A 114337-nucleotide genomic window follows, 5' to 3' on the forward strand; every position below is an offset into this window, starting at 1 on the left:
TTCAGGCACCAGCAATGGTTCAATAGAAACTACAAAATCAAATCGGGTTGAAGAACTGGCAGGTATATCTTTAAATACACCAGAAATCAGTGTATGATTTTCATTCACCATATCCGAGTTTTCCCATATCATTTCTTTTCCCAGCACATCTGTGGTATGAAATATTTTCATCGCCATTTGCGCCGAAATCACAATTGAATTCTTAGCCTTAAGCACCTGGTCAACATTACCAGCAATTAGTGGGTAAGAAAATATCTTAAAGAAATTCTTTCCGGCAAAAAGACCGGCTCCATTAACACCTGCATTTTTCTTTACCGAAAGCTTACTTAAAGCAATCCAATAAGCAGGAGAAGCCGTCACCGCATCTTCTACCTCTGGCATTTCCTTTAAAAGAGTTTCACCTAGAAGTCCTGCAGTCTGCTCATTAGTTTTGACCCCGGCTTCGGTCGTCTCATTCTCCATCACCTGATAAAGCCGATTTCCTTTCGCCTGAAACTTATCCATTCTGAGTTCATCGTTTACCCATAGATAAATCAATAAGGCACAGGTAAGCCCGGCAGTGAGTCCAATAAGGTTGATAAAGAATGAGCTCTCTTATACTTTTTAAAATTTCTGTAAATCAGTAATAAATGATGCTGAAACATAAAGTTTTTTTTTTTTTTTAATTTCCTGATCCGGTTATAGCTATCCTGATGCCATTCTTCAAAAGCAGTGTAAAGGACAAAAGAAGGCCATTTTCAATAATTAGCTGTTCGAAAATGAACATTACATGTCCGTTAATGTCCTACTTTTATTAGCTTAGCCTCATCCAGATCAAGCTGACTCTCCAGTTTACGTATCTCCTGGTCACTATAAAAATTCTCAGTGCGTAAAACATGCAGCTCTTGACGCTGTACATTATAAATATGCAATAGGATACGATTGTAATGCTCAACTTCTTCTCTTTTCAGATCATCACACTCTAAAGATTCTAAGCGCTGCGCCATAACAGCAGCATCATTACCCAGCTGATCTCTCAAACAACCTACCAAAGCATTATCCCTCATATCATCCGCATATTTTTCATCTAATTCTTTAATTGCAATATTCATTAACCTGAGATTGATATACCAGCTTCCTGTTCTTCTTCAGGTAGAAAATCGCCAGTATCTTTGATTTTCACCCATTTAATAATCAGTGGCAAGGTTAATCCCTGGAATACCAGAGTAACCAGGATAACCACAAAAGTGATGAACAGAATCAGGCTTCTGTGAGGAAAAGCTTGTCCATTATCCATTAACACCGGAATAGAAAGTGCCGAAGCCAATGACACCACTCCTCTCATTCCAGCCCAGCCTACAATTAACGGGGCTTTCCATGTTGGATTATAACGATCCATTCTTTTCGTACTTCCCACCCATTTGGGTACATATGCAAGAGACATCACATATATAATTCTAATAACAATAGAGATCAGACTGATGATCAGGCCGTATTTAATTGCTTCTGCAATAGAATAGCCACCCATATCAGCCATGATTACCGGAAGCTCCAAACCAATCAGGATAAAGACCAGTCCATTTAGAATAAAGATAACTGTAGCCCATACACTGACTGATAGCTTGTAAACGTGAATTTCCTGAGGTGAACAGCTCATGCGAGCGATAAGAAAGAAACAGGCCTCCGCTAACTACTGCCATTACTCCGGAAAAATGGAATTGCTCTGCGGCCATGTACATAATATAGGGAGTAACTAATGTCAATGCCGCATCTATGCTTGGTGTAGTAGGTAAAAAACGGTGTACCACATACATCACATGTGCAATTGCAAGTCCAACCAGGACTCCCATTCCGGCAACTAAAAAGAATTGGCCTGTCGCCTGTCCCATGGAAAAATAACCAGACACTACAGCAGCCAGTGCAAAACGAAAAACAATTAAACTGGATGCATCATTAATCAGACTTTCGCCTTCTAAAGTTGCTGTCAGACGTTTAGGAATCTTTACATTTTTTAATACTGAATTTGCAGCTACAGCATCCGGAGGGGAAATAATTCCCCCCAATAAAAAGCCCAATGCTAAAGTAAAACCCGGAATCATCGCAGTAGAGACGAAAGCAACGATAGTAGAAGTTAAAAATACCAGTCCGAATGCGAGCATACCAATAGCCCTTCTCCATTTCCAGAAATCATTCCACGAAGTATACCATGCAGCTTCGTATAAAAGCGGCGGCAAGAATAAAAGAAAAATCAGATCTGGTTCTATTTCAATATGTGGTATCCCGGGAATAAAACTTATTCCCAAACCCGCAAGCACTAAAAATATAGGATAAGAAATATTCAGTTTTTGACCTAGCATAGTCAGGATAAAAACCGCAAAAAGTAGTGTGAGTACAATTAAGAGTTGTTCGTGAAACATAAACAGGGAGTATAATAAAGCAGATGAAAAATAGGTGTTCACAAATTACTGATAAATCAAGATAACCACAAGGTCTGCTTTAAGCGATTTTAATCTCTATTTAATCCCGCTAGTTCAAATAAGTTTTATCTTTAGTTTTCCTACAGTATTAACTCTTATCATTGTTTATATTAACAAATAAATTCCTAATAATATCTGCATGAATACGATATATCATCCATGTTAAAAGATCATGGAACCCTTATACAGATTGTTTTATACCTGGTTGTGATTATCTCGATATGGCTTGCAGAATTTAGTGTTGCAATCCATTCGCTGAAGAAAAAATGGCAACATACCTGGGTTAACCTGATGTTTATCGGGACTGCACTTCCAATACAATTAGCGATGACACTTATCGTCATCTTTGTCTCCGGATGGGTTAGTATTCACCACTGGGGAATTTTATATCTGCTGCCTCATAGCCATAGTCCGTGGGTAAAATATGTTGCCGGGTTCTTTTTAATGGACTTTTTTGAATATATCTATCATGTCATCATGCATAAAGCCGGGCCTTTATGGAACTTCCACCTTGTTCACCATACAGATATAGAAATGGATGTTTCTACTACAGTAAGAGAACATCCCGGTGAAACTTTTATCAGGGTATGTTTCCAGATTATCTGGGTATTCTTAGCGGGGGCTTCTATAGGGTTACTTTTACTCAGACAAACCGTACGTACAGACATTTGCCAATTTAATTGCACATACCTATTTTCAGTTACCAAAGAAAACAGAAAAAATATGTGGGTTACTATTTATTACACCTAACCTGCACCATGTACATCATCATTTTGAATTGCCTTATACAGACTGTAATTATGGTGATGTATTTAGCATATGGGATAGAATATTTGGCACTTATAAGGAAATGGATACTTCACAGATCAAATTTGGGCTGGATGTTTACGAGGGTCACTCCCCTTCAAACTTTTTTCAATTGATTAAATTCCCATTTTTCAAGAAAAACAAACCGGGATAAACAGACAGGGCGCTAAGAAATTAAAAGATTATATGTGGTGGATTTATGCTTTATTATCAGCCTTTTTTGCAGCATTAACTGCAATACTGGCGAAAATTGGAATTAAAGGGATCGACACTAACCTCGCAACTGCAATCAGAACTGTTGTGATTTTATTACTGGCATGGGCGATTGTATTTTTCAGAAATGACCATCACACGGTATTGCCACTTTAACCAAACAGAACTGGACATTTCTGCTCTTATCGGGTCTTGCAACTGGATTATCCTGGATATTTTATTTTAAAGCCCTTCAAATGGGAAAGGTCTCACAGGTTGCCCCTGTTGATAAAGCAAGTGTAGCTATCGCAATTCTATTATCCGTTGTCTTTCTTGGTGAGCCACTTACCATTAAAACGGCTCTGGCAGTACTCTTAATTATAGGAGGAACTATCATTCTTATTTTCTAGATAAATTTCAAGTTTACCTGATCGTGTTTTTAACTATATTGGATAGTACTTAATCCAAATAATTAAAAATGACAACAAATACTTTACCATGCAGCTTTTTAGAGAAACTAGTATTCAGATTTGTTTTCATTTTTTTTCTTCTCTTTATCATTTTTTATAATAATGGCGTCTTCCCTATATTAAATCCTGTCATTAAATATCCACTATCGTTACTGGGTCAATTTCTTCCATGGATAGCCAGACACTACCTTTCTTTCTATTACCTATGAAATTGATGTTTCAGATAATGGAAGCGGCGATACAACCTACTATTATCTGATTTTACTCTGGATTACTGGAGTCACGACTGTCGGGACATTACTATGGACATTAACAGACAAAAAAAGAATCAATTATAATTCACTTTATTACTGGCTAACGGTTGCTGTACGCTTTTACCTGGGATTCATGCTGATCAAATACGGTATGGCAAAAATCATTAAACTACAGTTTCCTTTCCCCAGCAATTACCGGATGATTCAAGCTTATGGCGATTCATCTCCAATGGGTCTGGCCTGGACATTTTTGGGATTTTCAAAAGGATATAACTTGTTTATGGGCATAGCAGAAGTCATGGGTATATTACTGCTTTTCAGAAGAACACTAACAATCGGTGCTATTATCGCCTTAATGACTACTGCAAATGTAATGGCTATTAACTACTTCTATGATGTACCGGTAAAAATCCTGTCTACTGCGCTGGTTCTGATGTGTATATTTATTTACTAGCTCCAAATTTCCGCACCTTGTTTAACTTTTTTATTAAAGGTGAAGCTACCGCCTTAAAAACATTAACGATACCACCAATACAAAACCAATGGATCTCCCGATCAGTATATAGTCTTAAGTATGTGCTTATTGTATATTTCACTTTATCCATGATAGGCCCCAGCTTAAATGTCAACAAGCAGCGTGGAGACGCTGCCCCAAAATCTCCATTGTATGGCGTTTATACTGTTGATTCCTTCGTCAAAAATAACGATACCATTCCCCAGGAAAGCAAAGAAAAATGGCGATGGAAACTGTTAATGATGGAAGGCCCCGATTCTGCATCAATTAAATACATGAATGAAGAAACTGACTGGGTCCAAGCAAAAACCAATACCGTAACCAAAAAAATAGCTATTATTTTTAAGGACGATCCTAAAAACACCAATTATTTATCTTACCAAATTCCTGATCAGGATCATCTGATTCTAACTGGCAAACTATACGGTGATGATTCAGTAAATATTAAATTGACAAAAAAACAGTTTGAACTAACAAAAAGAGGGTTTAACTGGATAAGTAATATCCCGTACAACCGTTAAATGTAAATGTTTTTCTTTCTCCAGAATTACTACAGACTCTATGTGTTTGTTTGTAGAAAAACTCATATGAAACCATCATGATTTTTCAAATCACACAACGAAATGAATATAAAATCATGATAGCTTCATCACCGTTAAAAAAAAAACATATACAGATGAAAAAGACGGCCAGCTTAGCCATACTTCTACTTAACCTTTGTGCAGGAACAGCTTTACTAGCACAAACAAAAACAGGAATTCATTTATTGAGCAGCCACAAAGTAAGTGGTGACGAAGGATGGGATTATCTGCTGGCAGATCATACACAAAACAAATTGTATGTTTCACATGGTACGCAAGTGAATATTATAAATGAGACCACTGGAGATTCTATAGGCATCATTAAAAATACCCCTGGCGTACATGGAATAGCTCTTGTTTCTGCATTAAAGAAAGGGTATACCAGTAATGGAAAATCAGGTGAGTGCACCGTTTTTGACATCAATACAAATGCTGTATTAAAAAAGATAAAAGTTGGGGACAATCCCGATGCAATTTTCTATGATGACTTTTCAAAAAAACTATTCGTCTTTAATGGCCATAGCTTGAATGCCAGTATTATCGATCCGGTAAAAGATCAGGTAATTGCGACCATTCCATTAGGTGGTAAACCAGAAACGGGTGTATCAGATGGAAAAGGCAATGTTTATGTGAATTTAGAAGATAAAAATGAGTTGGTCTGCATTAATGCACATACATTTAAAGTCACTAAACGTTATAAATTAGCCGGAGGCGAAGAACCATCAGGATTGGCTATAGATAGATTAACATCCCGTCTGTTTGTTGGCTGTGCAAATAAAAAGCTATTTGTTCTGGATGCAGCAACAGGAAAAACAATTAGTTCTCTACCTATTGGCGAAGGCAGCGATGGCGTTGTTTTCGATCCTCAGCTAAAACTTGTTTACAGTGCTAACGGAGAAGGGACACTGACAGTGATCAAAGAAATCAACGCGAACAAATTCGTTGTACTTGAAAATATTAAAACTGAAAAAGGTGCACGTACCCTAGCATTAGATTATACTAATCATCATATATTTTTGCCAACGGCAGATTTGAAACCTGGTGAAGGTAAAAAAACTGGTCGTATCCCGGGAACATTCAGGGTATTGACTTTCGGCAAATAACACAACACACCAAATAATAAACACACCAAAGTAAGAGCGGTAAGGTAAATTTTACCTGCCGCTTTTTTTGTTATTTAAACCCTATAAAATCTTCTAACCATACTTGGCAATACAATCAGTAACAAAGGCAATGCAATGATAAAACCACCAATCACTGCTATCGCTAAAGGCTGGTGCATTTGCGCTCCTGCCCCAATTCCTAAAGCCAATGGCATCAATGCGATAATTGCGCCCAGCGCAGTCATCAGTTTTGGCCTTAACCTCGTTGATATTGAATAAACGATTGCCTCATCCACAGTTTTATTCTCCAGCGATTCTTTAAACTGTAAAAAAGTAAAGATTGCATTCTCTCCAATAATGCCCACAATCATAATCAAGCCAGTATAACTACCCACATTCAATGGGGTATGGGTTAAATATAACGCGAGATAACTTCCTGAGATTCCCAGCAAGGAAATAATCAGGATAATAAATGCGATTTTAAAGTCCTTAAAAAGAAACAGGATCACACTAAACACCAATAAGCTTGAAGCCACCAGTATTGTTAAAAGCTCCTTAAATGACTGCTGCTGCTCAGCATAAGCACCACCGTATTCAATATGATAACCCGCAGGCAAATTGACATTAGAACCTATAATTTTTTGGATATCCGCCATTACACTTCCTAAATCTCTTGATTCCAATCGGGCAGTTACCACACCTATTGACTGTAAATTTTCTCTCTTAATCTCTGCATCCCCAGCTTTATACTCACTTTCGCAAGATTTTGAATCGGAACAACCCCACCACCAGGTAGAAACAATTGTAATTTACTGACATCAGCCACACCAAACTGCTTACTTCCAGGATAAATCATCCTGATTGGTGTAAGTTGCTGCTGATCATACACATTCCCAATTATATTTCCCTGTAAAGCATTTTGAACCTGAAACTGAAAATCTCCCGGTGTAATTCCATATTGCGCAAGTAAAGCAAAATCAGGCTGTATATTTAAAGAAGGACCCGCGATAACAATCCCATCAAATACATCCGCGGTACCCGTCACTTTCCCTATCAGTCCCGCAACCTGTTTTGATAACGCTTTCAACTGAGTCTGCTCATTACCAAATATTTTAACTTCAACAGGCTGGGTAGAGCTCATTAAATCACCCAGCATATCCCCTATCACCTGTCCAAAATCAACTTTCAAGGCTGGTTGAGAAGCTTGTATCTTCAGTCTGATAGCATTGATCACTTCATCGGTATTTCTCTTTCTGTCAGGTTTCAACTGAATCAGATAATCCCCGGTGTTAGGCTCTGTAATAAAAAAAACCCATCTGAGTGCCCGTCCTACGGGAATAAGTTTGTACTTCTGGTATTTTAACAATCAGTTTTTCTACCTCTCTTAACATCCTGTCCGTTTCCACAAGAGATGTACCCGGAGGCGAAGTATAATCAACGACTACACTTCCTTCATCCATTTCCGGCAGAAACCCTGTTTCTAACCGGGGTAGAATCAAAAAGATAATAACTGCCAAAACAACCATTGAAACATAACTGATCCACGGCTTTTTGATAAAATAGTAAACCCAGTTCTGCTGGTGAACCTGGTGCACGACCGATTTTACCGAATTGGAAGAAGAATCCTTCGTTAACAATAAATACACAACCGGTAAGCCAATCCATGTCACAAAAAACGAGCAAACCAAAGTAATGATCATTGTATTGGTCATCACCTGAAAATAAGATCCCGCAACTCCGGCATCAAAACAAAAGGGACAAAAATCACAATTGTACTGATAGAAGAACCCAGCATAGCAGGAAACAAGTAATCTATAGCCTTCTTTAACAAATTCACCGTAGGCTCTTCCGGATGCTCTTCATGTGTGCGGTGAATCTGCTCCACCACAACAATCGCATCATCTATAATCAATCCTATAGCCGCAGCAATAGCACCCAAAGTCATAATATTCAGAGAATAACCAATCCCATAAAGCACGATCACAGTTAAACACAATGTAATTGGAATTGTAATCAGGATTGTTGCACTTGCCTTTACAGAACGTAAAAAGATAATCGCAACAATAATCGCCAGAGCTAGTCCTATCAATAAACTATCACTCACACTGCTGACAGACGTTTCTACAAAATCAGACTGCTGATAATAAGGTTTTATCGTTACCCCTTTTGGCAATATTTTTCTAAGCTCAACAATTTTCTCCTGCATCTGCGAAGACAGATCTACCAGGTTAGCATTAGGTTGCTTAATGACCGCAACCAGAATTGCATCTTTTCCATTTGCATTAATTCTTGTGTACGCGACGCCCTCTTGTATCTTAACCTCACCTATATCTTTTACCCGTACTATGCGGTTATTTTTCTTGCTGATGATCAGATTTCCAAGATCTGTCTTTGTTTTAATAGTCGCATCAGTAATTGATAAATACAGATAGTTATAATCTGATAAGTAACCATTGGATTTAATAAAATTTGTCTGTGTTAAAACTGTATTCAGCAGATCCGGACTAATAGACAAAGTGCTCATCTTCTGTCTGTCCAGCTGAATCCAGTACTCCTTATCTTTCCCTCCGATCACCCTGATTTCAGATACGCCGTCAACCTGTGATAAAAATGGTTTAATGGTATAAGTAGCTAGCTTTTTTAAAGCTATAGGAGACTCCGTGTGGCTTTCTAAAGTATAACCGCTTACCGGCAGGATCGAAGGATTCATCTTCTCAACTGAAAGATTTACCCCTGGTGGCAGACTGTTCCTGATTTTCTGTATTTGAGACTCAATTCTTTGCTGACTTAAATCAATATCAGCATTCCAGTTCATATAAGCAGAAATCTCACAACTACCTCTGCTGGTTATACTTCTAACCAGATGAAGATCAGGCACTTGTTTTACTGCATTTTCCAAAGGCCGCGTTACCGTAATCATCATCTGATCTACCGGCTGCAATTCAGCATCTGCAATAATCTTTATTTTAGGAAAAGTAATCTCCGGAAACAAAGACGTTTTTAAGTGCTGATAGGAGAACAATCCACCTGCCAGGATAAGAATCAGCACCACAACGAGCGGATTCTTATGGGAAATAAAAAAGTTCTTCATATTATCTGGTGATTTTAACTTTCGCTGTATCTGCTAATCCGTAATTCCCTATGGTAATCAGCCTGTCTTTTGCTGCAAAAACGGGCGATAATATCTGAATTGACTTACCATCTTCCATCCCTTTTTTTACAACAGTTTTCACTGCTGTAGAATCATTGATCATTTTCATCACCCAGAATTCATCTTCTGTTTCATTAGTCAGCACTGCCGATTTAGGCAGTACCTGCACATTAGAAACTGCAGATTTAACCACTTTCACTTTTGCAATCAGGTTTTCAGGAATTGGGTGATTAGCATTCACTTTAATAACCATACGCTGTGTCTGCGCTAAAGAATCAACTGCTGGCAAGGCCGATGTAACCACCCCTTTTAATTTCTCACCATCAGGCAAAGTAAGCTCCAATGTTTTATTTTGAACCAGCACACTGCGCATTTCATATGGCAAATCCAGCAAAAAAACACCAGACTGGACTGATTGATTATCGTAGCTAAAGCCTCACCATCCTGTACATAATCTCCTTTCTGATGATTAACCAAAATGACATAACCACTTTTTTCTGCACGGATAGTAGAGATTCCGGAGAACTTAAACCCAGGATCAAGCTGATTAATCGAATTACCAATCGCACGCGCTTCTTTCGTTATCAGCTTAAACAAAACCTGGTTACTGCCAACTACAGTGCCGGCTTGTATGGCTGAACTTTGTAAATAACCATTCGTATTAGCTTTCACAAAGCTTTTTTCCAGATAAGCAGATGTAGCATTTAATATCACATCTTCACTCAAAGCAGAACTACTGATAGTAACTACCTGTACCGGAGTTTCCGGAGCAACAGTTTCTTCAGCCGAAGGCTTAGCACCTGACTGACAGGAAACCATGGATCCGCCAAATAAAGCGATGAGTAAAACGTTAATTATAATCTGTTTCATTAGGTATATTTTTTAAGCTCTTCTATTTACAAAAAGCACATCTCTTTATCGATTCCAGTAATTCAACTGATTAACTAATTTTAACCTGGTTATGTTTGTCTGCCTCATCAAATTCTGCGCAGCCAGATAATTGTTAATAGCGATTATAAAATCAGCTATTCTGATATCTCCGGTTTGCAATAACCTGCTGTCTACCTGGATCAGACTTTTAGTGAGTGAATTTTATCTGTTTCAGAAACCTGCTTATATAATCCAGTCTGGTCAGAAATCTGTTGTCTGAGCAGATTTAGCTGTTGTGCGTGCTGAGTTTGAAAAAACTCTTTATATCCGTTAATAGTCCGCTGTGCAATAGAGAGTTTATTATACTGCATTTTGCGTTGATGCCCATCAAAAATGGGTACAGAGACTGTAAAGCCAACACTTGTTCCAAAATTCTGATAAGGCTGAAATGCGAAAGAAGAATTATATCCCCCATTGGCATATACACTCGCTTTAGGCTTATAGTTGAAATCAACCGCTTTTTTCTGGTTGATCAGTTTTAAACTGTCAATTCCGAATCTTCGATCAAAAAAACCAACTCCTGTATTTAAGAGTACTGGTTCAATCCCTGGCTCTTCTAGTTTATGAGCTGTCGTATCAGCAATTCCGGTTAAGTAATTTAAAGTAGAATAATCATTTTTCAATTGTAGTTCTGCTTGTTTCCATTGCAATTGCTGCTGCTGAAAAGTAACTAAGAAAGTCAGATAATCAACTTGTTTATAGACATTTGCCCTTGTAAGTTTTTTAAGTACAGTTTCTTCCTGATGCAGTAACTGATAAACTTCGCGGTTAAATTCAGCTTGCTGCTGACTTGCAAATGCGGTGATATACTGATCTGTAACTGCTTTTTGTAAATCCAGTACAGAAATACCCGTAGCAAATCTGATAGAATCTGATTGTAAGTGGATACTTTCCAACTGATTATTGATATTCTTTTTGCTGGCAAGATTATAGTTTACATTCAGCGCAGCATCAAGCGACTGTCCATTCGTCAACACTTTGTCAAAACCATAACCACTAATTACTGGTGCATACATCCCGTTAGCAATTGCAGATACCTGTGGAAGATATCCCGCCTTAACCCGCATACTATCAATCCTGTTTGACTGTAACTGATTCTGATAATCTTTTAATAAAGGGCTGCGTTTAATAGCCTCCCCATAAAAATAATTGAGATTTCTTACCGGAGCTGTGTGCCCTAACCGAACACAGCCCAAAACCGGTAACTACCAGAACGAGTATATATTTTTTAAAATGTCCCACTGAATGCCAACCCCGCTGCTTTTTGCTGATACATAGGTACAAGAGAATATTTCATAGCTTGCTTACCTACCACCAATTTTTTAAGATGCGGATAAACCAGGTAAGCTAATTTAGTGGAAAGAATACCAGCTCCAGCACCGGCAATCACATCACTTAACCAGTGCGCATTGTTATACATTCTGAGCACTCCTGTAGCTGTAGCTACTGTATACCCGGCATAACCAATCCAGGGTGACACATCTCTGTATTCCTGATTTAAAAACTCGGCCGCTGCAAAAGCATTGGCTGTATGTCCCGAAGGAAATGAAAATTTATCGTCACCACTTGGGCGTTCCCGGCCAACAATATGTTTAGCTGAATAAGTACCAACCCCCATGATCGCTTCAGATAACACATAAAGTGCTGTTCCGTCAACGATTCCATGTTTACTTTTTTCACTCCTGCCAGGTTCAACGCATAAAAAGCGACTCCAGGCGCAAACTGCAGATAATTATCCGCATGGTTTGAAAAATTAGGATGATTGTCACGTATTGATCTCTGTGTACTAAAATCCAGTCTTCTGACAGCATTGTTTCCTAATGAAACTAAACCATAACTGATTAAAACTGCTGGAACTATAAAGGATTTAATTTGAGGAGGATTTAATCCACGCGTTTTCATAACTGAAACTTTGGGTGTATTCTGGCTTGAATCTCTATTTAATGTATCCACCCGCTGAGCGGATACAACTCCGGGTAAACATACCGCTAATATAAAACTGAAAAATTTCATGCAATAATTTCGTTAGATATATAAATGTACTACAAAGAAACTATAGAATACTGGAGGAAATTTGTAGCTATCGCTGCGTGCCCTCATTTTTATTATTTATCAAAATATAATCATTGTAACTACAAGTTAACAAAAAGAAGTTTATGACATGCGTAAGCACTTGTTGGAAGGGGGTTGGAAGGGCGATTACCCCTTCCAACCCCCTTCCAACATAAGTGCCTTATAGAACACAAACACTAACACAACTTATCGTACAGAGTAATTATAGAAATGTAAAATAATATTTACACAAATTATATAAGTACTTATATAATTACTTATATATTTAGACATGAATTACTATCAGTCATTAGGGTACTTAGTTTTAGGCAGCCGGTTAAAGCGGCTCAGTGAACTTTTTCTTTCAGAAATCAATAAATCATATAAGGCCGAAGGCATTGTATTCGAGACCACCTGGTTTCCAGTATTTTATTTGCTCTCTGAGAACAAAACACTGACCATTCAGGAATTGTGCGAGCAGATAGAAGTTTCTCATCCCGCAGCAAGTCAACTGGTTACCAATCTTAAAAACAAAGGTTTAGTAATCAGTACAACCAGTCCTGATGATGCCCGTAAGCAATTAGTCACACTAAGCAATGAAGGGAAAGTACTATTAGACCGGATCATCCCGGTTTGGGACGCCATTACAGCTACCATGGAAGAAGTAGCTGGCGGAAGTCCTGAAGGAAGTGCAATATTAGACACACTGACTAAGCTGGAAACGACCTTCAAATCTATCGACATCGTTAAAAACATTCAAAATAAAATACATCATCCCGTTAAATCTCAATCAAATGCATAACTCATTTTTTTATGGAACTGACCACCTGACCAGTGGAATATGTCTTGCTATCGCAGCAGGCAAAACAAAAGGTCAGATCAATCCTCAGCAGCAGCAGCAAATATTCAATCCTCATGGGAAGAAGTGCAGAAAATTGTCCGCAGCCAAAAACCTGTATACGGTGTAAACACAGGATTTGGTCCATTATGCGATACCCATATTTCAGAGAAAGACACTTCTCTTCTGCAAAGTAATATCCTTAAAAGTCATAGTGTTGGCGTAGGTAAACCTATTCCTTTGGAAATCGCCAAAATTATGATGATTACCAAGGTTCAGGCATTGGCAAAAAAATTTTTTCTGGTATTGCTCCGCAAACATTAGAACGTATTATCTGGCATATTGACAATGACATAATCCCTTTTGTTCCTGAAAAAGGTTCTGTAGGAGCTTCTGGTGACCTTGCTCCCTTGTCTCACTTATTCCTTCCATTAATTGGTTTGGGTGAAGTGTTTATCAATGGTGAGAAAGTTTCAGCTGCAAAAATGCTGGAGCAATATAACTTAGAACCTATTGTATTAGGTCCAAAAGAAGGGTTAGCACTTATCAACGGTACACAATTTATTCTTGCTTTTGCTGTTAAAGCAGTTCAGCGTCTAAATGACGCATTGGATCTGGCTGATTTAAGCGGAGCCATGTCATTGGAAGGATTAACAGGTTCTACCCGCCCGTTTGATGAACGTTTACATAATTTAAGACCATATAAAGGGACTAAACTAGTTGCACACCGTTTATCGGCTATACTGGAAGGATCAGAAATTGGCACATCACACATCAATTGCAGCCGCGCGTACAGGATCCATATTCTATCCGTTGTATGCCGCAGGTACATGGTGCTTCGCGTAATGCATGGTTGCATTTAAAAGAATTAACAGAAATAGAGCTGAATTCGGTAACTGATAACCCGGTTATTTTCAGTGCTGAAGACACAATCAGTGGTGGAAATTTTCATGGACAGCCTTTAGCTATGGTTCTTGATTATGCAACTGTTGCAGCTGCCGAGTTAGGGAATATTGCTGATCGCCGTTGCTACCTGATGAATGAAGGTAAATATGATTTACCTAAACTTTTAATTGCTGATGCAGGATTAAACTCTGGTTTAATGATCCCTCAATATACAACCGCAGCACTGGTAACTGAAAACAAAACTTTGTGTTTCCCAGCAAGTGCAGATAGCGTACCTACTTCTTTAGGACAGGAAGATCATGTTTCTATGGGTTCTATCAGCGGAAGAAAATTACATATGGTAATTGATAACCTTGAGTTTATCCAGGCAATTGAATTTTATATGCTTCACAGGCAATAGAATTCAGACGTCCTTTGAAATCAACTCCAGTTATTGAAGCATGCCATGAGCTAATCAGAAAACACATACCCTATATCAAAGAAGATCGCCTGTTTGCAGACGATATTAATCAATTACATCATTTGATAACAAACGGTTCATTATTGCAAACAGCTAATGAAACTGCTATTTCTAACCACATTAACCTATTCAACGATGACGACTTCAGAATTTATTAACACCTACGCCAAACATCCATTTTATAAAGCACCAAGAGGTATGCAATTGCATGCTAAAAGCTGGCAAACAGAATCTGTATTACGTATGCTGCTTAACAACCTGGATGGTGAAGTAGCAGAAAACCCGGAAGAACTGGTAGTTTATGGCGGTATCGGCCAGGCTGCGCGCAATCCGGAATCACTACGTAAAATCATTGAAATTCTATTGGAACTGGATGAAAACCACTCTTTGTTAGTACAATCAGGGAAACCTGTAGGTATTATCAGAAGTCATCCACAGGCACCACGTGTTTTGATTGCCAACAGTAATCTTGTGCCTGCATGGGCAAACTGGGAACATTTCAATGAACTACGCAGTAAAGGTTTGATGATGTATGGTCAAATGACAGCAGGTAGCTGGATTTATATCGGTACACAAGGTATTTTACAAGGTACGTACGAAACTTTTGTAGAGTGTGGCCGTCAGCATTTTGGTCATGACTTAACTGGTAAACTGATTGTAAGTGCAGGAATTGGCGGTATGGGTGGTGCACAACCTTTAGCAGCAACTATGGCCGGCGCGATTTTCTTAGGTGCTGATGTAGATGAAACAAGAATTCAAAAACGGGTAGATACTCAATATATTGACCGCATTACGCATTCTTATGAAGAAGCAATTCAATGGGTAAATGAAGCTAAAGCTATCGGCGCAGCTATTTCTATCGGAATAGTTATGGACGCGGGCGATTTACTGGAGCGTTTAACAGTTGAGGGCTTAGTCCTCCTGATATTCTGACTGACCAGACTTCTGCACATGATCCTTTGAATGGTTATGTTCCAAATGGCCTTTCTTTACCTGAAGCACTCGCTTTAAGAAAAAGTGATCCTGAAAAGTATAAAGCATTATCATTAGCCAGTATGGCCCGCCACGTAGGTTTCATGCTTGAATTACAAAAACAAGGCGCAGTCACTTTTGATTATGGAAATAACTTAAGAGAATTTGCTAAACAAGGCGGAGAGAAAGATGCATTCAACTTCCCTGGTTTTACACCTGCTTATATCAGACCATTATTCTGTGAGGGTAAAGGCCCGTTCAGATGGGTAGCTTTATCAGGTGATCCTGAAGATATTTATGTTACAGATCGTGCATTAATGGAAGCATTTCCAGAAAACACGCACCTGATTAACTGGTTACAAAAAGCACAGGATAAAATCAGCTTCCAGGGCTTACCAGCACGTATTTGCTGGTTAGGAATGGGAGAACGTGAAAAAGCTGGTTTAATCTTTAATGAACTGGTAGCAAGCGGAAAAGTAAAAGGCCCGATTGTAATTGGTCGTGATCACCTTGATTGTGGTTCTGTAGCTTCTCCTAACCGTGAAACTGAATCTATGAAAGATGGTTCTGATGCAGTTTCTGACTGGCCGTTACTGAACCTGATGGCAAACACTTCGGGTGGCGCTACATGGGTTTCTTTCCATCATGGTGGTGGTGTAGGAATGGGTTATTCACAACATGCAGGTATGGTTGTACTGGCAGACGGAACTGAACGCGCTGCAAATTGTATCAGCCGTGTATTGTATAATGACCCTGCTATGGGTATCTTCCGTCATGCAGATGCAGGATATGAGCAAGCAGAAATATGGGCTGAAAAGTTCGGTTTAAAAATAGGATAGTTTAAAGCATCATATATGAAACCATCATGATCTTACAAATCACTTAACGAAGTGAAGACAAGATCATGATAGCTTCATCACCGTTAAAAAACAAATTATATACAGATGAAAAAAAACTAATCGGACCATTCAGCGAAATCCTGACGCTGTCAGGTTTAGCGCTGAATGGTGCTATAGACGACAGTCAGTTACAAGTTATCCGCAGCGGTGGTGTAATCGTTGAAGATGGAATTATCAGGGCAACCGGTGATTTTGAGACTTTGCGCGCTTCAAATCCAGAGCTTGAAATAGATGAAGTTGAAGGAGAACAAGTATTGCTTCCTGGTTTTATTGATTGCCATACACATATCTGCTTCGCAGGAAGCAGGGCAAAAGATTATAGCCTTCGTATCCAGGGAAAAACATACCTGGAAATCGCTAAAAGCGGCGGCGGTATCTGGGATTCTGTGACGCAGACCCGTGCTGCAGAAGAATCCAGACTTGTAGAATTGTTAAAACAAAGAGTACAAAGACATTTGGCAGATGGGGTCACTACGATCGAGATCAAAAGTGGCTACGGACTGGATATTGCCAATGAGCTGAAAATGTTAAGGGCGATAAAAACAGTTTCCTCAACTACTCAGGCCGATCTTATCCCAACTTGTTTGGCAGCACATCTTTTACCGAAGGATTTTGAAGGTTCACAAGTCGATTATCTGAATCATATTTTAGCAGATTTACTGCCATTGATTAAAGCAGAAAACCTGGCTGGTCGTGTAGATATTTTCATTGAAGAGAGTGCTTTTGACAGGGCTGCATCAGTTCCTTATTTACAAGCGGCTAAAGCAATGGGATTTGAAATCACTGTACATGCAGATCAGTTTACAACCAGCGGACTGGAAGTGGCTATTGAAGTTGGAGCTGTTTCGGCAGATCATCTGGAAGCCAGTACAGCACGTGAAGCTGCTTTATTAAAAGGTTCTGAAACTGTAGCTGTTGTACTTCCGGGTGCTTCTTTAGGTTTAGGAATGCAGTATGCGCCAGCCAGAAAATTGCTGGATGCAGGAGCTTGTCTGGCTATTGCCAGCGACTGGAATCCGGGATCTGCCCCTATGGGAGATTTACTGATGCAGGCAGCGGTCATGAGTGCTGCTGAGAAACTGAGCACAGCTGAGGTTTTCGCAGGTCTGACTTACAGAGCAGCAAAAGCTTTAAATATTAAAGACAGAGGTATATTAGCCGAAGGAATGCTGGCTGATATGCAGGCTTATCCTTGTAATGATTACAGAGAGATCCTGTATCATCAGGGAAAAATCAAACCTGGCATCGTCTGGAAAAATGGAACAAGAATATAAAAAGATATGATCGATTCATCATTTTATCGCAAAACATCAATTGATACCTGGAACGGACGTAATGATGGAACAGATCTGGCTGTTCAACGCTGGCATCAGCGAATCATTCTTGTTGATCTGGAAGAAAAAAACATAACATTACCACCAGCTCATCAAAAAGGAATTGCCTTAATTGGTTTTTCATGCGATGAAGGTGTAAGACGTAATGGTGGCAGAGTTGGTGCTAAAGATGGCCCGGCTCATTTCCGTAAGGCTTGTTGTAATTTACCTGTACATTGGATGAAGAGATGCTGTTTTTCTTGATTTAGGTGACATTATCTGCACAGATCAGGATATGGAAGGCGCACAACGTGCTCTCGCTCAGGTTGTCGCTTACGCTTTAGCTAATGGTTATAAACCCCTGGTTATTGGCGGAGGGCATGAAGTCGCTTATGGACATTACAATGGGATAAACGACTATATCAATTCATTAGAACCAGCTAAAAATACTGGTAGTATTGGTATCATTAATTTTGATGCTCATTTCGATTTACGTGAGCCCAATGAAAATGGTACAAACTCCGGAACAGGATTTTTTCAGATCGCCAGCGATTGTAAATCAACAGGTAAACCTTTCAGATACATGCCTGTTGGAATCCAGTTAAACAGCAATACAAAATATCTTTTTGATACGGCAGCGGGATTAGGCGTAAAACACATTCCTGCTGAACAGTTTATGGTTTCCAGACAAGAGGAAATACGTCTTCAGACCGAAGAATTTATTGCAGGATCGACACTATCTACCTGACTATTTGTATGGATGTATTTTCATCCTCATTTGCACCCGGTGTAAGTGCCGCAGCTTTTAGCGGTCTTATTCCTGATACATTTTTCTTTGCCTGCTTAAAATCAGTTATTGCAAGCGGAAAGGTAATCAGTATGGATATTGCAGAATGTAACCCGGTTTTTGATCAAGACCAGCGCACCGCTAAATTAGCAGCTGCGCTGGCCTTTAGCATGATCACCTAACCAAAGATTATTCAGCAGCGGGAAGGAAAAAGCAAAAGCGGCTTCCTTCCCCTATTTCACTTTCTACCCATATTTTTCCATTTTCGGCTTCTATAAAGTCTTTGGAAATAGCCAGTCCAAGACCAGAACCTGATTTATTATTTCCATCTGTAGGAACCTGGAAATAGCGGTCAAACAGACGTTTCTGATATTGTTCATCAATCCCTTTTCCAAAATCACGTACCGAGAACTCTATTCCATGATTTTTCTCCTGTATTTCTATCTGTCTGTTTTGACTTCTCTGCACTATAGCGTAACGCATTAGAAAGAAAATTAATCAGTACCCATGCTGTTTTTTCTACATCGGCATTCACCACAGGAAGATTCTCTTTACTGATCAGCTCAAGCTGAATATTTTTCTGCTCTGCCTGAAACCGCACTGCGTTTAATGCATAATTGACTATTTCTAATGGAGCTGCTTTTACAAAATTCAACTGGAGATTTCCTGTTTCTACCTGCGCTAAGTCAAGCAGTTCACTGGTAATTTTTAACAGTCGGCTGCAATCATCTTTAATATGCTCTACCAGTTGTTTTTGCTCTACATTCATCAACCCTATTCTTTCGTCATCCATCAGCTTTAAGCTCATTTTTATGGATGATATCGGGGTTTTAAGCTCATGTGAAACCGTAGCTATAAAATTAGTTTTAGCTTCATCCAATTCTTTAAACTGGGTAATATTATTTAATATATAAACTGTGCCTGCTGTTTTACCTGTCTGTAAAATTGGTGATTCCTGATCTTCAAATACAGGTACGATGATTTCTCTTTTTTGTAATTGGAAATAAGATTCTTTCTGATCAGCGTAAATTTTGATGGGCTGATCATTCCTTTCATTATTCATAATTCTGGCCAGCAGATCATTCTTTTTCATCAGGTCTTTGACGTTCAATCCGTTTACCTTGCCTTCATCTAAATTCAGAATCTGAGCCGCTACCTTATTCATAAAAAGGATTTCCTGTTTTTCATTCAATCCGATAATTGCATCCTGCATCTGTTCAATAATAGCTTCAATCCGCAGTTTTTCTGATTGAATTTTCGCAAGGTTACTATTTTCCCATTTGTTTAACTGCTCCACCATTTCATTGAATGACCTTGCTAGTTCAGAGAATTCATCTGTACCATCAAATTCAAGTCTTTGTTTGTAGTTCTTACGTCCAATCTCCTGAATTGCTTCCGAAAACTCTCTTAACGGATTGGCTACAAAACCAGGGAAATTCACTATGAATGAGAATAAGACAAGAAAACAAAGACATGCAGTGGTGACCAGGTACAGGCTTGCTTTTTCAACAGATTTCTGAGCTGCATCGTTCTTTCTGACAATCCCGTCCATGTTCAACTGATCTATCACCATAAGCTGTGACCGCACCTCTGCTAAGGCAGATTTCTGCTGCGCAGGAATAGATGACGGATCTGTCATTTTCAGAAATGCTGCTGTTAGAGATTTCACAGCTTCTCCCTCCCCTTTTTCGGTTACATTCTTTCCTTCCAGACCAAGTTTTTCAAGAAAATCCGCCTTCTTATCTACTGATAAAGGCAGGTCATTCTGGTCAAGGATTGATCTCATCTCTCTTGTGTAACTTAGTGTCTCATAGTTATCCTTCAAAATCACTTTTGCACTCACCGAAATCTGGTTCATGTAGTAAAGCGAAATCGAGCCGAACAACAGTACCACCACAAATAGGAATCCGAATCCGAGGCGGAGTTTTGTTTTTATTTTCATTGTTTTGCTTATTGTAAAGTCTTTAGTTTTGTCTGGCTTCGCAAAAATAGATCATGCTATGTTCGGGCGGCATTACCGTCGCCTGAAGGGGCTCGGAACGCAATGCCCTCACATTAGCATAATCTATTTTTTCAGATAACCAGGTTGGGGTTATCACTTGTGAAACGCAAACAATGATCATAATTGTTGGATTTGTTGGTTGTTAGATTAATGTTTAAATTTTATCACTTAATTTCTCAATTAACTTTTTGTGTTGTTTTATTAATTAGCCTTTTGTTTATCCCTTAATCATCAATCAGCTCCTCCTTTCAGGATAGGATGACAAGGTCTGTTTCTGTTGATGAGATATTTCGCAATAACTCGTTAAAAACTGCGGTTCTCATGATTACCTGAAACAGATTTAAATGAGGTTTACCGATACATATGGTTGTTATTTCTTTTTCCTGTGCAATCCTTATAATTGTCTTGGTGACCTCATCACTCTTTACTTTGATCACCTCGGCTCCAAGTTCTGTGGCGAGCTTAAAGTTATTAATGAGATGCCGCTGTAAATCTAGCTTAATCCTGTCACTACTTTCGTTATTATTCTGCACATAAAGTACAATCCAGGGTGATCTGTAATAAGAAGCAAGCCTTGCCGTTTTCCTGATTACGATTTTTGCTGTTACGTTATTTGTTGAGATACAGGCCATAAAACGCTCTGGTCTCAGCTTAATTTGTTTAGGTATTTCTACACTGATTTTTCTTTCTACATGGTGCGCCACTTCTCTTAAAGCCAGTTCCCGCAACTGCAAAATTCGTTCTGACTGGAAGAAGTTCCCTAAAGCTCTTTCTATTTTTGTTTTATCATATATCTTACCCGATTTAAGGCGGTCTATCAATTCGTCCGCCGTCAGGTCAATGTTTACAATTTCATCCGCAATATCCAATACCCTGTCCGGAATCCGTTCGGTAATTGGAATACCCGTGATTTTTTCAATCTCTTCATTCATACTCTCCAGGTGCTGAATATTCACCGCAGAGATGACACTTATACCCGCCTCCAGAATGTCCATTACATCCTGCCAGCGTTTTGTATTTTTACTTCCTTCTATATTGGAGTGTGCAAGTTCATCCACAATCACAACTTCAGGATTCCGGCTTACAATCGCCTGTACATCCATCTCCTCCATTTCCTTCCCCTTGTAGAACAACTTACGTCTTGGAATCAAAGGGATTCCCACTAATAATGCATGGGTTTCTTCCCTGTTATGGGTTTCAATGTAACCGATCTGTATGTCTATCCCATTTTTAAGCAGCGCATGTGCTTCCTGTAACATTCTGTAGGTTTTCCCTACGCCTGCGCTCATTCCAATGTATACCTTGAATTTACCCCGGCGCGATTTCTTCACCAGGTCAAGGAACTGACGTACAGATTGTTCTTTACTATTATCTTCCACAATATGATCTGTTTACCATTTAATGATTACATAACCAATATCGACTAAATAAAACACGCCTGTGAAAAGCGTCGCTCCTATCTATCAATATCAGTATAAATTTAGCGGAATAATTCCGATAAACTTTTCTTATTCCAGCGCTGTTCTGCGGATTCTTAAGCCTGATCGCCTGTGCTTGTTTGAATCGGGCAATCCTTGCTTTTCTCTTTGTTTTCGGGCCGTATTTCAGACATAAAAAACCTGCAATAACAGTAACTGATGCAGTAAATAAAAATTCTAAAAATGTTTCCATATTTATAGCTTTTAAAGCCGGGGATATACTCCCCGGCTAGTCAATTTGTTTAAAACGAAACTGCTACACTTGCAGTCACTGCTGCATTATAGTTCACTGCACTCATATCCCTTTTAAAAATCTTGTCTTTGCTGTCATATACTTTACCTTCTAATCTGACAACAGCATTTGATATTGGTGAATAGTCAATATTTAAAGAATATCCTTTGGTTTTGAACCCATTAGGGGTATCTGTAGCGATCAGCACACCATTTTTATCCTGGTAGTATTCAAACCTGCCTGCCATTGCCCATTTAGGATTGATAGTATAACGGGCGATAACCACTGGTGATAATATTTCATTTTTGCTATGATCTGTTTTTGATTTTTGCTGCGTCGCATAGTCAAACCCTACAGTTACACCAAAAGCATCAGCCAGTTGAAATACGCCATATACATTATGATAGAACCGTGTTACACGTATAGAGTCTGCACCTTCTGTTCCCAAATAGTTACTGTAATTCACAGTAATTTTATCGGTAGGTTTCCAGGTTAGTTGTACTCCTCCGGCAGGTTGTCTGTTTCCATCCTGACGGGCAATCCGCTGCCAGCCGTTTAAATATAAAGCTGACGCTGTAAATTTATTATCATCAGTGCTGTAAGTAACTTTAGCGCCGGATTCAAAATAAGGAGTGTTCTCTGATGAAATATTTCTTGTCAGTACCCAGCAGTCTTTTGATATCGCACTTTCAAAACCAATATGCGAAGAGAAAACCCCTGCATCTACCCATAAATTGGCTTTGTTGGAAATTTTTTTGAAACCAACGTTCGCTTCCAGGATATTTTTTGATACTCCGGACTCAGCTGCTAAATTCGCATTGGCATAAGTTCCGGCCATCAAAGCCAGGTTAGCTCTGATCTTCCCGGAATCATATGCAGCTTTAATATACCCCAGATTCAAATTCACTTCGTTACTTCTATTGTGTGCGTAAATAAAACCAGGTCTGTTGTTATTGGCTGGTTTATTAAAATCGTGTCCATAATATACTTCTGCGTATCCAGAAATCTTAACTTTCGGTTCGTCCTGTGCATTTGCACTTAGACCCATAAAAACAGTGGCAGCTGTTATCAAAAATTTGTTCATTGTATCTTCTATTATTAAATTGGTAAGGGCTTGTAAGAGCCTGTTTAAATGAAGCTGCTTTTTGTTCTGGCTGCTGAATTTCAAACAGGTTTTAAATTATTTTTTCAGATTGTCTAATGCTACATTCAGTTCCAATACATTTATTGTACTTGGACCAAAAAGACCTAACTAACAATGGACCATGAGCTTTTTTTTAACCAGGTCTGCTACTACCTGTTCGTTTAATTTTCTGTTCATCGCAACTCTTTTAATCTGAATAGCTGCTCCTTCTACAGAAATATTAGGGTCCAATCCGCTACCTGAAGCCGTAACCATGTCGGCAGGAATATCACTGCGTTTAAGATAGGGGTGATATTTAAGTAAAGAATCTACGCGACCGCTTACTTCTTTCAGGTAGTCTGGATTAGACGGACCTTTGTTAGAACCACCAGATCCATCTGCTTTATAACCAACTGCTGATGGTCTGCCCCAGAAATACTGGGGCTTGGTGAATGATTGGCCGATTAAGGCATAACCTACTACTTTACCATTTTGAGTGATCTTTTCACCACCTCCATTACCTTTGGAGAAACCTCCTGCAAAGGCAACCATTAAAGGATATATTACGCATAGCAGAACTAATAAAACTGCTGTAAGACGTATTGACTGTAAAATGTACTTTTTCATGATTTTATATTAAAATATTTTAAACGAATAGCCCAACTAGTATATCAATTAACTTGATTCCTATAAATGGTGCTATTACACCACCCAGACCGTAAATCAGCAGGTTTCTGCGCAATAATGCACTCGCTCCGATTGGTTTATAAGCCACACCTTTTAAAGCAAGGGGAATCAGGATCGGGATGATAATCGCATTGAAAATAACAGCCGACATAATTGCACTTTCAGGGGAATGTAAGCCCATAATATTCAAGGCTTGTAAAGCTGGTATCGAACCAATAAACAAGGCAGGAACAATAGCAAAATATTTAGCTACGTCATTTGCAATAGAGAAGGTTGTTAGCGTACCACGGGTAATTAACAACTGTTTACCAATCTCTACAATCTCAATCAGTTTAGTCGGGTCATTATCTAAATCGACCATGTTTCCAGCTTCTTTTGCCGCTTGTGTTCCACTGTTCATGGCAACACCAACATCTGCTTGTGCTAAGGCTGGCGCATCATTTGTGCCATCACCCATCATCGCAACCAGCTTACCTAAAGCCTGCTCGTCTTTGATGTAGTTCATTTTATCCTCAGGTTTTGCCTCAGCAATAAAATCATCCACACCTGCTTTTTCTGCGATAAATTTAGCTGTTAACGGGTTATCACCAGTCACCATCACTGTTTTAACACCCATTTTACGCAGACGGTCAAAACGCTCGCTGATACCTGGTTTGATAATATCCTGTAACTCAATTACACCCAGTGCTTTTTCATTTTCTGAAACGACCAGTGGTGTTCCACCGTTAGAAGCGATCTTTTTAACTTCGTCTTCGATATCCTTAGGGAAAACATTACCTGCTTTCTGAACGATATTACGGATAGAATCAAAAGCTCCTTTACGGATACGTCTTCCATCTGGTGTGTCAATACCACTAGACCTTGTTTCGGCTGTGAATTTGATAAATACTGCTCCTTCTGGTGTAGTTGGCAATGCAAAATTATGCTGTGCATTTCCAGTTTCGATAATAATCGACTTACCTTCTGGGGTTTCATCTGCTAATGAACTCAGTACACAAGCATTGGTAAACAGTTTGGCATCTACGGACGCTGTAGGATAGAAATTAGTAGCTTTACGGTTACCAATAGTGATTGTACCTGTTTTATCTAATAACAGTACGTCAATATCACCTGCTGTTTCAACTGCTTTACCTGATTTAGTAATCACATTTGCACGTAATGCACGGTCCATACCGGCAATCCCGATCGCTGATAACAGACCACCGATTGTGGTAGGGATCAGACATACAAACAAGGAGATTAATGCAGCAATTGTAATTGGTGTATTTGCGTAATCTGCAAATGGTTTCAACGTCACGCAGACAATCACAAATACCAAAGTAAAACTTGCTAAAAGGATCGTTAAGGCAATCTCATTCGGTGTTTTCTGACGTGAAGCCCCTTCTACCAGGGCGATCATTTTATCCAGGAAGCTTTCTCCTGGTTCAGTACTCACCATGACTTTAATTTCGTCCGAAAGTACTTTAGTACCACCAGTCACAGACGATTTATCACCACCAGATTCTCTGATTACTGGTGCAGATTCTCCGGTGATAGCCGATTCATCAATTGTAGCTATACCTTGAATGATTTCTCCATCTGTTGGAATAGTATCGCCGGTTTCACAAAAGAAAACATCACCTTTTTTCAACTGACTTGAAGAACGCATTTCTATAGTTCCGTCTGCAAGTACTACTTTAGCAGGGGTTTCTTCTCTGGTTTTTCTCAAACTGTCTGCCTGAGCTTTACCTCTGGCTTCTGCAATTGCTTCTGCGAAATTGGCAAACAGTACTGTTAAGAACAGGATTAAGAAAATAAAGAAGTTATATAATGGTGATCCTTGTCCAGCATGGCTGAAAGAATAAACCGTAACATATGCCATCACAACTGTGCCTACCTCAACGGTAAACATAACCGGATTGCGCACCATTACCCTTGGATCAAGTTTTATAAAGGAGGATTTTAGTGTGCGCTTTGAACCAATGCAGGTTCAAATAATTTATTAGAAGACTTCATGATAATCTATTTAATCAGGGTAAAATATTCTGCCAGCGGGCCCAAAGTCAGGGCAGGGAAATAAGAAAGGGCATTCAACACAACGATTACTGCAAAAGTCATCAGACTGAAAGTGAGCGTATCTGCTTTTAAAGTACCAGCCGATTCAGGGATATATTTTTTAGCACCCAGTAATCCAGCGATAGCTATAGGACCAATAATTGGTAAGAACCTGCCCAGAAATAATACAAATCCTGTAGCCACGTTCCAGAACACATTGTTATCACCTAAACCTTCAAAACCTGAACCGTTGTTTGCGTTAGAAGAAGTCATTTCATATAACATTTCTGAGAAACCGTGGAAGCCAGGGTTATTCAACCATGATTTTGGTTGTACTGCCCATGCCGCATCAGCGTGATTGACTATAATAAAACTTGACAATGCTGTACCAGCCAGAATTAAGAAAGAAAGGACGACTTAACAGGGTAATCAATGCTGCAATTTTAATTTCTCTTGCTTCTACCTTATGTCCCAGGAATTCTGGTGTCCGTCCTACCATCAAACCAGATATGAATACGGCAATGATCAGGTAGATAAAATAATTGAGTACTCCTACCCCACAGCCCCCGTAAAAGGAGTTAATCATCATGCCTAACAATTGCCAGAAACCTGTTAATGGCATTGTACTATCGTGCATACTATTTACAGATCCTGTAGAAATAATAGTTGTAACTGTACTCCAGTAACCCGAAATTGCAGGCCCGAATCGCACCTCTTTACCTTCCATTGCTCCGGTTAACTGCGAAACACCCATTTTTGCGATTGCAGGATTACCACCCAATTCACTGCTTACCGTTGGGATCAGCAGTAATAACATACCAATAGTCATGACTCCGAATATCATCCATGATAATTTTCTGCGTCTGATAAAAATCCCGAAAGCAATAACCATTGCAATAGGAATGATTACCTGTGCGATCAGCTCAACTGAGTTGGTGAAATATGATGGATTTTCTAATGGATGTGCAGAGTTTGTACCAAACCAGCCACCACCATTTGTCCCTAAGTGTTTAATAGCTACAAATGCAGCTGCAGGGCCTCTTGATACGTTTACTGTATCACCCTGAAGAGATATAAATTTGTCTTTTCCTTCGTAACTTGATGGTGTACCTGAGAATGCCAGAATCACTGCCATCACTAAAGAAAGTGGCAATAATAACCTGGTAATCGATTTAACAAAGAATTCCCAGAAGTTACCCAAATTAGTAGATGTCTTGTCTCTGAAGGCTTTAAAGAATACTACAGCAGCTGCGATACCGGTTGCAGCACTCACAAACTGAAGAAACATCATGACAAAGTGTTGTGTAAAATAAGTAACACCACTTTCTCCTGAATAATGCTGCAGGTTACAGTTAACAACGAAACTAATAATAGAGTTAAAGGCAAGATCAGGGGTCATCCCTGGATTGCCATGCCATCGGATTAAGTGGCAGCTTATCCTGATTCATTAAAACGAAGAATCCGTAAACTAACCATACAAGATTGATGGTCATCAGCGCTTTCATATGCTGTTTCCAATTCATCTGCTCGTTCGGGTTAATTCCGGAAAGTTTGTAGATCCCAGATTCAATAGGTTTTAGAAAGTCAGTCCAGACTTTTTCACCAGCAAATACCTTTGCAAGGTATTTACCTAAAGGAATAGCTATAACCAGGGTAAGCAGGTAGGTAGCGAAGATTCCAAATAATTCAGTGTTCATAGCGTTCAATTAAAATTTTTCGGGTTTAATCAGCACGTAAATCATATAGATAAATACTGCGATTGCGATAATAAAAAGTGCGATCATAATTTTAGATTTTTTCGAACCAGTCGATTGATTTGTAACAGATCCATGTCAGGACCAGAAGAGCGATTAAAAGTAATACAGTCATCATTGTGTTTATTTTTTATGGCCTTATCCAATAGACATACCACCAAAAAAAAACCGCCGACGGTGACAAACAGCTATTTTTCAGTGATTTAGGCAGAAAAACAAATTTCACACCGAAATATGGCTTAAGAAAACCCTTCCATTATGGAAGGGTTTATTACCAATATGAAAGGTTTGATCTTGATAAAGGGCATTTAAATTAGCAAGAACAGGGTTCTGATAATATGTTTGTGCTATAGGGTTACTTAATAGTACTGCGGTGTATTAAGGGAAACCTTTAATCCTTTTTTATTATGATGAAGAAATATTTGATTTATGGAATATTAGCAATAACTGCTTTCGGTTGTAGCAGCGATAAAAAATCAAGAGCTAATGCTGAAGAAGTTCAGCAGCCAGGTTCCGGGGCTTCTGATACTTCGGTAACTGAGAAAATTGTTAAAACGGCGGATATGAAATTCAGGGTAAAGGATGTCCAGTCTACTAAAGAAAAATTAGGGGGTATCCTGAAAGCTGAAGGTGGTACGATTGCTGAGTTTAATATGCATAGCCAGGTTAGGAACAATGAGAAGAGAAAAAATATTCTGCAGATTCTTTACTGGAATTGATATCCTACCGGGTTGAAGGTTTGATCGTTGCTAAAATCCCCGCCGAAAAACTGGATGATTTCACTAATCAGGTGGCTGGAATGGCTGTGTTCATTGATGATCAATCTTTAAAACAAGATGATCAAAGTATCAATTACCTGAGTAATCAATTGAAGAATAAGAATAAACAGGAAGCCGTTACGCAATTGAATAATTCTGTTTCCGGGAAAAAGGTCAGCGTTGCAGAAAAATCTTTAGCCCTGAAAGATGCATATGTAGATAACAAGGTCAGTAACCTGTTAACTGACCGGAACGTAAAATACAGCACAATTACTTTAAACTTCTATCAGGATAATACAATTAAAAAAATGATAGTGGTTAATGATGAACTATCTGATTATCGTCCTGACTTTTTCAAACGTTTCTGGTTAAGTTTTGAAAATGGATGGAGTATTTTTAAAGAATTCATCCTGATACTAGCTAGCTAATTTGGGGCTGTAATATTGATTATTATCGCAGGTTACTTTATTTTCAGACACTATCGCAGAAAAAAATTGATAGCATAAGTCAATTCAGGGAGACATTTTCAAGAAATGCCTCCCTATTTACTATATATCCATATCTGACTTGAAATTTTTTCTCCTTGAAAAGCAACGCATTAAGAGTTTTTTACGGTTTAAATGCTCGTCAGCGATAAAAATGTCAATTCTTTACTTACCTTTGTTGCACACCAAATAAGAAAAATCATTTATGATTAATCAAATTTGGTCTCTGCAAATAATTAGTTATATTGCAGACCCTTCGCAAGAGGGACAATAAAGGTGATACCATTTTTCGGGGTGTAGCGTAGCCCGGTATCGCGCCTGCTTTGGGAGCAGGAGGTCGTAGGTTCGAATCCTGCCACCCCGACACAAATAGACGTTAGACTCTATCGAAAAGCCTCTAAATATTACATTTAGAGGCTTTTTTCGTTTTTATCGTAACTAAAATTCATTGTTACTGCGCCTTATGATTGCTGTTAAACGAATCTCTGAATATTTTCCAGCCAGCTTTTGTTTTTCTCCACAATTTCAAGTATTTACCATCGTCGAGAAGTTTCCCCTTTGGATCAAAAACCTGCCAGGAGCCCACCTCGGTTACATATTCATTATCATCTCCGTAAATATTACTGGTTTGGAACTTAACACCTTTAACTTTTCCTGCTGTAAACGTATCTGCGAAATCTTTTTTGAGTGCTTTTCTTCCACATATGGGAAGCATGTTTGGAGCTAGCAGGCATGCGTCTTCGGTATAAAGGTTGACAATAGACTCATCATTTTTCGCGAACAGGTTAAAATAAAGCGTGTTGATATTTTCAATCGCCTTTTTTACTCCAGACAAACCCGGATTAGTAGTAATCTGAGCCTGGCAATTATCATAAACGAAAAAGAGAGTTATACACACAATTGCTTTTACAAGGTTGTTTTGTTTCATGATGTTTAATTAATTGAATGAATAATTAAAGCAAAATTACCCCTTGAAAAAGAGTATAAATTGTAAAAAACGGAACAATCAATTATTGAGAGTTACAAAAAGATCGGTTGAATTTTCCGGAGAAAACCGGGAGGGTGTTGAGCCGGTGAAAAATTTAAAATCCTTTATAAAATGTGACTGATCGAAATAGCCACATTGATGGGCAATTGTGGTAAGTGATGAATCTTTGTTTGCAACAAGGTGAACACTTTTTTGAAACCTGGCTATTTTACTAAACAGATTTGGACCAAGACCGGAATAATTTAAAAATATTTTTTGCAGGTAACGGGATGAGACACCGTATCGGGAAGCGACTGAGTTAATGTTTTCAAAAAAGTCATCTTTACTTAGGTCTTGCATAATACTGTTTAACAGCCCTAATCTGGTGTATTTATTCGCGAAAAGTGAAAGTCTTCTTAATAAAAAATCTTCTATTAATTCAATTCTTCGATCCAGGGACTTAGCATAGCCATAATCTTGAATGCAGCAAGACGATGTCTTTACCTCCTATATCTTTAAAATCAACTACCTGATCGTTAAACTCTTCTATTGGTTCACTGAAGAAACAGGCTGCTGTGTGAGTAAAGAATCGAATGCCAAGCATTGAATGCTTTCCGAAAGAAGTAAAAGTGAATGGCTTAATCGTTTGGCCCCACAGTTGTACATCAGGTTTATTTATTAAATCACCACTAATTAGCTGCTGTGGTCCGTCACTCCCCAGATTGAACATAATCTCGATAAAGCCTGTCGCAAAAACTTTATCCTGGGTAAGTATAGCCGTCCCCGTTTCACATACAAAATAACATTGTATATAATTCTTTAAAAAACCATTCGGACTAAATTCTAGATAGCTCATACCTGACTGATAGCTATAGCTAAGTTAGCATAAAACAGAAGTTCCTGCAACTCTTGAAATGCTTGAAACCTATTTTGGCCTTGTTAGAGCTCCTGGTATCCCTATCAGTTCTAAAATGGCTTTTTTACTGGATGAAAACGGCTCATTAATCACCATGTTTAAGACTGATGATGCTCTCTATCCTGAAATATTCCACATTGGATTTATGCAGGAAACCATTGATCAGCTAAAAGAAATTCACAAAAAAATCACGGCTGGCGGATATAATCCAGAAGAGATCCGCGAGGAACATGGAAGAATGACCTTTTACTTTAAGGCTCCCGGAGGATTTATGGTTGAAGTCAATTCACTGATTGAGGCAAATCGTCCGGAACTGAAAAGTATGATTAACAGTAATTAATCATTTAGAGCACCGCATGGGAACCACAAATCCATTAATTTTATTAAAAACCTGTTTTTAAACCCTTTACTTAATCTGGTGACTTGCAGATATAAGTGCTTAAGCTTATATTTATGTAAGTGCAGGTACATTTTATACAATGTACTGAATTGAAATTAAAGGCGAGGGTGTATAGTGATCGTTTGAACATTAAGAGTTAATGCATCTTTTTTTTTTTATAAAAAAGATTGATATAAAACTAAAATTTCTAACCTAAAAACTATAAACATGAATTTAATTGAGCTATTAAAGAACGAGGTGAGTGATAATGTAGTCTCGTCTCTGAGCCAGAAAGCTGGCGTAACCGAGGATCAGGTAAAAACTGGTTTCTCTGCTGGTATTCCCGCCGTCCTGGCCGGTATTATGAAAAATGGAACCGGATCAGACTCAGGCCTTCTGGGAAAAATATTACCAGGTCTCACTGGTACCGGTGCAGAAAGTAAAACTGAAGATTTATTAGGTGGTAGTGACGATTCTTTATTAGAGAAAGGAAAATCATTGTTAGGTGGTTTATTCGGAAATGACACAAATTCTGTAACTGATGCAGTTTCTGCTTCCAGCGGATTAAGTTCTGAAAAATCTGCAGGACTAATGGCAATGATTGCTCCGCTCGTTATGGGTTTTATTACCAAAACAATGGCTAGTAAGGGATGGAACTTCTCTGATTTATTAGGCAAATTATTTTTGAAAGCAAATCTGAAATCACTGCTGCTTTGCCGCAAGGTCTAAGCGATTCTTTAGGATTAGCGAGCTTAAAATTACCTAAGGTGGAGATTCCAAAAGTGGAAATACCTAAAGTAGAGGTTCCAAAAGTTGACCTGCCTAAAGTACCTCCGGTAAATTATGGTGCAATTCAGGAACCCAAATCTGGTGGTGGTTTCTTAAAATGGCTAATACCATTGCTTATTATTATTATAGGCGCCTGGTGGATTATGGGCAGGTCTGGCTGTAATAAATCAACAGTTGTAACGGACTCTTTATCATCCAAAGTTGATTCAATGGGTTCTAAAATGGACTCTGCTGGCAGTGCAATGAAAGCTGGAGCCGCAGCTGTAACCAGTACAATTGCAGGAAAAATAAATGAAGCAGGAGATTTCGTTAGAGATTTAGGTGCTAAAATCAGCAAAAAATTACCAGATGGCACTGAAATCAGTATCGGTGAAAATTCTGTAGAAAGCAGTTGATTTCATTTATTGAAGATAAAAGCAAACCTGTCGATAAAACTACCTGGTTTACATTTGACAGATTATACTTTGAAACTGGAAAAAGTACATTAAAAGCGGAATCACAGGAACAATTAAAAAACATGGTCGCTATTTTAAAAGCATATCCTGATGTTAATCTAAAATTAGGTGGATATACTGATAATACTGGTGATGCTGCAATCAACAAGAAGATATCTAACGAACGGGCCAATGCTGCAATGATGGAGCTGGTAAAATTAGGCGTAGATCCTAAGCGTTTAGAGGCTGAAGGTTATGGTGCGGAACACCCTATTGCCAGTAATGATACAGCTGATGGAAAAGCTCAGAATCGTCGTATTGATATACGTGTGACTAAAAAATAGTTATGATAACGTCCGGCTGGAATAAGGCCGGACGTTTCTATTTTTCTGACAAGATCATTTCAATGACCTCAGCGTACTGCCTTCAGTACCTACTTCAAGAATATGCCTGCTCGCACTTCAAGGCAAAATTATCTTTCTGATGACCAACAGGAAAATCGAAGCAAACAGGATAATCATATTCGCTTACCTTCTCCATCACAATTTCATAGATTGATTTGCCAAATTCTTCACCAGGATCATCCGGTTTTATGCTAAATCCACCTATTACTAATCCCGCAAGATGAGCTAATTTACCTGTGCGTTTTAAATTCCAGAACATCCGGTCAAGACTATATAAATATTCTCCGGTATCTTCTAAGAACAAGATCTTACCATTTGTATTCAAGTCTGATTTCGTCCCCGAAAGGTTAGCTATGATACTTAAGTTACCTCCAACCAGTGTACCTTCTCCCCTGCCGGACCGGTTTGATAAGGCAACCGGAGCCGTATATTTAAGATCCTGACCAGTTAATGCCTGTCTGATTGATAAGATCGTAGATATCTGTACCGGCTGTGCTTTAGTCCAGTCGTCCGGAAAGCTATTACACATCTTAGAATGTATCGTTGCAACACCCAAAATTCTGATTTATATGGCAGTGAAGTACTGTAACATCACTAAACCCGATTAACCATTTAGGATGTTTAACAAATTGACTAAAATTTAGCTGGTCAATAATCCGGATTAAACCATAGCCACCTCTGGCACACATAATTGCTTTTATAGCCGGATTATCCAGCATTTTCTGCAAATCTGCCCTTCTTTCTTCATCCGTTCCACCATAAGTAAAATCCTTTTTCCCTATAGCCAGACCGATCTCTGTTTTAAATCCCCAACTCTCCATTAACTGAACAGCAGGCTGATTTTTTTTTCTAAGGTAATTGGCCCTGCCGGACTGGTAATTCCTATGGTATCACCAGGATTTAAATATGGAGGGATCTTAATCTTACCCGTATCTTCTTCTGAAAGATTAGCCCAGCCATCTAATGTCGACAATACTGCTCCTGAAGTAACCAGAGAAGAAATAAAATATTTTCGGTTCATATAAAATCCAGATCAAGACTATGAGTTAAAAATACCGTTATTTTCAGAAAGAAAGAACTAGCTATTATTCAATGGTAATAAATCGCAAAACCAAAACCCGCTATTGTTTTTTACTGGTCCGGCTGAACAGGAATCAGTATCCGTTTTAGGAGATTGATATTCCCTGTAAACCCTTTCACCTACTTCAAAAAGGATTGGATTTTTGAAGATAGGGCCATCAAAACAAAAGGTATGAAACTCCCCATTTTCTCCGCAGATATCTACATTGGGAGGTAAATCTTTGATGAAATCTGAGTCAATAATTCTTCCTGCAAATTCAGGATCAAGCAAATCTGCTTTAATGCAAACAAGAATAGATTTAAAACCAAGATCAATGAATTCAGTTAAGAGTTCCTTTGTATCTCTTTTCCAAAGTGGAAAAACAGATTTTATATGCAAAGCGGATAGTTGCTCTTCCCTGTATTTCCTAAGATCTTCTAAAAAAATATCACCAAAGGCAGCGTGTGTAAATCCTTGTCGATGTAAGCGGGAACTTCTTTCTCCATCAGCATTTCGTATTCCTGCATTGATGGTTGTTCTGGCAATTCAATAGTACTGTGAGGTAAGTCAAGGGCATTTAATTGCAGTGTAAGCAACTCTCTTCTTAAACCATGCATACTGACGCGATTATGCGTTGCATTAACTGAAGTAAGTAAATGTTCTACACTATAATTTTCATCCTGCATCAGATCATACAGTGCAAGAGCAGAATCTTTTCCTGTACTCCAGTTAAAATAGGTTTTTGATTTATTCAATTTTGTGGTATTATTTATAATTAAGTATGACTATCCTTATGAAAAAGAGAACAGCTATGATTATTCCAATAATTAGCGGTCCCAATATCGGTTTAGTTCTGTATTTAACATTTCTATCCAGATCCCTGTTCCAAAACAATTCATACATAACAAAAGTTACCGCTGTGTTGGCTATATATCCATAGCCCATCTTGTCCAAATGCATAAATTCTAAAATAAAAGAAAGCAGGCAGAAATAGAATACCAAATACAATCACTGGCCAACTTCTTCTTCCTGCTGTTCTACAGTTCGATGCTAACATAAATGCACCAAATAGAACAGAAAATAAGATTGAAAAAGCATAAACGGCTGTTTGGGAATAATATGCAGGGGCCTCTCAAGATATTCTTCAGCATCATTAGTCCAGACTACTTTATTTCCTTCTAAGCCCTGTATTACTCTCTCATTGATTTTCCCTTTGATATCCTGTTCTATATTCTCAGATAATTCAACATTTCTCTTTTGCAATTCGGCAAGTGCCAGCCGTACAGCCTCATCAGTATGTTTATCAATATTATTAATATAAAACAATAATTCTTTATCTGTTTTTTTGGAAAGGACTTGTTGAAGAGCGCTCATTTATTCTGTTCTAATCTTATTAAAGCTATCAAAATCAGATAGCCTTTCGGAGTAAATATAAGGCGAAAATCTTCATTTATCCCTCCTCTTCACTATTCTTCATCTTCATTAAAATTGCATAAGCATTTTTTATAACGATCGATTTAACATCCAATACCGATTTAATTTCTACAAATCCATTGTTAATCACTCCTGTTTCTACCTTTACCATCTTAAATTTATTGCTCCCTTCTGCAGAGAAAATATAATCCTTATTCTCCCATTTCACGACTGCTGATTCCGGAACTGCTGTAACACTGGAATTACTTAATTCAATCACTGCATTCACAAAAGTTCCCGGCAGTAAATCTTTATCATAATCTTTCAAATCACAATGTACACTTGTCGTACGGTCTTCACCTATATTTGGCGTGATCAGGTGAATAATAGCCAGGTACTTCTTCTCTGGATGCTTGTTTGTTGTACAGAGAATCTTTTGCCCCTCTTTCAATTTAGAAGCATCGTTTTCAAACACAGTCAGATTTACATGTAAAGCACCTGGATTGATTAACTCAAATAAAACATCCGAAGAGCTCACATATTTACCTTTATTCACATTCACTTTAGTTACATATCCACTAATAGGTGCATAAATATTAATTGCACGGGAAATATTGTTCTCATTTAATACAGCTGGATTCAGACCTGTTAACCTGATCTTTTCGGCTAGTGAGCGAAGAAGAATTTTCTGATTGCTAAATTCGCTTTCTGATTGTTGAAAAAGTTTATCACTAGTCGCCTTTGTCGCATTTAAACCCTTCTGACGATTATAATCTGCTTCAACAAACTTCAATTTGCTTTTTGCTGTCAGATAATCCTGTTGTAACTGAATGTACTGCTGATCTTCTACTGTAGCCAGAATACTCCCTTTTCCAACCCTCATCCCAGGAATTAATGCCATTCTTTTGATATACCCTCCTAATGGAATGCTTATAGAGACAATATTTTCTGGCGGTACATCGATTACACCATTCACTTTTAGCGTAGTGTGCATTTCCCTTTTTTCGAAAGCCCCAATCTCAATTCCCGAATTTTTAATCTGCTCTGGTAATAGCTGAACATAGTCTTCTTGCGTTTTCGATGCATTTGACTGTTTCTTTACGACCGGTTTTTCGGCCTTTTGCTCATTGGTACAAGCTGAAAATAAAATAATCAGAGCGGATAGTAATATTATTGCATGTTTCATTTTAATCTTTTTAAACTTAGTTAACGGCACTTATTCTTTCAATTTCAAAAGCAGTTTCATTCAACTGCTGAACAGTATTGAAGTATTCACTGCGTATCTGAATGGATTGGTTAATTAAGATCACCCAATCCAGGTAACCAATTTCCCCTGCATTCAGCTTATCTGTAGTGATCGTAATAATCTTTGATGCATTTGGTAAAATAGAAGTTTGATAAGATTTGATCAGCCTGCTATTCTGAGTATAAATTTTCAATGCTTCATTCAACCCAGCCTCCAATTCTTGTTTAGATACCGAGAGTTCCTCTTCCCGCTGCCTGATCAACACAGTTGAAGCCTTAATTTTAGCACGCTGGGCACCAAAAAACACAGGAATACCCACACCTGCATTAACCGAAGAGAAACCGTTTCCCTTTATCAAAATAAGACTCTGAACCTGAGCTCATGGTCTGCCATCCAACAATACTCGTGTTGCTATATCCTAAATTTAAAGAGGGCATCAATTTGCTTTTTTCCAGCTTATATTGCTGTTGGGACAACTGCAGTTGTTGCTCTTGTAATTTTAACAAAGGATTATTAACTGTCTGATCAGCTCCGGGGAAGACCTGAATTTTGTATACCACACTATCAGCTTCCGGAAACATTTTATGCTTACTATTCAGCAGCACATTGAAACGGTTCAATAATACTTCATAATCTGTTTTTAAAACTTCCAGTTGATTGGAGATTTGCGAACGCTGATTTCTGGCAGTGGCGAGTTCGAGCGCATCCACATCACCAGAGCTAAATCTTTGTTCTGCCTTTTCAAGAAATCCACTATAAATACTATCTGCCTGCAACAATAATTTACGCTTGTTTTCCAATACTAATAATCCGTGATAAGTAGATTTAACTCTTGTTTTCGTATCCAGCTGATGCTGCAAAAGATTCGTTTCACTGATCTGGAAATTTATTTTATTTATAGCAGACTGCCGTGTATAAACAGTCGGAAAATCAATGCTTTGAGAAATTGAAAACCTGTTATCATTTTGCAGACTGTTGAACTTGCCAAACTCAAATCCAGCATTCGTTTTCTGAACATCAAAACTGCTTTTCTTTAATTGACGATGGTAGTCGGTTTGAATCGTCGAAACCCTCAGGCTCCGTTATTTATTTTTCAATGCACTGTCTATCGCCGCTGGCAGATGTATTTTTTCCTGAGCGGCAGATTGAGCGGTTGAGTGAAGACAAACAAAGAGTAAAATCAGGGTAACAGCCACTATTCTTTTTTGTGGTCTGAAATATTTGAACCCTTTTTCAAAAAGTATGTAAAGCATTGGTAATACAAATAGTGTTAATAAAGTAGAAACAATTAAACCACCAATAACTACGGTAGCAAGGGGTTTTTGTACAGCGCCACCAGCACCTGTACTAATATAGCCATTGGAATAAATCCGAGTGAAGGAACAAGTGCAGTCATCAAAACAGCTCTGAGTTTTGATTTTGTAGCATGTATAACAATACGTTTAACATCTGTCCAGCCCTCTTTTTTTAACCTGTTAAATTCAGTGACTAAAAGGATTCCATTTAAGACTGCTACACCAAATAGAGCGATGAAACCTACTCCAGCGGAAATACTAAAAGGAAGATCACGTGCCCAAAGTGCCAGAATCCCACCAATCGCTGATAAAGGAATTGCCGTATATATTAACAGTCCTTGTTTAACGGAACTAAATGCAAAATACAAGAGCAGGAAAATCAACAAAAGAGCAATTGGAACAACAATACTTAATCTTGCTTTCGCAGCTGTCATATTTTCGAATGAACCTCCATATTGTATGGTATACCCTTTATTCAAATTAAGTTCACGATCAACTTTTTGCTGCAACTCCTCAACTATTGATTGCACATCTCTGTCCTTGATATTAAACCCAATAATAATCCTTCGTTTGGTATCTTCCCGCTGAATCTGATTCACGCCTTCTACTTCATCAACTGATGCAACAAGCGATAAAGGTATCTGGCCACCTATTTTTGTTGGAATCATCAAATTACGGATATCAGCAATGTTTTTACGCGATTCTCCTTCTAATCTGACCACCATGTCAAATCGTTTTTCTCCTTCATAAACCTGTCCGGCTATCTGGCCCGCAAAGGCAGTATTCACCACCCGGTTTACATCACTCACATTCAATCCGTATTTGGCCATCCCCTCTCTATTGTATTTCACAACCACCTGGGGCATACCATTTACTTTCTCTTCATAAATATTAATTGCGCCCTTTACCGTTTGAATAATTCCCGCCAGCCGGTGCGCATAACTGGCAAGAGAATCAAGGTCTTCTCCAAAGATCTTACAAACTACATCTTGTCTGGCACCAGTCATCAGCTCATTAAAACGCATTTGAACCGGGAACTGGAATCCTACTGTAATCCTGGAACAACCTCTAAAGCCTTCGTCATTTTTGCACTCAATTCTGGAAATGACTTTGCAGAAGTCCATTCTTTTTTATCTTTCAGAATAACCATCATATCACCTGCTTCAAAAGGCATCGGATCTGTAGGAATTTCGGCACTTCCTATTTTAGTTACTATCTTTTGTACCTCAGGAAATTCGTTCAGAAGAATTTTAGAGGCTTTTTGAGTAGTTTCAATAGTGTTATTTAAATTGCTCCCGGTCAGTAACCTGGTTTCAACAGCAAAATCTCCTTCTTCCAACTGTGGAATGAATTCTCCTCCCATCCTGGTCAGAATAAATACAGAGACCACAAACATGAATAAGGTGATCAGGATAATAGCTTTAGGGAAATGCAATACTTTACTCAGCAGCGGCTGATATCTTCTTTCCAGCCAGGCCATCAGTTTATCTGTGATATTTTTCTCGTGCTTCAGATTTTTGCTGAGACATAACGCCGACATCATCGGAACGTAAGTAATTGATAAAATAAATGCACCGAGTATGGCAAAGGCAATTGTGAATGCCATTGGTTTAAACATCTTTCCTTCAATTCCTTCCAGAGATAAAATAGGCAGGTAAACAATCAGGATAATGATCTGGCTAAAAACAGCAGATTTAATCATTGAGCCTGTAGATTTCCCGACTTCCTTATCCATCTCGTCCTGAGTGATGTGTCCGGCTTTTCTAAATTGTTTGGAGTGTACAAACCGGTGTAATATAGCTTCCACGACAATTACCGACCCATCTACAATCAACCCAAAATCTATAGCTCCCAATGACATCAGGTTCCCCCCCACACCAAATTTGTTCATCAGAATAATGGCGAACAACATCGAAAGAGGAATAACTGAGGATACAATCAGTCCTGCTCTCAGGTTGCCCAAAAAGAAGACTAAAACAAATATCACAATCAACGCTCCTTCCAGCAAATTGGATTCTACGGTATGAATAGCATTATCCACCATCTTGGTACGATCGAGAAAGGGTTCAATAACGACCCCTTTAGGCAGCATCTTTTGTATTTCGATAATCTTATCCTTAACTCTTTTGACCACTACAGATGAGTTTTCACCTTTCAGCATCATGACCACAGCACCAGCGACCTCACCTTTATCATTATAAGTCATCGCACCGTACCTGATTGCAGAACCATATTGAACAGTAGCGACATCTTTCATCAGCAAAGGAGTACCATTCTCTAATGTTTTCACGACAATTTGCTGAATATCTTCCGGTGTAGTTGTTAAGCCCTCACTTCTGATATATAGAACAGTTGGCCCTTTCTCAATATAAGCACCACCCGTATTTTCATTGTTTTTCTCCAAAGCATCAAATACATCAGCAATAGTAATTTTATGAGCCTTCAACTGATCCTGACGAACTGCTATCTCATATTGCTTGAGCTTGCCGCCGAAACTTGAAACCTCTGCCACTCCGGGTGTTCCCAACAGCTGACGACGTACAATCCAGTCTTGAAGTACGGAGTTCTGTCGCATCGTATTGAGATTCATATCCCTTTAAGGGCCTGACTACATATTGGTAAATCTCTCCCAAACCAGTAGAAACAGGGGCCATCTGTGGTGATCCTACTCCCGCAGGAATCTCCTGCTGAACCTGTTGTAATTTTTCACTGATCTGCTGGCGGGCCCAGTAAACATCTGTTTCTTCACTAAAAACAATGGTAACCAGTGAAAGTCCAAAACGGGAGAAACTCCTGATTTGTTTAAGCCCGGAGATACTACTACAGGCTTGTTCAATTGGAAAGGTAATTAGTCTTTCAATATCAGGTGCTCCAAGTGAAGGTGAAACGGTAATGACCTGAACCTGGTTATCAGTAATATCAGGAAGTGCATCTATAGGTAATTTTGTGACCTCATAGGTACCCCAGCCAATCAGCGCGAGCACAAAGAGACCAATGATCAGCTTATTCTTTATAGAAAAGCCAATAATCAGATTCAGCATAAATTCAATTATAAAAAAAAATAATAATACATAAGCTATATAAAGACATGATTGTCCATACAGTAATTAAAAAATTTCAATAAAGAATGTTAAACTCTTGGAGGTCTGAATAAATCATCCAGCGCAGGGTTAGATAACCAGTTATATTCCGGTTTACATGAAGCAACCAGAAGAAAGAAATATTGTTGTTTTAACAGAACGGGTTTTGAAGAAGCAATAGCTTGCGAAATGTGTCCCTGACTGCTGATCTTTTTGAATGGCAATTTCATATCATCTTCGTCATCATTATCATTTAAATCTTCACCAAAATAATGCATTGATAAGAATTTGATAATTCCAACCTCCTTATTGAGTTGATGATGCTGCTGAAAATGTGAGACAAGGTGAGGCAGTTTGAACACTTCGGAAAAAGAAGTATTCAAAAATAGTATTGGAAACAGTACGTATAAACATGCCTTTTTCACTTTGCAAATATAGCCTCAGAGAGTTGAAAACCAAATTTTAATATTCCCCCAATAAATGGTTTTCACTCTATTTCAACACCATAGCAATACGAAATAGGTAAATAAGCAAAGTCAAGAAGCAAATAAATTCTTTTTTTAATTTAAAAAACAAATACACAAGATATTTTATTCATTAAATGAAATTAATTTGCAAAAACAGACAACATTTACTACAATTGCGCTGTATTATTTTCGCCCATATCTCTTTCTAAAACAACCCTGAAAATGGATTTTGCAACCGCCACATTTAAAAATTTTGAGAATATCGAAGGTCATGATATATATGACAGAGCAGAGGTTTTTGGCGATTTCCTACAGTATATGAAGGATAACGGCCATATGAATTACCGGTTGCAAAATTTCTCTGGCTGCGGCCCCGAAATGCGTGTAAAAACATCCATGCATCAGAATGGCTATGACTATGTAAGTTTTGTATCGAATGACTATCTGGGATTTACGCAACACCCAAAAGTAAAAGCAGCTGCCATGCAAGGCATATTGGAATTTGGTACCGGAGCCGGCGCATCTCCATTAATTGGTGGACATTTCTCTTATCATGAAGTTCTGGAAGAGAAAATCGCAAGCTTTTTCAAGCGTAGTAAAGATTCATCCATTATCTATACTACCGGATACACCGCTAATAGTGCTACATTAATGAGTTTGCTTCAAAAAGAAGACCTGGCAATAGTTGACATGGCTGTTCATACCAGTGTATACGAAGGCTGCATATTAACTAATACTAAAACCTTCCTTCACAACCATACTGAGTCTCTGGAACGAATATTGAGGGATGCTAAGGATAAGTACAGAACTAAGCTGGTAATTATTGATGGTGTCTATTCTCAGGACGGAGATCTCGCTCCTTTGAAAAAGATTATCGAACTGGCAAGATCTTATGGTGCTTACATTATGGTAGATGATGCACACGGAATTGGCGTTTTAGGAGCAACTGGAAGAGGGGCATTAGAGCTATGTGACCTGTTACATTCGGTAGACCTTATTTCCGGAACTTTCAGTAAAAACATTTGCAAATATTGGAGGTTACGTTATTGCAAATCCCAAATTGATTAACTTTCTAAAATTCCAGTCCAGGCAACAGATTTTCTCAGCGACCAGTACACCGGCAGCAGCTGGAATTATTAAAGCAATTGAATTAATTGATGAAGAGCCACAATGGCAGTTAAAACTTTGGGAAAACATCAATTATTTTAAGAAAGGCCTGATTGACATGGGCATGGATATAGGTACAACTGCATCTGCAATCGTACCCGTTAAAATCGGTGACGCACACAAAACAGGTGATGCCGGCAAGTTATTACTTAAGGCCGGTATTTATACTAACCCAATATTATATCCTGCTGTAGCAAAAAAAGATGCCAGAATACGTATGAGCCTGATGGCAACTCATACAAAGGAACAGCTGGATAAAGCCCTGAATGCGTTTGAATATGTAAACCAAAAACTTGATATTGTTGGAGAAGGAGTATAAAATGGCCAGAAAAGTAACCGAAGGACCGATAAGGAATAAAGAAAAAACCCGGCTTAAATTACTTAATGCGGTTGGCGAAATCATAAGGACCGAGGGTTATAAAGGGCTGGGAGTGAATAATATTGCCAATAAAGCCAGGGCTGACAAAAAACTTATTTATCTTTATTTTGAAAGCGTTGACAAGCTTGTGGAAGCGTATGTCAGGCAGAAAGACTATTGGGAAACTTTTACGGACGGTATACAACTACTTATCGAAGAGCATAAAGGCAACTTTGGAAAAGACCTCGCCAGTAAAATTCTGGTTGATCAGTTTAACTTTTTTCTCCAGGCCGAAGAAATGCAAAAGGTCATCCTATGGGAAATCAGTGAGAAAAATGAGCTGATGCGTGAAATTGCTGATGCCAGAGAAACTTTAGGAAATGAACTTTTTAAACTAACAGATCCACAGTTTGAAGATACAACTGTAGATATAAGAGCAATCCAGGCCCTGCTAATTGGAGGTATCTATTACCTTGTATTACATGCAAAATCAAAAATCAAATGGCAGTACTTTTTGTGGTATTGATATTAATGAACAGAAAGGCCAGGAGAGAATAATTAAAAGCCTTAAACAAGTTGTAGAATGGAGCTACGCTGAGGCTAAAAAACAAAAGAAAGACTCATAAAGCGGAGGTTGTACCCTCTGCTTTTATCACTACTTTCATCATATTCCACTCCCGTCCCCCCCTTCTGTTTCAATCCAGTATACCAATCTTGTATTTGACTCCAGACGCTTTCCGGCGTATTCAACAAACCTTTCTTTTCTTTTCAAAAGGATGATTAAATAATTATGCTTAAACCCTCAGTCATGATCAATATGTATTTTATTCACTAATAGGTGAAATATTTTTGGAATATCAAAAAATAGTAATTAATCTTGCACAGAAAGACCAACAAATAACTATTAAGTATTTAAATAACCCACAAAGAGAAGATTAAAAACTTAAGGGCTACCTAAACAAATTTCATCTTCCAATCTACACCTGTTAAAAACATCATCTATCATGTACATAATTGACCTTCAAAATGAAAAGTTGCAGTATGACCATATATCTGCTATTTCTACTTCACTATCTAAAAATTTAAATAAAGACAATTTCGGATGTATTATTAAAAATACACCTACCAGCTCAATGGACATTTTTAAAAAAATATGTGATGAGGTAGGCTCTCCAATTACTGAACAATATTTTGATATATCCAGCGAAGACTCCTATATACATGATGTAATAGCACATTTATGTCTTAATTCGGATACTACAGAGAAAGGCCGGGCAGTGTTATGCAACGTGGATAAGATATTGGCTCAGCTATCAGAAATAGATATAGATATTCTCAGTACCCCCATATTCGAATTTAGTTCTGGTAAAGCAGCTGTACTCACCAAACATGAAGACAATTATCAGCTTCGGTATAACGGTGAAAATATTAACACAACCACATTATTACATATTGCTAAAGATGTACTCAAAAAACTGGAGCAACTTATCAATATCAATAAATTGGTGAACAATACACGCTTAATGAAGGAGATCTTCTGATACTCAATAACCGCAGGATTGTTCATAGTAAAACGAACTTCTCTAATGATAGCGGACGTATGTTCAAGAGTGCAAGATTATATTATAAATAATCTAACTTTATAATAACATAAACAACAAGGAAATGGATGAACAAGAGGTTTGCAGCCATATTACTGCTATCAAAGATGTCAAATCAAGTAAAGATTATGTTTGCGAAGAATGTATTAAACACAATACTGAATGGATGCACTTACGCACCTGCCAGACCTGCGGCCTGACACTCTGCTGTGATGATTCACCTCAAAAGCACATGACTAAACATTATCATACAACCAAACATCCTGTAATTTCCTCTGCAGAACCAGGCGAACGCTGGTTATGGTGTTATCCTGATGAAGTGTTTGTAGAATATTAAAGCAATAATAACCGTCGCACAAATGGCTTATCTGTGCGACGGTTATTATCATTTGCCATGCCATGGATGTTATAAAAATTATAATCAGTCATTGGCGCATCGGTAAAACCAAGGTTACGGCCTATTGTAATTATCTGTCCCCGATGATAAGTACTGTGGTTCACTACCTGCATCACATAATTAAAGTTTTGAAAATCACATTCAAACCAGGGACTTACAATAAGCGTGGTATCCAGTAAATTATCATTTCCCATTTCATTAATATAATCTGCCAGTGCAGCAGACCCTTCCAAAAAACCTGTATAAACATCTTCAAGAGTCTGAGTAGCTTTTTCAGTCATTTCCCAGGCACTTTTATTCAGAATACAAAGCCAGTATTCTTCAGTTGCCTGCATATGTGCTAGTGTCAATTTTATACTTGGAAAGCTTGATGGAACTTCCTGCACGACTACCTCCGCGGCTTTCGTTCTAAGCCAGTTAACCAGTGTTGTATTTGCCCAAAGGTTATAATTCACATAGTTTTTCATTAAATCTATAAGGGGTGACTCTGCTGTTTCAACACAGTTATTTTTCTTGTGTCATGGTTTTTCTTTTTGTTTACATAAAGGTAATAGTGCCTTGTGACAACAGTATGTCAGCAGGATTCAAGACCAAAAAAAAAGATATTCACGACCAACTATTTTACAGCACAGCAAATGTATTTTTCTTATTTTACGTAGATATTAACCTAATAATCAACCTAAATCAATAAGAAATGAAAAAAAATCTACTCTTATTCCTGATTACTGTTTTACTCTTTTCCACACATGCTGTGGCACAGGAAAAAACAATAAACGGAAAAGTCACTTCAGTAGAAGACGGATTACCGCTTCCCGGAGTAACTGTCAAAATTAAAGGGACTTCTTCTGGTGTAATGACTAATTCCGAAGGAAATTATACGATTAAAGCAAAACAGGGGCAAATACTGGTATTCTCTTTTATTGGTTCAATGAATAAGGAGCAAGTTGTCGGAACTGCATCAACCTTGAACATTAGTTTGAAAGAAGATTCAAAAGGGCTAAATGAGGTTGCCGTAACCGCTTTTGGCGTAAAACAGCAGGTGCGCGGTCTTGGTTATGCGACACAAAATGTAAAGGCAAAAGAGATTATTGAATCTAATCAGCCGAATCTAGTAAATGCCCTGCAAGGAAAAGTCGCAGGTGTACAAATCAATAATTCAAGTGGTGCTCCAGGCTCTTCTGCAAGTATCAATATTCGTGGTGGATCTTCTTTGAGTGGAAACAACCAACCTCTTTTTGTTGTCGATGGTATTCCAATTGACAACAGTACCCCAGTTTCACAGGGTGGATTAATCGCAAGTGCTGCACCGGCATCAAACAGAGCAATAGATATTAATCCAGAGGATATCGAAAGTATTACAGTCCTGAAAGGCCCCTCAGCTGCCGGATTATATGGCTTACGTGCGGCATCAGGCGCAATTGTAATTACGACTAAAAAAGGGGCTTCCGGTGCAGGAAAAATCAGTTACTCAAATAATTTCTCTTTTGATCATGTAAATAAATTACCGAACTTCTTCAATCTACTTATAAACAAGGAGAACAGGGTGTATCCAATGCAGTAGCTACCGGTTCATGGGGCACAGTATTGAATCCCGGAGAAAACACCTTTAATAACCTTGGTGATTTCTTTAAAAATGGATTCTCACAAACACATGATGTTTCAGCAAGTGGCGGTAATGAAAAAACTACAATTTTTGCTTCCGCTGGTTTATTGAATCAGAAAGGAATTGTAGAAAACACCAGCTATACACGTAAATCATTCAGACTAAGTGGTGATAGCAGAATATCAGATAAATTAAAAGTTGGCGGAACAATAAACTATGTAGAATCCGATCGAAAATATGTGCTGCAAGGGAGTGGAAACGGGGTAATGGGGGCTGCACTCTGGCCTACAAGCGATAATATGAGTATTTATTTAAATCCAGATGGCAGTCAGCGGACACTTACTGGAATAGATAATCCATACTGGAGCCGTAATTATAAGCCTATTACAGATAAAGTGAACAGGATTATTGCGAATGGAAACATCGTCTATGACCCATTTTCTTTCCTGAATGTAACTTACCGCTTAGGAACGGATTTCTATAATGAGAAATTCAAAAGTATCCGTGGCGCAGGAACAAATGTTGTTGGTGAAGAAAAAGGGGCCATCTCGGAGGTAGCTTCAACCAATCAGATCACGACTTCTACCCTGCTTGTTACGGGAAAGAAAACTTTCTGGAATGACTTCAATACCAGCCTTACGCTTGGACACAATCTTGAATCAACCTCATATGAGGGGGTAACTACAACAGGATTAGGATTTATTGACCCGACATTTACTTCGTTAAACAATACTTTGCCCAACACCAGAACAAGTATAAACAATATTTCAAGAAGGAGAATAATGGGTGTTTTTGCAGATTTGAATTTAGATTATAACAATCTTGTTTTTCTAAATTTCCGCGACGAAATGACTGGTCATCTACAGTACGAAAAGAGGCACAGTCTTTCTTTTACCCGGCAATCAGCACCTCGATCCTATTTTCTGAAATCTTAAAAGAAATGGGGTTTAAATCTGATGATAAGATCTTTTCGTTTGGAAAATTCAGGGCTTCATGGGCCAGGGTTGGTAAAGATGCTCCCCCATATGTATTAGCGACAACATTGGGGACAACAACCAATAGTTCTACCATAAATCCCAGAGGATTCATTATAAACTCAGGTGCGTATTATGGAAATCCTCTGCTTGAGCCTGAGTTTACCAACTCCTTTGAAATTGGTACAGATATCAGGTTTTTCAAAAGCAGAATCGGTCTTGATGTGACCTACTATAATTCAACTTCAGATAATCAGATTCTTGCGACACGAACAACTCCTTCGTCTGGTGCATTTCTGGCTTATTTAAATGGGGGATCTATCAATAGTAAAGGAGTTGAAGCTATATTAAATGTCCAGGCTATTGCCCATAAAGATTTCAAATGGTCAATAGATTTCAACTTTGCAAAGAATAAATCAACAGTAAAATCATTACCCGGCGCGAATTGGACAGAATAGAATTATCTGATGCGTGGGTAGCTGCTGGAGCAACAAATGTCGCACAGGCAGCGGCATTTCTGAATGGCTCCTTGTTTGGCATAAACGGTACCGTATGGAAAACCAATAGCGATGGAAAGTTATTATTAGATAATAATGGTGCACCACAAATAGCTCCTGCATTGACTGTAATTGGAGATAGAAATCCAGATTTCACAGCCGGAATAACCAATACTTTCACTTATAAGAACCTGTCTTTATCTTTTATGATTGACATCAGACGAGGTGGTGATATTTTTAACAACACAGAAAATTCGATGGTTTATTCAGGTAACAGCACGAAAACTCTCGACAGAGGTACCAAAGTTTTTGATGGGATCATAGAATCTACTGGGCTTCCAAATACGAAAAGTATCAAACTAGATCAGAATTATTATCAGACATTATATGCTAAACAGGGTTATGATTTTGTTGAAGACGGCAGCTGGTATCGTCTGCGCTATGCGACGGTCAGTTACAATTTCCCAAAAACAACGCTTAAAAGAATCGGATTATCCAACCTGCAGGTATCTGTAACCGGACGCAATTTAATCCTGATCACCAAGTATTCTGGTGTAGACCCCGAAGTTTCCGGCAGCGGAGCGGGTGTTAACGGTTCTGGATCATTTGGGTTTGATAACCTGGGTATCCCTGCAACAAGAGGGTTTGATTTAGGTCTGAGATTATCATTTTAATATTTATCAATTATGAAGACATTACATATAAAGATTTTATCCATCTTAAGCCTTGCTGCTTTAACGCTAAATACGTCCTGCAAAAAATATCTGGATGTAAATACAGATCCAAATAACCCAACATCAGTTTCTGCTGCAAACCGTTTGGTAGGTGCTATAACTACAACCAGCGGTGCCTCCATGTGGCGTGGATCTAGAGAAATTGCTGGTTTAGTACAATACGGAGCCACACAATTAAACACAGGAACGAATAGAAATGCTGACAATGGCGCTATACAGCTGCTTATTTTTTCTGGCAAAATGCTTATGTATATACGATGCCAAATTGTGTTGACTTAATTAACTTAGGTGAATCTGAAGGGAACCCACATTTTACCGGAGCTGGAAAAACCCTGCTTGCTTTGAATCTGGGCATGTTAACTGATCAATATGGGTCAATTGTAATCGATGATTTTTATAACGGGGTATCAGGAATCAATCTTGTTCCGGCATTTAATGATCAGCAAACGGCTTATCAGCGCATTCAAAATTTATTGGATGAAGCCATTATAGCTTTTGACGGAACAAATAAAACAGCCGCTTTAAATTCGAAAAATGGAGATATTATGTACCAGGGGGATGTGAGTAAATGGAAACGTTTTGCTTATGCCCTGAAAGCCCGTTACCTGAATCATTTAACTAAAAAAACTGCGCTTTATAATCCAGCAAAAATTATAGAGGCTTGTGAGAATTCTTTTAATGCTGATGGAATGGATGCACAATCGATTATATCGCAGGTGCATTGCAAACTGATGAAAGTCCTTGGTCAAGCTGGGGTGGTTTTACCAGCACTACAGATCCGCGGTACTTTACCTGGAGCCAGTTCTTTGTGAACATGCTGACCAGCTTCCCGGTTACAAACAGCACCTATCAGGACCCTCGCATAACAAAGATTATGCTTCCGGCAGCATCTGATGGAAAGTACAGAGGGCTAAGGTCTGGTGGCGCTTTAACTGGCGGACAAGGTATATTAGCTGATGGATCTAATGGTGATGCAACTAAAACTGCTGTTACAGACTATGGTACTTTCAGCAAAAGCGGATATTATACCAATACAACTTCACCCTTTCCTTTTATTACTTACTCTGAAGTAAAACTGATTGAAGCTGAAGCTAAATTACGCTCTGGAAATACAGCCGGGGCTTTAACTGATTACGAACTGGGTGTTAAAGCTAATATGAGAAAACTGGGTGTGACTGCAGCAGATATTACGGCTTACTGGACAGCACAGCTTAATGATGGCCTTGCCTCACATTTTGCAAATATGACACAGGGCCTGAGCCATATTTTCCGTCAAAAGTATATTACGCAATGTTTAAATAATGAAACGTGGGTAGACATGCGCAGAATGGATTATAGCAAAGACATCTATGGACCAAGTCTTAAAAAACCACTTAATATCAATACGACTATCTTTTCATCAAATGATAGTGATCCGTGGATTCAGGCGATGGTTTATGAGACCAATGAGGCCACAAGAAATCCAAAAAATGTAGGTGATAATTCCGAAAAAACAAGATTGTTAACACCTGTATGGTGGAACCAGCCTTAATTAATTGATTAAAACTCAGCACAGATCCCGGCTATATCAGGATTTGTGCTGATTATATACCTACCCTGCTATTTTAATAAAAAACCTTCCAAAATGGAATGGTTTCGCCAGTCAGAATTTAAGGTATCTGATTAAAATACAGCATTAACTATCAATAAACAATCAATTGCTTTAAATAATGGCTTTGTTATAATTTTGCCCGGCCAAAAGACAATACGCAAACAATATCGGCCTCTATGGATCGTACAAATGAATTCTCCTTAAACCAGGCTAGTATTGGAATAATCTCAGGATTACACAACTTTCTTCTACATTAGATTATATGCCAAATGATTTTATGACTTTCAGGCTGGAATATGGTTTCAGAAAATCTAATGTACCTTATTTTGCAGGTCCTGGTGGCACTGCCTCACAGACAGGTTTCAGTAACAACGCGATCGATCCGACATGGAAACCCGATTTAAGAAAACAGGATCACTCTGGCAGTCAATTTCAGATTATAACAGGAAGAATGAAATATTCAGAATGATCTGACTGAATCTATCCTCATCCTATATAAATATCTTAAGCGAGTTGCAGCACATAATGCAGAAAAATTTTGGTCACGAAATCATCAGCCAAAGGGGAAGTTTAAGCTATTTAAAATCGTTTTATCAACCTATAATTTTTGATAGAAGATACACTATCCCATTCCTAAGTATATATTTTTACATTAGTTATCACCTATTCAATCATGAAATACTTTATATTTGGCTAATCATCAACATGGTAACAAAATTACACTAAGCCAAATAATTCGATATATGAATTCGCATTTAGACCCTACTGATTTGGGAATATTAAATCTTCTGCAGGAAAATGGAAGACTAACCAATAAAGAACTTGCGCATCATCTGAACAGAACAATTTCTCCGATTTTTGACCGGAGGAAACGATTGGAAGAAATGGGTTATATTAAAAAGTATGTTGCTGTACTGGACAGAGAAAAAATAACAACATGCCTGATTGCATTTCCACAAATTGCTTTGACCAGCCATGGTGAGGATGCATTAGCGTCCTTCCAGAAAACTGTAATTTCCTACGCTGAAGTTCTGGAATGTTATCATATCACTGGAAAATATGATTTTATGTTAAAAATTATCATTCCTGATATGCATGCTTATAATGCTTGCTGCGTCAAAAAATTGCCCCGCTTGAAAATGTAGGTAATGTGCATAGCTCACTGGTCATTTCACAGGCAAAGGCTGAAATCGGATTACCTTTATAATTTACAGGAGAACAGCGCTAAGCCTATCCTCCTGATTTAACACGGTTTTCTTCTTCAGAAGACCCTTTAGAACGCTGACGAGCACCTTTAATAGAAGAGCTTCCAAATCTGTAGCTGCAAGTTAAACGGAAAACCCTGGTTTCACTTTTCTCATTGACTGAATAAATCTGGGAAGGAATAGCACTGGTAATACGGAATTTCTGTAAGTTAAACACATCATTGGCAGCTAACTTTATACTCAGCTTTTTCTCCATAAATGATTTACTAATTCCTAAATCAATCCCATAGATTGGCTTCACAGACAAGGTTCCATCTACCTGAGCTGAGCGATAAAAACCTGATAACTCAAAATTGGTTGTACCATTAAGTGTAATTGTCTGGTTACTATTAAAATTGAAAGCAGTTTTTCCTCCTTTATAAGGCACACCCAAAAGATTTGGTGTGCTAAATTCATTGTAGAAAACTGTCAGGTTATTATTGGTTGTCCACCATTTAAATATAGTTAAGGGTGCATTGATATTTAGACTATAGGACTTTTTCTGCGCAAGATTTTGTGAGGATATAAACAGTGTTTTTTTAAGCGTATCAGATACCAATACTCTTGAAATAGCATCGTTAGTGTGACTGTATCCAAGCGTAGCATTTATAGTTTTTTTATACGAATAGGAAATCTCAAATGAATTTGTGTATTGTGGATTCAAATATGGATTTCCCATACTATAGGTATACAAATCCACAAAATAAACGAATGGATTTAAATCTTCATAATCAGGACGGTCAATTCTTCTGCTGTAAGAGAAACCTACTTCATGGTTTTTGGAAAGCACGCGATTCACAAAAACACTAGGAAACAGGTCAAAATAATGACGGTCAGAAATTTGTTGCTTAGGTACAGAATTTTTCTTTTTGGAGTTAGTTTGTTCGGCCCTTAACCCCAATTGCACAGTTAATCCTGTAAATTCACGGTTCAGATTAATATAACCTGCGTTTATATTTTCATCATAGATAAAATGATCACTACGGGTAAGATCGCTCTGCCAGTTATTGTTCAGGAAGTTTTCAAAAGAAGAAACATTATCTGTACTGACTTTACTACTCTTCAATCCTGTTTCTAACTTCATCTTTTTATTAATGGGTAAAGTATAATCAACCTTTCCTGCTAATATTTTAACAAGCGAAGGTGTCCTGTTTTTAAATATATAAGGATCTCTGGAAGGCTGTCCCGCAGCATTTAAATAGGTATTATTATATTCGGAATTTTGTAACCCTGTATATCTTGAATAATCAGCATCAGCAGATATTTCCTGACCTAAAGTATCAATAGTACCTTTATAATTCATATTATAAGTTATACCCGAATATTTATACTGACTAGGATTACTCGCCATAACTGATGAATCTGTTTTCAATGGCAATGGCTGACTTCCTATTAGCGTTAAAACCTTTGTATCATTATTATCTCCTGTACTTCTATATCCGTTAACTGCTACGCCAATAGTTTTTTTATCATTGAAAAAATAATCAATGCCTGCTTTATAATTATAATTTTCTCTTTTGCCTACCTGCGTACTTGTCTGTCTGAAAAAGGTTTGATCTGTAGCTGTATTATTCACACGGTCGATATTCAGATCATGAAACCTTTTGTTTTTCCCATAGTTAAGCTCTCCAAATGCATTGAATTTTTTCTCTCTGTGGTTAAGTGAGAACCCATCATTGGTTTTAAAATATTTGCCATACCCTACTCCTGCTGTTACTGATCCGTTAGTACCGTAGTTTTTTTTTTTTTCAATTTAATATTAATAATCCCTGAGTTTCCGGCAGCATCGTATTTAGCAGAAGGATTGGTAATTAACTCAATAGATTGTATAGCATTACCTTCTGTAGAGCGTAACAGATTCGCTAATTGTTCATTGAAAGAAAGATAGTAGGTTTACCATCGAGCATAACTGTTACGCCTGTTTTTCCTCTCAGACTCACATTTCCATCTTTATCAACGCTTACGCCTGGTGCTTTTTCAAGTATTTCCAGAGCGGTATTACCTGCGGCTAAAACACTGTTTTCTACATTCAGTACTGTTTTATCGATTTGTCTTTCTATCAAAGGTTTGCGGGCAACGATGTTGACACTGTTCAACTGTTTAGAGGTTGGGACTAATTCTACGTTGTCTATGTTATAGTTTTTATTTGATGGGCTAATTACATACGGGCCTTTAAAGACTCTGGCATAACCGATCATGTTAAAGGCAACAAGATATTGTCCTTCTGGTAAGCGTTCAAAAAGATAAGTTCCATTATCATCTGTAATAGAGCCTTTGATTAATGTTGAATCTTTGGCAGCTAACAGACTTACTGATACATATGATTGATTGATATGTTTTTCGTCAAAGACTTTACCGCTAAGTTTACCTGCATGATACTGGTTTGTGCGGTTACTGCAGAAATTGTAAATAGACTTAACATGCAAGCCAAAATACCTATGGTTAATTTTTTCATCTTTAAAAGGATATGTCTTTAAGATGACTTAAGAGGTAAAAGGTTACAGCACCGTCTGAAAATAAAAAAAAACACAACATGCTATGTTCCGGCTACGTCCCCCTTCAGGGTACTGATGCCGGAACATAGCATGTTGTGTTTCTTACATGATCCAACGGGTCTTCCACGTTGGGGATGGTGGTTAGTTAATGGCCGATTGGATAACTGGATAACTGCATAGCTGCCTGGCTGGATAGCTAATTAGTTATCAGCTTTTAGGCCGAATGGTTAGCTAAATTTAGTAGCCCCTGTGCCAGTAACGATCACGTCTATGATGTCTGTAACCACCGCGGTCCTGTACGATACAGGAACTCAATAATGATGCTACTACTGTGAGTAGCATGAGATTTCTGAATGTTTTCATGTCTGTGTGTTTTAAATTGATTTTTTTTTTTAACCTATATGGTTAAGACACTGATATTGCTTAAAGGATTAATCATCTACTGGTTTTTGCGAAAAAGCACGAGCAGTTAATCGGAATGAATTAGCTCCTTGCACTGCTGATTACTAGTGTATTATAATTTTTAGATAATTTTGAATACTGGGAAACAACTGGCGTAACTGCGGGAAGCCCTACATCTCTCTAAAGAGAAATTATTTTCTAAATTTCTGAGAGGGGTTCTATTTCTGTAAATTTATTAGTCTAAAGAATTGTCATTAAACATGAACAACATCCTTAAAATTACAAGGATTGATGCGTACTCTATTACCCCCAAGTATTTGCAGCTGATCAATTCAATCCTCCAGGGAATTCAATCGGGGCAAATAAAAAAGAATGATGTGCTCCCCTCCATCAATGAGTTTAGTTACGCCCTGGAAACCGCAAGAAGTACAATAGAAAGGGCTTACAATGAGCTTAAGAAAATGGGACTGGTACAATCTGTTTGGGAAAAAAAGGTTTCTTTATTGTCCATACTCAATTTCAGAGACCAGTCAGGGTATTACTGCTTTTTAATAAGCTAAGCATACATAAGAAAATTATCTATGATGCTTTTGCTGAAACGCTTGGGAATGAAGCTGCGATTGATTTTTACATCTACAATAATGATTTTAATGTTTTTAAGAGACTAATTCAGGAAAAGATTGATCACTATGCTAAATGCGTGATCATCCCCCATTTTTATGAAAATAGAGAAATGGGCTATAAGCTGATCGATACGATAGCTAAGGAGAAACTGATATTGATGGACAAACTTGCAGAAGGGCTGACTGGTGAGTTTGGAGCGGTATATGAAGATTTTGAAGAAGATATATTCTCTGCACTTGAACAACTGACAGACAGGTTATCCGGGTATGATACACTAAAGCTGATTTTCCCCAAAAATACTTATTACTCTAAGAAAATTTTATTAGGGTTTCTCCATTTTTGTCAGAAGTACAATTATAAAAAAAATGAAATACTTAATGGACTTCATAAACACAAAATTGAACCGGGAGCAGTATACATCAATCTTGCTGAGGATGATCTGGTAATCTTAATTGAGAAAATCATTGAAGACAACCTACAGATTGGGAAAGATATTGGGGTAATCAGCTATAATGAGACTCCTATTAAGAATATTATCATGGATGGAATCACCACAATTTCAACTGATTTTAAAATGATGGGAGAAAAAGCTGCCGAATTATTGCTTACCAACTCTGTTGAACATATTAAGATCCCTTTTAAAGTTACACTAAGAAATTCGCTTTAAATGAGATAATAATCATGGATAGAGAGACTTGTGAGTAAACAGTAGAATTACAATTATATTCTTTTAGTTTTTTATTCATAAAAAACATAAATAAATTTGCTTACTAAATATATTATTGTACTTTTGCAATCCCAACAACAACGAAGGTTATTTATAACTGGAATGTTGATCATGTTCGGGGTGTAGCGTAGCCGGTATCGCGCCTGCTTTGGGAGCAGGAGGTCGTAGGTTCGAATCCTGCCACCCCGACTTAAAAAAAAGAGATCATATGATCTTTTTTTTTTTGTAATAATATTTTCAATTTAGCACCTTGGTGCTAAATTTACTTCAAACATTCTACACCCAACTGGCTTAAATTAATAAATGAAAAAATCGTTAAACATAATTGTCTTATTATCATTGTTTTGCCAAATGGCTTCATGTCAATCGTCCAATTGGAAATTAAAATATGATTACATAAGTGGCTATCAAGAAGATGGGTTGATTTCAGTAGGAAAAAAAATTGGAAAGGGCAAAAACATAGAATTTAGATATGGTTTTGTGTCTCCTGATGGAATAGAAAGAATTCCTTTAAAATATGAATATGGTACTAATTTTTTTGAGGGAAGAGCAGCTGCAGCTATCAATGATAAACAGGGATTTATTGATACAAAAGGACAAATTATAGTCCCTATCATATATGATTATGTTGATAGATTTAAAAACGGAATGGCCGGTGTTAACTTAAAAGGTAAGTGGGGCTTTGTAAATAAAACTGGAGTTGTAGTAGTTCCAATAAAATATGATCTTTTATCTGATTTTGATGAAAATGGGATTGCCAAAGTTGGAACTATAATTAATGTTGTTGGCAATCAAAATATTAACAAGTATGGCTTGATTAATAAGAAAGGAGATGAAGTCGCTCCGATAAAATTCGATGAAATCGGAATATTCTATAATGATAAACTGCCCGCTATTGCAGTTATAAAAAACGATAATAAATGTGGCTTAATCAATACTAAGGGAGAAGTGTTGATTCCATTAAAATATGATGGAATTGAAATATACTATTACCTGCAATTACAAAATTTGATTATTGTAAAACTTGATAATAAATATGGCCTAACCAATACTAATGGGCTGGAAATTACTCCTGTAAAATATGATTACATAAAAGATATTGATGAAGGTAAGATTGAAGTTTATGAAAAAGGCGAAAACATTTTATATAAATAAAGATGGTGAAAAAAAAGTTAAATAGAATTTGGCGTACACGCTACAAGACTATAAAAAACTACTCCGTATTAAATAAAAAAAGAGATCAAATGATCTCTTTTTTATTTAATAATATTTTCAGACTACATAGTTACAAACCACGGACGCGCAAATCTTTTTCACAGAGAATACATTCTAAATCAAAAAATGTATTATTTCACTATTTTTAATGAATAATGATGTGACTATGAAAAAAGAAACCTTGAAATTCCTTTTATTGTTCCTGCTGCCATATGTTTTTGTCACCAGTGTTTTGGCTCAGGAAAAAGGTGACACATCTCAGAGGAAGACAAAGGATAGCACCAAAATTAATTTCGTTACTAAAATGCAGGCCTTCGCCAAAAAGTCGGCAAAAGAGAGTGCTGCTGAATTTGCTACCGATAAAGCGGTAATTGAACAGCGAAACACCTTCGAAGAACTTAAAAAGACAATGCACGTGGCCGCGCTTACTTGACTTGAGATCAGCCCTGGATACCATCCACATCAAAAAAGATTTACAGCGGATAGAAAAGAATTTTATGATTGCTGGTGACGGTGTATTGACCAATAAGGGTTCAGCACAGACCTTCCGGAATCTCACCACAACATCTAAAATTGTAAATGAATTGCTTAAACAGTCAGAGTCCAGAAAAATGATGCTGGATATGTACCAACAGAAGTTGCACAATTATCGTTATCAGCTGGATTCATTGCTGAGCGTACCAGCATTGTTTAAATTTCCTGCGGATTCAGTAGGCTTAACCAAATATATCCAGGAAATTGCTGTCGTCGGTTATGATGTTCATCCCGTTGACTCTAGCTTGAAAAGCACTGGCATTAGTGTACAAAATCTGTTGAATGCATCTAATATGCAGGTGTTTAAACTACAAAGCGCTTTGGAGGAAATTATGCTATTGCAAAACAATATGGCCACAAACACCTTTCAGCGGGAGTTTAGCGATATATCGGAAAAAGCTGCTTCATTCCGGCCATTTAACGAAATAATAAACCAGGCACATAAAAAAGGCATGTTAACACTCCAGTTTTTCGTGCTTAACAATTATAATTTATTATTGCTGTTAATTGCCCTGACCGCTGTCGCTTTTTTTTACCTCCGTTCTCTTAAGGGTATCTATGCCGAAAACAATAAATTAACCGCAGATTTTGATAATCAGCTTGTGTTACGTTATCCGCTTGCCTCGGCCCTGCTGATTGTGATCAGTTTGTTTCAGTTCATTTTTAGTGCTCCCCCATTTATTTTGAATGTATTATTATGGACAATAGCTGCAGTAGCACTTTCGGCTATGTTCTATAAATTTGTTAAACCTTATTGGTTTGGAGTTTGGCTTTTGATGGTCGCACTTTTCCTAATTACTGCAATGGATAATCTGATTCTACAGGCGTCACGTGTAGAAAGATGGTTTATGATTACTATGTCTCTGGCTGGAGTAATTTCCGGGTGTTATATATTACTTAAAAAAAAAAAAAAACAGAGCTCAAAGAACAGCTAATCCTGGTGTCTATAGGTTTTATGGTTGTTGTGGAATTGCTAGCTACATTTTTTAACATATTTGGTAGATATAACCTATCTAAAACTCTTCTGGTCAGTGGGTATTTGAACGTGATAATTTCTATTCTTTTTCTATGGACCTTAAGACTGATCAACCAGGGTCTTCTTCTGGCTTTCAGTGTTTACACACGTCCTGACAAAAAGCTATTTTACCTTAATTTTTCCAGGGTAGGCAACAAAGTACCTTCATTTTTTTTTTACCTCTTTCTACTATTGGGATGGGCATCCTTAGTTGGACGTAATTTTGCCGGCTATGAATATATATCTGGCCCGATCAGGATATTTTTCACTCAACAACGCATTTTGGGCAATTATACTTTCACTATTAGTAACCTGTTCCTATTCTTATTTATCATGATATTCTCGGTGCTCATTTCTAAGTTAGTTTCATTTTTCGCCTCGGGATGGACATTTGCACGCCGGGAAAGACGAAAAACAAGGAATTGGCAGCTGGTTATTGCTTATCAGAATCACTATCCTGGGTATTGGACTTTTTCTGGCTCTGGCTGCCGCAGGGATTCCAATGGATAGGATTGCAATCGTATTAGGTGCTTTAGGTGTAGGTATCGGTTTTGGCTTACAATCGTTGGTGAATAATCTGGTCAGCGGGCTAATTATTGCGTTTGAAAAACCGGTAAACGTGGGGGATATTGTAGAGGTTGACGGACAGTCAGGCGTCATGAAATCTATAGGCTTCAGGAGTAGCGTCATCGCCAATTGGGATGGTGCAGATGTAGTGATGCCAAACGGTGATTTATTGGGTTCACATCTTGTAAACTGGTCAGTGGGCGGAGGCAAAAGGCGAACATATATTATCATCGGTATCGCTTACGACGCTGACCTGCGTAAGGCAAAAGAGCTAGTCTCAGAATTACTTAATGCCGATGATCGGATCACTAAAATCCACTGCCGGTCATACAGTATGAACAGTTCAATAGTAGTTCTATAGATATGAAAATATTTTTCTGGACTAAACACCTTTCGGAAACAGCCTCGACCAAGAGTGATCTGATCATCGCAGTATCTAAATCTTTTAAAGAGAATGGCATTGTTATACCATTTCCGCAACATGACATTCATATTCATTGATACTATGAGTAAGGCTCATTATACACTAATAATCAGTAATTATATTTAGCACCATATTATTGCATAAAAAAAGAGATCGTTTGATCTCTTTTTTTATGCAATAATATTTTCAGACCTCGTATTTACAAACCATGCTGATCTATCAGATAAATCAATGAAGCCATACTTGCTGCCCCCAATTCAAGCTCACGTTTATTCACGTTCTCAAAAACATCCTTTGCAGTATGGTGAATGTCAAAATATCGCTGCGAATCAGGTCTGAAACCGATCAGGGTAATTCCCGGAACCTTTTCTTTTAAAGGGCCAATATCAGTACCGGAATGACCAACGGTTAACCTGTCTGCTTCATAAGGCTCCAGCAATGTTTTCCATTTATTGCTTATTTTATTTATAAAATCAGGTGATACATCTTCAAAGCTGAAACCACGCGGAGTGAAACCACCTGCATCAGTTTCAATAGCAGCTATATGTTCTTCTTTATTCTGAGCAGCAAGCTCTGCATATTTACTTCCTCCTCTATTGCCGTTTTCCTCATTCATAAAAAAAAGACTACACGAACTGTATTTTTAGGCTTATAGTTTAAAGATTTAAATATACGCAGCACTTCTGCTGATTGTAAAACACCCGTACCATCATCATGTGCACCTTCAGCAAGATCCCATGAGTCAAGATGGCCACCAACTGTGATAAATTTATTGGGATGCTCAGTACCTGTCAATTCACCAACTACGTTGTATGATAACACTTCAGGAAGTAACTGACAATCTTGTTTAAAGTGGAATTTTATCAATGGCAGTTTACGCATTTTCAACATAGCACTTAATTGATTAGCCCCTTTAGTTGATATAGCCGCCGCTGGTATATTTTTGCCATCCTTATTAAACAGTGTAGCACCTGTATGCGGATAATCATCAAGAGTTCCTGTCAATGAACGGACTATAACCCCAACAGCGCCATATTTAGCAGCAATTGAAGGCCCCATAAAACGCTGATCGCCAGCATCACCATAAGCCTCGCCAGTATTAACAAACTTTGGATCAAACGGGCGGTTATAAAAAACTACTTTGCCTTTGATTAGTTTTTCACCAAGTTCTTCAACTTCTTTAAGGCTATGCACTTCAATGATATTGGCCGTAAGACCTTCTTTAGGCGTAGCAACACTCATACCTAACGCTACTATTGATACCGGGATACGATTTTTACCATCAATGATATAAGCTGTTTCTTTTGCCCCTCTTACCCAATGCGGCACCGTAACTTCTTGCAGATAAACTTTATCAAAGCCATAACTTTCCATCAATTTCTTACTCCACGCAACGGATTTCTGAGCATTATCAGATCCGCTTAAACGCGGACCAATATTTTTACAGAGATAACGAAGATTTTCATAGCTCTTACCATTAACCAGAGCTTCATCATAGATTTTACGTATGGTTACTGAATCCTGAGCATGCAGCTGACTTGCAAACAAGAGAACAGAGAAAAAAAGTTTTATTTTCATCAGTATAAATTTATTTTTTTTAAGCTTATTATTTTTTTGTCACATTTCTTGCGACACGAAATCCCAAATCATCAATTTTAAACGATGAAGGATGACTGCGTCTGCGGTTAGTTGTCATACATCCCCTTTCTTCATCATACCACCCGCCGCCTCTGAAAATGCGGTAAGAACCGTAAACTGTTTCATCATATATGTCAGAACACCATTCCCAGACATTACCTAACATATCATAAAGTCCCCAAGAATTTGGTTCTTTTAATCCAACATCATGCGTTGTTTTTTCTGAATTATCTTTATACCAGGCAATCAGATCTATTTCACCATACCTGATTCCTGCAGTTCCTGCTTTACAAGCATATTCCCATTCGGCTTCTGTTGGCAATCGAAAGCCATCAGCTCCGGGATCAAAAGTTATTTCTTCATTGTTCTCACTCAAAGAGTAGCAAAATTTCAGCCCCATCTGAACAGACAAGATATTACAAAAGTTTACCGCGTCTTTCCAACTGACTGTTTCAACCGGCAATCTATCTCCTTCAAAAGTACCCGGTGATTCTTTTGTGACCTCAAAATAGAGATCCTGTGTTACTGGAAATTTAGCAAGAAAGAAAGGTGCCAGCTCTACACTCCACTTCTCCTTTGTTCTATCATCCCTCAATTCAATTTTACCACCAGGTATCTCTACCATTTGATCATTAATATATGAAAGACCTGTTGAGCTGGTCATTTCCTTGCCCAGTCGCTCCATTAACGCTTAGGCTCAACAATACACGTAGGTAAATGCTTAATTGGAAAATTACACGAATTTGCAATGCAATAAAACACATTTTACGCGCCTCTGCATGTAAACTCATTGCTTTTTCATGCTTAGCTTCATCAATAATCACAACTACCGGCTGCAAAGTGACTTCTGTAAACTGACCGCTTCCATCCGCATTTTCGGTCATCGTTCCTATAGCCTCATCTTTATAGTCCATAACTATAATATCATTTTGAGAACAGAGGTGAAGATACCATAGCATATGACAGGATGATATTGACGAAACGAGCAAATCCTCAGGATTATGTTTGGTTTTATCCCCAAGAAAAGCAGAGTCAGAAGAGCCCATTATATCAGTCTTCTGGTCTATAGAAACAATAAAATCTCTATCATACGACCTGTAATCCATCGTGCCTGAGCCTTTATTTCCCGCCCATACAAGGGTTGTTTTATACTGATGTGTGTTAGCCATAATTGATCATTTTATATTCAATCATTCCAATTTAAACAATCTTATTTAGTTACAAAATAAATCTTGGTTTATTCTATCGACAGCATAACCTATTTTTTAAATATCTTTGAAAAAATATTTCAAAGCATGATATTTCCTTCTCTTAAAAATTTACGACAAAGTGTGATCAGTGTATTAAAGCGCTTTTTGTTCGAGATGCTTTTTGCCATAATTGGTACGATTGCAGCAATTACTTATATAGAGGTGGATAGCTTAGCTCACTTAAGTACTAAACTAATCATGACTGCTGGTCTGGGATTAGGGATCAGCCTGAGTACCACTCTATTCTGCGAGAGCCGCGCAATTAAAAAACAACAAAGCCTGATGCTAAAATTCATGGCTATTCTGATAACTGCCACCCTCTTTTTCACACTTAACCCACTTTTAAGCAATAAGGATCTCATCAGGTTTTTCTTATTAGCCCTTGCCGGACATTTACTTGTAGCCTTCGCGGCATTCACTAAATCAGACGGCATACAGGGCTTCTGGCAATTTAACAAAACTCTGTTTCTGCATTTTTTAACAAGTATACTCTATAGTGCTGTGCTTTTCATAGGAATCGCTGCTGCAATAGGTGCAGTAAAACTCTTGTTTAATGTGGATTTGAAACGCAATACTTTTTATATTTTATGGGTTTGTATTACTGGCCTGTTCAATACCTTATTTTTTCTCTCTGGTGTACCTCAGGATTTCAAGAAACTAAACCAGGATTTCAGCTATCCAAAAGGGTTAAAAATATTTACCCAGTATGTACTGATCCCCCTTGCTACGATATACGTCATCATCCTGCTAGCCTATGAAATCAAAATACTTGTACAATGGAAATTACCAGAAGGACTGGTTTCTACCCTGATTCTGGGCTACGCTGTTTTTGGAATACTTTCTTTATTACTTATTTTTCCAATACGTGAGCAGGCAGAGAACAAATGGATCAAAACCTTTGCCCGTACTTTTTATTTCCTGATGCTACCGCTTCTGGTCTTATTATTTACAGCCGTGGGAACAAGGATATTTCTTTACGGTATCACTGAACCTCGTTACTTCCTGATCTTACTGGCATGCTGGCTGTTATTTATTACTATTTATTTTTTATTATCAAAAAAACAAAATATAAAAGTAATTCCCATTTCATTATGCCTGCTTACGCTACTCTCTGTATATGGGCCACAAAGCGCATTCTCCGTTTCATTCTATTCTCAAAAGAGAATTCTGGTAAACATTTTTAAGCGTAACCATGCTTTTCAAAACGGGAAACTCATTCAAATCAATAAAATATCAAAGCAAGATGGTCAAAAGGCCGTCGCTACCTTAGAATATCTTATTGGTCATAATGATCTTGATATCCTCCAGCCCTATGTAACCAGAGACCTTAAAGCTGTAACGGATTCTTTAAGCAAAGTCAAAGATAGTTATGGCCATATCAGAACTTACAAAAATGATATACTTGATCAAAAAATAAAATGGACGACCAATTATTTCGGGTTAAATAATTTTTCAGGATACCGTTATTATGCTAACGCGAACGAACGGGATGATGAAAAAAGTCTTATATACTGAATACCAGCCAAACAGAAATTGTTGAAGTAACAGGATATGATTTCATTATTAATCAGGTGAGTCTGAATTATGGGGACACGGACAATCAGTATGCAGTTGGCAAAACATTAGTCAAAACCAAAACTAAAAAAGCAGGTGTCTTACAGATCAGTCTTGATCATGATACAGCGATTTTCAATGTAACCCAATTAATGAATGATTTAATGAAGGATTCCCAGAGACTAAAGCCTTACCTGCAAAAGCCAAATCATGACGATCCTCCTCAATATACCCTGCCTTCAGAAATTCTTAGTTTCACTAAAAAGACGAAAAACTTCATAATTACGCTTAAAATAAACACAATCCGCTTCTCTACAGATAAAAGTAATAAAATGAAAGCCTTAGACTTTGCGACGGGAACTTATCTGATTAAAAGAAGATAAGCTTATTGTTCACCTTAATCCAATCAAATGAGTTCGCCCTTCATCTTGTTTCTTCTCTTAGTACTGCTGGTTCATTACGCTGGGTTATCAGAGAACAATTACTTACTGACGAGGTATTTTGCACCCAGGATATTCTATGTCTTTAAAAGGATGGCTTGTTATTTTCTGAAAAATCAGGAAATAGCTATTGCGCTGGTACCTGTACCTTCCAATAACGATGTCTGTGCTTCTGCCGCATTTCCACCTGAAGTTCTGGCACCGTTAATTAAGAAATTTACTTTTTTTTCATCTCCAGCAAATCCCATAAATTACCATATAAATCTTCAAATACAGCCACGGTACCATAGCTTTCTTCTACCGGCGGCCTTACAAAACTTATCCCAATTTCCTGCATATTTTTATAGTCTCTCCAAAAATCATCTGTATACAAAAACAAGAAGACCCTGCCCCCAGTCTGATTACCAATGCTTTTCTTTTGCGTTTCGTTAGCTGCTTTTGCAAGCAATAAGCCACACTCCTTTGCACCTTCAGGAGCAACAACGACCCATCTTTTAGTTTCACTCAAAACAATATCCTCCAATAAAGTAAAATTCAACTTTTCTGTATAGAATTTAATGGCTTCATCATAATCATTAACTACTAATGCAATGTGTGCTATATACTGCTTCATTATTTTATATTTTTGTGATGTCCAGCTTAGCCGGATTAATAATTTATCAAAGATAATATTAAAAGAACCCATTTATGAAAGGCAAAGAGTTGATTCAATTTTTAGGCTACAGCGCAGACCACCCAGAGTTTATTGAATTTCTCAAAGCAAATGAGGTAGACATTAAGCAGTTGCCAGATCCGGCCATACTGGATAAAAAAGAAAAAAAAAACATAGTTAAAATATTCAAACAAGGTTTTAGATTGGATTTTGAACGCGATCGGTCTAATAAAACTAAAAATATGGCAGGCACCGGCCCAATCTATTTAAACAATATCGTTTTCTTTAAACCTGAACTAACCGGCGCACCAGCACCTCTTCCTGTACAACTCCCTTTTGGTCTTCATTTTCTTGATAATGCACAAACCCTAACCGCAAAGTTCGGGAGCAAAAATGTTCATGGAACTGTCAATAGTCCTTATTATGAGGCTGACGAGAGTGATTATTTTTATGAATCACATCTAAAATCTTATCATATCTATGTATACTTTAATCGTGGCGATTTGCAAGAAAAACTTCAGGAAATCATGGTTAAGTTAAGAGAGTAACAAACCGGGTTGCGGTCGGGTTGTCATTTAGACATCCCTGACTTATATTAACTTATTAACAGAAATAAATCTTTATGCGCTATTTACTCCTTCCCCTTTTCTTTTATATCAGCAGTTTACAATTGAAAGCGCAAGTTCCCCAATCGGGGGTATATCAATTCAACAAAAACCGCAATAATTTTTTCGGAGCCAGTCACTACTCTGGTTTTTTTAATTCAATCGATGACTTTCTTTCCTTAAAGGTAGTTCCCTATAAAGGTGTTACCGATTATGGCCTGGAATATGCAATTGTTGCAGTAAATAAAGAGCACACACAGCTTAAAGTTGCTTTTTTAAGAGATACTGTAAGCACCGCAGGAAAACAGGTATTCGCAACTATTATAAAAAACATACCCACTGCTAAAGATGCTTATTTCGCTAAAGAGTTTTCCATTCAAAAAGACTCCGTAACCACTAGTAGTAATTATGGAAATCCACTTAAAAGCTCCGAAGATCTTCAGGAGAACTGGTTTTTCAGTAAAAGTGGTTATGATTATTTCGGGATTTACAAAAATCCGCTGATAAAAAATCTATCCATAAAAGATAGTCTTTCCGGAAAATATCAAAATGGTAAGAACTATCAGTTTGAACAGGCATTTTTTGTATGGCGGGGAAAAAGACCATTACCTTATCTTGATTTACGTTTCAATGAAAGCAAAGATAAAATCCTGATATATGATCAGCCTAAGTCTAATGCCGTTGTCAAAGATTATTTCAGAAAGGGGGAGTATATAGCTATTACAGCTGATTCGTCTGAATGGTATGGAATAGACCGGATTGAAGTAGTACGTAAGGATACTAAAAAAAAATATTACACCATGGATTCTGGTATGCAGGAAGGAACCACCTTTCTCCAAACCACAAGCGGCTGGATCAGAAAAGAAGACCTTGTAACCGATCCCTGGGTAAAGCAGAAGCAACAGACTAAATTGTTCCGTTTTGAAATTTCAGCAGACGAAGAGTCTTTAAAGGCAGTAAAAATCATTCATAAGAAAACTGGCAAACAACAGGTATTTCTTGACATCTGGGCAGAACTCAAATCAAATCCGGTTAATGTAATTCAGGTATCCGATTATAATTTTGATGGCTATCCGGACTTTATGTTTTTAATGCAAACTGGTGGTGCTGGCCCTAATGACACTCATAATTTTTATTTGTATAACCCAAAAAGTGGAAATTTCGAATACAATGATGAGTTATCCCAACTTCCACAGGTGCAAATAGACCCGAAGAGCCAGACTATAAGTAGTAACTGGCGTGATGGTGCTGCACATCATGGTGGAGAAAAATATGCTTTCATTAATCAGCAGCTCACTAAAATCGCTTATTGGGATCAATATGCGTCAATGGGATTTTTTGCACAGGAAAGCAGTGGAGAGTTAATCAATGGAAAATGGGTCGATCATCACTATAAAGGTGCAGAAGTTTTATACCCGGCAACAGCCATGTACCATAGCCCTGATGCCTTAACAATACCTACTGATACCGTTTCAAAAGGTGATTATGCTTTGATTAAAGATGAAAATTCATTATTTTTTTATACTGAAATTACAAAGGCTAATAATCACTTAATAAAAGGCTGGGTCGCAAAAGAAAGTTTTCTTCCGGTTACCAAATCAATGTATACTGAAAATACACCACTCTACTATTTTGAATTGATTAAGGATAACAGGTCTACTCCTATCGCGGTTAAAGTCAGTACGAAATCAAACAGAAAAACTGTGCAGTTTATGACTGACATGGACGATGTCGATTCTACCATTAATACCCTTTATCCAGCTGTTACAATTTTGATGGTATACCAGATTTTGCTCTAAGGACGAGTACAAGAGATGATGTGGATGCTGGCAATCTTTATGAAAATTACTATCTGTATGACAAGGCGGCCAGTTTATTCAAGATTGATACTACACTATCAAATTTGCCTAATCTTGACTTTGATATAAAAAATAAAAGAATATTAAGTACACAGTTCACAAAAAAAGATAATGTTATCAAAAAAAAGGTAAAAATATATAAGATTCTGGAAGATAAATACGTACTTGTAAGTAAAACCAGTGAATCAGATCCGAAAATAAATTAAATTACAAGACCTGTTATTTAAATAATATGAATACAAAAAGACTTATTATTAAACCGTTACTCGCATTGCTATTAATTGCAATTTCTATACAAGCGGACGCACAGTATTTTAAACTCAAAAATGTAAATGATCCGACAGGGATGTTCGGCGAGTTTGATTTCCCGGTGCTCATTGGAAAGACTGCTGCAGAAAATCAGAAAATACCTTTTTGCAAGGCAACGAGCTAGACTTACTGCCCGGAAAACAAAAACATAGTCTGTTTGAAAACATAAAACCAAAAAAAGGTTCAAATACAGGAACAAGTTTAATGGTCTATAAAGTCCTTGTTAACAGTTCAAAATTGTTTTCTGTAGAGATCAGCAGTGAGTATGTAAGCGGATCACTTACTGAAAATTCAGCCACTTATAATTTTGACTCAAAAACGGGAAAACCCGTAAAATTAAGTGATTTTCTAACAAAAGAAGGAGATGACGCAGTTCGTAAATATGTAATCGATAGTCGTAAAACCAGATTGGCTAATCTTCTGAAAACCTTAAAAAGCTCGGCTGGTAAAGATCAAAGTACTATTGAAACCTATTCCGGTTGCTTATTAAAACAGAATAAGGACAACCTGGATCTTGACGATCTGAAATTCCAAAAGAAGGGTCTGCTTTTAACGCGTAAATCCTGCTCGGATTCACATTACTTTCAGGCCTCTGAAGGCGAGGCGATATCCATATATATAGTAACCTGTTAAGCAATAAATTTCTGCAGCCCTATTTAAATGAATATGGCAAATGTTTATTATTAGACAAAGATGCAAAATGTGCCCAACCACAACCATCAGGTTTGAGCAAAGGTGTATTTAAAGGGAAAATTAACGAACTCTACCCAATTACTTTGTTAATTACCTCTTTGGAAGAGGACGCAATATATGCTTCATACTTTTATGACCAGCAAAGCAAGAAAATCTATTTAAGAGGGAGTATCGATAAAGATTCTTCATTGTTATTCAAAGAAATGCCGGACTCTAGTCTGAAAAAGAACCAGGAAACTTTCAAACTGAAGATACAAGCAGATGGTAGTCTTGCGGGCAGCTGGAGTAATGGAAAAAATACTTATTCTGTTAAATTAAATTAATCAAAGGAGCCTGACAGATCCAAGACATTACCAATTTTCTTTGTGTAATATTTTAGATACCCTTCTATTCCTTTAATCCGAATAGACATCATCTTTGCATATAATTTTGTTGTTTGGTCTTATGAAGTATGCTAAGTATCTAAAGATATTATTCCTGTTCGCCGGGATGATCCTTAGTGCTAAACCAATTCTTGGTTTTGGCATCGTTCAGCATGCAAAAGCTGAAAGTGGACTGAACATAGAATTACTCCAAAAACTGTTCAGTAAAAGAAAACAAGATTATCTGGATGAAGATCTGACACAACTTGTTGCAGTTCAACAGGGGCTAACTGATTCTGATTTAACTTTCATCTGGAAAATATGCCGATTCTTTATCGGCATGATTATTCCTTTACTTGTCTTTGCCAAAGCAACTCAACGTTACCTGCGTGAACTCAGTTTACGGCTCCATCCTGAAAGGGCAATTTACCTATCCATAGGAAAGCTGACTATTTAAGATTTATGTTTTAGTTTTTTACTACATCCTGCCATAATCAATGCGCAGCATTTAAGCTATTTATAATTTCTCAAATCTAATTTCATGTACTTCTTAAGAAAATTGCAGGCATAATAATCCTGCTCATTCCTTTCCTGAGGCTATCAGCACAGGAAAATCATCCCCCATTAAAGTTATCCGATCTACTTGCAAAGGTTTCTACTCAGGCTCCTTCTTTATTGGCTGATTCTGCAGCAATTGGTATCCGTCAAGCGATTGCAGCTGATACAAAATATAATTGGCTTCCAACTGTAAAACTAAACTATCAGTCAGATATAGGAACCAATAATAATGTACCAGGTGCTTATTTTGGTTTCGGAATAGTTCCTTCAAATTCTGGGGGGATCAGGCCTTCCAATGTCTCCAGTGCTGCATTATCAAATCTGGGAATAGCATCTATGGACTGGGAAATCTATAATTTTGGTGGCTATAAGGCTCAGAATAAAGTAGCTAATTCTGATATAAAAGTAGTTCAGGATCAATATAAGCTATCAAAGTATCAGCTTCAAACAGCTGTAATTGAAGATTATCTGCAGTTATATCATTTTCAAAATCTGCTTCATATTCAGCTGGATAATATCAAAAGGAATCAGCAAATCCGCAACTCCATTCAGTCTTTGGCAACAAGTGGTATCCGCGCAGGGGTAGATACAAGTATTGCGGAAGCAGAGCTCTCCAAATCAAGGCTAGTACTTATCGAGCTGACTAATAAACTCAAACAGATACAATTACAGCTCTCTGCTTTAAGCGGAATAGCCTATCAAAAAATATGCGCAGATACAACTTTGATTTCTCCGCTGCGTAATATCAATAGCCAGCCTGAGGCAGAATTGAATAGTCCCCTCTCCCATCCGTTAATCAGTTATTATCAATCGCTTTATCAGAACAGTAAGGAGAAAGAAAACCTGGTAAAAAAAACATACTTGCCCAAAGTAATGCTCGAAGGAGCTGTTTGGGGCAGAGGCTCATCAATAAACCCTGCTAATCAATTTGACGCGTTAAACCAGGGATGGGGCTTTAGCCGTACCAATTACCTGGCTGGTATAGGCCAGAGCTATAACCTGACTGATCTCAAAAGAAAACAGCTCAAATTAAATACGCAAAAAAACACCAGCATTTATGAAGAGAAAAGACTCGTAGAGCAAAAAACAAATCTGGAAATAAGTATACGCCAGGCAGATGCTGAATTGCAAACCTCTATAGACAGACTAATTGAAATTCCACATCAGCTTTCAGCAGCAAACGCAGCTTATCGTCAGAAATATTCACTGTATAAAAATGGATTGATTGACCTGATTGAACTCAATATTGCACAAAACCTGCTGTATCGTGCTGAGGCCGACTATGCAACTGCTAAATACTCGTTTTTACATGCAGTTTTTGAAAAAGCAATCACCAGAAATCAGGTCCAGTCTCTACTAACCGCTTTAAAATAATTAATTATGTCATTGGTCACTTCCGCGTTAAAAAGACCGATAACTACAGTAGTTATCACAATGAGTCTTTTGATCTTCTCCGTGTTGAGTATTATGAAAATACCTATTGATATTTTCCCGCAGCTCAATCAACCAACTATATACGTGATAGAATCTTATGGCGGGATGTCCCCAAAACAGATGGAGGGGTTCTTTTCCACCCGTCTGCAAGATCAGTTCCTATACGTAAATGGGATTAAAAATATCACCTCAAAAAATATACAGGGCTTAACTATGCTCAAATTGAGTTTTTATGAGAGCACCAATATGGCTGAAGCTTCTGCACAAGTCGCTTTACAAGTCAACAGGGCAATGAAATTCTTCCCCCCTGGTGCTCTGCCTCCGCAAGTTGTCCGTTTTGACGCCTCATCACTACCTGTTGGACAATTGGTCTTATCAGGCAAAACTGAAAGCTTAAAAGAGATTTACGATATGGCCGCAACCAGGATCCGCCCAATGTTTTCATCGGTTGCCGGACTTTCGGCTCCACCCCCATTTGGTGCAAATTCGCGTTCAATTACAGTAAGTGTAGATCCTGATAAGCTAAGAAGTTATAGCCTAACCCCTGACGAGGTGGTTGAAGCATTGGCAAAATTCAATGTCATGTCCCCTTCGGGAAACCTTCGTTTGGATAATACAATGTATATCACCACCCTGAATTCACTGGTCGATAAGGTAAAAGAATTCGAAGATATTCCAGTAGCTGTAAAAAACGGCACACCAATCCTGGTTAAAGATATTGCCCGTGTAGCAGATGCAGCTGATGTTACAGTTGATTATGCCTTAATTAATGGTAAAAGATCAGTTTATATTCCGGTTGTCAAAACAGCAGATGCCTCTACCTGGGAGGTGGTTAAAGCAGTAAAAAGTAAAATCCCGGAAATGCAGAGCCTGCTGCCTGATGATGTTAAGATTTCATATGAATTTGATCAATCAGTATTTGTAATTAATGCTGTTAAAAGTCTGATGACTGAGGGTGGATTAGGCGCATTGTTAACCGGTCTTATGGTTTTATTATTTTTAAGAGACTGGAGAAGCAGCCTTATTGTAGTAATTACCATCCCTGTTTCTATTTCATCGGTGTTTTACTGCTCAGTTTTTTCGGGCAGACAATCAATATCATGACGCTCAGCGGACTAGCCTTAGCAATTGGTATTTTGGTCGATCAGGCTACGGTGACCATAGAAAATGTCCATCAGCATCTGGAAATGGGAAAACCTAAGAGAGAAGCTATTTTTGATGCCTGTGAAGAAATTGCTTTCCCACTTTTATTGATTCTATTATGTATTCTCGCTGTATTTGCCCCTTCATTTATGATGAATGGGATTCCAAAGGCGATGTTTCTGCCGCTGTCTCTATCTATTGGTTTTACCATGATCGTCTCTTTTGTGATTGCGCAAACCATAGTTCCAATCTTATGTAACTGGTTGATTAAGGCAGAGCAATATCAACATTATGACCATCAGAAAATTCATGCACATGCCGGAGAAGCTTTGGATGATGCAGAAAAAAAACAGGTTGAAGATCATCTTAAAGAGGAGATAAATCATCCTGAAAAGAATGATTTGTTTGAAAGAGTGAAAATCAGATACATTAAAATTTGTGAACGCCTGATGCAGCTTCGTAAAATAATGATTCCTGTTTATCTTCTTTTGGTTTTGGCTTCTGCCGGACTTTGTTTTGTCCTGATCGGGAAAGATATGATGCCCAAAGTAAACAATGGTCAGTTTCAAATCAGAATAAAAGCACCAGATGGGACAAGATTGGAACGTACAGAGGAGGAATTAAAAAAGGTGTTGAATATTATCGACAAAACTGTAGATCACAAAGTCCTGATTAGCTCTGGCTATGTTGGCTTAATTCCAAGTAGTTATGGAACCAGTAATCTTTATATTTTCAATACAGGTACGCATGAAGCCGTCTTGCAGGTAAATCTTGATCCTGATTATAAGGTGAATATGGACGTGTTAAAAGATGCTTTACGCAAAAACATCAGCTATGCATTGCCGGAACTCAGTATATCTTTTGAGCCTATTGACATGACTGAAAAGATTATGAGTCAGGGTGCTGCAACTCCGGTTGAAGTCCGTGTGGCAGGAAAAGATATGGATCAGATCAAAACTTACGCTACCGGGCTGGTCAAAAAGATGAAAAAGATCAGTTACCTGCGCGACGTACAGATTGCACAACCGCTTAATTTTCCAATAATCAATATTCATCTGGACAGGATCAAAGCGGCACAGCTTGGCCTGAACGTTGAAGAAATTGCCCGCTCGGTAACAGCAAGTACTTCTTCAAGCAGATTTACACAGAAAAATCAATGGCTGGATTCCAAAACGGCTTATACTTACCAGGTACAAGTTGAGGTCCCCGAATTTGTGATGAATACGATGGATGAATTAAAAGAAATTCCATTGGTCAAGGGACAATCAACTCCGGTACTGGGTGATATTGCTACTTTTAAAATCGATTATGTTCCTGGAGAATACGACCGCTCCGGGCCAAGAAGATTTTTAACAGTTAGTGCTAACATTAACAAAACAGATTTGGAAACGGCTACAAAAGATGTATCTAAAGCCGCCGTACATCAAATGGGGAAACCCGATAAAGGTTTATTGGTAGAAATAAAAGGGATGTCAACACTTCTTACTGAAACTCTTGCCAGTCTTCAGAATGGTCTGTTGTACGCAATATTGGTAATCTTCTTATTGCTTGCGGCAAACTATCAATCCTTCAAACTCTCACTAACTGTATTATCAACAGTACCTGCAGTAATACTGGGTTCACTGTTAGCCTTATTGCTTACTGGTTGTACTTTGAATTTGCAGTCTTATATGGGAATGATAATGTCAACTGGTGTATCCGTAGCCAATGCAATCCTGATTGTAACTAATGCAGAAAAGTTAAGGCTTGATTACCATGACTCAGCTAAAGCGGCTATCACGAGTGCCTCTATACGCTTAAGACCGATTTTAATGACAAGTTTAGCCATGATAGCCGGAATGATCCCAATGGCATCGGGTATGGGTGAGGCTGGCGAACAGACTGCTCCATTGGGTATCGCAGTTATAGGTGGCTTATTTGCCTCTACGCTTGCTGCTCTTTTTATCCTTCCGCAAGTATTTGCAGCCATACAACGTAAAACAACTTATCAATCACCTTCTTTAATGCCAGAAAGCAATGAAACAATATAAATTATCAAAATTGATCAATAGCAGAAGTTTACTACCTGTCTTCTTCATCTTTTTAAGTGCCTGTTCCACTAAGGAAAAACCAAATGACTTATCAGGAAAAATAAATTCCGTCTCCAAAAAACATGAAATTGGTCTGGTGACACAAAAAGGTTTGGCAGGTGAAGTCAAATTACCGGCTGAGCTTAAGCCTTTCGAAGAGGTTGCAATCTATCCTAAAGTAAATGGATTTGTAAAGAACATCTATGTGGATCGCGGTTCAAAAGTTAAAAAAGGAGATTTACTCCTAACACTTGAGGCTCCCGAAATTGAATCTCAATTACAAGCTGCACAATCACAATATTTACAGGCGCTGGAAGTATCAAGAGCTAGTGAGGATAAATATAAACGTTTAAAGGAAGCATCAAAAGAAGCCGGATCCGTTTCTTTGCTAGATCTAGATAATGCGCTTGCCAGGATGAAAGGCGATCAGGCTACTGCCAACGGACAAAGATCCAATGTCAATTCAGTGAAAAATATGCAAAGCTACTTAACGATCAGAGCACCGTTTGATGGCGTAATTGTGCAGCGTAATGTATCAGCAGGAGCACTTTCAGGTACTTCTAAAACAGGGCAGCCTTTGCTATTAATTCAACATCTTCAAAAATTACGTTTAGAAGTACAAATTCCTGAGGCTTATGTAGAAAAAGTTGATCTTAAAAAACCAGTTAGTATAACTTTCACGGCTATTCCAGGATTAAATCTTCAAAAAATGATTAGCAGGTCTGCAAATTCTCTTGGAGGAATGCGCGCTGAGGCAATTGAAATTGATGTTCAGAATGATGATTTAAAATTGAAGCCAGGTATGTATGGGGAAGTTAAAATCCCGTTACTTTCTGCCGCTAAATCTTTATTAGTACCCAATCATGCTATTGTACGCTCAACAGAAAGACAATTAGTCATCAAAGTAATACATGGCAAAGCAATTCTGACGGATATCAAAGAGGGCCTGGCTGGTCCCGATTCTACAGAAGTTTTTGGAAACTTAAAACCAGGAGACCAGATTCTTCTCCATGCTACAGATGAAATTAAACAGGGATCAGTCCTGGAATAGAGATGATAACCTTGAGTTCATAGTATGATAAAAATAACTGGTATTATATAAAAAGATACCAGTTATTTTTTTTTTGTAGCATATTTGTAGCAAAACATTGTTCGGAACCCGAATACTGATCTATAACGCTAATAATTACAAATGGATAATAAGGAACAAATAAGTGCACAAATAATAGGAAAGTGGAAAGCCATCTCAGATAAATATGTATTTAATGATAAGAAAGGAAACTCAATACATCCTGATCAGATCAATACAGAACTGGATATCGTTATAGGTTTAGATGATGGAAAAAAAACATGAAAAATCTACTGATAATGAGATTTTTCCTTCTAAAGCGACTTACGAGATACATCATGAAGGTAATGAGTTCTATATCATACAATCTTCTGGTAAAGAAACGGAAGTTTATACCGTTAAAGTAAATGGAAATAATATGATATGGACCACTGAACCTGAAGGAATGCAGTTTAATAAGGATGGCAAATGGCTTTCATCACCAAATACTATATACACAATAGAGTTTACCAAAGCTGGATAAAAAAAATCAACCGATGCCGCATCCACGCACATCGGTTGGCTTATTAACTATTATTTACCTAAACTTGCCAGAGCAACGGGCGTTGATGGCAATATCTTTATTCGATGGTCTATATTGTAAAGACGCTCGGCCCCTCGTTTTCATCTGCTCCATTTTCATTTTTTTTCTAATTATTGTTTTCAACAAGCAAACGGATGCAGAATTAGATGGAAAAAAAAAAAAAAAAAACAAGTATCTCTCCAGCCTTAATCATATGTTTTTTAAGATATTTAGTCCCTTTAACAATGTGATCACCTATTGTGGAGGCCCTTATTCCTAAAATATTACTGACTTCATCATAAGATTTACCTTCCAGCTTACAAAGGATAAATATTTTCCTTCTTTGCGGAGGAAGTGTTTTTATGACCTGAAGCAGTCGTTCTTCTTCTGCCCCTGCAACAACACTTTCAATTGGCTGATGCGTAATCTCTGAAGTAAGAAGCTGAAGATTTTGCAGCATATATCTGTCCCGTTTAACTTTTCGATAGAAATCTGTCACCGAATTTCTTGCGATACTGAAAAGATAAAAGTGAAAAGGCTTATTTGGATTGAGTGCTGCTTTCCTTTCCCATACTTTAAGAAAGACATCCTGAAGGAGCTCTTTAGCAAGCTCATCATCTCTGGTCAGCCTTCTTAGACTACCATAAATTCCAACACTGTGATCTCTGTATAATTGTTCGAAAGCATTTTTATTACCTGCTTTGACATGACTGAATAACTCGTCTTCTCCCAGGACACTTTTTCAACAGTTTTTATTCTATTATTCTCTAATACCTCCATCAAATACACTTAACTAATTAATATTCAATGTTAAAAACTTTTTTACAATTCAACAATAGTGTTGAGTGTAATTCTACACTCTTCAAAAAACAAAAACGTTTTTCCAATAATAAAAGAGTACATTTTTTTTTAAAAAAAAATGTATTTCAATTGTCCTGCTAAAAAAAACAGACAATACATCATATTAATCTCATCAAATGCAACATAAAACAACTGCTTGAACTCAAAAGAACCATATGATTAACAAAAAAAACAATCCATAGTTAATTTAACATACTTTAACCTTATTTAACACTACCATAATAACATCTACTAAATAATTAGTTATATATTAGCCTTATACTTAATTCCTTATGAGATTATTTTTAATAGCTATTTTTTGTTTCTTTTCACAATGGACGCTCGCTCAAAATTCATGGTCTGTTAAAGGATCTGTAGCGGATCACGCATCTGGTGCTAATTTTCACTATACGACAATTAGTGTGTTACGTGCTAAAGATTCGACACTTGTGAAGTTTACAAGAGCTACCGAAAATGGTACTTTTAATATTCCGAACCTTCAAAAAGGCAAGCTGATTTTACTGGTTACTTATCCAGGATACGCAGATTACGTGGAACCATTTATTTTAGACAGCACCAAAACCAATATTGATTTTGGTAAAATAAAATTAACACTGAAAGCTACTCTTCTTGCAGATGTAATTATCAAAGGTAAAGCCGCTGCAATAAAGATTAAAGGTGATACGACCGAATTTAATGCTTCGGCTTACCAGATACAGCCTAACTCTAAGGTCGAAGACTTGCTAAAACAGTTACCTGGCATACAAGTAGATAAGGATGGGAAGATAACTGCACAGGGCCAAAAAGTAAATAAGGTACTGGTTGATGGCGAGGAGTTTTTTGGAGACGACCCTACCCTGGTTACTAAAAACATCAGGGGCGACATGGTAGATAAGGTTCAGTTATATGATAAAAAAAGCGACCAGGCAGCTTTTACTGGTATAGATGATGGAAAAAAAGAAAAGACTATCAATATCAAACTGAAGGATGATAAAAAGAATGGATATTTTGGAAAGCTTGATGCAGGCGGAGCAACAGATGAATTCTATCAGGCACAAGGAATGTTTAACGCTTTTAAAGGAAAACAAAAGTTTTCTGCCTATGGTACATTGGGAAATAATGGAAAAATGGGCCTTGGCTGGCAGGATAATGGTAAGTATGGGGCAGGTAATGAGATGCAATTCCAGGATGGTGGTATAACCATCACAACAAATAGCAATGACGCCCTTGATTCTTATGATGGAAAATATAATGGTGAGGGTATCCCGGTTGCCAGAACCGGAGGTTTGCATTATGATTCCAAGTGGAATAACGATAAAGAATCAATCAATACGAACTATAAAATTGGCTCATTAAATGTAGATGGTACAAAAAACACTTTAAGCCAGAATAACCTGCCAACGAGCATCATTAAATCAAATTCGGATGAGAGTTTCGATAACTACCTGTTTAAGCAAAAGCTTGATGCAACCTATCAGATCAAGATTGATTCTACCTCTACATTAAAAGTCTCTGCCAGTGGTACAGCTAAAAACAGTAATACGGAGAATAATTATACAGGAAGTAGTTTTTCTAATGATTTGTTATTAAATAAAAGTTCAAGAAAGTTATCAAATGATAGCCATGATAAAATATTTGATGCCAATCTCTTCTGGACTAAAAAACTAAAGAAAAAAGGTCGGACACTATCCTTAAATATAGGACAATCCATAAATGAGAATAAAAGTAATGGCTACCTGGAATCTAAAAATGATTTCTTCAATACCAAAAGCGGCAGGGACAGTAGTCAGGTAATTGACCAGTTTAAAACAAATACAATCACATCATCTGTCTTTTCAACTAATCTCGCTTATACCGAACCACTATCTAAAGTCTTAACCCTTATTGAATTATGGGTTCGGAACCAGTAACAGCAGTGCTAACAGACAATCCTTCAATAAGTCTCCTGATGGAAACTATACTTATTTAGATCCCCTATATAGTAACAATTATAAACTGGATCAGATCTCCAACCTTGCGGGAGCAATCTTTAATTTCAAGAAGGATAAAAACATTATCAATTTTGGGACTAAAGTTTCCAATGTCAGTTTTGATCAAAAGAATGTAATGGACAACAGTTCTTTTAAAAGGAATTTCATCAACTGGAACCCACAAGCCAGTTATCAGTATAAATTCAGTCAGCAAAAATCCCTGCGTATTGGCTATACTGGTAATACATCACAACCAAACATCGATCAGATTCAGCCAGTCCTGATCAATACTGATCCTTTAAACATCAGAATCGGAAATCCTGATTTAAAATCATCATTCAATAACAGAATAGATATCAATTATAATTCTTATAAAGTCTTAAGTGGCCAGAGTATTTATGTTGGCGGAGCTTACAATTTCACTTCCAACGCCATAGTAAATAACGTTGATACAGATCCTACAGGAAAGAGCACCTATAAATCAACTAATCTTTCTGATAAACAAACCAGTAATTATTATTTATATGCAGGGTTTTCACAAAAATTGAAATTTCATGATTTATATACCGGAATGAGTTTGAATTCCAATGGGAACACCTATTATAGCTATGTCAACGGTTCACTTAATAAAACTCAATCCAATAGTTACTCCGGACAGCTATCCATTTCAAAATATCAGGAGAAAAAATTTGAAGGCCGTTTATCTTTTGGCCCCACTTATACAACCAATCAGTCTTCACTAAAAAAAAACTACTAATGATAATGGATGGGGTCTGAATGGTGAGAGCTATTTTACCATTTATTTACCCGGCAAATTTGAAATTGGTTCTGATGCCAGTTATGAGTACAGGGGTAAAACAAAATCATTTAATTCAGATTTCAACCTTTTACTCCTGAATGCAAGGATCAGCAGAAATTCCTAAAATCAGAAAGCCTGAAATTTTCGCTCTCAGCCAATGACCTGCTGAATCAGAATGTTGGTTTTAACAGAAATGCAAATGGAAATATGATCACACAAACCAGCTATACAACTATCAAAAGATATTTCATGGCTTCGATAACATGGGACTTTAATAAAATGGGTGGAGGAACCTCAAAAAAATAGTTTATGAAGAAAAAAACAATCATTATCCTGGCCTTGCTATTCATTGGCTTCAGCACCTCTTTACTGGCACAGAATGCCAGGTTTACTACCCAGGGTGAGATAGAATTTGAAAGAAGTACTAATATGTATGCGATCATCCAAAAAAGGATCAATAAAGATAACAGCAGCTATATGTCACAATTTTTTGAGCAGTACAAAAAGACATCACCGCAGTTTAAACTATCAAAGAGCACTTTATCTTTCTCTAATCAGATTACTCTTTTTAAACCTATAGTGGATGATTCACCTCCTACTCCTTTTTTCGGCGAAGCCCTGGTGTAAGTCAGATTAATACAACTTATACTGATCTTAATACCAAACAGCAGACTACACAGAAAAAAGTTTTTGAAGAAACCTTCCTGGTTAAAGACAGTACAAGAGTAATTAATTGGAAAATAACTGATGAAACAAGAGAAATTGCGGGTTTTAATTGTCGCAGAGCTAATGCATTGGTTATGGACTCCATTTACGTCGTAGCTTTTTATACTGATCAGATCCCAGTATCAGGCGGGCCTGAATCATTCAGCGGTTTGCCCGGAATGATACTAGGGCTGGCACTTCCTCATGAAAATGTTACCTGGTTTGCTAAAACTGTAGCTGACAGACCCGTAGCTCCAAACAAGCTAACCCCTCCTGCCAAAGGTAAAGTAACAGATAATAAAGGTTTAAAGCTTACATTAACTGCAGCTTTAAAGAACTGGGGCGAGTATGCTAAAGGAATGTACAAAGCTTTTTTATTGTAGGTTTTAAAAAAGACCATCCTGAGCAAATTTAAAATTATTATTAGATTTGCCAACAACCAAATTTAATAGAGACAAATGAGAGAAGTAGTTATCGTATCAGCATTAAGAACAGCAATTGGAAGTTTCGGCGGATCGCTGTCAGGTTTTACAGCTACCCAGCTAGGAGGTTTTGCCATTAAAGCTGCTGTTGAGAAAGCGGGAATTAAACCTGAAGACGTACAGGAAGTATATATGGGCAATGTTTTATCTGCTAATATAGGTCAGGCACCAGCTACTCAGGCAGCCAAATTTGCCGGTTTACCTGATGTTCCTTCTACCACAATTAATAAAGTATGTGCTTCTGGTACTAAAGCAATCATGCTTGCAGCACAAAGTATTGCTTTAGGGCAAAATGATATTGTTGTTGCTGGTGGAATGGAAAGCATGAGTAATGTGCCTTATTACCTTGATAAAGCAAGAACAGGTTACAGATTAGGACACGGACAATTAACTGATGGTTTGGTTAAGGATGGTTTATGGGATGTTTATAAGACTACCATATGGGTTCTGCTGCCGAATTATGTGCATCAACTTATAATATCACACGTGAGGCACAGGATAATTATGCTGTGAGTTCATATAAGAGAGCACAGGCCTCAATCAATGACGGTAAATTTAATGCAGAAATTATTCCGGTGGAAGTAATTGACCGTAAAGGAAATGCGACTATAGTTGATAAGGATGAAGATGCTTATTCGGTTAACTTCGATAAATTACCTGGCTTAAAACCGGTATTCAAGAAAGATGGTACAGTAACCGCAGCAAACGCATCTGCATTAAATGATGGTGCAGCAGCATTAGTTTTAATGAGTGCTGATAAAGCAAAAGAACTGGGTTTAAAACCACTGGCTCGCATATTAAGTTATGCAGATGCCCAACAAGCACCAGAGTGGTTTACCACAGCACCTTCTAAAGCTATTCCATTAGCTTTGCAAAGAGCGGGAAAAAATATTGCCGATGTAGATTTCTTTGAGATCAATGAAGCTTTCTCTGTAGTTTCTTTAGCGAATAACCAGGAAATGGGCTTATCTGAGGACAAAGTAAATGTAAATGGTGGTGCAGTTGCAATGGGACATCCGCTTGGCGCTTCCGGAGCTCGTATCGTAGTTACTTTACTTTCTGTTTTGAATCAGAATAACGGTAAAATCGGCGTAGCCGGAATCTGCAATGGCGGTGGTGGTGCCAGTGCATTGGTTATTGAAAAATTAAATTAATGATTAAGGTTTTCAAACCCTTTTTAATAGTATTCCTGATGAGCTGTGCAGTGACTGATGTCTCTGCACAACTCAACCGGAATACTGAAGTACTGAATAAATACCAGGATTCACTGCTTAAAATTACCCGCACCCTATTTTCAGCCCCCAATAATGCTGATCGTTTTGCGCAGAATGCAAATTTCATCAAAACGCTCGTAACAGCATTAAAAACACCTTCTTCTTTTGATTTCGCCTTTGATTCCCTGCAAACAATATCCGTTGTCAAATCACCGGATAATGCTTTCAGGATTTTCTCGTGGTATGTGCCCACGGTAGAAGGCACTTATCGTTTCTTTGGCACAGTTCAGATGGCCACAAAAGATGGAAAACTAAAATTATACCCTTTGATTGATGAAACTGATCAAATCAAAGATAATAATCTGATTACTACAAATAAACAATGGTATGGTGCCCGCTATTATGAAATAGTGCCCTTGATTGTAAGTGGCCAGAATACTTCATATGTATTGCTGGGCTGGAAAGGCAATACGAATAAAACTTCTAAAAAGGTTATTGAAGTGCTTTCTTTTAAAAATGAGGAACTTCAATTTGGAAAAGCAATTTTTCAGGGACCTAAAAACACTGAGGTAAAAAACAGAATTGTCTTTGAATATAACAAACTAAATTCCATGACTTTAAGGCTTGACAAGAAGGAACAGATGATTGTGTTTGATCACCTTGCTCCTTTTGATCCTAACATGGAGGGAAATTTTGAATACTACGCTTCTGATTCGAGCTTTGATGATGGTTACCGTTTGGTTGGTAATCAATTAAAACTCATGGAAAATATTGAATTAAAGAATGATCCGAATGCTAAGGATGATTTCTATATAGATCCTAAACCCAAAGAGACACCAGTAAAAAATTAACTTTTAAGCAAAATAACGCCTCTATAGGGCTTAAATTTGTGATTACGGGGTCATGTCCTTATATTGCGCGATGCGTCACTACGCTAACACACACCTAATTTTTGAAATTGATGAATGAAACCGTTAAAGTAAAGCATCCGAGAGGACTGACTTTTCTTTTCTTGTCTGAGATGTGGGAACGTTTCGGGTATTACCTGATGATAGGGATCTTCACCCTGTATTTAAAAGATGTTAAAGCCGGTTTTTCGATGACTGAGGCTGAATCTGCGGACCTTTATGGTACGTTCATAGCGCTTGTATTTCTTACCCCATTTTTAGGCGGATTAATTGCCGATAGATATTTGGGCTATGCTAAGTCTATCATTTTAGCGGTCTGTTAATGGGTATGGGTTATTGCATGATGGCCATACATAGTTTACCAATTCTATATCTATCCATGACACTGGTTATTATTGGAAATGGCTTCTTTAAACCAAATATCTCCACCCTCCTGGGTAATATCTATTCCACCCCTGAATATTCAGATAAAAAAGATGAGGGTTATAACATCTTCTATATGGGTATTAATATCGGTGCTTTTATCTGCAATTTCTTTGGGGCGGCATTATACATTATGCTGGGTTGGGGTTATGCTTTTATTGCAGCCGGAGTTGGTATGTTCATTGGCGTTGCCATTTTTATTTATGGGATGAAGCATTACAGAGCTTTCGACGTTAAAAAGGGTGTTAAAGAAGGTGATATGTCATTCCTGAAAATAGTATTGGTTATCTTAGTGCCTTCTGTTATTGCTGGAGTAATTGGCTGGGTCCTTCCAACTAAACTAATGGGCCATCCACTGGTTGGTTCTGCTTCTACCGATGCATTTATCTTTGCCTGTGTTCCTGTAATCTATTTTTATGGTTCTCTACTGGCTAAGGCCGATAAAGACGAAAAAAGACCAATTGCAGCGTTACTGACTATTTTTGCTGTTGTTATTCTATTCTGGGCTGTATTCAAGCAAAATGGTACTGCATTAACTACCTGGGCTGATCGTTATACAGACAGACATCTGCAAAATCCTATTGCAGAGAAAACGTTTTCCAAACTGAATTTCTCACAAAACTTCACCTATTCGAAAGACTCTATACCTTTATATGACAACGCATTCCGCATTCAAAAGAAAGATGGAGTGGTGTTGAAAGAATACAATTATCCAACTTATTTCAAGAATATCCCTGCTGATAAGCTTCCTGCCGAAGGTGGTAAGGTTGAACTTTGGGCAACAAATTTAAGCCAGTCTATTAATCCTGCATGGGTAATTTTACTGACTCCGTTAGTAGTCGCATTTTTCACCTGGCTCCGCAATAGAAACAGGGAACCAAGTACAGTACAAAAATCGCATTCGGCTTATTTATCTCAGCCCTTTCAGTACTGGTGATGATCGGTGCAGTATATTCTGGTGGTAATGGAAGTGAAAAAGTTTCTGTGCTCTGGCTGGTAGCTGGCTATGGTGTAATCACAATCGGAGAATTATTTTTAAGTCCGATGGGACTTTCACTGGTTTCTAAATTAAGTCCGGTAAGGATCACTTCCCTGATGATGGGCGGATGGTTTCTGGCAACTTCAATTGGAAATAAATTATCTGGTGTTCTGGCTACGCTTTGGGATACTTATGAAAATAAAGCCAATTTCTTTTGGGTGAATTTCAGCCTCCTTCTTTTCTCGGCGGTTGTTGCATTCTTTCTTTTAAAATGGCTGAATGGTATCATGGAAGAAAAAGGAATAAAATAGTTACGAAGAATACTCGATAATTAGAATTAATTTGCAAACTTTTAAATTTAACTAAACTATAAAACAACATTTATGGATCAATCTGAAATCCTTAAGCGGGGCAAGTAGACGCTGCTCAAAAAGGCCATCCAAAAGGATTATATGTGCTGTTCGCTACCGAGATGTGGGAACGTTTCAATTATTACGGTATGCGGGCCGTTTTGGTGCTTTTTATGACCAAAGCCTTATTATTTGACAAAGCATTTGCGTCAAATTTATATGGAAGTTATACAGGACTTGTATATCTGACCCCATTGATTGGTGGTTTTATCGCTGATAAATACTGGGGAAACAGAAGATCTATTGTAACCGGGGGAATATTAATGGCATTGGGAGAACTGATTATGTTCGGTTGTGCCTCTCTTTACCATACGATGCCCGACATCTCCACATTCCTGTTCTTCACAGGCCTTGGGTTCATGATTTCAGGTAATGGTTTCTTTAAACCAAATATCTCATCAATGGTAGGTCAGCTTTATCCTAAAAATGACCGCAGAATTGATGCTGCTTACACGATTTTCTATATGGGGATCAACGTAGGCGGTGCATTAGGCCCATTTATTTTTGTGTTTTTTTTTGGAGATACAGGTAATCCTGCAGACTTTAAATGGGCATTCCTTGCCGGTGCGATAGCAATGGCCATAGGGGTAATCGTTTTCATCAAATTCAGAGATAAGTATGTACGTGATCAGAATGGAGATCTTTTAGGTTTAACACCTGCTAATCCAGGTGACAAAAAAGTTTCACCTGTTCTGGTTTATCTAGGCTTATTTGCTTTTTCTGCACTATGTGTAGGAATGTTATATATCGATGCTAAAATTGTGAGTTATTTGAGTTACCTGCTGATTATTGCCGTAGTTGGTATTGCAATTATGATTTTCACAGATAAAACGCTTAGCAAAATCGAGAAGAAAAAGATATCTGTAATTTTCATTGTCGCTTTCTTCGTATTATTCTTCTGGAGTGCTTTCGAGCAGGCCGGAGCTTCGTTAACATTCTTCGCCGAAGAGCAGACCCAAAGAAATTTAGGTTTCTTTACCGTTCCATCGAGCTGGTTCCAATCTTTAAATTCGATTTTTGTAGTTGTATTTGCACCGATATTTGCCTGGTTGTGGATTAAACTAGGAAAAAGAGAACCTTCTGCTCCTACTAAAATGGCTTTAGGTTTAATGTTACTTGCACTTGGATACCTTGTTATTGCTACAGGAGTTAAAGATGTTGGTGCTGGAATAAAAGTAAGTATGATTTACCTGATTGGTATGTATGCTTTCCATACCTGGGGTGAGCTATGTCTTTCGCCAATTGGATTATCATTGGTAAATAAACTTTCTCCGCTTAAACTTTCTTCTCTTTTAATGGCTGTATGGTTCCTTGCTAATGCAGGCGCAAACGTATTGGCTGGAAAATTAAGTTCTAAATATCCTGAAGAGGAAGCTAAAATAGCTGAATATAAAGTTAGCCCTTTGGTATTGACAAGCAGTGCTATTAACTGGCAGGAAGTAGCTAACAACAAAAAGAACATTCAGCAGTGGGATTTGAGTACTGTTAAAAAGAACTCTCATTCTCTTAGTCCTGATTCTTTGGTTGCACTTTCAATTGCTTCTGCTCAACAGACCATTACTATTGATACTAATAAAATAAACAGGATCTCTCCTAAAAAACTAAGTGAAAGTGAAGTTGCAAAACTTGCTGTTGCTGGCGAAAAAGAAGGTAAGTTCTTATTGGGTACAAATGCAGCCCAAACGGAAATATATATCATCAAGGGTAGTGACAAAACGGCTTCTGTAGTGGAAGTCTATAATCTTAACCCCGAAAAACCAACTTTCCTTGGATACACAATTAAAAATCTTTATGATTTCTTTATGTTATTCGTAGTAATGGCTGGTATTGCTTCTGTTATCTTGTTTTTCATAACCAAGTGGTTACAAAAAACAATGAATGCGACTAGCTAGTCAATAATTAAAATAGACGAATTTTCTAATGAAAGGCTGTAGTTTTGAAAACTACAGCCTTTTTTTGTGAAATGGTAAATGTTAACTGATGTTAAATCAGTTTATAATTACACGAATTTCAATTTTAATCAATATTTTCGCGGATAATTCTATTACATTTTTTTATACTACACACGTGTCAGATAGCTTAGTCATCATCCCCACCTACAATGAAAAAGAAAACATCGAGAAGATTATCCGCAAGGTATTTAGTCTGAACTTTTCTTTTGAGGTTTTAATTATTGATGACGGATCGCCTGATGGCACGGCTGATATTGTAAAGAAACTACAACAGGAATTCCCTGGCTTACACATGGAACAGAGAACTGGAAAATTAGGTTTGGGAACTGCTTATATCCATGGTTTCAAATGGGCACTACAACATGCCTACAATTACATTTTTGAGATGGATGCTGATTTTTCTCATAACCCGGATGATCTGTTTGCACTCCGTGAGGCTTGTGTAAACGGTGCTGATGTTGCTATTGGTTCAAGGTATGTAAGAGGGGTTAATGTGGTTAACTGGCCAATGAGCAGGGTATTGATGTCTTATTTTGCTTCAATGTATGTGAGGTTAATTACAAGGATCAATATTCAGGATGCTACCGCTGGATTTAAGTGTTATAAAAGAATTGTTCTGGAAACTATTCCTTTTGACAAGATTAAGTTTGTGGGATATGCGTTTCAAATTGAAATGAAGTTTACAGCGATAAAATATGGTTTTAACGTGGTTGAGGTTCCGATCATATTCACTGATAGAACTGAGGGGACTTCGAAAATGAGTACACGGATTTTCCGCGAAGCATTTGTCGGAGTTATACAGATGAAGATAAGCAGCTGGTTCAGAAATTACAAACGAGCTTAACGGGGGCTTCGTCTCCATAGAACAAAAAAAAAAAAACACCTTAAGTATGCCGACTACGTTCCATTCTGGAACTGATGTCAGCATACTTAAGGTGTTTTTTTGTTTTCTATCCTGCCTGCAGGGTGGTTGAGCTGGTTGTAATTTCTGAACCGGCTGATGAACTTTAATATCTGCTTGTTCCGAGTTGCTTTTGTTGGTTAGGAGGTGATTTGTTATGGATAGCTGGTTAGAAGAAACTGTTTACTTGACAACCGCGTAGAAGAAATTGTTTACTTGACAACCGCTTAGAAGAAACTGTTTACTTGACAACCGCTTAGAAGAAACTGTTTACTTGACAACCGCTTAGAAGAAACTGTTTACTTGACAACCGCGTAGAAGAAATTGTTTACTTGACAACCGCTTAGAAGAAACTGTTTACTTGACAACCGCTTAGAAGAAATTGTTTACTTGACAACCGCTTAGAAGAAATTGTTTACTTGACAACCGCTTAGAAGAAATTGTTTACTTGACAACCGCTTAGAAGAAATTGTTTACTTGACAACCGCTTAGAAGAAATTGTTTACTTGACAACCGCTTAGAAGAAATTGTTTACTTGACAACCGCTTAGAAGAAATTGTTTACTTGACAACCGCTTAGAAGAAGTCTTATTAGAATTCGTTACTTTTATCGCTTCGCATCATTTCTGAGAAAGTTTGTCTTTTATCCATAGCGATGACGATCTGAGTTAATCGTTTGACACGGGTAGGCTCAGTTTTAGCGGTATTGAGCCAGTTGATGTAATAGTTCTGATGGGATTTGGGAAGGTTCAGGAAATTTTCGAGACAATGCCTTTCTTCAATAAGACAAAGCTCGAGGTCTTCTGGCATTTCTATTTTGAAATTTTGATCTTCTTCGAGTCGCAGGTGCAACTTTGCTCCTTGTTCCTTTTTCAATTGTTTACGTAAATTGGTGTTTAGCGCCAGGATGAAGCCCCCCTCTCCCATTGGAATAAAGGATAGACCTGATACGGGCAGGGCATCAAGGAACCCCTGAACACGGAAACTCTTACGACAATAAGGCTTTATTTGATTGGCTATCTCCATAGGGATAGTGACATAACTCCATCCGGTTTTCTCACCCATTTTGGAGAAGCGTTCAATCTCGGCATCAAAAGTTATCATCTGTGATTGAATTTCTAAAATTATCGTCTTTAACCTGTTTTTAACTGGCTAAATCTAATTTAAAGATAGAGATTTTTTTGCGCTTTAGAATTTCTCTTCTACGCCTAGTCCGAAGAGCGCAAAGTCATATTTCACAGGATCTTTTGGATCGAACTTACTCAATTCTGCTGTAAGTTCAACCGCAGTTCTCCAATCGGTTTGTTTACGGGTAATCAGTTCAAGCCGACGGGCAACACGGTCTACGTGTACGTCACAGGGGCAGATTAAATCCGCTGGAGAAATTGTAGTCCACACACCGAAGTCTACTCCTGTTTGATCCTTGCGTACCATCCAGCGCAAAAACATGTTTAATCTTTTACAGGTGGATTTTTGAGTTGGTGAAGAAATGTGTTTAACGGTTCTCCGCGGGGAATCCGGAAGACTAAAAAAATAGGTACGGAAATGGTTAAGGGCATTTTCAGCAGTAAAATTCCCCGGTCCGGCAAAGTCAGTGGGTAGAAATGCCGTTTCTAAACTATCTGAAAGCGTGTAATGATGTTTGAAAAATGAAATAGTAGTACAGGAGATCGGTATCATTAAAAGTCCGGTGTTTGAAGTTCAGTAAACGACGCAGATCTTCATCGCCATGGTGCAGCATAAAGTTGTAGGGGTCGTTGTCCATACGGTCAAAAAGATCGGTGCACTTATTGATAATCGTTTTCCTTTGACCCCAGGCCAAAATCGCTGCGAAAAATGCAGTAATTTCAATATCCTGTTTTTTGGAAAAACGATGGGGAATACAAATTGGATCATTAGTGATAAAATCGGGCCTGTTGTATTGCGCAACTTTTATATCCAGAAAGTCCTTTAATTCTAAAAATTCCAATGGTTTTAATTTAAAGAAGCCAGTTTAATTATAATTAAACTGGCTTCGTGAATGATATTATATAGCTTGTTTAATTACAAAGCTTGTATTTGATTAACTTAATGCCTGAGCTAAATCAGCCAAAAGATCATCGATATCTTCTACTCCAACACTTAAGCGCAACAGGTTATCTGTTACACCTACTTTTTCACGCTCTTCCTTAGGGATTGAACCGTGAGTCATTGTAGTTGGGTGATTAATCAGAGACTCAACTCCGCCTAATGATTCTGCAAGGGTAAATACTTTGAAAGAAGAAGCTACTCTAAAAGTTTCTGCTAAATCAGCTCCTTTTAGGGTAATAGAAACCATTCCACCGAAACCACGCATTTGTTTTTTGGCAATATCATGGTTAGGATGATCTTCAAAACCCGGCCAGTAGATTTTATCAATCTTAGGATGGGTTTTAAGGAAACGTGCTACTTTCTCACCGTTTTCACAATGCGCTTTCATACGCAGGTGTAAAGTTTTGATACCTCTTAAAACAAGGAATGCATCTTGTGGCCCTGGTGTTGCTCCACACGCATTGTAGATAAACCACAGGTCTTTGTACAATTGATCATCGTTCACTAACAATGCACCCATTACTACATCAGAGTGACCGCCAATGTATTTGGTAACTGAATGCATCACAATATCAGCTCCCAGATCATTTGGGTTCTGTAAATATGGTGAAGCAAAAGTGTTATCTACCGTCAGGATCAATCCTTTTTCTTTAGTGATTTTAGCTACGCCTTCAATGTCAATAATCTGCATGGTTGGATTTGTAGGTGTCTCAATCCATACCAATTTAGTTTTATCATTGATATATGGCAGCATATTTTCTGGTTTCGATAAATCCAGGAAATGAAATTTAATGCCATATTTCGCATATACTTTGGTAAAAATGCGGTACGATCCTCCGTAAAGGTCATTACCTGTAATTACCTCATCACCTGGTTGCAATAAACGCAAAACAGTATCTGTAGCACCCATTCCAGAAGAGAAAGCCAAACCATATTTAGCATTTTCCAATGCGGCAAGACAATTTTCCAATGCCTGACGAGTTGGGTTTGTCCCTCTTGAATATTCAAAACCCTGGTGCTCACCCGGCGATTTTTGCCAGTATGTAGAGGTTTGATAAATTGGAGTCATTACCGCTCCTGTTGATGGATCAGGTTCCTGACCTGCGTGTATGGCTTTAGTTGCAAATTTCATGTTGCTCTTTTTTAAATTTTTGATGCCTGCAGCTTAATAAGCACGGGCGAATAAAACGCGTTGAACAGATGGTTTACCTGAGTAAATACAAATTCCGTCTTCTAACTTATTATCTAACGGAATACATCTGATTGTAGCCTTTGTTTCTTCTTTTATCTTTTGCTCTGTTTCTGGCGTACCATCCCAATGTGCAGAAATAAATCCACCTTTGTTGTCTAAAAGGTCTTTTAATTCATCATAGGTATTGGCAATCGTAATATGCTCTTTTCTGTAATCAAAAGCTTTTTTATAGATGTTCTCTTGGATTTCATCTAATAACTGAAGGATATAAGTATCCAGGCCTTCCTGACTTACTGTCTTTTTCTCTCCGGTATCTCTTCTTGCTAATTCTACAGTACCGTTTTCCATATCTCTGCCACCAATTGCTAAACGAACTGGTACGCCTTTTAATTCATATTCTGCGAATTTGAATCCCGGACGCTGAGAATCTCTGTTATCATATTTAACAGAAATCCCTAATGCTTTCAACTTCGGTGTTAATTCATTCACATAAGAAGATATATTATCAAAATCTTCATCGTTTCTGTAAATAGGTACGATAACTACCTGTATAGGTGCTAACATAGGAGGTAAAACCAATCCCAGATCATCACTGTGTGCCATAATCAGCGCACCAATCATACGGGTAGATACTCCCCATGAGCTTGCCCATACGTGTTCGATCTTACCTTCTTTGTTGGTAAACTTAACGTCGAAGGCTTTAGCAAAATTCTGACCTAAAAAGTGAGAAGTACCAGCCTGCAAAGCTTTTCCATCCTGCATTAATGCTTCAATACAATAAGTATCCAATGCACCTGCAAAACGCTCATTAGCTGTCTTCACTCCTTTAACAACCGGCAATGCCATCCATTTTTCGGCGAACTCAGCATATACATCAAGCATCTGCCTTGTTTCTGCTACTGCTTCTTCTGAAGTTGCATGTGCAGTATGGCCTTCCTGCCATAAGAATTCTGTGGTACGCAGGAAAAGACGTGTACGCATTTCCCATCTCACTACGTTTGCCCATTGGTTAATCAGCAAAGGTAAATCACGATAAGACTGTACCCATCCTCTGAAAGTATTCCATATAATGGTCTCAGAAGTTGGTCTTACGATCAATTCTTCTTCTAATTTTGCTTCAGGATCAACAATAATATTGCCTTCACCATCATTTTTAAGACGATAATGTGTCACAACTGCACATTCTGTCGCAAAACCCTCTACGTGCGCCGCTTCTTTAGAAAAAAATGACTTAGGAATGAATAACGGAAAATAGGCATTACTGTGCCCTGTATCTTTAAATTTCTGGTCTAAAACAGCCTGCATTTTCTCCCAAATGGAATAGCCATAGGGCTTTATAACCATACATCCTTTTACAGCGGAATGTTCTGCCAGATCGGCTTTCATAACAATGTCGTTATACCACTGGGAATAATCCTCGTTTTTACTTGTAATACCTTTGCTCATAACTGTTTGGAACGTTTATTGTGTTAAATAACTTGCATGCTAGGCTACAAATTTATAAATTTATGCCTACAAAAAAACTGTTTACACACACAAAGAACTCACATATTATGAAACCTAACCATTTATTTCCCAGCTTGCTGGTCGTTGCGGCTCTCGCCGTGTCGTCCTGCTCTGCTCCTCAAATGGCCCAGCAAACTCGTCATAATGACGATGTTTATGGCTCAACAGCGAAAGCGGTAGAGTATACCGCACCCGAACGGACTTACTCGTCGCAATCAGTAAATGACGGATATAACGATAATGATGATTATTATGGCAGCAGTGATTTATATGCTGACATGGATTATTCTTCACGTATCAATAGATTTTATTACGGCAGCCCATACAGAAATTATTATGATCCATTTTATGGTGACGGATTTTATGGCGGCGGTTATGGTTACTCTCCTTATTACTCAGGATTAGGCTTTGGAATGGGATTTGGTAACGGTTACTACGGCAGTTCATGGGGTTTAGGCTTTGGATATGGCTGGGGTAGCGGATTTTATTCTCCTTTCTATTCTCCCTGGGGATGGGCCGGCGGTTATGGCGGACTATGGGGCGGTGGCTTCTATGGTGGAGGCTATTACGGGGGCGGTTATTATGGCGGAGGCTACGGTGGCAGACGTTATAACAGCACTTATGCACCTAGAAATGCAAGAGGCGGAGACAATTATAATTACGGAAGAGGAAACTATAATGGTTCCGGCTCAAGAAGATATGATGCAAGTGGTAATTCAGTACCGGGCAGAAGATCAACACGTGGCGACGGATCATCACAAAGTTATGATAACAGATCAGGTTCCAGCAGCAGAGGTTACAATGCAAGAGGTAATGGCTACGGAACTTCCAGATCATCTTCTCAATCTTCTTCAAGACCAGACAGATCTCAAAGTTATACCCCGCAAAGGACTTCTGAAAGATCTTCTTACACACCAACTAACTCTGGCGGCAATTATGGCGGCGGTGGCGGTGGAAGAACTGGTGGTGGCGGCGGTGGCGGAGGCGGTCGCGGAGGACGTGGTAATTAATAATCTAAAATTGTAAATGAAAAAATTCATACAACTCCTGGTGGTAGCTATAGTAGGTACTACAGGTAATATTTATGCTCAAAATGGCACATATGCAGGCGATGCCTTAAGGTTTTCGCGCACTGATTATGGAAGCTCTGCAAGATTTAAAGGTTTAGGAAATGCACAAATAAGTTTAGGTGGTGATATCAGTTCAATTGGTGGCAACCCAGCAGGATTGGGTATGTTCACCCGTTCTGAATTCAGCATCACTCCTGAATTCAATAATGTAAAATCTGATGCAAGCTTTCTTGGCCAAAATTCAAAAGACACGAAAAACCGTTTAAATCTTAACCAGGCTGCTATGGTCTGGTACAATCCGGTTGTCAGACCAAAAGATCTAATTTAAATAAAGGTATACTTAGTGTAGTTTGGGGAATAGGGTTTAACAGAAATAATGATTTCGGTGGCGACTTTAGCTATGCAGGAACTAACAATAACAGTTCTATTGCGGATGCTTTCGCAGAAAGAGCCAATGGCGTTCGGGAACCTGATTTAGCCGGAGCTCCAGGGATGGCATTCGATAATTTTCTAATCGATCAGAAAAGCGGAGACAATCTCTCTTATGTACCTGCAACAAGCCAGACTAATACACAATCTAAAACTGAGAGCAGAGTGGGTTCAACTTCTGAACTTAACTTCTCTGGTGCTATAAACATCTCCAATCAATTGTATCTTGGTGCAAGTATCGGATTTGTAAATATGCGCTATATCAATAACAGTGTTTATACTGAGCAGGGAACTATCATTAACACTTTGCCAGTTGGAGCCCCGGTTCCTGCACGTCCGAATACTGAAGTTGGAAAAAACTATGACCTTGCTTATTCAACAGGCCAGCATACAACAGGTTCAGGAATTAATGGTCGCTTAGGATTAATATACAAACCAATTAATGAAGTAAGAATTGGTGCTACTTTTCAGGCTCCTACCTGGATGCATGTAGAAGAAGACTATGCAGAAGTTTTAGACACTCGTTTTTCACTAGGTGGAGTACCTTCTGGAAGTGTATATAGTAATATATATAACAGCAACTTTAACTACAACCTTCGTACACCTTACAAAGCATCCCTGGGTGGAAGCGTAATTATTGGTCAGAATGGATTATTAAGTGCTGATATTGACTATGTTGATTATGCTTCGACTAAACTATCTGTAAGTGATGGTTATTCTGATCTGATCAGGGAAAACAATCAATATATCAAACAGAACTACAAAAGTGCAGTTAACTATAGAATAGGTGGTGAATACAGAATTGACGACTTTACCCTGAGAGCCGGGTATGGCTTAAATGGCACTCCTTATAAAAGTGATGATAAAAATGTATTTGATGTGAAATATTATTCTGGTGGTCTTGGTTACCGCTTTAATCAATATTATGTTGATCTTGCTTATCAGCGCACAGAAACTACAAACACTTTTGCACCATATGAACTGAATAATTTTTCAGAGCCGGTAGCAACTGCTAAAGTGGCAAGAAACAATGTGTTTTTAACTGTAGGAGTTAAATTCTAATCCTTACAGATTTCATCAAAAAGCCCGCCGTTGATTTTCAACAGCGGGCTTTTTATTAGATGCCCTGCATCAAAAAGGCCGACTATATTCCAGCCTTAAAAAATCTATCAATATTAACTTCAACAGCCTCATCTTTAATCAACTCAGGTGCATGATGCGGCTTTCTCCTTGCATCAATGATTAAAGCCCCTGTACAGCCCCAATGTTTATCTTTAATAAACTCTCCTACCCCATGGATATCAACCGCCGGATTACTTCTGGTAAAGGTTACCCAAACAAAATTATTTATGGTATCAGCTGTAAATGCTGCATCATCACATAATACAATCAAAGCTACCCCATCAAGTGGTTGTTTTATTAACTGGATATTCAGTTCTGCTATTGAAATTGCGGCTTCTTCGGGAGTAGTATAAATACCAGCAGTAATCGCAAGTACTCCCGGCATCACAAAATGATATGTTCCAAATGAACCAGGTAATTTAAAATCAGCCGGCAACTCTTTTGATAGTGTTCTTTTGATCTCACCCGCAGCAGCCAGTACGACTTTAGAACCACTATTCAACCCACCACCACTATAATCAAGTGTATCAATAGTTGTTTCTGTATGAAAATGAAGATCTCTCTTTAAATCTATGCGTGATAATATATGAGTTAAGAAAACTTCAATATCATGTGTATCTAACTCTTCGTTATCTTCCCGTGCAGCTATAAGAACATATTTCGCAAGGCTAAGCTGATTTTTTCCTAATATATGGTTAGCAATAGTCAGGATCTCCTGTGGTCTGCGTTCGTTAAGGAACGGAGTATATCTTTCGCTTCCAATGGCAAATAATAAAGGATGAACGCCAGCAGCATCTACCGCATTTACTTCTTTTAAGCCATGAATTTCCTGTGGCAAAGCTGACCCTGCAATTTCATGAATCAGCGCGCCGAAACTGGTATCTTCCTGAGGAGGACGGCCTACAACAGTAAATGACCAGATTGCATCTTCCTTATGATATACGTTATGTACTTTCATTAATGGAAAAGGATGAGTCAAACTATAATAGCCTAAATGGTCTCCAAATGGTCCCTCTGGTTTAGTTTCTTGCGGATACACTGTTCCGGTAATGATAAAATCTGCATCAGCCGAAAGGCAAAACCCTTCGTCATCATAAAAATAGCGGAAACGACGGTTACCTAATGCACCTGCAAATGTCATTTCAGACAAACCTTCCGGTAATGGCATTACTGCCGCAAGCGGATGTGAAGGTGGCCCACCTACAAAGATACTTACTTTTAGAGGTACTCCCTTTGCATTGGCTTTAGACTGATGTACTCCTATTCCTCTGTGAATCTGATATAGTGCAATCCAATTTCTTTATCTTTTATATAATCATTTCCAGCAAGCTGAATACGGTACATACCCAGATTAGCATTTAGTATTCCTGGCTTATTTACATCTTCTGTGTAAACTTGAGGCATGGTTACAAATGGACCTCCATCCATTGGCCAGTTCACAATTTGAGGTAATTGACTAATTGTCGTTTTCTTAAACGCAGATTTAAACAAGTGCTGTTGCATTGGTAATGCTGAAAGAGCAGTAAGGCCAGCACCAGCAAATTTAAAAGGGTTCTTAAACGCCTTCATAGGATCAGAACGCAGATCCACCAGCTGACTTACACGAGGCAAGCTGTCACGAAACATAAATTTAGATCTTTCTAATGTTCCAAAGAGATTAGAAACTGCCGGAAACGGGCTTCCCTTAATCTTCTCAAAGAACAATGCAGGGCCTTTCTGTTCATATACCCGCAGGTGTATAGCTGCCATTTCCAGATAAGGATCTACTTCTTCTTTAATACGAAGTAAATGACCACGTTTTTCTAAATCAGCCACACATTCGGCTAAGCTTTTATATCCCATCAGGATCAAAGGTATTAAGATTTCTGGTTTGTATACCTCATTAAAACAGAAAAAAACCATGCTTTCACATGGTTTTACATTGGAATTATGAAGAGCATATGCCCTATTATTTTTTGCCGGCAAATGAACGTAACATCCAGGTAGTTTTTTCTTTAAACTGCATGAAACGATTCACCATATCGTTAGTACCATCATCACCTGCTGCCGAAGTTGCATCCAATAATTCACGTTCTAATTGAATTAAGTGTGCCATATCTTCCAATACAGCATCAACCATTGCCAAATCCTGTAAACCTATTGTATTGATTTCTTTAATACCAGATTCTTTAATATAATCTACAAAACGGCTATGAGGTGGTTTTCCTAAAGTTAAAACACGTTCAGCTATTTCATCAATAGTCAATTGTGCATTGGTATATAATTCTTAAATTTAAGAGATGCAGTGTAAAAAAATTCTGTCCTTTAATATTCCAGTGACATCCTCTTAGCTTTTGATAATGAATATGATAGTTTGCAAGATAATCATTCAACAGGTCCACTACTGGTTTAACTTGTTTCTCACTCAAACTAATTTCTTTTGCGTCCATAATGTATTTTTATTTAATTTGGGGTTGTTAATCTATAATAAAGCAACAATTGCAAGTCTCAAATGGTTTTGAAAAAAAAACTATATGATACAATAGAGACATATAATTGTCGTTTAGTATTCAGAATTGAGGCTCTTATATATTATTCGTATAATTGCCTAATTAATCATTCATAAGAACGTTAATGCAAAAATATTATATACCGTTATTATTTGGCCTTTTCCTGAATTTATCTGCAGTAAAGGCTGATAATCTAAGAGACTCCATAGGTGTTGAGAATCTAAATGGAAAAAAATTAATTTTACACCAGGTCGTAGCAAAGGATACTTATTATTTCTCTGGCAGAAGATATAATGTAAGCCCAAAGGAAATTATCGCTTATAATGAGAATAAGTTCCTTTCTATCGGAGTTTTGGTCAAAGTACCGACAAACGTTCCGTTCTCAGGCCCAGCTGCAGTTGCTCCGGTAAAAACAGCGGTAACCAAACATGTCGAAGCTATTAAACCTACTGTAGTAGTGAATAAACCAGCAGAGACAACTCCCGCTGCCGATCAGGGAAATTCAGAATTTACAGAACATGCTGTTCAGCCTAAAGAAAATTTAATGATGCTTGCCAGACAATATGGTACAACCGTAGCAGACATTAAACGGATCAACGACCTGAAAACCATTAATCTTAAAATAGGACAGATTTTAAAAATGCCTGTAAAAGCCGGAGCTGAAACCACTTCTTCAACTCCAGTACAAACAGCGCCGGTACAAACTGCACAGACAAAACCAGTAGCGACTACTCCGGTGCCCCCTGTACACGCAACACCTCCGCCAACACCAGTTGTTGTTGCTCGGAGAAAAAAACCGGAAATTGTAAAAAAATCAGAAACCCCTGTTATTAAATCTGAAGCTGCTACACCTGTAGTTCAGGGCAATCCAGACAAGAATCAATTCCTTGAACATACGGTTGCTTCTAATGAAACCATGTATTCTATAGCTACAAAATACAGCCTGACGCTTGATCAGCTAAAAGCTAAAAATAATTTAACAACTAACTCTCTTTATGTTGGTCAGAAATTATTAATAAACGGACAGTATCCTGTTAAAAATGAACACAATAACGATTCAGACGCGAAGGATGCTGATACTATAGAATCAGTTAAAAACCCGTCATTAAGGTTACCTGCCAGCCGCTATGGACTAAGTCAGATGGATGAAAAAGGTGCTGGAGTCTGGATCACAGATAAAGATTTAGACCCTTCAAAAATGCTGGTACTTCACCGCTCTGCACCTATCGGAACCATTATGAAAATCACCAATCCGATGAGCAACAGGTCTACGTTTGCAAAGGTTGTGTTGGTAAATTTACTGAGAATGAGTCCACAAAAGATGTTATTATTGTAGTCACAAAAGCGGTAGCCGATGCATTGGGCGCATTGGATAAAAGGTTTTTGTGCAATTTAACGTACAGTGGACAAGCGAATGAACAATAATAAACCCTATATAATAGGTGTTGCTGGAGGTAGTGGTTCAGGAAAAACATTCTTTTTAAAATGTTTTCTCCACCATTTCAATACAGAGGAAGTATGTTTAATCTCCCAGGATGATTATTACAAACCAATTGGTGAACAGAAGGTAGATGATAACGGATGGGTCAACTTTGACCTCCCGGAAGGAATTAATGACACCAAACTACTGGAAGATTTAAAATTGCTTATTGATGGTCAGTCAATTTCAAGAAAAGAATATACTTTTAATATTAATGAGGAAAGTGCGCGTTTAATGAATATAACGAGTGCACCGATTATAATTGTAGAGGGATTATTTGTATTCCATTATCCTGAACTATCACAATTATTCGACCTGAAAATATTTATGGATGCTGATGAAGAAATCACACTTAACCGCAGAATCTCAAGAGATGAGATAGAACGTGGTTATACCCGTGATATGGTTATGTACCAATGGGTTAACCACGTTATGCCTGCTTACAAACAATTTCTGCTTCCTTACAAGGAATCGTGTCAGAAAATTATCATTAACAATAAACATGTGGCGGAAGATATTATCGCCACTTCTAAAGAGATATCAGACGAACTGAAAGAAACTGTACTGAGCGCACAGAGATCAGTTTAAATCCATTTCTTTAACATCTGCCTCAGCGAATAACTTTCCTGAGGTAGATTGTTTAATAAAATCAATACTCACACCCGGCGCTCTTTCAATTAATCTGAAACCACCTTCTGGTAAAATATCAAGTACGGCTAATTCTGTAACTACCTTCCTGATACAATTTACACCTGTTAATGGTAAACTGCATTTTGGTAACAACTTGCTTTCTCCTGCTTTATTGATATGCTGCATTGCATTGCTACAATAATATTTTTAGCTGAGGCTACTAAATCCATTGCTCCACCCATTCCCTTGACCATTTTTCCGGGAATTTTCCAGTTGGCTATGTCACCATTCTCAGAAACTTCCATCGCACCTAATATGGTCAGATCAATCTTCTGACTTCTGATCATTCCAAAACTCATTGCTGAATCAAAGATAGAAGACCCCGGTAGTGTGGTAATCGTTTGCTTTCCGGCATTGATCATGTCTGCATCTTCATCTCCTTCAAAAGGGAATGGTCCCATACCTAACAAGCCATTTTCCGATTGCAGGACTACATTGATTCCATCAGGGATATAATTTGCTACCAGTGTAGGAATACCAATTCCCAGATTCACATAGTAACCGTCTTTTATTTCTTTAGCGATACGTCTCGCAATTCCGTTCTTATCTAACATAAAATATTTGATTGGTTAATTACGCGGTCTGACTGTGCGTTGCTCTATTCTTTTTTCGTAATCTGAACTGAAAAATACGGTGTACATACACACCCGGGGTATGGATATGATCCGGATCAAGTTCTCCTGGATCTACAAGTTCTTCTACTTCGGCAATAGTAATTTTACCTGCCATGGCCATTACCGGATTAAAATTACGGCTTGTGGAACGGAAGACAAGATTTCCTGCAGTATCACCTTTCCATGCTTTTACGATTGCAAAATCTGCATCAAAAGCATATTCCATTAAATAATCTTTTCCGTTAAAGTTTCTGACTTCTTTACCTTCGGCTACTTCTGTACCTACACCAGCTGGGGTATAAATTACAGGCATTCCATAACCAGCCGCCATACAGCGGGTAGCCAATGTCCCCTGAGGGATCAGTTCAACTTCTAATTCTCCGCTCAGTAACTGGCGTTCAAATTCTGCGTTCTCCCCTACATAAGAAGAAATCATTTTCTTTACCTGACGGGTTTTCAGCATCAGGCCAATTCCGAAATCATCTACTCCTGCATTATTGGAAATACAGGTTAATTCCTTCACGCCCTTCTTAACTAATGCAGCAATACACTTTTCAGGTATGCCACACAATCCGAAACCACCAAGCATAATCGTTTGTCCGTCTATAATATCGCGGATTGCTTCATCGGCATCCGCTACTCTCTTGTTGATCATATATTTGGTTTGATCGCTAAATTATAGATAAAAACAACCCCGGCAAAATATTAATGATGATTTATTAATATTTTTTATTACGCAGATCTGTTTTGAAACAATTTCGTACAATTGTCTTAGAAACTATTTAATGTTTAGTCAAGCTTCTAATAAAAACATGCCAAATAAAATATCTTAGAGCATTGTTATTTCTGTTGATCTGTCTGGGCTCTGTTAAAACATTTGCCCAGAAAAAGAGTCGTTCTTATATTAAAGATCAGCAAACCGGTTGCCGCATTGTAGATGAGAATAACTCTCCCGAAGTTAGTATAACGTGGACAGGCGGATGTAAAAATAACCTTGCAGAGGGATGGCCTATAGCAGAACCCCAGGATTGTATTCAATGGATTACCAGGGTAACTAAATAATTTACCGGGCAGAGATTTCTATAATCTGATCGTTCGTTCCATTACTGGTTGCTACATAGACTTTTCCTTCTGGTGATTGACAAATTGCCCGTAACCTGCCAAATTGATTTTGCAGAAAATCCTTTGTAGCGGTGATTTTACTGCCACCTTCATCCAGTTTCAGTTGCAGTAACCTTGATCCTTTAAGTGCAACAACCAACAAGGAGTTTTTCCATTGTGGAATGTAATCAGAATTGTAATAAGTCAAACCTGAAGGAGCAATTGTCGGTGTCCAGGTGATCATGGGTTCAGCAATATTATTCAAAGCACAAAATGCTTTTTCTGCATCAGTATTACATAGGCCCTCTACATTTGGCCATCCATAATTTCTGCCTTTCTGAATCAGGTTAATTTCATCATCATTATCAGGCCCGTGTTCCGAAGAGTATAGTTTATTATTAGCCAGCACTAATCCTTGCGGGTTTCGGTGTCCATAAGTCCACAATGGATTGTTTGGCAATGGATTATCTGAAGGAATAGAACCGTCCAGGTTTAATCTTAATATCTTTCCTGAGAGACTGCTTGTGTTCTGTGCCGCAGGGGCAGCATTAGCATCGCCTGTGGTGATTAATAACTTAAGATCCGGAGTAATGAGTAACCTTGAACCATTATGAATGGAGGAGGCCGGAATTTGATCCAGCAAGACTAACGGGGCGCTTAATATTCCGTTATTGAATGTAAAACGAACAACCTTTCCTTTATAACTATTTCCGGAACCATAATCGTAAACTACATATAAATAAGGGTTGGTATTGAATTGCGGGTGTAATACCATGCCTAACAAACCACCTTCGCCAAGACTGTTTACCTCGGTAATGGTATGGACTAAAGTGATTACCCCATTGAGTGGATTTAACCGGCTGATTTTACCAGCCCTTTCAGTGAACCAGATAAAATTATCTGGTCCAATATGATCTCCCACGGAAACTTTAACGATTGAGTGAGTATTTCTGTTTTTATATCAGCATCCGGCAGTGTTCCCGGATTATCATTATTTTTGCTCTTTTCACATGCTGATAGAAAAAACAGAATAAAAATTGAAGTAAAAATTGTTTTCATAGCAGGATGTTTATTGATTAAACAATATAAACAATCCAGATTGAATTATGTTTAATTAATTGAAATACACATAGGTTATACCATCTCCACCTCTATCAGCATGTTCATCTTCTACCCTGTTCACCTCGCTGTATTTCCTTAGGTATTCCCTGATTAATTTTCTTAAAATACCATCACCTTTTCCATGAATCAGTTTAATAAACGGAAAACCCAGCATAATAGATTTGTCCATATATTTTTCCACTTCCTGTATTGCATTCTCTCCACGCATTCCACGCAGGTCTAATTCAGCAGTAAAGTTCCCGATAGCTTCAGATATTCTGCCAGAAAAAAAGAAATTACTCTGTACTACTTTTTTAGCTTGCTTATTGCTAATCTTTTGTACGCGATCTTTTTTCACAACTGAACGGAGGTCACCTAATGCCAATACTAAATTGCCACGGTTAACTTCCATCACCTGTCCCATCGTTTCCGTATTAATCAACTGAACCCAATCACCAACCACAATAGGTGTATTTGAAGGAATTAACTTTTCAGGCTTCTTCTCTTCTTTAACCTGGTGCTGTACCAGAACCTTCTGCAGGTTTTGTCTTAACTGTTTGGTCCCTTCTTTATCTGCCTGATTTTCTTTAATCCCGGCAATTGTATTTTCTACCAGTTTATTGGCATTTTTGATAATTTCCTGTGCTTCAAGTTTTGCCTCTTTAATCAGGATTTTCCTGTTTTCTTCCAAAAACTGCTGCAATTCCTCATTTTCTTTAACAAGGTTTTTTACCTTGTTCTGCTGAAGAGATAACTGGATTTTAGTATCGTAAATTTGTTTTTTCTCTCTTTCCAGATCAACTAACAAACTATCTATTCTATTCTGATTTGTTCCGGTCTTTTCTCTGGCCAGAATCAACACCTCTTTTTGCAAACCGATGTTCTGGGCAATTTCAAAAGCATAAGAGCTTCCTGGTTTACCTATTTCCAGTACATACAACGGTTTCATCTTATCATTATCGAATAACATCGAGGCATTTTCAAGCCCTGGAGTATTACCAGCAAATAATTTAAGGTTAGAGTAGTGGGTAGTCATAACCCCTCTTACTTTCTTATTATTCAGTACTTCCAGAACCGCTTCAGCCATTGGCCCACCAAACTGCGGATCAGTTCCTGTACCAAATTCATCAATCATAACCAATGATTTCGGTGTAGCATGAGCAACGAAATAACGCATTTTTGTTAAATGCGCACTATAAGTACTCAAGTCACTTTCTATACTTTGATCATCACCAATATCAGCAAAGATATTATCAAATATACCAACCTCACTTGATTCATGGGCAGGTATCAGTAAGCCCGATTGTAACATCAGCTGCTGCAATAAACCAACCGTTTTCATACAAACTGATTTTCCACCGGCATTAGGTCCGGAAACCAATACAATCCTTAAATTTTCATTCATATGAATATTCAAAGGAACCACTGTCTTTTTATCTTCTTTAAAAGACAAGTATAACAATGGGTGTGTTGCATTAATCAGTTTAATCCGGGGTTCAGCTACCAATACTGGCATATCAGCCTCCACTTCAATCGCAAACAATGCTTTAGCTCTTACAAAATCAAGTTTGGTCAAAAAGCCATGATAAGAAAGCAGTAATGGAGTAAACGGCCTTAAATCATCCGTAAGTGCAATTAAAATTCTAATGATTTCCCGTCTTTTATCAAATTCAAGATCTCTGATTTTATTGTTCAGTGTAAAAACAACTTCTGGCTCCATATAAACGGTCTGCCCGCTCGCAGATTCATCATGAATGAAACCTTTTAACTTACGTTTATTCTCTGCCAGAATGGGAATACACATTCTTCCGTCACGGATTGTTAAACTTCCGTCTGCTACCCAGTTACTGGCTACTGCCTGCTTGTAAATAGCATCCATCCGTTTACGTACTTCCTGTTCACCTTTGGCGATATCACCAATAATTTCCTGCAATTTAGAGGAAGCATTCGGCTTGATTTTACCTTTAGCATCAAGAATCGTCTCTATTTTTTTAAGGATATTTTTTTCTACTGGTAAATGCTCAAACAGCGCTTCCAGATTAGGATAAACATCTTTTCTCTCATCAAAAAAACGGAGTACAGAAAAAACAGTCTGCAAAGAGAGATAAATTTGAAATAACTCATCTTCCATCAGGTAACTGCCTTCTACTCTGATCTTCTCTGCGAGCGATTTAATATCAAAAAAAGTACTGATCTGTAAGGGTTCCTGGTTTTCCAGGATATTTTTAAACTCTTTAGTTTGTCTTAAAAACTTATTAATCTGATCAAATTTATTCATCACCTGCATTTTGCTGACCATGTATTGTCCCATCACTCAGGCAGGCAATGCTTCAGGATGAGTTGTCTGACTTCAGTGAAGCCAAGTCTATCTAAACAATTATCGGGATATATCATTATTATTGAATCTTTTTAGCCGTACTGATATCAGCTTCCTTTTTTATCGAAGCTTCCTGATCTGTACGTACTTTAAATTTTTTAGCCTCTGCTTTTTTTACTTTTTTCAATTCAGCTACTTTAGCCAGGCTATCTTTTTTCATCTTTTTAGCAGCTTCCGCTTTAGTCTTTTTGATCAAAGCTTCTGCCTTAACCAGACTATCTTTTTTTGCAGCTGCTTCTCTTATCACCCTTTTTGGGTCTGCTTTGTCCAGGCTATCTTTCTTTGCCTTTTTAATCGCTTCAATTTTCTTTAATCTTTTCGCATTGATTTTATCTTCTTTCTCTTTTACCTTCTTTAGTTTTGTAGTAATCTTTTCGTACATCACATTCAAAACATCAGGATGATCATAATAGTAATTCATGCTCTTGTTATAAAGAGCAGAATCTATTTCAAACCGCTTATAAATACCTTTATAATAAGCAGCACTAGTGTTTTTAGCTGAATCAGGATCAGGAATAGTGGCAATAAATCCATCGGCTATATGAATATCATATAAAACCTCTCCCATCTTGTCTGGCTGAATAATATCAGAAGGTATACCTGGCTTACATCCTCCAATGCTGATTAACAGCAGACAAATGCACAAAAAGTTTCTCATTGTGTATAAAACATTATTTTTTCCGTAGCTATTTGAGCTAAGGTTGTTAATTTTACCAAAAATACTGATAAATGAGCATAGCAGATAACTTATTAAAATATAAAAAGGAATTAGAAGGGGAAAATGTTGAATTAATTGCTGTATCAAAATTCAATGATGCAGAAGCAGTTTTAACGGCATACAATGCGGGACAAAGGATTTTTGGTGAAAATATCGTCCAGGAATTAGTAGAAAAACATGAAGCCCTGCCAAAAGATATTGAATGGCACCTGATTGGACACCTGCCTGCAAACTAATAAAGTTAAATACATTGCTCCTTTTATCAAATTAATCGAGTCGGTGGATAGTTTGAAATTACTTGCAGAGATTAATAAACAGGCTGCAAAGAACAACAGAGTGATTGACTGTCTGCTGCAAATTTATATTGCTGATGAAGACACTAAATTTGGTCTGGATCACGCAGAAACTATTGAATTATTACGTTCGGAAGAATATCTTGCGATGAAAAACATCAGGATTACTGGTCTGATGGGTATTGCGAGTAATAATGCTCCGGAAAAACAAACTAAAGATGAATTTCAGGAACTGAAAGTATTATTTGATGGTATCAAAACAAGCTTTTTCAGAAAAGAAGATTCATTCAAAGAATTATCTATGGGAATGTCAGGTGATTACAAATTAGCGATAGAAGAAGGCAGTACTATGGTAAGAATAGGAAGTAGTATTTTTGGTGTTAGAAAAATCAAACATTATAAAGCATAACCTAATGGATATTCAACTCAGTTTTGCAGCACAGGAAGATTGCCCGCGTTTATTAGAGCTCATCAAAGAATTGGCAGCATACGAAAAGGCTACTGAACAAGTAACAGTTACCTTAGCTGAATTTGAAGAGGCTGGATTTGGAGCGCAACCCGTATGGAAGGCTTTTGTAGCAGAAGATGCGACAGGGATTCTAGGCTTCGCTTTATATTACACCAGATACTCTACATGGAAAGGTCGTCGTTTATATTTAGAAGACTTCATTGTAACAGAAAGTCAAAGAGGAAAAGGATTAGGAAAACTTCTGTTTGAAAGAGTCATCAAAGAAGCCAGAGATAAAAACTACAACGGCATGACATGGCAGGTACTCGACTGGAATGAACCTGCTATAAATTTCTACAAGAAATATGATGCACAGATTGAAAGCGGATGGTTGAATACCTCTTTTAATAAAGACCAGTTATAAGCTTCTGAACGATCGTAATATTGTAATGATAATTAAAAAAACAGCTATGAAAACAAGAAATTTAGCCGCACTGTTATTGGTTACATGGTTTTATGCCTGCAATAACCCAAAAAGAACAGATAAAGTGATTGATTCTGCTATTTCTGCTGTTACAGAAACAAAAGCAGATACATTAGCTTTTGCTTTTGATTCAATTAAGATTTACAGTAAAATTCAGAACTCAAAAATTAAACAGCCCGCAGATACTGCTAAAGCTGTTATAAGCTATCCGGTTTTTAAAGATCAGTCAATAAATAAATTTCTGGAAGATCGTGTAATTGGTCTGGCGGGAAAGCAGGGTCATTACAAAACTTATAAAGAACTGACAGCTGGATTTATCAAAGAGTACGATACTTTTAAAAGCACAGCTTCGCAATCAGAATCCGCGTGGTTTTTGGACATGAACTTAAAGGTCGTAACTAATTATCCGAATTATCTGTCTGTGCTTTATAGATATGTTGATTATAAAGGTGGTGCACATCCAAATACACTGTTTACCTATTTCAACTATGATCCTAAACTTATCAAACAATCACACTTGATTCACTGATCAAAGCTGATGGTATGCCAAAACTAAGAGCTGTAGCAGAGAAAATATTTAGAAAAAACGAAAAACTAAGTGCAAGTGCAAGTCTATCAGAAGGGTACTTTTTTGATAATAATGTATTCACTTTAGCCGAAACTTTCACGATCACTAAAGAAGGATTAAAATTCCTGTATAATCCTTACGAAATCAAGGCTTATGCCGCAGGAACCACTACATTGATCGTTCCTTTTACGGAAATCAAAGACATATTAAAGCCAAGTTCTATTTTAAACAATTTCAAATAAAAAATGCAGGTATTTAAATTCGGGGGTGCTTCTGTAGTGAATGCAGAAGCAGTAAAGAATCTTGTTGCTATTATTCAGCAAGCTGAAAAAGAAAATCTGCTTATCGTAGTTTCTGCGATGGGCAAAATCACCAATAAATTAGAATTGCTTTCTAATGCCTATATATTCGGACAGGAAAACACACATGAGTTACTGGAAGAAATCAAAGCTTATCATTTTAACATATTAAATGATCTCTTTAGCAATCATGATCACCCGGTATTTAATGATATTGCAAATACTTTCGTAGAAATTGAATGGTTATTAGAGGAAGAAGCGAGTGATGCTCCTGATTATATTTATGATCAGATAGTTTCTATCGGTGAAGTTTTATCAACCAAAATTGTTGCTGCTTATCTTAATGAAAGTGGCTTGCCGGCTACCTGGGCAGATGCAAGAAATTTCATCAAAACAGATAATACTTACCGTGAAGGAAAAGTAGAATGGGATAAAACAGAACTGGAGATTCAACGGAATCTTGTTCCATTATTAAAGAAAAGCATTGTGGTTACACAAGGGTTCATAGGAAGTACAAGTGAAAATTTCACTACTACTCTTGGACGCGAAGGCTCAGATTATTCTGCTGCTATCTTTTGTGCCTGCCTGAATGCAACCTCACTAACCATATGGAAAGACGTACCGGGGGTATTAAATGCCGATCCTAAATGGTTTGACGAAACTGAACGTATCCCACAGCTCTCTTACCATGATGCAATTGAGCTGACCTATTACGGGGCTACAGTTATCCATCCAAAAACGATTAAACCACTGCAGAATAAAAATATCCCTTTGTATGTAAGATCATTCCTTCACCCAACCCACGACGGAACAGAAATTAATGGTATAAACAGTGAATTGCCAGTACCTTCATTTATTTTCAAAGTGAATCAGGTCCTGATTTCTATTTTACCAAAAGACTTCTCTTTCATCATTGAAGAAAACCTAAGTGATATTTTCAGTCTGTTCCATAAACACAAAGTGAAGGTCAATACTATGCTGAATTCAGCACTGAGTTTCTCTGTGAGTGTAGACCATGAAGAAGAAAAGATAAACAACCTGATCCAGGATTTATCTATCTTATATAAAGTAAAATACAATAAAGGACTGGAATTAGTTACCATCCGTTATTATAATCAGGATACAATTATAGAGTGACTGTAAACAAAGATATTTTGCTCGAAGTAAAAAGCCGTCATACCTGTCAGATTGTAATGAAAGATAAATCAGCTATTGAATAAGCAACTCACAGATCAGCCCGTTCAGGAATATATCCATGATAATTTAAATGCAGATGTGCATAAAATTGCCATGGCAAAAAGCCCTTTTGCCGGAATTACAGGTAAAGAACTGGCAAATCAGATAGCTTCCAAAAAGAAGTCTTTGCGGAAATTGCCTACCTGGTTTAATACGAAATTGATATACTATCCGGCATTGTTATCCATAGAGCAATGCTCATCTGAACAGACCGCAGCTTATAAAGCAGGACTAGTTAAAGGAAATACAATCATTGATCTAACGGGTGGATATGGAGTAGACAGCTACTATTTTTCAAAGCAAGTGCAAGCCGTTACGCATTGCGAAATCAATGAAGAATTGTCAGCTATTGCCAGTTATAATGGAGTTTTATTAAAAGAAGAAAACGTACAGTATTTGTGGCGATGGTATTGAATTCTTAAAGAATACAAAACAGGAATTTGACTGTATCTATATTGATCCGGCCAGAAGGAGCAGTTCAGGAAAAGTTTTCATGCTAAAAGACTGTACGCCTAATGTAGCAGAAAACCTTGATTTATTATTATTAAAGGCAAGGCAGATACTTATTAAAACTGCCCCACTCCTGGATCTTAGTGCTGGTCTGAAAGAATTAAAGCATGTGGCTGAGATACATATTATCAGCGTTAAAAATGAGTGTAAAGAATTGATCTGGGTTATAGAAAGAGATTTTGAATCACCCACTAAAATCATTTGCACAACTTTAAATACAGAACAAAAACAGTTCAGTTATATAATGGGCCAAGAAGGCTCTACGGCTATGGCAGGTACTATAATTCCAGGACAATATTTATATGAGCCCGATGTAGCCCTTTTAAAAAGTGGTGCTTTTAACCTGATTGCTGAAAGATACGAACTGCAAAAATTCCATCATCAAACACAGCTATATACATCTTCTGCTATACATACCGAATTTCCCGGAAGGATTTTTAAAATTGAAGACGTGGTGTCAGCAGCAAAAATCAAGAAAGAGAAAAATCTCGTTGGAAACGTAATTGTCAGAAACTATCCTGACAAGGCAGCATCTTTAGTTGATAAATATCATATTAAACCTGATGATACACAGTTTATGATCTTCACACAGAGCAGTATTGTAGGCAAAACTATCATCAAGGCTACAATTATACAGCATTATTAATACAAAAAGCCTCCCAATGGGAGGCTTTAACCAATCAGAATAAAAGATTGGGTTTATACCTTTTTCACGTTTACAGCCTGTAAACCTTTTTTTCCTTCAGTCACATCAAACTCTACATTATCATTTTCCTGAAGACTCTCAATACCGCCTACAACATCTTTGAAATGAACAAAAATATCTTTATTTCCTTCATAGATGATAAATCCATAACCTTTCTGCGTATTAAACCATTTTACTTTTCCGGTACTCATAATATTCAAGTATAAAAATTAATATTTCTTTAAATTATCAATTATATCAAATTTAAAGAAAATCATCTAGTATTTAAAATTATTTATTGGGTTGAGGAGTAGTTCTCAGATATGGTTTTATAACTTGATGTCCCTTAGGGAATTTGGCCGGAATATCCTCTGTTTTGATACTATTCATAACCACTACATCCTCACCATACTGCCAATCAGCTGGGGTAGCAACACTATATTTAGCAGTCAGCTGTAATGAGTCAATCACTCTTAATACCTCGGTAAAATTCCTTCCTGTTGAAGCCGGATAGGTCAGCATTAACTTCACCTTTTTATCAGGAGAAATCACAAATAAAGAACGTACAGTAAGTGTTTCAGAGGCATTAGGATGAATCATATCATATAGATCAGCAATCTTTTTATCTTCATCTGCTATAATAGGAAACTCTACAGTCGTATCCTGCGTTTCATTGATATCCTGTATCCATCCTTTATGAGATTCAACAGAGTCAACACTTAATGCGATAACTTTAACGTCTCTTTTTTCAAACTCTCCTTTTAACGAAGCCGTACGACCAAGTTCTGTGGTACACACAGGTGTATAATCTGCAGGATGTGAAAAAATCACTCCCCAGCTATCGCCAAGAAATTCATAAAAATCGATATCACCAATTGATGTTTTAGCTTTAAAATTTGGAGCGATATCTCCTATTCTGATACTCATAATCTTATTATTTTTTGATTTAAAATCGAACAACTATACCTAATTACAAACACTACTAATATAGTAGATATTTCTACAATGTGCAACAGCATTAGATTTAATGATCTTATTCAAACAATCTCGGCTGGAATGATATTTCCGGAAGATCGCCCCCTAATTGCTCATTAAACACTTTTATTGCGTGAGTCGCCAGTAAAGGCGTATCCAGTTCATCACGCTGATGCAGAAAAAAATAAATCTTTTTAAGTCCTTTTTCCTGCCACAGCTTAAGCCTTGCCCCCCATTCATCGATCCTTGCAAAATCACTCTTTTTGTGGGCGTGACCATTACCAATAAATCTGATAAATACTTCCTGAATAGTAACTTCCATATGAACAAGGTCTCTCCTTCCACTTACATCAGTAATTACAGCGCCTTTATTGGTAGCCGTAAAAAGTTCAAATACCTGCTGTCTGATTACCGGATCAGAAAACCATTGTTCATGTCTCAGTTCTACAAAAACCTTAGGTCCTTTAGGTAATGACTTAAGATAATCTTCCAGAACTATCAGATTTTTCACTCCGAAATTCTCACTTAACTGCAGAAAACAAGGGCCAAGTGTATCTCCAAATTCAGCGATTGCTTTAAAATATTCGGCCGTAGCATGCTCCGCCCCTTTCAACCTTTGATCATGGCTGATAGTTTTTGGAAATTTAGGACAAAACAAAAATTCTCCAGCTGCGTTGTCAGAGGCTTGCTTTCTCCATTTACGTACAGATTCAACAGAGGGAATCTGATCTGATAATAAACAGCATTTAACTCTATAGAATTGAAATGTTTAACATACTCATCCAGGAAGTCAGCTTCTTTAGTTTTTGGCGGATAGATTAATCCAACCCACTCTTTTCTGCCCCATTTAGCACAGCCTATAAAAACCTTAGCTTTTCCTTTACTTGTCCTGTTTAACACCTTTTGGGTTTGTACTCCATCTTCAGGGAGGGTAAAATCTACATCCTTAACATTTTCCGAATTTACTTTTCCAAATTCCATGCGATTGGCTTTAAAAACAAAACCCCGAAACAAGCATTATGTTTTATTTAAATAAAAAGCATAAAACAAAGCCCCCAAGCCGGCCAAAATTCTATGACAGAAATCACAATTTCCATTATTCTATTTTAGATGAGGGTTTCAAATCAGAATTATTGTCTATCGAATTTTATATATTGGTTTAATTCAAAGGGTTACTTATCTTTATGGATTGCCAGATATTTATACACTTACGACATCACTATAGGGATTTATATGAAAAATATTGAAAAAACAATACCGTTTAAAATAGAGATTAAGCATACTGAGTTGGGAACGGTAACTCTATTGACTGCTGAATCTGGAATTTCGGATAAAGGCAGCATAACCTTTGAAAATAATAAAACTCTTTTGGCAAGTTATGTATACAATGCAACATCATATAACCTGATCTACACAATTATAGACAGTAATGGCGATGTAGAAGATAGTTTCATGGAAGATGACGGAATCTTACCGACACTATTTATAAGTCCCGGCAAACAGAATTATGTTTCTATAGTTCCTTATCATCCTGACAAAGAATTTGAAATAAGCATCCCCATTTTCAATAGAGATGCTCTCGAATTACCCAAGGGAAATCGACCTTTTATCGGAGATTTCATAAATACCTGTACTCATTATTCCATCTTTCATGATGTGGATATCTGGTCAGATACCAAACCAGATAAAATGATGAGTATTGAATTTAAAGACAATATGATAAAGAAAACATAACATAACATAAAGCTCCCTTTACCAAGGAATAACAAAATATTTATCCAAGACAATACAATTCAATTGTTAGCGAAAGAAAATGATAGTTTCATACACCGGCAGATAGACGAAAAAGGAAATGAATTGGAAAGAAGAGTTCTAAATTTAGAACAAAAAAAAATCGATCAGATATTGAAGATTTCATTTCATTATAAATCATATTTACTCCATGAGAAGTCTGGAAAAATATCGGTTATTATTATAGAAAAAGATGGGACTTCATCATCAAAAGAATTGTACAATATTACGGATCCTTTTTACAATAGCTGGCAACCGGTAGAAGTTGGCCCAAATACTTTTATAACAAGATTTAATGGAGAATTCGGTAATGGTTGGTTTACAATAAAAGAAGACCAGCTAATTGAATTTTTTTACAGTAAAGGACAAATGGGATATAAAAATTTATTAACTAATGATGTTTTAGAAATGGAACATGAGAAGTTGGTTATTTCGGGTATAAATAAAACAAAGAATAATTCTTATTCCGTTATTTTTTACCCACAAACAATTGAAAAAACAAAAAACAAAAATCTTATAATTCTCAATCGCGAAATAAAATAATAGCACGATTTTACAGGGATTTTCAAAAAAGCGTTTCGCTTAGTTATATACTTTGATCATATAGACATAGTTTTCAATTTTGTCTATCTGTTTTGTTCTGTTTAAACCTTGTAAAGGATTCTTTTTAGCAAATACAACCTTCTTACCCAATGAATCCTGAGGAATAGCATTCAGCGCCTCCAGAATGTATTTAGACTTAATGGCGAACGTCGCACCGTCTACCTGGTTTTCTTTAGCAGTAATCACACCAATAATATTTCCATAGTTATCCAATAACGGACCACCACTGTTTCCAGGATTGATCGGAATAGAAACCTGGTATTGTGTAGTATCACCTACATGACCAGTTTTTGAGCTGATATAACCTTCACCTAATACTGCATCATCTTTAGGATCTAAAAGTATATATACATTCTCTCCCATTCCAATACTGTTTTTCTTTAATTTGTAAGGAATTGAAGAAAGTGATGTGAACGAATCGTCAGTAATTTTCAGGATTGCAATATCGTACTGCGGGTCACGGTAAACAACTTTTACCTTGAAAGACTCCCCCTTATTATTTTGTACATAAACTGAATCTGCGTCTCTTACAACATGGTAATTCGTACAAAGATATCCGTTAGCAGTTAAAGCAAATCCGGTCCCGCCAAATTGAGCAGCCTTAACATGCCCCTTTTCAGTTTTAGGACTTGAATTGATTGTTCTAACCAGTTTGTTCTGACTATTCTTAATATTAGTAATCTCTCTGCGCATCACTTCATAAGTACCATTTTGCAAGGTATTATGTTGTATTGAGTAAATAGAGAATATAGTTAAAAGGATAAACGAAGCAGCAATAGCCATTGCTGACTTATTTTTGCGCCACATATTGATAATGAATGAAGGATGTGGTCTCAGCTCTTCACTTAGT

At 37.6% G+C, this 114337-nt stretch carries 134 protein-coding genes, 2 tRNA genes and 12 pseudogenes (2 of these 148 running past the window's edge); 86 read left to right on the forward strand and 62 right to left on the reverse strand.

Annotated elements, in window-relative coordinates:
- From ACWYN3_RS16855 to ACWYN3_RS16870, 4 genes are all read right to left on the reverse strand, one after another.
- Nucleotides 1–537 carry the 5' end (the start) of an ABC transporter permease gene (locus ACWYN3_RS16855; protein WP_456222171.1) on the reverse strand. It extends 1737 nt beyond the left edge of the window, so only the first 537 of its 2274 coding nucleotides appear in the window; its start codon is at nucleotides 535–537; its stop codon lies off the left edge, out of view.
- A gap of 239 nt (nucleotides 538–776) precedes the next feature.
- Complete coding sequence (locus tag ACWYN3_RS16860) at nucleotides 777–1091, reverse strand: hypothetical protein (RefSeq protein ID WP_456222172.1); 315 nt, start codon at nucleotides 1089–1091, stop codon at nucleotides 777–779.
- A complete protein-coding gene (locus ACWYN3_RS16865; RefSeq protein WP_456223050.1) occupies nucleotides 1091–1615 on the reverse strand; it encodes a cation:proton antiporter domain-containing protein in 525 nt (174 codons plus the stop codon). Before ACWYN3_RS16865 ends, ACWYN3_RS16860 begins: the two co-directional genes overlap by 1 nt.
- Nucleotides 1509–2396: a cation:proton antiporter gene (locus ACWYN3_RS16870; RefSeq protein WP_456222173.1), complete on the reverse strand. Its 888-nt coding sequence runs from the start codon at nucleotides 2394–2396 to the stop codon at nucleotides 1509–1511. Before ACWYN3_RS16870 ends, ACWYN3_RS16865 begins: the two co-directional genes overlap by 107 nt.
- Before the next feature lie 219 nt (nucleotides 2397–2615).
- Between ACWYN3_RS16870 and ACWYN3_RS16875 the strand changes: the two genes are divergently transcribed.
- The 7 genes from ACWYN3_RS16875 to ACWYN3_RS16905 all read left to right on the forward strand — a co-directional run bounded on the left by ACWYN3_RS16875 (nucleotide 2616) and on the right by ACWYN3_RS16905 (nucleotide 6377).
- Nucleotides 2616–3206 carry a sterol desaturase family protein gene (locus ACWYN3_RS16875; protein ID WP_456222174.1) on the forward strand — a complete coding sequence of 197 codons (591 nt, stop codon included), beginning with the start codon at nucleotides 2616–2618 and terminating at the stop codon, nucleotides 3204–3206.
- Nucleotides 3136–3417 (forward strand): sterol desaturase family protein, encoded by a 282-nt coding sequence (locus ACWYN3_RS16880; RefSeq protein ID WP_456223051.1) that lies wholly within the window; start codon nucleotides 3136–3138, stop codon nucleotides 3415–3417. Before ACWYN3_RS16875 ends, ACWYN3_RS16880 begins: the two co-directional genes overlap by 71 nt.
- Nucleotides 3418–3449: 32 nt before the next feature.
- Nucleotides 3450–3632: an EamA family transporter gene (locus ACWYN3_RS16885; RefSeq protein ID WP_456222175.1), complete on the forward strand. Its 183-nt coding sequence runs from the start codon at nucleotides 3450–3452 to the stop codon at nucleotides 3630–3632.
- A gap of 20 nt (nucleotides 3633–3652) precedes the next feature.
- The gene (locus ACWYN3_RS16890; protein WP_456223052.1) at nucleotides 3653–3865 is read left to right on the forward strand and encodes an EamA family transporter; all 213 of its coding nucleotides are present in this window, start codon (nucleotides 3653–3655) and stop codon (nucleotides 3863–3865) included.
- Between the two features lie 447 nt (nucleotides 3866–4312).
- Entirely contained in the window at nucleotides 4313–4633 is a 321-nt protein-coding gene (locus ACWYN3_RS16895; protein WP_456222176.1) for a hypothetical protein, read from the forward strand.
- 17 nt (nucleotides 4634–4650) lie between these two features.
- Nucleotides 4651–5214 carry a hypothetical protein gene (locus ACWYN3_RS16900; RefSeq protein WP_456222177.1) on the forward strand — a complete coding sequence of 188 codons (564 nt, stop codon included), beginning with the start codon at nucleotides 4651–4653 and terminating at the stop codon, nucleotides 5212–5214.
- Between the two features lie 155 nt (nucleotides 5215–5369).
- Nucleotides 5370–6377, forward strand: a complete 1008-nt coding sequence (locus ACWYN3_RS16905) for a YncE family protein (RefSeq protein WP_456222178.1) — start codon at nucleotides 5370–5372, stop codon at nucleotides 6375–6377.
- A 74-nt stretch (nucleotides 6378–6451) separates the two neighbouring features.
- Here ACWYN3_RS16905 and ACWYN3_RS16910 read toward each other — a convergent pair.
- The 7 genes and pseudogenes from ACWYN3_RS16910 to ACWYN3_RS16940 form a co-directional block, all read right to left on the reverse strand.
- Nucleotides 6452–7743: pseudogene (locus tag ACWYN3_RS16910) on the reverse strand (efflux RND transporter permease subunit).
- Nucleotides 7667–8089, reverse strand: a complete 423-nt coding sequence (locus tag ACWYN3_RS16915; RefSeq protein WP_456223053.1) for an efflux RND transporter permease subunit — start codon at nucleotides 8087–8089, stop codon at nucleotides 7667–7669. Before ACWYN3_RS16915 ends, ACWYN3_RS16910 begins: the two are co-directional and overlap by 77 nt.
- Nucleotides 8089–9468: an efflux RND transporter permease subunit gene (locus ACWYN3_RS16920; RefSeq protein ID WP_456222179.1), complete on the reverse strand. Its 1380-nt coding sequence runs from the start codon at nucleotides 9466–9468 to the stop codon at nucleotides 8089–8091. The genes ACWYN3_RS16915 and ACWYN3_RS16920 overlap by 1 nt, the downstream gene beginning before the upstream one ends.
- 1 nt (nucleotide 9469) lies before the next feature.
- The gene (locus tag ACWYN3_RS16925) at nucleotides 9470–9871 is read right to left on the reverse strand and encodes a hypothetical protein (RefSeq protein WP_456222180.1); all 402 of its coding nucleotides are present in this window, start codon (nucleotides 9869–9871) and stop codon (nucleotides 9470–9472) included.
- A complete protein-coding gene (locus tag ACWYN3_RS16930) occupies nucleotides 9838–10398 on the reverse strand; it encodes a hypothetical protein (RefSeq protein ID WP_456222181.1) in 561 nt (186 codons plus the stop codon). Before ACWYN3_RS16930 ends, ACWYN3_RS16925 begins: the two co-directional genes overlap by 34 nt.
- 200 nt (nucleotides 10399–10598) lie before the next feature.
- On the reverse strand, nucleotides 10599–11654 hold the full coding sequence (locus ACWYN3_RS16935) for a TolC family protein (RefSeq protein ID WP_456222182.1): 1056 nt from the start codon (nucleotides 11652–11654) through the stop codon (nucleotides 10599–10601).
- A 32-nt stretch (nucleotides 11655–11686) separates the two neighbouring features.
- A complete protein-coding gene (locus ACWYN3_RS16940) occupies nucleotides 11687–12094 on the reverse strand; it encodes a phosphatase PAP2 family protein (protein WP_456222183.1) in 408 nt (135 codons plus the stop codon).
- A gap of 708 nt (nucleotides 12095–12802) precedes the next feature.
- Between ACWYN3_RS16940 and ACWYN3_RS16945 the strand changes: the two genes are divergently transcribed.
- The 11 genes from ACWYN3_RS16945 (at nucleotide 12803) to ACWYN3_RS16995 (ending at nucleotide 18867) form a co-directional block, all read left to right on the forward strand.
- A complete protein-coding gene (locus tag ACWYN3_RS16945; RefSeq protein WP_456222184.1) occupies nucleotides 12803–13312 on the forward strand; it encodes a MarR family winged helix-turn-helix transcriptional regulator in 510 nt (169 codons plus the stop codon).
- A 39-nt stretch (nucleotides 13313–13351) separates the two neighbouring features.
- A complete protein-coding gene (locus tag ACWYN3_RS16950; RefSeq protein WP_456222185.1) occupies nucleotides 13352–13672 on the forward strand; it encodes an aromatic amino acid lyase in 321 nt (106 codons plus the stop codon).
- 32 nt (nucleotides 13673–13704) lie between these two features.
- On the forward strand, nucleotides 13705–14211 hold the full coding sequence (locus ACWYN3_RS16955; protein WP_456223054.1) for an aromatic amino acid lyase: 507 nt from the start codon (nucleotides 13705–13707) through the stop codon (nucleotides 14209–14211).
- Nucleotides 14166–14654: an aromatic amino acid lyase gene (locus ACWYN3_RS16960; RefSeq protein WP_456222186.1), complete on the forward strand. Its 489-nt coding sequence runs from the start codon at nucleotides 14166–14168 to the stop codon at nucleotides 14652–14654. The genes ACWYN3_RS16955 and ACWYN3_RS16960 overlap by 46 nt, the downstream gene beginning before the upstream one ends.
- 14 nt (nucleotides 14655–14668) lie before the next feature.
- Nucleotides 14669–14872 carry a hypothetical protein gene (locus ACWYN3_RS16965; RefSeq protein ID WP_456222187.1) on the forward strand — a complete coding sequence of 68 codons (204 nt, stop codon included), beginning with the start codon at nucleotides 14669–14671 and terminating at the stop codon, nucleotides 14870–14872.
- Nucleotides 14850–15647, forward strand: coding sequence for a hypothetical protein (locus ACWYN3_RS16970; RefSeq protein ID WP_456222188.1), 798 nt, complete (start codon nucleotides 14850–14852; stop codon nucleotides 15645–15647). The genes ACWYN3_RS16965 and ACWYN3_RS16970 overlap by 23 nt, the downstream gene beginning before the upstream one ends.
- Nucleotides 15648–15673: 26 nt before the next feature.
- Complete coding sequence (hutU, locus tag ACWYN3_RS16975) at nucleotides 15674–16525, forward strand: urocanate hydratase (RefSeq protein WP_456222189.1); 852 nt, start codon at nucleotides 15674–15676, stop codon at nucleotides 16523–16525.
- A 65-nt stretch (nucleotides 16526–16590) separates the two neighbouring features.
- Nucleotides 16591–17859 (forward strand): imidazolonepropionase, encoded by a 1269-nt coding sequence (gene hutI / locus ACWYN3_RS16980; protein WP_456222190.1) that lies wholly within the window; start codon nucleotides 16591–16593, stop codon nucleotides 17857–17859.
- A gap of 6 nt (nucleotides 17860–17865) precedes the next feature.
- Entirely contained in the window at nucleotides 17866–18162 is a 297-nt protein-coding gene (locus ACWYN3_RS16985) for a hypothetical protein (protein ID WP_456222191.1), read from the forward strand.
- Nucleotides 18163–18193: 31 nt separating this feature from the next.
- Complete coding sequence (locus ACWYN3_RS16990) at nucleotides 18194–18646, forward strand: arginase family protein (protein ID WP_456222192.1); 453 nt, start codon at nucleotides 18194–18196, stop codon at nucleotides 18644–18646.
- 8 nt (nucleotides 18647–18654) lie between these two features.
- Nucleotides 18655–18867 (forward strand): arginase family protein, encoded by a 213-nt coding sequence (locus tag ACWYN3_RS16995; protein ID WP_456222193.1) that lies wholly within the window; start codon nucleotides 18655–18657, stop codon nucleotides 18865–18867.
- A 7-nt stretch (nucleotides 18868–18874) separates the two neighbouring features.
- Here the strand turns inward: ACWYN3_RS16995 and ACWYN3_RS17000 are convergent, their stop codons facing one another.
- From ACWYN3_RS17000 to ACWYN3_RS17035, 8 genes and pseudogenes are all read right to left on the reverse strand, one after another.
- The gene (locus tag ACWYN3_RS17000) at nucleotides 18875–19153 is read right to left on the reverse strand and encodes a sensor histidine kinase (protein WP_456222194.1); all 279 of its coding nucleotides are present in this window, start codon (nucleotides 19151–19153) and stop codon (nucleotides 18875–18877) included.
- The gene (locus tag ACWYN3_RS17005) at nucleotides 19083–20627 is read right to left on the reverse strand and encodes a histidine kinase dimerization/phospho-acceptor domain-containing protein (protein WP_456222195.1); all 1545 of its coding nucleotides are present in this window, start codon (nucleotides 20625–20627) and stop codon (nucleotides 19083–19085) included. Before ACWYN3_RS17005 ends, ACWYN3_RS17000 begins: the two co-directional genes overlap by 71 nt.
- Nucleotides 20628–20935: 308 nt before the next feature.
- A complete protein-coding gene (locus ACWYN3_RS17010) occupies nucleotides 20936–22066 on the reverse strand; it encodes a sensor protein KdpD (RefSeq protein WP_456222196.1) in 1131 nt (376 codons plus the stop codon).
- A gap of 341 nt (nucleotides 22067–22407) precedes the next feature.
- Nucleotides 22408–23481 carry a porin gene (locus tag ACWYN3_RS17015; RefSeq protein ID WP_456222197.1) on the reverse strand — a complete coding sequence of 358 codons (1074 nt, stop codon included), beginning with the start codon at nucleotides 23479–23481 and terminating at the stop codon, nucleotides 22408–22410.
- A gap of 168 nt (nucleotides 23482–23649) precedes the next feature.
- Nucleotides 23650–24147, reverse strand: a complete 498-nt coding sequence (locus ACWYN3_RS17020) for a potassium-transporting ATPase subunit C (protein ID WP_456222198.1) — start codon at nucleotides 24145–24147, stop codon at nucleotides 23650–23652.
- Nucleotides 24148–24166: 19 nt separating this feature from the next.
- Nucleotides 24167–26202, reverse strand: a pseudogene (gene kdpB, locus ACWYN3_RS17025) (potassium-transporting ATPase subunit KdpB).
- 6 nt (nucleotides 26203–26208) lie between these two features.
- Nucleotides 26209–27938: pseudogene (kdpA, locus tag ACWYN3_RS17030) on the reverse strand (potassium-transporting ATPase subunit KdpA).
- Nucleotides 27939–27947: 9 nt separating this feature from the next.
- Nucleotides 27948–28025, reverse strand: coding sequence for a potassium-transporting ATPase subunit F (locus ACWYN3_RS17035; RefSeq protein WP_082035969.1), 78 nt, complete (start codon nucleotides 28023–28025; stop codon nucleotides 27948–27950).
- Between the two features lie 377 nt (nucleotides 28026–28402).
- Here ACWYN3_RS17035 and ACWYN3_RS17040 point away from each other — a divergent pair, with 377 nt between their 5' ends.
- The 3 genes from ACWYN3_RS17040 (at nucleotide 28403) to ACWYN3_RS17050 (ending at nucleotide 29602) form a co-directional block, all read left to right on the forward strand.
- Nucleotides 28403–28714, forward strand: a complete 312-nt coding sequence (locus tag ACWYN3_RS17040) for a hypothetical protein (RefSeq protein WP_456222199.1) — start codon at nucleotides 28403–28405, stop codon at nucleotides 28712–28714.
- On the forward strand, nucleotides 28711–29181 hold the full coding sequence (locus tag ACWYN3_RS17045; RefSeq protein WP_456222200.1) for a hypothetical protein: 471 nt from the start codon (nucleotides 28711–28713) through the stop codon (nucleotides 29179–29181). The genes ACWYN3_RS17040 and ACWYN3_RS17045 overlap by 4 nt, the downstream gene beginning before the upstream one ends.
- A 347-nt stretch (nucleotides 29182–29528) precedes the next feature.
- Nucleotides 29529–29602 (forward strand) — tRNA-Pro (locus tag ACWYN3_RS17050).
- An 87-nt stretch (nucleotides 29603–29689) separates the two neighbouring features.
- Here ACWYN3_RS17050 and ACWYN3_RS17055 read toward each other — a convergent pair.
- The 3 genes from ACWYN3_RS17055 to ACWYN3_RS17065 form a co-directional block, all read right to left on the reverse strand.
- Nucleotides 29690–30166 carry a YybH family protein gene (locus ACWYN3_RS17055; protein WP_456222201.1) on the reverse strand — a complete coding sequence of 159 codons (477 nt, stop codon included), beginning with the start codon at nucleotides 30164–30166 and terminating at the stop codon, nucleotides 29690–29692.
- A gap of 78 nt (nucleotides 30167–30244) precedes the next feature.
- Nucleotides 30245–30565 carry a helix-turn-helix domain-containing protein gene (locus ACWYN3_RS17060; protein WP_456222202.1) on the reverse strand — a complete coding sequence of 107 codons (321 nt, stop codon included), beginning with the start codon at nucleotides 30563–30565 and terminating at the stop codon, nucleotides 30245–30247.
- 100 nt (nucleotides 30566–30665) lie between these two features.
- Complete coding sequence (locus ACWYN3_RS17065; RefSeq protein WP_456222203.1) at nucleotides 30666–31061, reverse strand: DUF6597 domain-containing transcriptional factor; 396 nt, start codon at nucleotides 31059–31061, stop codon at nucleotides 30666–30668.
- Between the two features lie 58 nt (nucleotides 31062–31119).
- On the opposite strand from ACWYN3_RS17065, the gene ACWYN3_RS17070 reads away from it, so the two are divergent.
- From ACWYN3_RS17070 to ACWYN3_RS17085, 4 genes are all read left to right on the forward strand, one after another.
- A complete protein-coding gene (locus ACWYN3_RS17070) occupies nucleotides 31120–31461 on the forward strand; it encodes a VOC family protein (RefSeq protein ID WP_456222204.1) in 342 nt (113 codons plus the stop codon).
- Between the two features lie 267 nt (nucleotides 31462–31728).
- The gene (locus tag ACWYN3_RS17075; RefSeq protein WP_456222205.1) at nucleotides 31729–32229 is read left to right on the forward strand and encodes a DUF937 domain-containing protein; all 501 of its coding nucleotides are present in this window, start codon (nucleotides 31729–31731) and stop codon (nucleotides 32227–32229) included.
- Nucleotides 32214–32684, forward strand: coding sequence for a hypothetical protein (locus ACWYN3_RS17080; protein WP_456222206.1), 471 nt, complete (start codon nucleotides 32214–32216; stop codon nucleotides 32682–32684). Before ACWYN3_RS17075 ends, ACWYN3_RS17080 begins: the two co-directional genes overlap by 16 nt.
- Nucleotides 32681–33067 carry an OmpA family protein gene (locus ACWYN3_RS17085; RefSeq protein ID WP_456222207.1) on the forward strand — a complete coding sequence of 129 codons (387 nt, stop codon included), beginning with the start codon at nucleotides 32681–32683 and terminating at the stop codon, nucleotides 33065–33067. The genes ACWYN3_RS17080 and ACWYN3_RS17085 overlap by 4 nt, the downstream gene beginning before the upstream one ends.
- A gap of 94 nt (nucleotides 33068–33161) precedes the next feature.
- Here ACWYN3_RS17085 and ACWYN3_RS17090 read toward each other — a convergent pair whose 3' ends face one another.
- The 12 genes and pseudogenes from ACWYN3_RS17090 to ACWYN3_RS17145 all read right to left on the reverse strand — a co-directional run bounded on the left by ACWYN3_RS17090 (nucleotide 33162) and on the right by ACWYN3_RS17145 (nucleotide 41583).
- The gene (locus ACWYN3_RS17090) at nucleotides 33162–33656 is read right to left on the reverse strand and encodes a hypothetical protein (RefSeq protein ID WP_456222208.1); all 495 of its coding nucleotides are present in this window, start codon (nucleotides 33654–33656) and stop codon (nucleotides 33162–33164) included.
- Between the two features lies 1 nt (nucleotide 33657).
- The gene (locus ACWYN3_RS17095; protein ID WP_456222209.1) at nucleotides 33658–33948 is read right to left on the reverse strand and encodes an LD-carboxypeptidase; all 291 of its coding nucleotides are present in this window, start codon (nucleotides 33946–33948) and stop codon (nucleotides 33658–33660) included.
- Entirely contained in the window at nucleotides 33948–34148 is a 201-nt protein-coding gene (locus tag ACWYN3_RS17100; protein WP_456222210.1) for a hypothetical protein, read from the reverse strand. Before ACWYN3_RS17100 ends, ACWYN3_RS17095 begins: the two co-directional genes overlap by 1 nt.
- A gap of 57 nt (nucleotides 34149–34205) precedes the next feature.
- Nucleotides 34206–34733: a Dph6-related ATP pyrophosphatase gene (locus ACWYN3_RS17105; protein WP_456223055.1), complete on the reverse strand. Its 528-nt coding sequence runs from the start codon at nucleotides 34731–34733 to the stop codon at nucleotides 34206–34208.
- A complete protein-coding gene (locus ACWYN3_RS17110) occupies nucleotides 34625–34942 on the reverse strand; it encodes a Dph6-related ATP pyrophosphatase (RefSeq protein ID WP_456222211.1) in 318 nt (105 codons plus the stop codon). The genes ACWYN3_RS17105 and ACWYN3_RS17110 overlap by 109 nt, the downstream gene beginning before the upstream one ends.
- Before the next feature lie 295 nt (nucleotides 34943–35237).
- Nucleotides 35238–35561, reverse strand: coding sequence for a hypothetical protein (locus ACWYN3_RS17115; RefSeq protein ID WP_456222212.1), 324 nt, complete (start codon nucleotides 35559–35561; stop codon nucleotides 35238–35240).
- Between the two features lie 76 nt (nucleotides 35562–35637).
- Nucleotides 35638–36786 carry an efflux RND transporter periplasmic adaptor subunit gene (locus ACWYN3_RS17120; RefSeq protein WP_456222213.1) on the reverse strand — a complete coding sequence of 383 codons (1149 nt, stop codon included), beginning with the start codon at nucleotides 36784–36786 and terminating at the stop codon, nucleotides 35638–35640.
- A 16-nt stretch (nucleotides 36787–36802) separates the two neighbouring features.
- Nucleotides 36803–37204 carry a TolC family protein gene (locus ACWYN3_RS17125; RefSeq protein ID WP_456222214.1) on the reverse strand — a complete coding sequence of 134 codons (402 nt, stop codon included), beginning with the start codon at nucleotides 37202–37204 and terminating at the stop codon, nucleotides 36803–36805.
- The gene (locus tag ACWYN3_RS17130) at nucleotides 37173–37922 is read right to left on the reverse strand and encodes a TolC family protein (protein ID WP_456223056.1); all 750 of its coding nucleotides are present in this window, start codon (nucleotides 37920–37922) and stop codon (nucleotides 37173–37175) included. Before ACWYN3_RS17130 ends, ACWYN3_RS17125 begins: the two co-directional genes overlap by 32 nt.
- A gap of 6 nt (nucleotides 37923–37928) precedes the next feature.
- Nucleotides 37929–38099 carry a hypothetical protein gene (locus tag ACWYN3_RS17135; RefSeq protein WP_456222215.1) on the reverse strand — a complete coding sequence of 57 codons (171 nt, stop codon included), beginning with the start codon at nucleotides 38097–38099 and terminating at the stop codon, nucleotides 37929–37931.
- Nucleotides 38100–38149: 50 nt separating this feature from the next.
- A pseudogene (locus tag ACWYN3_RS17140) lies at nucleotides 38150–41182 on the reverse strand (efflux RND transporter permease subunit).
- Between the two features lie 89 nt (nucleotides 41183–41271).
- Entirely contained in the window at nucleotides 41272–41583 is a 312-nt protein-coding gene (locus ACWYN3_RS17145; RefSeq protein WP_456222216.1) for a hypothetical protein, read from the reverse strand.
- Nucleotides 41584–41910: 327 nt separating this feature from the next.
- Here ACWYN3_RS17145 and ACWYN3_RS17150 point away from each other — a divergent pair, with 327 nt between their 5' ends.
- The 5 genes from ACWYN3_RS17150 (at nucleotide 41911) to ACWYN3_RS17170 (ending at nucleotide 45151) form a co-directional block, all read left to right on the forward strand.
- Complete coding sequence (locus tag ACWYN3_RS17150) at nucleotides 41911–42756, forward strand: aminotransferase class I/II-fold pyridoxal phosphate-dependent enzyme (RefSeq protein WP_456222217.1); 846 nt, start codon at nucleotides 41911–41913, stop codon at nucleotides 42754–42756.
- Complete coding sequence (locus tag ACWYN3_RS17155) at nucleotides 42749–43174, forward strand: aminotransferase class I/II-fold pyridoxal phosphate-dependent enzyme (protein WP_456222218.1); 426 nt, start codon at nucleotides 42749–42751, stop codon at nucleotides 43172–43174. Before ACWYN3_RS17150 ends, ACWYN3_RS17155 begins: the two co-directional genes overlap by 8 nt.
- 1 nt (nucleotide 43175) lies before the next feature.
- The gene (locus ACWYN3_RS17160; RefSeq protein WP_456222219.1) at nucleotides 43176–43739 is read left to right on the forward strand and encodes a TetR/AcrR family transcriptional regulator; all 564 of its coding nucleotides are present in this window, start codon (nucleotides 43176–43178) and stop codon (nucleotides 43737–43739) included.
- Between the two features lie 478 nt (nucleotides 43740–44217).
- A complete protein-coding gene (locus ACWYN3_RS17165; RefSeq protein WP_456222220.1) occupies nucleotides 44218–44754 on the forward strand; it encodes a hypothetical protein in 537 nt (178 codons plus the stop codon).
- 124 nt (nucleotides 44755–44878) lie between these two features.
- Entirely contained in the window at nucleotides 44879–45151 is a 273-nt protein-coding gene (locus tag ACWYN3_RS17170; protein ID WP_456222221.1) for a UBP-type zinc finger domain-containing protein, read from the forward strand.
- Here ACWYN3_RS17170 and ACWYN3_RS17175 read toward each other — a convergent pair.
- On the reverse strand, nucleotides 45148–45678 hold the full coding sequence (locus ACWYN3_RS17175; RefSeq protein ID WP_456222222.1) for a DinB family protein: 531 nt from the start codon (nucleotides 45676–45678) through the stop codon (nucleotides 45148–45150). The two genes, ACWYN3_RS17170 and ACWYN3_RS17175, sit on opposite strands and share 4 nt — an antisense overlap.
- Before the next feature lie 227 nt (nucleotides 45679–45905).
- On the opposite strand from ACWYN3_RS17175, the gene ACWYN3_RS17180 reads away from it, so the two are divergent.
- The 9 genes from ACWYN3_RS17180 to ACWYN3_RS17220 all read left to right on the forward strand — a co-directional run bounded on the left by ACWYN3_RS17180 (nucleotide 45906) and on the right by ACWYN3_RS17220 (nucleotide 51755).
- Entirely contained in the window at nucleotides 45906–46772 is an 867-nt protein-coding gene (locus ACWYN3_RS17180) for a TonB-dependent receptor plug domain-containing protein (RefSeq protein ID WP_456222223.1), read from the forward strand.
- Between the two features lie 23 nt (nucleotides 46773–46795).
- Entirely contained in the window at nucleotides 46796–47749 is a 954-nt protein-coding gene (locus tag ACWYN3_RS17185) for a hypothetical protein (RefSeq protein WP_456222224.1), read from the forward strand.
- Nucleotides 47750–47754: 5 nt separating this feature from the next.
- Nucleotides 47755–48246 (forward strand): TonB-dependent receptor domain-containing protein, encoded by a 492-nt coding sequence (locus ACWYN3_RS17190; protein ID WP_456222225.1) that lies wholly within the window; start codon nucleotides 47755–47757, stop codon nucleotides 48244–48246.
- Entirely contained in the window at nucleotides 48234–48959 is a 726-nt protein-coding gene (locus ACWYN3_RS17195; RefSeq protein WP_456222226.1) for a hypothetical protein, read from the forward strand. Before ACWYN3_RS17190 ends, ACWYN3_RS17195 begins: the two co-directional genes overlap by 13 nt.
- A gap of 12 nt (nucleotides 48960–48971) precedes the next feature.
- A complete protein-coding gene (locus ACWYN3_RS17200) occupies nucleotides 48972–49298 on the forward strand; it encodes a hypothetical protein (RefSeq protein ID WP_456222227.1) in 327 nt (108 codons plus the stop codon).
- Entirely contained in the window at nucleotides 49277–49831 is a 555-nt protein-coding gene (locus ACWYN3_RS17205; protein ID WP_456222228.1) for a SusD/RagB family nutrient-binding outer membrane lipoprotein, read from the forward strand. The genes ACWYN3_RS17200 and ACWYN3_RS17205 overlap by 22 nt, the downstream gene beginning before the upstream one ends.
- Complete coding sequence (locus ACWYN3_RS17210) at nucleotides 49741–50550, forward strand: SusD/RagB family nutrient-binding outer membrane lipoprotein (protein WP_456222229.1); 810 nt, start codon at nucleotides 49741–49743, stop codon at nucleotides 50548–50550. The genes ACWYN3_RS17205 and ACWYN3_RS17210 overlap by 91 nt, the downstream gene beginning before the upstream one ends.
- Before the next feature lie 322 nt (nucleotides 50551–50872).
- Nucleotides 50873–51079 (forward strand): hypothetical protein, encoded by a 207-nt coding sequence (locus ACWYN3_RS17215; RefSeq protein WP_456222230.1) that lies wholly within the window; start codon nucleotides 50873–50875, stop codon nucleotides 51077–51079.
- 274 nt (nucleotides 51080–51353) lie between these two features.
- A complete protein-coding gene (locus ACWYN3_RS17220; RefSeq protein WP_456222231.1) occupies nucleotides 51354–51755 on the forward strand; it encodes an Lrp/AsnC family transcriptional regulator in 402 nt (133 codons plus the stop codon).
- 85 nt (nucleotides 51756–51840) lie between these two features.
- Here ACWYN3_RS17220 and ACWYN3_RS17225 read toward each other — a convergent pair whose 3' ends face one another.
- The 3 genes from ACWYN3_RS17225 to ACWYN3_RS17235 form a co-directional block, all read right to left on the reverse strand.
- Nucleotides 51841–53430, reverse strand: coding sequence for an outer membrane beta-barrel family protein (locus tag ACWYN3_RS17225; RefSeq protein WP_456222232.1), 1590 nt, complete (start codon nucleotides 53428–53430; stop codon nucleotides 51841–51843).
- A 286-nt stretch (nucleotides 53431–53716) separates the two neighbouring features.
- The gene (locus tag ACWYN3_RS17230) at nucleotides 53717–54280 is read right to left on the reverse strand and encodes a carboxypeptidase regulatory-like domain-containing protein (RefSeq protein WP_456222233.1); all 564 of its coding nucleotides are present in this window, start codon (nucleotides 54278–54280) and stop codon (nucleotides 53717–53719) included.
- A 306-nt stretch (nucleotides 54281–54586) separates the two neighbouring features.
- Nucleotides 54587–54712, reverse strand: a complete 126-nt coding sequence (locus ACWYN3_RS17235) for a hypothetical protein (protein ID WP_456222234.1) — start codon at nucleotides 54710–54712, stop codon at nucleotides 54587–54589.
- A 299-nt stretch (nucleotides 54713–55011) separates the two neighbouring features.
- On the opposite strand from ACWYN3_RS17235, the gene ACWYN3_RS17240 reads away from it, so the two are divergent.
- The 7 genes from ACWYN3_RS17240 (at nucleotide 55012) to ACWYN3_RS17270 (ending at nucleotide 59794) form a co-directional block, all read left to right on the forward strand.
- Complete coding sequence (locus ACWYN3_RS17240; RefSeq protein WP_456222235.1) at nucleotides 55012–55311, forward strand: GntR family transcriptional regulator; 300 nt, start codon at nucleotides 55012–55014, stop codon at nucleotides 55309–55311.
- The gene (locus tag ACWYN3_RS17245; RefSeq protein WP_456222236.1) at nucleotides 55233–56042 is read left to right on the forward strand and encodes a substrate-binding domain-containing protein; all 810 of its coding nucleotides are present in this window, start codon (nucleotides 55233–55235) and stop codon (nucleotides 56040–56042) included. The genes ACWYN3_RS17240 and ACWYN3_RS17245 overlap by 79 nt, the downstream gene beginning before the upstream one ends.
- A gap of 176 nt (nucleotides 56043–56218) precedes the next feature.
- Nucleotides 56219–56291 (forward strand) — tRNA-Pro (locus ACWYN3_RS17250).
- A gap of 231 nt (nucleotides 56292–56522) precedes the next feature.
- Nucleotides 56523–57257, forward strand: a complete 735-nt coding sequence (locus ACWYN3_RS17255; protein ID WP_456222237.1) for a WG repeat-containing protein — start codon at nucleotides 56523–56525, stop codon at nucleotides 57255–57257.
- Between the two features lie 226 nt (nucleotides 57258–57483).
- Entirely contained in the window at nucleotides 57484–57750 is a 267-nt protein-coding gene (locus ACWYN3_RS17260; RefSeq protein WP_456222238.1) for a hypothetical protein, read from the forward strand.
- A 1-nt stretch (nucleotide 57751) separates the two neighbouring features.
- Nucleotides 57752–58786: a hypothetical protein gene (locus tag ACWYN3_RS17265; RefSeq protein WP_456222239.1), complete on the forward strand. Its 1035-nt coding sequence runs from the start codon at nucleotides 57752–57754 to the stop codon at nucleotides 58784–58786.
- A 471-nt stretch (nucleotides 58787–59257) separates the two neighbouring features.
- Nucleotides 59258–59794 carry a mechanosensitive ion channel family protein gene (locus tag ACWYN3_RS17270; protein ID WP_456222240.1) on the forward strand — a complete coding sequence of 179 codons (537 nt, stop codon included), beginning with the start codon at nucleotides 59258–59260 and terminating at the stop codon, nucleotides 59792–59794.
- Nucleotides 59795–60056: 262 nt separating this feature from the next.
- Here ACWYN3_RS17270 and ACWYN3_RS17275 read toward each other — a convergent pair whose 3' ends face one another.
- From ACWYN3_RS17275 to ACWYN3_RS17290, 4 genes are read right to left on the reverse strand one after another with little or no spacing between them, the layout of a single operon-like run.
- On the reverse strand, nucleotides 60057–60473 hold the full coding sequence (locus ACWYN3_RS17275; RefSeq protein ID WP_456222241.1) for a M28 family peptidase: 417 nt from the start codon (nucleotides 60471–60473) through the stop codon (nucleotides 60057–60059).
- Nucleotides 60470–61435 carry a M28 family peptidase gene (locus tag ACWYN3_RS17280; RefSeq protein WP_456222242.1) on the reverse strand — a complete coding sequence of 322 codons (966 nt, stop codon included), beginning with the start codon at nucleotides 61433–61435 and terminating at the stop codon, nucleotides 60470–60472. The genes ACWYN3_RS17275 and ACWYN3_RS17280 overlap by 4 nt, the downstream gene beginning before the upstream one ends.
- A gap of 28 nt (nucleotides 61436–61463) precedes the next feature.
- Nucleotides 61464–62159 carry a formylglycine-generating enzyme family protein gene (locus ACWYN3_RS17285; protein WP_456222243.1) on the reverse strand — a complete coding sequence of 232 codons (696 nt, stop codon included), beginning with the start codon at nucleotides 62157–62159 and terminating at the stop codon, nucleotides 61464–61466.
- Nucleotides 62128–62664, reverse strand: coding sequence for an OsmC family protein (locus ACWYN3_RS17290; RefSeq protein ID WP_456222244.1), 537 nt, complete (start codon nucleotides 62662–62664; stop codon nucleotides 62128–62130). The genes ACWYN3_RS17285 and ACWYN3_RS17290 overlap by 32 nt, the downstream gene beginning before the upstream one ends.
- Nucleotides 62665–62859: 195 nt before the next feature.
- On the opposite strand from ACWYN3_RS17290, the gene ACWYN3_RS17295 reads away from it, so the two are divergent.
- Both ACWYN3_RS17295 and ACWYN3_RS17300 read left to right on the forward strand, forming a co-directional pair.
- A complete protein-coding gene (locus ACWYN3_RS17295; RefSeq protein WP_456222245.1) occupies nucleotides 62860–64260 on the forward strand; it encodes a DUF4153 domain-containing protein in 1401 nt (466 codons plus the stop codon).
- Between the two features lie 56 nt (nucleotides 64261–64316).
- Entirely contained in the window at nucleotides 64317–64682 is a 366-nt protein-coding gene (locus tag ACWYN3_RS17300; protein WP_456222246.1) for a hypothetical protein, read from the forward strand.
- Between the two features lie 173 nt (nucleotides 64683–64855).
- On the opposite strand, the gene ACWYN3_RS17305 is transcribed toward ACWYN3_RS17300, so the two are convergent.
- Together ACWYN3_RS17305 and ACWYN3_RS17310 are read right to left on the reverse strand one after the other, a co-directional pair.
- Nucleotides 64856–64987, reverse strand: coding sequence for a hypothetical protein (locus ACWYN3_RS17305; RefSeq protein ID WP_456222247.1), 132 nt, complete (start codon nucleotides 64985–64987; stop codon nucleotides 64856–64858).
- Entirely contained in the window at nucleotides 64957–65352 is a 396-nt protein-coding gene (locus ACWYN3_RS17310; protein WP_456222248.1) for a VOC family protein, read from the reverse strand. The genes ACWYN3_RS17305 and ACWYN3_RS17310 overlap by 31 nt, the downstream gene beginning before the upstream one ends.
- Before the next feature lie 74 nt (nucleotides 65353–65426).
- Between ACWYN3_RS17310 and ACWYN3_RS17315 the strand changes: the two genes are divergently transcribed.
- The 12 genes and pseudogenes from ACWYN3_RS17315 to ACWYN3_RS17370 all read left to right on the forward strand — a co-directional run bounded on the left by ACWYN3_RS17315 (nucleotide 65427) and on the right by ACWYN3_RS17370 (nucleotide 76015).
- Nucleotides 65427–65939 carry a hypothetical protein gene (locus ACWYN3_RS17315; protein WP_456222249.1) on the forward strand — a complete coding sequence of 171 codons (513 nt, stop codon included), beginning with the start codon at nucleotides 65427–65429 and terminating at the stop codon, nucleotides 65937–65939.
- A 74-nt stretch (nucleotides 65940–66013) separates the two neighbouring features.
- Nucleotides 66014–67795, forward strand: coding sequence for an XAC2610-related protein (locus tag ACWYN3_RS17320; protein ID WP_456222250.1), 1782 nt, complete (start codon nucleotides 66014–66016; stop codon nucleotides 67793–67795).
- A 20-nt stretch (nucleotides 67796–67815) separates the two neighbouring features.
- A complete protein-coding gene (locus ACWYN3_RS17325; protein ID WP_456222251.1) occupies nucleotides 67816–68061 on the forward strand; it encodes an XAC2610-related protein in 246 nt (81 codons plus the stop codon).
- Between the two features lie 26 nt (nucleotides 68062–68087).
- Entirely contained in the window at nucleotides 68088–68288 is a 201-nt protein-coding gene (locus ACWYN3_RS17330; protein WP_456222252.1) for a hypothetical protein, read from the forward strand.
- Nucleotides 68270–68797, forward strand: coding sequence for a hypothetical protein (locus ACWYN3_RS17335; protein WP_456222253.1), 528 nt, complete (start codon nucleotides 68270–68272; stop codon nucleotides 68795–68797). The genes ACWYN3_RS17330 and ACWYN3_RS17335 overlap by 19 nt, the downstream gene beginning before the upstream one ends.
- Before the next feature lie 92 nt (nucleotides 68798–68889).
- A complete protein-coding gene (locus ACWYN3_RS17340) occupies nucleotides 68890–69180 on the forward strand; it encodes a hypothetical protein (protein WP_456222254.1) in 291 nt (96 codons plus the stop codon).
- A gap of 121 nt (nucleotides 69181–69301) precedes the next feature.
- Nucleotides 69302–69676, forward strand: a complete 375-nt coding sequence (locus ACWYN3_RS17345) for a hypothetical protein (RefSeq protein WP_456222255.1) — start codon at nucleotides 69302–69304, stop codon at nucleotides 69674–69676.
- Between the two features lie 134 nt (nucleotides 69677–69810).
- Nucleotides 69811–71151, forward strand: coding sequence for a TolC family protein (locus ACWYN3_RS17350; protein ID WP_456223057.1), 1341 nt, complete (start codon nucleotides 69811–69813; stop codon nucleotides 71149–71151).
- Between the two features lie 60 nt (nucleotides 71152–71211).
- Nucleotides 71212–74384: pseudogene (locus ACWYN3_RS17355) on the forward strand (efflux RND transporter permease subunit).
- Complete coding sequence (locus tag ACWYN3_RS17360) at nucleotides 74371–75474, forward strand: efflux RND transporter periplasmic adaptor subunit (protein ID WP_456222256.1); 1104 nt, start codon at nucleotides 74371–74373, stop codon at nucleotides 75472–75474. Before ACWYN3_RS17355 ends, ACWYN3_RS17360 begins: the two are co-directional and overlap by 14 nt.
- 141 nt (nucleotides 75475–75615) lie before the next feature.
- Nucleotides 75616–75777, forward strand: coding sequence for a hypothetical protein (locus ACWYN3_RS17365; protein WP_456222257.1), 162 nt, complete (start codon nucleotides 75616–75618; stop codon nucleotides 75775–75777).
- A complete protein-coding gene (locus tag ACWYN3_RS17370) occupies nucleotides 75758–76015 on the forward strand; it encodes a hypothetical protein (RefSeq protein WP_456222258.1) in 258 nt (85 codons plus the stop codon). The genes ACWYN3_RS17365 and ACWYN3_RS17370 overlap by 20 nt, the downstream gene beginning before the upstream one ends.
- Nucleotides 76016–76217: 202 nt before the next feature.
- Here the strand turns inward: ACWYN3_RS17370 and ACWYN3_RS17375 are convergent, their stop codons facing one another.
- A complete protein-coding gene (locus tag ACWYN3_RS17375; RefSeq protein WP_456223058.1) occupies nucleotides 76218–76787 on the reverse strand; it encodes an RNA polymerase sigma factor in 570 nt (189 codons plus the stop codon).
- 400 nt (nucleotides 76788–77187) lie between these two features.
- Here ACWYN3_RS17375 and ACWYN3_RS17380 point away from each other — a divergent pair, with 400 nt between their 5' ends.
- From ACWYN3_RS17380 to ACWYN3_RS17430, 11 genes and pseudogenes are all read left to right on the forward strand, one after another.
- Nucleotides 77188–78804 (forward strand): TonB-dependent receptor, encoded by a 1617-nt coding sequence (locus ACWYN3_RS17380; protein ID WP_456222259.1) that lies wholly within the window; start codon nucleotides 77188–77190, stop codon nucleotides 78802–78804.
- Complete coding sequence (locus ACWYN3_RS17385) at nucleotides 78779–79621, forward strand: outer membrane beta-barrel protein (protein WP_456222260.1); 843 nt, start codon at nucleotides 78779–78781, stop codon at nucleotides 79619–79621. Before ACWYN3_RS17380 ends, ACWYN3_RS17385 begins: the two co-directional genes overlap by 26 nt.
- Nucleotides 79622–79972: 351 nt before the next feature.
- Nucleotides 79973–80290 (forward strand): hypothetical protein, encoded by a 318-nt coding sequence (locus ACWYN3_RS17390; RefSeq protein ID WP_456222261.1) that lies wholly within the window; start codon nucleotides 79973–79975, stop codon nucleotides 80288–80290.
- A 5-nt stretch (nucleotides 80291–80295) separates the two neighbouring features.
- On the forward strand, nucleotides 80296–80751 hold the full coding sequence (locus ACWYN3_RS17395; protein ID WP_456223059.1) for a GLPGLI family protein: 456 nt from the start codon (nucleotides 80296–80298) through the stop codon (nucleotides 80749–80751).
- Between the two features lie 75 nt (nucleotides 80752–80826).
- Nucleotides 80827–82004: pseudogene (locus tag ACWYN3_RS17400) on the forward strand (acetyl-CoA C-acyltransferase).
- Nucleotides 82004–82915, forward strand: a complete 912-nt coding sequence (locus ACWYN3_RS17405) for a hypothetical protein (protein WP_456222262.1) — start codon at nucleotides 82004–82006, stop codon at nucleotides 82913–82915. The pseudogene ACWYN3_RS17400 and the gene ACWYN3_RS17405 overlap by 1 nt, the downstream one beginning before the upstream one ends.
- Nucleotides 82916–83022: 107 nt before the next feature.
- On the forward strand, nucleotides 83023–83295 hold the full coding sequence (locus ACWYN3_RS17410; protein WP_456222263.1) for a hypothetical protein: 273 nt from the start codon (nucleotides 83023–83025) through the stop codon (nucleotides 83293–83295).
- Nucleotides 83295–84332, forward strand: a complete 1038-nt coding sequence (locus ACWYN3_RS17415) for a POT-type proton-dependent oligopeptide transporter (protein ID WP_456222264.1) — start codon at nucleotides 83295–83297, stop codon at nucleotides 84330–84332. Before ACWYN3_RS17410 ends, ACWYN3_RS17415 begins: the two co-directional genes overlap by 1 nt.
- The gene (locus ACWYN3_RS17420) at nucleotides 84332–84685 is read left to right on the forward strand and encodes a POT-type proton-dependent oligopeptide transporter (RefSeq protein WP_456222265.1); all 354 of its coding nucleotides are present in this window, start codon (nucleotides 84332–84334) and stop codon (nucleotides 84683–84685) included. Before ACWYN3_RS17415 ends, ACWYN3_RS17420 begins: the two co-directional genes overlap by 1 nt.
- A gap of 134 nt (nucleotides 84686–84819) precedes the next feature.
- A pseudogene (locus tag ACWYN3_RS17425) lies at nucleotides 84820–86676 on the forward strand (peptide MFS transporter); the annotation flags it as partial.
- A gap of 175 nt (nucleotides 86677–86851) precedes the next feature.
- Entirely contained in the window at nucleotides 86852–87580 is a 729-nt protein-coding gene (locus ACWYN3_RS17430) for a polyprenol monophosphomannose synthase (RefSeq protein WP_456222266.1), read from the forward strand.
- Between the two features lie 647 nt (nucleotides 87581–88227).
- Here the strand turns inward: ACWYN3_RS17430 and ACWYN3_RS17435 are convergent.
- From ACWYN3_RS17435 to proS, 4 genes and pseudogenes are all read right to left on the reverse strand, one after another.
- Nucleotides 88228–88740, reverse strand: coding sequence for a YdeI/OmpD-associated family protein (locus ACWYN3_RS17435; RefSeq protein ID WP_456222267.1), 513 nt, complete (start codon nucleotides 88738–88740; stop codon nucleotides 88228–88230).
- Nucleotides 88741–88824: 84 nt separating this feature from the next.
- Nucleotides 88825–89605: pseudogene (locus ACWYN3_RS17440) on the reverse strand (TIGR02757 family protein).
- A 93-nt stretch (nucleotides 89606–89698) separates the two neighbouring features.
- Complete coding sequence (locus ACWYN3_RS17445) at nucleotides 89699–90838, reverse strand: cystathionine gamma-synthase (protein WP_456222268.1); 1140 nt, start codon at nucleotides 90836–90838, stop codon at nucleotides 89699–89701.
- A 33-nt stretch (nucleotides 90839–90871) separates the two neighbouring features.
- Nucleotides 90872–92344 carry a proline--tRNA ligase gene (gene proS, locus ACWYN3_RS17450; RefSeq protein ID WP_456222269.1) on the reverse strand — a complete coding sequence of 491 codons (1473 nt, stop codon included), beginning with the start codon at nucleotides 92342–92344 and terminating at the stop codon, nucleotides 90872–90874.
- A 107-nt stretch (nucleotides 92345–92451) separates the two neighbouring features.
- Between proS and ACWYN3_RS17455 the strand changes: the two genes are divergently transcribed.
- From ACWYN3_RS17455 to ACWYN3_RS17465, 3 genes are all read left to right on the forward strand, one after another.
- Nucleotides 92452–93414 (forward strand): hypothetical protein, encoded by a 963-nt coding sequence (locus tag ACWYN3_RS17455; RefSeq protein WP_456222270.1) that lies wholly within the window; start codon nucleotides 92452–92454, stop codon nucleotides 93412–93414.
- Between the two features lie 16 nt (nucleotides 93415–93430).
- On the forward strand, nucleotides 93431–93802 hold the full coding sequence (locus ACWYN3_RS17460; RefSeq protein ID WP_456222271.1) for a hypothetical protein: 372 nt from the start codon (nucleotides 93431–93433) through the stop codon (nucleotides 93800–93802).
- A 164-nt stretch (nucleotides 93803–93966) separates the two neighbouring features.
- Complete coding sequence (locus ACWYN3_RS17465; RefSeq protein WP_456222272.1) at nucleotides 93967–94965, forward strand: OmpP1/FadL family transporter; 999 nt, start codon at nucleotides 93967–93969, stop codon at nucleotides 94963–94965.
- A gap of 82 nt (nucleotides 94966–95047) precedes the next feature.
- Here the strand turns inward: ACWYN3_RS17465 and ACWYN3_RS17470 are convergent.
- Both ACWYN3_RS17470 and ACWYN3_RS17475 read right to left on the reverse strand, forming a co-directional pair.
- Nucleotides 95048–96867 (reverse strand): annotated as a pseudogene (locus tag ACWYN3_RS17470) (UbiD family decarboxylase).
- A gap of 106 nt (nucleotides 96868–96973) precedes the next feature.
- Nucleotides 96974–97454: pseudogene (locus ACWYN3_RS17475) on the reverse strand (Dps family protein).
- A gap of 184 nt (nucleotides 97455–97638) precedes the next feature.
- On the opposite strand from ACWYN3_RS17475, the gene ACWYN3_RS17480 reads away from it, so the two are divergent.
- Nucleotides 97639–98850 carry a LysM peptidoglycan-binding domain-containing protein gene (locus ACWYN3_RS17480; protein WP_456222273.1) on the forward strand — a complete coding sequence of 404 codons (1212 nt, stop codon included), beginning with the start codon at nucleotides 97639–97641 and terminating at the stop codon, nucleotides 98848–98850.
- Nucleotides 98851–98928: 78 nt separating this feature from the next.
- The gene (locus tag ACWYN3_RS17485; protein ID WP_456222274.1) at nucleotides 98929–99582 is read left to right on the forward strand and encodes a uridine kinase family protein; all 654 of its coding nucleotides are present in this window, start codon (nucleotides 98929–98931) and stop codon (nucleotides 99580–99582) included.
- On the opposite strand, the gene ACWYN3_RS17490 is transcribed toward ACWYN3_RS17485, so the two are convergent.
- From ACWYN3_RS17490 to ACWYN3_RS17500, 3 genes are read right to left on the reverse strand one after another with little or no spacing between them, the layout of a single operon-like run.
- Complete coding sequence (locus ACWYN3_RS17490; protein WP_456222275.1) at nucleotides 99574–99777, reverse strand: hypothetical protein; 204 nt, start codon at nucleotides 99775–99777, stop codon at nucleotides 99574–99576. The two genes, ACWYN3_RS17485 and ACWYN3_RS17490, sit on opposite strands and share 9 nt — an antisense overlap.
- Nucleotides 99750–100238 (reverse strand): CoA-transferase, encoded by a 489-nt coding sequence (locus tag ACWYN3_RS17495; RefSeq protein ID WP_456222276.1) that lies wholly within the window; start codon nucleotides 100236–100238, stop codon nucleotides 99750–99752. The genes ACWYN3_RS17490 and ACWYN3_RS17495 overlap by 28 nt, the downstream gene beginning before the upstream one ends.
- A gap of 19 nt (nucleotides 100239–100257) precedes the next feature.
- The gene (locus tag ACWYN3_RS17500) at nucleotides 100258–100953 is read right to left on the reverse strand and encodes a CoA transferase subunit A (protein ID WP_456222277.1); all 696 of its coding nucleotides are present in this window, start codon (nucleotides 100951–100953) and stop codon (nucleotides 100258–100260) included.
- A gap of 182 nt (nucleotides 100954–101135) precedes the next feature.
- On the opposite strand from ACWYN3_RS17500, the gene ACWYN3_RS17505 reads away from it, so the two are divergent.
- Nucleotides 101136–101360: a hypothetical protein gene (locus ACWYN3_RS17505; RefSeq protein WP_456222278.1), complete on the forward strand. Its 225-nt coding sequence runs from the start codon at nucleotides 101136–101138 to the stop codon at nucleotides 101358–101360.
- Between the two features lies 1 nt (nucleotide 101361).
- Here the strand turns inward: ACWYN3_RS17505 and ACWYN3_RS17510 are convergent, their stop codons facing one another.
- From ACWYN3_RS17510 to ACWYN3_RS17520, 3 genes and pseudogenes are all read right to left on the reverse strand, one after another.
- Entirely contained in the window at nucleotides 101362–102321 is a 960-nt protein-coding gene (locus ACWYN3_RS17510) for a PQQ-dependent sugar dehydrogenase (RefSeq protein ID WP_456222279.1), read from the reverse strand.
- Nucleotides 102322–102513: 192 nt separating this feature from the next.
- A pseudogene (locus ACWYN3_RS17515) lies at nucleotides 102514–104894 on the reverse strand (endonuclease MutS2).
- A gap of 2 nt (nucleotides 104895–104896) precedes the next feature.
- Complete coding sequence (locus ACWYN3_RS17520; protein ID WP_456222280.1) at nucleotides 104897–105535, reverse strand: DUF4296 domain-containing protein; 639 nt, start codon at nucleotides 105533–105535, stop codon at nucleotides 104897–104899.
- A 71-nt stretch (nucleotides 105536–105606) separates the two neighbouring features.
- On the opposite strand from ACWYN3_RS17520, the pseudogene ACWYN3_RS17525 reads away from it, so the two are divergent.
- The 7 genes and pseudogenes from ACWYN3_RS17525 to ACWYN3_RS17555 all read left to right on the forward strand — a co-directional run bounded on the left by ACWYN3_RS17525 (nucleotide 105607) and on the right by ACWYN3_RS17555 (nucleotide 110079).
- Nucleotides 105607–106297, forward strand: a pseudogene (locus ACWYN3_RS17525) (YggS family pyridoxal phosphate-dependent enzyme).
- Between the two features lie 4 nt (nucleotides 106298–106301).
- Nucleotides 106302–106760, forward strand: a complete 459-nt coding sequence (locus ACWYN3_RS17530; protein ID WP_456222281.1) for an N-acetyltransferase family protein — start codon at nucleotides 106302–106304, stop codon at nucleotides 106758–106760.
- Between the two features lie 46 nt (nucleotides 106761–106806).
- Nucleotides 106807–107349: a PdaC/SigV domain-containing protein gene (locus ACWYN3_RS17535; protein ID WP_456222282.1), complete on the forward strand. Its 543-nt coding sequence runs from the start codon at nucleotides 106807–106809 to the stop codon at nucleotides 107347–107349.
- A gap of 14 nt (nucleotides 107350–107363) precedes the next feature.
- Complete coding sequence (locus tag ACWYN3_RS17540) at nucleotides 107364–107630, forward strand: RsiV family protein (protein ID WP_456222283.1); 267 nt, start codon at nucleotides 107364–107366, stop codon at nucleotides 107628–107630.
- A 3-nt stretch (nucleotides 107631–107633) separates the two neighbouring features.
- On the forward strand, nucleotides 107634–108824 hold the full coding sequence (locus ACWYN3_RS17545; RefSeq protein WP_456222284.1) for an aspartate kinase: 1191 nt from the start codon (nucleotides 107634–107636) through the stop codon (nucleotides 108822–108824).
- Between the two features lie 75 nt (nucleotides 108825–108899).
- Nucleotides 108900–109337, forward strand: coding sequence for a hypothetical protein (locus ACWYN3_RS17550; RefSeq protein WP_456222285.1), 438 nt, complete (start codon nucleotides 108900–108902; stop codon nucleotides 109335–109337).
- 79 nt (nucleotides 109338–109416) lie between these two features.
- On the forward strand, nucleotides 109417–110079 hold the full coding sequence (locus ACWYN3_RS17555) for a hypothetical protein (RefSeq protein WP_456222286.1): 663 nt from the start codon (nucleotides 109417–109419) through the stop codon (nucleotides 110077–110079).
- A gap of 53 nt (nucleotides 110080–110132) precedes the next feature.
- On the opposite strand, the gene ACWYN3_RS17560 is transcribed toward ACWYN3_RS17555, so the two are convergent.
- The 4 genes from ACWYN3_RS17560 to ACWYN3_RS17575 form a co-directional block, all read right to left on the reverse strand.
- Nucleotides 110133–110330, reverse strand: coding sequence for a cold-shock protein (locus ACWYN3_RS17560; protein ID WP_041879135.1), 198 nt, complete (start codon nucleotides 110328–110330; stop codon nucleotides 110133–110135).
- Between the two features lie 79 nt (nucleotides 110331–110409).
- The gene (locus tag ACWYN3_RS17565; RefSeq protein WP_456222287.1) at nucleotides 110410–111045 is read right to left on the reverse strand and encodes a peroxiredoxin; all 636 of its coding nucleotides are present in this window, start codon (nucleotides 111043–111045) and stop codon (nucleotides 110410–110412) included.
- Nucleotides 111046–111151: 106 nt separating this feature from the next.
- Nucleotides 111152–111817, reverse strand: coding sequence for a DUF72 domain-containing protein (locus ACWYN3_RS17570; protein ID WP_456223060.1), 666 nt, complete (start codon nucleotides 111815–111817; stop codon nucleotides 111152–111154).
- The gene (locus tag ACWYN3_RS17575) at nucleotides 111703–112074 is read right to left on the reverse strand and encodes a DUF72 domain-containing protein (protein WP_456222288.1); all 372 of its coding nucleotides are present in this window, start codon (nucleotides 112072–112074) and stop codon (nucleotides 111703–111705) included. Before ACWYN3_RS17575 ends, ACWYN3_RS17570 begins: the two co-directional genes overlap by 115 nt.
- 252 nt (nucleotides 112075–112326) lie before the next feature.
- Between ACWYN3_RS17575 and ACWYN3_RS17580 the strand changes: the two genes are divergently transcribed.
- A complete protein-coding gene (locus ACWYN3_RS17580; RefSeq protein WP_456222289.1) occupies nucleotides 112327–112827 on the forward strand; it encodes a hypothetical protein in 501 nt (166 codons plus the stop codon).
- Between the two features lie 63 nt (nucleotides 112828–112890).
- The gene (locus tag ACWYN3_RS17585; protein ID WP_456222290.1) at nucleotides 112891–113427 is read left to right on the forward strand and encodes a hypothetical protein; all 537 of its coding nucleotides are present in this window, start codon (nucleotides 112891–112893) and stop codon (nucleotides 113425–113427) included.
- Nucleotides 113428–113466: 39 nt separating this feature from the next.
- Here ACWYN3_RS17585 and ACWYN3_RS17590 read toward each other — a convergent pair whose 3' ends face one another.
- Nucleotides 113467–114337, reverse strand: the 3' portion of a protein-coding gene (locus ACWYN3_RS17590) for a S1C family serine protease (RefSeq protein WP_456222291.1). Its footprint extends 224 nt past the window's final position; 871 of the gene's 1095 nt are visible here — the last part of the coding sequence; the start codon falls outside the window, past its right edge — the gene reads right to left on this strand; it ends in the stop codon at nucleotides 113467–113469.

The sequence above is a fragment of the Pedobacter sp. NJ-S-72 genome (assembly GCF_053890575.1).

Coding starts and splice junctions, on each gene's coding strand:
- ACWYN3_RS16860 (WP_456222172.1), bottom strand. CDS start 1,091: ATGAATATTGCAATTAAAGAATTAGATGAAAAATATGCGGATGATATG.
- ACWYN3_RS16870 (WP_456222173.1), bottom strand. CDS start 2,396: ATGTTTCACGAACAACTCTTAATTGTACTCACACTACTTTTTGCGGTT.
- ACWYN3_RS16875 (WP_456222174.1), top strand. CDS start 2,616: ATGTTAAAAGATCATGGAACCCTTATACAGATTGTTTTATACCTGGTT.
- ACWYN3_RS16885 (WP_456222175.1), top strand. CDS start 3,450: ATGTGGTGGATTTATGCTTTATTATCAGCCTTTTTTGCAGCATTAACT.
- ACWYN3_RS16895 (WP_456222176.1), top strand. CDS start 4,313: ATGCTGATCAAATACGGTATGGCAAAAATCATTAAACTACAGTTTCCT.
- ACWYN3_RS16905 (WP_456222178.1), top strand. CDS start 5,370: ATGAAAAAGACGGCCAGCTTAGCCATACTTCTACTTAACCTTTGTGCA.
- ACWYN3_RS16915 (WP_456223053.1), bottom strand. CDS start 8,089: ATGACCAATACAATGATCATTACTTTGGTTTGCTCGTTTTTTGTGACA.
- ACWYN3_RS16920 (WP_456222179.1), bottom strand. CDS start 9,468: ATGAAGAACTTTTTTATTTCCCATAAGAATCCGCTCGTTGTGGTGCTG.
- ACWYN3_RS16930 (WP_456222181.1), bottom strand. CDS start 10,398: ATGAAACAGATTATAATTAACGTTTTACTCATCGCTTTATTTGGCGGA.
- ACWYN3_RS16945 (WP_456222184.1), top strand. CDS start 12,803: ATGAATTACTATCAGTCATTAGGGTACTTAGTTTTAGGCAGCCGGTTA.
- ACWYN3_RS16950 (WP_456222185.1), top strand. CDS start 13,352: ATGTCTTGCTATCGCAGCAGGCAAAACAAAAGGTCAGATCAATCCTCA.
- ACWYN3_RS16960 (WP_456222186.1), top strand. CDS start 14,166: ATGCCGCAGGTACATGGTGCTTCGCGTAATGCATGGTTGCATTTAAAA.
- ACWYN3_RS16970 (WP_456222188.1), top strand. CDS start 14,850: ATGACGACTTCAGAATTTATTAACACCTACGCCAAACATCCATTTTAT.
- hutI (WP_456222190.1), top strand. CDS start 16,591: ATGATAGCTTCATCACCGTTAAAAAACAAATTATATACAGATGAAAAA.
- ACWYN3_RS16985 (WP_456222191.1), top strand. CDS start 17,866: ATGATCGATTCATCATTTTATCGCAAAACATCAATTGATACCTGGAAC.
- ACWYN3_RS16990 (WP_456222192.1), top strand. CDS start 18,194: ATGGAAGGCGCACAACGTGCTCTCGCTCAGGTTGTCGCTTACGCTTTA.
- ACWYN3_RS16995 (WP_456222193.1), top strand. CDS start 18,655: ATGGATGTATTTTCATCCTCATTTGCACCCGGTGTAAGTGCCGCAGCT.
- ACWYN3_RS17005 (WP_456222195.1), bottom strand. CDS start 20,627: ATGAAAATAAAAACAAAACTCCGCCTCGGATTCGGATTCCTATTTGTG.
- ACWYN3_RS17015 (WP_456222197.1), bottom strand. CDS start 23,481: ATGAACAAATTTTTGATAACAGCTGCCACTGTTTTTATGGGTCTAAGT.
- ACWYN3_RS17020 (WP_456222198.1), bottom strand. CDS start 24,147: ATGAAAAAGTACATTTTACAGTCAATACGTCTTACAGCAGTTTTATTA.
- ACWYN3_RS17035 (WP_082035969.1), bottom strand. CDS start 28,025: ATGATCGCACTTTTTATTATCGCAATCGCAGTATTTATCTATATGATT.
- ACWYN3_RS17040 (WP_456222199.1), top strand. CDS start 28,403: ATGATGAAGAAATATTTGATTTATGGAATATTAGCAATAACTGCTTTC.
- ACWYN3_RS17055 (WP_456222201.1), bottom strand. CDS start 30,166: ATGAAACAAAACAACCTTGTAAAAGCAATTGTGTGTATAACTCTCTTT.
- ACWYN3_RS17060 (WP_456222202.1), bottom strand. CDS start 30,565: ATGCAAGACCTAAGTAAAGATGACTTTTTTGAAAACATTAACTCAGTC.
- ACWYN3_RS17065 (WP_456222203.1), bottom strand. CDS start 31,061: ATGAGCTATCTAGAATTTAGTCCGAATGGTTTTTTAAAGAATTATATA.
- ACWYN3_RS17070 (WP_456222204.1), top strand. CDS start 31,120: ATGCTTGAAACCTATTTTGGCCTTGTTAGAGCTCCTGGTATCCCTATC.
- ACWYN3_RS17075 (WP_456222205.1), top strand. CDS start 31,729: ATGAATTTAATTGAGCTATTAAAGAACGAGGTGAGTGATAATGTAGTC.
- ACWYN3_RS17090 (WP_456222208.1), bottom strand. CDS start 33,656: ATGTGTAATAGCTTTCCGGACGACTGGACTAAAGCACAGCCGGTACAG.
- ACWYN3_RS17095 (WP_456222209.1), bottom strand. CDS start 33,948: ATGGAGAGTTGGGGATTTAAAACAGAGATCGGTCTGGCTATAGGGAAA.
- ACWYN3_RS17100 (WP_456222210.1), bottom strand. CDS start 34,148: ATGAACCGAAAATATTTTATTTCTTCTCTGGTTACTTCAGGAGCAGTA.
- ACWYN3_RS17115 (WP_456222212.1), bottom strand. CDS start 35,561: ATGAGCGCTCTTCAACAAGTCCTTTCCAAAAAAACAGATAAAGAATTA.
- ACWYN3_RS17120 (WP_456222213.1), bottom strand. CDS start 36,786: ATGAAACATGCAATAATATTACTATCCGCTCTGATTATTTTATTTTCA.
- ACWYN3_RS17135 (WP_456222215.1), bottom strand. CDS start 38,099: ATGCTTTACATACTTTTTGAAAAAGGGTTCAAATATTTCAGACCACAA.
- ACWYN3_RS17150 (WP_456222217.1), top strand. CDS start 41,911: ATGGATTTTGCAACCGCCACATTTAAAAATTTTGAGAATATCGAAGGT.
- ACWYN3_RS17160 (WP_456222219.1), top strand. CDS start 43,176: ATGGCCAGAAAAGTAACCGAAGGACCGATAAGGAATAAAGAAAAAACC.
- ACWYN3_RS17165 (WP_456222220.1), top strand. CDS start 44,218: ATGTACATAATTGACCTTCAAAATGAAAAGTTGCAGTATGACCATATA.
- ACWYN3_RS17170 (WP_456222221.1), top strand. CDS start 44,879: ATGGATGAACAAGAGGTTTGCAGCCATATTACTGCTATCAAAGATGTC.
- ACWYN3_RS17175 (WP_456222222.1), bottom strand. CDS start 45,678: ATGAAAAACTATGTGAATTATAACCTTTGGGCAAATACAACACTGGTT.
- ACWYN3_RS17180 (WP_456222223.1), top strand. CDS start 45,906: ATGAAAAAAAATCTACTCTTATTCCTGATTACTGTTTTACTCTTTTCC.
- ACWYN3_RS17190 (WP_456222225.1), top strand. CDS start 47,755: ATGGGGTTTAAATCTGATGATAAGATCTTTTCGTTTGGAAAATTCAGG.
- ACWYN3_RS17200 (WP_456222227.1), top strand. CDS start 48,972: ATGAAGACATTACATATAAAGATTTTATCCATCTTAAGCCTTGCTGCT.
- ACWYN3_RS17205 (WP_456222228.1), top strand. CDS start 49,277: ATGCCAAATTGTGTTGACTTAATTAACTTAGGTGAATCTGAAGGGAAC.
- ACWYN3_RS17215 (WP_456222230.1), top strand. CDS start 50,873: ATGCCAAATGATTTTATGACTTTCAGGCTGGAATATGGTTTCAGAAAA.
- ACWYN3_RS17220 (WP_456222231.1), top strand. CDS start 51,354: ATGAATTCGCATTTAGACCCTACTGATTTGGGAATATTAAATCTTCTG.
- ACWYN3_RS17235 (WP_456222234.1), bottom strand. CDS start 54,712: ATGAAAACATTCAGAAATCTCATGCTACTCACAGTAGTAGCATCATTA.
- ACWYN3_RS17240 (WP_456222235.1), top strand. CDS start 55,012: ATGAACAACATCCTTAAAATTACAAGGATTGATGCGTACTCTATTACC.
- ACWYN3_RS17260 (WP_456222238.1), top strand. CDS start 57,484: ATGAAAAAAGAAACCTTGAAATTCCTTTTATTGTTCCTGCTGCCATAT.
- ACWYN3_RS17275 (WP_456222241.1), bottom strand. CDS start 60,473: ATGAATGAGGAAAACGGCAATAGAGGAGGAAGTAAATATGCAGAGCTT.
- ACWYN3_RS17280 (WP_456222242.1), bottom strand. CDS start 61,435: ATGAAAATAAAACTTTTTTTCTCTGTTCTCTTGTTTGCAAGTCAGCTG.
- ACWYN3_RS17285 (WP_456222243.1), bottom strand. CDS start 62,159: ATGACCAGCTCAACAGGTCTTTCATATATTAATGATCAAATGGTAGAG.
- ACWYN3_RS17290 (WP_456222244.1), bottom strand. CDS start 62,664: ATGGCTAACACACATCAGTATAAAACAACCCTTGTATGGGCGGGAAAT.
- ACWYN3_RS17295 (WP_456222245.1), top strand. CDS start 62,860: ATGCTTTTTGCCATAATTGGTACGATTGCAGCAATTACTTATATAGAG.
- ACWYN3_RS17305 (WP_456222247.1), bottom strand. CDS start 64,987: ATGGGATTTGCTGGAGATGAAAAAAAAGTAAATTTCTTAATTAACGGT.
- ACWYN3_RS17310 (WP_456222248.1), bottom strand. CDS start 65,352: ATGAAGCAGTATATAGCACACATTGCATTAGTAGTTAATGATTATGAT.
- ACWYN3_RS17315 (WP_456222249.1), top strand. CDS start 65,427: ATGAAAGGCAAAGAGTTGATTCAATTTTTAGGCTACAGCGCAGACCAC.
- ACWYN3_RS17320 (WP_456222250.1), top strand. CDS start 66,014: ATGCGCTATTTACTCCTTCCCCTTTTCTTTTATATCAGCAGTTTACAA.
- ACWYN3_RS17330 (WP_456222252.1), top strand. CDS start 68,088: ATGAATACAAAAAGACTTATTATTAAACCGTTACTCGCATTGCTATTA.
- ACWYN3_RS17345 (WP_456222255.1), top strand. CDS start 69,302: ATGAAGTATGCTAAGTATCTAAAGATATTATTCCTGTTCGCCGGGATG.
- ACWYN3_RS17360 (WP_456222256.1), top strand. CDS start 74,371: ATGAAACAATATAAATTATCAAAATTGATCAATAGCAGAAGTTTACTA.
- ACWYN3_RS17365 (WP_456222257.1), top strand. CDS start 75,616: ATGGATAATAAGGAACAAATAAGTGCACAAATAATAGGAAAGTGGAAA.
- ACWYN3_RS17370 (WP_456222258.1), top strand. CDS start 75,758: ATGATGGAAAAAAAACATGAAAAATCTACTGATAATGAGATTTTTCCT.
- ACWYN3_RS17380 (WP_456222259.1), top strand. CDS start 77,188: ATGAGATTATTTTTAATAGCTATTTTTTGTTTCTTTTCACAATGGACG.
- ACWYN3_RS17390 (WP_456222261.1), top strand. CDS start 79,973: ATGAAGAAAAAAACAATCATTATCCTGGCCTTGCTATTCATTGGCTTC.
- ACWYN3_RS17405 (WP_456222262.1), top strand. CDS start 82,004: ATGATTAAGGTTTTCAAACCCTTTTTAATAGTATTCCTGATGAGCTGT.
- ACWYN3_RS17415 (WP_456222264.1), top strand. CDS start 83,295: ATGGGTATGGGTTATTGCATGATGGCCATACATAGTTTACCAATTCTA.
- ACWYN3_RS17420 (WP_456222265.1), top strand. CDS start 84,332: ATGATCGGTGCAGTATATTCTGGTGGTAATGGAAGTGAAAAAGTTTCT.
- ACWYN3_RS17435 (WP_456222267.1), bottom strand. CDS start 88,740: ATGATAACTTTTGATGCCGAGATTGAACGCTTCTCCAAAATGGGTGAG.
- ACWYN3_RS17445 (WP_456222268.1), bottom strand. CDS start 90,838: ATGAAATTTGCAACTAAAGCCATACACGCAGGTCAGGAACCTGATCCA.
- proS (WP_456222269.1), bottom strand. CDS start 92,344: ATGAGCAAAGGTATTACAAGTAAAAACGAGGATTATTCCCAGTGGTAT.
- ACWYN3_RS17455 (WP_456222270.1), top strand. CDS start 92,452: ATGAAACCTAACCATTTATTTCCCAGCTTGCTGGTCGTTGCGGCTCTC.
- ACWYN3_RS17460 (WP_456222271.1), top strand. CDS start 93,431: ATGAAAAAATTCATACAACTCCTGGTGGTAGCTATAGTAGGTACTACA.
- ACWYN3_RS17465 (WP_456222272.1), top strand. CDS start 93,967: ATGGCATTCGATAATTTTCTAATCGATCAGAAAAGCGGAGACAATCTC.
- ACWYN3_RS17480 (WP_456222273.1), top strand. CDS start 97,639: ATGCAAAAATATTATATACCGTTATTATTTGGCCTTTTCCTGAATTTA.
- ACWYN3_RS17485 (WP_456222274.1), top strand. CDS start 98,929: ATGAACAATAATAAACCCTATATAATAGGTGTTGCTGGAGGTAGTGGT.
- ACWYN3_RS17495 (WP_456222276.1), bottom strand. CDS start 100,238: ATGTTAGATAAGAACGGAATTGCGAGACGTATCGCTAAAGAAATAAAA.
- ACWYN3_RS17500 (WP_456222277.1), bottom strand. CDS start 100,953: ATGATCAACAAGAGAGTAGCGGATGCCGATGAAGCAATCCGCGATATT.
- ACWYN3_RS17520 (WP_456222280.1), bottom strand. CDS start 105,535: ATGAGAAACTTTTTGTGCATTTGTCTGCTGTTAATCAGCATTGGAGGA.
- ACWYN3_RS17530 (WP_456222281.1), top strand. CDS start 106,302: ATGGATATTCAACTCAGTTTTGCAGCACAGGAAGATTGCCCGCGTTTA.
- ACWYN3_RS17535 (WP_456222282.1), top strand. CDS start 106,807: ATGAAAACAAGAAATTTAGCCGCACTGTTATTGGTTACATGGTTTTAT.
- ACWYN3_RS17540 (WP_456222283.1), top strand. CDS start 107,364: ATGCCAAAACTAAGAGCTGTAGCAGAGAAAATATTTAGAAAAAACGAA.
- ACWYN3_RS17545 (WP_456222284.1), top strand. CDS start 107,634: ATGCAGGTATTTAAATTCGGGGGTGCTTCTGTAGTGAATGCAGAAGCA.
- ACWYN3_RS17555 (WP_456222286.1), top strand. CDS start 109,417: ATGCTAAAAGACTGTACGCCTAATGTAGCAGAAAACCTTGATTTATTA.
- ACWYN3_RS17560 (WP_041879135.1), bottom strand. CDS start 110,330: ATGAGTACCGGAAAAGTAAAATGGTTTAATACGCAGAAAGGTTATGGA.
- ACWYN3_RS17565 (WP_456222287.1), bottom strand. CDS start 111,045: ATGAGTATCAGAATAGGAGATATCGCTCCAAATTTTAAAGCTAAAACA.
- ACWYN3_RS17575 (WP_456222288.1), bottom strand. CDS start 112,074: ATGGAATTTGGAAAAGTAAATTCGGAAAATGTTAAGGATGTAGATTTT.
- ACWYN3_RS17580 (WP_456222289.1), top strand. CDS start 112,327: ATGAAAAATATTGAAAAAACAATACCGTTTAAAATAGAGATTAAGCAT.